This is a genomic window from Amycolatopsis australiensis (assembly GCF_900119165.1).
Taxonomy (GTDB): Bacteria; Actinomycetota; Actinomycetes; order Mycobacteriales; family Pseudonocardiaceae; genus Amycolatopsis; species Amycolatopsis australiensis.
The window spans coordinates 1-105871 of sequence record NZ_FPJG01000002.1 but is presented as its reverse complement, the minus strand read 5'-3'; the positions used below and the strand labels follow the sequence as shown (position 1 = coordinate 105871).

General features: G+C 70.0%; 107 protein-coding genes and 2 pseudogenes. 43 read left to right on the top strand and 66 right to left on the bottom strand.

All coding sequences use genetic code 11. From position 1 onward, the window contains the following. Nucleotides 1–178 precede the first annotated feature (178 nt). From BT341_RS47795 to BT341_RS45125, 3 genes and pseudogenes are all read right to left on the bottom strand, one after another. Nucleotides 179–472 (bottom strand): L,D-transpeptidase, encoded by a 294-nt coding sequence (locus BT341_RS47795; protein ID WP_143168451.1) that lies wholly within the window; start codon nucleotides 470–472, stop codon nucleotides 179–181. A 2165-nt stretch (nucleotides 473–2637) separates the two neighbouring features. Next, nucleotides 2638–3159, bottom strand: a pseudogene (locus BT341_RS47790) (protease pro-enzyme activation domain-containing protein); the annotation flags it as partial. A gap of 334 nt (nucleotides 3160–3493) precedes the next feature. Beyond that, a complete protein-coding gene (locus tag BT341_RS45125) occupies nucleotides 3494–3931 on the bottom strand; it encodes a hypothetical protein (protein ID WP_177328700.1) in 438 nt (145 codons plus the stop codon). A 427-nt stretch (nucleotides 3932–4358) separates the two neighbouring features. Between BT341_RS45125 and BT341_RS00915 the strand changes: the two genes are divergently transcribed. From BT341_RS00915 to BT341_RS00905, 3 genes are all read left to right on the top strand, one after another. Continuing rightward, nucleotides 4359–4898 (top strand): hypothetical protein, encoded by a 540-nt coding sequence (locus tag BT341_RS00915; protein WP_072474444.1) that lies wholly within the window; start codon nucleotides 4359–4361, stop codon nucleotides 4896–4898. Nucleotides 4899–5329: 431 nt separating this feature from the next. After that, nucleotides 5330–5878, top strand: a complete 549-nt coding sequence (locus tag BT341_RS00910; RefSeq protein ID WP_072474363.1) for a helix-turn-helix domain-containing protein — start codon at nucleotides 5330–5332, stop codon at nucleotides 5876–5878. A gap of 185 nt (nucleotides 5879–6063) precedes the next feature. Further along, nucleotides 6064–8409 carry an ATP-binding protein gene (locus BT341_RS00905; RefSeq protein WP_072474443.1) on the top strand — a complete coding sequence of 782 codons (2346 nt, stop codon included), beginning with the start codon at nucleotides 6064–6066 and terminating at the stop codon, nucleotides 8407–8409. Between the two features lie 41 nt (nucleotides 8410–8450). Here BT341_RS00905 and BT341_RS00900 read toward each other — a convergent pair whose 3' ends face one another. Then, on the bottom strand, nucleotides 8451–9677 hold the full coding sequence (locus tag BT341_RS00900; RefSeq protein WP_072474442.1) for a cytochrome P450: 1227 nt from the start codon (nucleotides 9675–9677) through the stop codon (nucleotides 8451–8453). Between the two features lie 797 nt (nucleotides 9678–10474). On the opposite strand from BT341_RS00900, the gene BT341_RS44040 reads away from it, so the two are divergent. Beyond that, a complete protein-coding gene (locus BT341_RS44040; RefSeq protein WP_143168449.1) occupies nucleotides 10475–10711 on the top strand; it encodes a hypothetical protein in 237 nt (78 codons plus the stop codon). Nucleotides 10712–10797: 86 nt separating this feature from the next. On the opposite strand, the gene BT341_RS00895 is transcribed toward BT341_RS44040, so the two are convergent. From BT341_RS00895 to BT341_RS44025, 15 genes are all read right to left on the bottom strand, one after another. Then, entirely contained in the window at nucleotides 10798–11223 is a 426-nt protein-coding gene (locus BT341_RS00895) for a hypothetical protein (protein ID WP_143168448.1), read from the bottom strand. Nucleotides 11224–11308: 85 nt separating this feature from the next. Further along, nucleotides 11309–13324 (bottom strand): tetratricopeptide repeat protein, encoded by a 2016-nt coding sequence (locus BT341_RS00890; protein WP_072474440.1) that lies wholly within the window; start codon nucleotides 13322–13324, stop codon nucleotides 11309–11311. 50 nt (nucleotides 13325–13374) lie between these two features. Beyond that, complete coding sequence (locus BT341_RS00885; RefSeq protein WP_072474439.1) at nucleotides 13375–14091, bottom strand: HAD family hydrolase; 717 nt, start codon at nucleotides 14089–14091, stop codon at nucleotides 13375–13377. A gap of 69 nt (nucleotides 14092–14160) precedes the next feature. After that, nucleotides 14161–15393 carry a methyltransferase domain-containing protein gene (locus tag BT341_RS00880; protein ID WP_072474438.1) on the bottom strand — a complete coding sequence of 411 codons (1233 nt, stop codon included), beginning with the start codon at nucleotides 15391–15393 and terminating at the stop codon, nucleotides 14161–14163. Further along, a complete protein-coding gene (locus BT341_RS00875; RefSeq protein ID WP_072474437.1) occupies nucleotides 15390–15860 on the bottom strand; it encodes a helix-turn-helix domain-containing protein in 471 nt (156 codons plus the stop codon). Before BT341_RS00875 ends, BT341_RS00880 begins: the two co-directional genes overlap by 4 nt. Beyond that, nucleotides 15857–16078, bottom strand: coding sequence for a hypothetical protein (locus BT341_RS44035; protein ID WP_143168445.1), 222 nt, complete (start codon nucleotides 16076–16078; stop codon nucleotides 15857–15859). Before BT341_RS44035 ends, BT341_RS00875 begins: the two co-directional genes overlap by 4 nt. Nucleotides 16079–16150: 72 nt before the next feature. Continuing rightward, a complete protein-coding gene (locus tag BT341_RS00870; protein ID WP_072474436.1) occupies nucleotides 16151–17425 on the bottom strand; it encodes a tetratricopeptide repeat protein in 1275 nt (424 codons plus the stop codon). Continuing rightward, nucleotides 17422–17982 carry a helix-turn-helix domain-containing protein gene (locus BT341_RS00865; RefSeq protein ID WP_072474435.1) on the bottom strand — a complete coding sequence of 187 codons (561 nt, stop codon included), beginning with the start codon at nucleotides 17980–17982 and terminating at the stop codon, nucleotides 17422–17424. Before BT341_RS00865 ends, BT341_RS00870 begins: the two co-directional genes overlap by 4 nt. A gap of 146 nt (nucleotides 17983–18128) precedes the next feature. Then, nucleotides 18129–18686, bottom strand: a complete 558-nt coding sequence (locus BT341_RS00860) for a hypothetical protein (protein ID WP_143168444.1) — start codon at nucleotides 18684–18686, stop codon at nucleotides 18129–18131. Nucleotides 18687–18796: 110 nt separating this feature from the next. Then, nucleotides 18797–19237, bottom strand: a complete 441-nt coding sequence (locus tag BT341_RS00855) for a hypothetical protein (protein ID WP_072474433.1) — start codon at nucleotides 19235–19237, stop codon at nucleotides 18797–18799. A 231-nt stretch (nucleotides 19238–19468) separates the two neighbouring features. After that, nucleotides 19469–20506, bottom strand: coding sequence for a trypsin-like serine protease (locus BT341_RS00850; protein ID WP_072474432.1), 1038 nt, complete (start codon nucleotides 20504–20506; stop codon nucleotides 19469–19471). A gap of 219 nt (nucleotides 20507–20725) precedes the next feature. Continuing rightward, on the bottom strand, nucleotides 20726–21622 hold the full coding sequence (locus BT341_RS00845) for an SAM-dependent methyltransferase (protein WP_072474431.1): 897 nt from the start codon (nucleotides 21620–21622) through the stop codon (nucleotides 20726–20728). Continuing rightward, nucleotides 21619–21891, bottom strand: a complete 273-nt coding sequence (locus BT341_RS44030) for a hypothetical protein (protein WP_143168443.1) — start codon at nucleotides 21889–21891, stop codon at nucleotides 21619–21621. The genes BT341_RS00845 and BT341_RS44030 overlap by 4 nt, the downstream gene beginning before the upstream one ends. 214 nt (nucleotides 21892–22105) lie before the next feature. Continuing rightward, on the bottom strand, nucleotides 22106–22612 hold the full coding sequence (locus BT341_RS00840) for a hypothetical protein (RefSeq protein ID WP_072474430.1): 507 nt from the start codon (nucleotides 22610–22612) through the stop codon (nucleotides 22106–22108). 168 nt (nucleotides 22613–22780) lie between these two features. Beyond that, nucleotides 22781–23182, bottom strand: a complete 402-nt coding sequence (locus BT341_RS44025) for a hypothetical protein (protein WP_143168442.1) — start codon at nucleotides 23180–23182, stop codon at nucleotides 22781–22783. 124 nt (nucleotides 23183–23306) lie between these two features. Here BT341_RS44025 and BT341_RS00830 point away from each other — a divergent pair, with 124 nt between their 5' ends. Beyond that, nucleotides 23307–24191 (top strand): helix-turn-helix domain-containing protein, encoded by an 885-nt coding sequence (locus BT341_RS00830; RefSeq protein WP_072474428.1) that lies wholly within the window; start codon nucleotides 23307–23309, stop codon nucleotides 24189–24191. Continuing rightward, complete coding sequence (locus BT341_RS00825; RefSeq protein ID WP_072474427.1) at nucleotides 24188–24367, top strand: DUF397 domain-containing protein; 180 nt, start codon at nucleotides 24188–24190, stop codon at nucleotides 24365–24367. The genes BT341_RS00830 and BT341_RS00825 overlap by 4 nt, the downstream gene beginning before the upstream one ends. Nucleotides 24368–24487: 120 nt before the next feature. On the opposite strand, the gene BT341_RS00820 is transcribed toward BT341_RS00825, so the two are convergent. Continuing rightward, the gene (locus tag BT341_RS00820) at nucleotides 24488–24766 is read right to left on the bottom strand and encodes a DUF397 domain-containing protein (protein ID WP_072474426.1); all 279 of its coding nucleotides are present in this window, start codon (nucleotides 24764–24766) and stop codon (nucleotides 24488–24490) included. Between the two features lie 610 nt (nucleotides 24767–25376). Between BT341_RS00820 and BT341_RS00815 the strand changes: the two genes are divergently transcribed. Next, complete coding sequence (locus tag BT341_RS00815; RefSeq protein WP_072474425.1) at nucleotides 25377–25646, top strand: hypothetical protein; 270 nt, start codon at nucleotides 25377–25379, stop codon at nucleotides 25644–25646. Further along, a complete protein-coding gene (locus BT341_RS00810; protein WP_072474424.1) occupies nucleotides 25643–26656 on the top strand; it encodes a hypothetical protein in 1014 nt (337 codons plus the stop codon). Before BT341_RS00815 ends, BT341_RS00810 begins: the two co-directional genes overlap by 4 nt. Before the next feature lie 239 nt (nucleotides 26657–26895). Here BT341_RS00810 and BT341_RS00805 read toward each other — a convergent pair whose 3' ends face one another. Beyond that, nucleotides 26896–27519, bottom strand: coding sequence for a hypothetical protein (locus tag BT341_RS00805; protein WP_218177717.1), 624 nt, complete (start codon nucleotides 27517–27519; stop codon nucleotides 26896–26898). A gap of 272 nt (nucleotides 27520–27791) precedes the next feature. Between BT341_RS00805 and BT341_RS00800 the strand changes: the two genes are divergently transcribed. The 10 genes from BT341_RS00800 to BT341_RS00755 all read left to right on the top strand — a co-directional run bounded on the left by BT341_RS00800 (nucleotide 27792) and on the right by BT341_RS00755 (nucleotide 37426). After that, a complete protein-coding gene (locus BT341_RS00800) occupies nucleotides 27792–28199 on the top strand; it encodes a DUF4382 domain-containing protein (RefSeq protein WP_143168441.1) in 408 nt (135 codons plus the stop codon). 3 nt (nucleotides 28200–28202) lie between these two features. Further along, the gene (locus BT341_RS00795) at nucleotides 28203–29195 is read left to right on the top strand and encodes a C40 family peptidase (protein ID WP_072474421.1); all 993 of its coding nucleotides are present in this window, start codon (nucleotides 28203–28205) and stop codon (nucleotides 29193–29195) included. Beyond that, a complete protein-coding gene (locus BT341_RS00790; RefSeq protein WP_143168440.1) occupies nucleotides 29192–29713 on the top strand; it encodes a hypothetical protein in 522 nt (173 codons plus the stop codon). Before BT341_RS00795 ends, BT341_RS00790 begins: the two co-directional genes overlap by 4 nt. Continuing rightward, nucleotides 29710–30030: a hypothetical protein gene (locus BT341_RS00785; RefSeq protein WP_084742711.1), complete on the top strand. Its 321-nt coding sequence runs from the start codon at nucleotides 29710–29712 to the stop codon at nucleotides 30028–30030. The genes BT341_RS00790 and BT341_RS00785 overlap by 4 nt, the downstream gene beginning before the upstream one ends. 5 nt (nucleotides 30031–30035) lie before the next feature. After that, nucleotides 30036–30743 carry a DUF8175 domain-containg protein gene (locus BT341_RS00780; protein ID WP_143168439.1) on the top strand — a complete coding sequence of 236 codons (708 nt, stop codon included), beginning with the start codon at nucleotides 30036–30038 and terminating at the stop codon, nucleotides 30741–30743. Nucleotides 30744–30924: 181 nt separating this feature from the next. Next, complete coding sequence (locus tag BT341_RS00775; RefSeq protein WP_143168438.1) at nucleotides 30925–32190, top strand: TrbL/VirB6 family protein; 1266 nt, start codon at nucleotides 30925–30927, stop codon at nucleotides 32188–32190. A 49-nt stretch (nucleotides 32191–32239) separates the two neighbouring features. Next, on the top strand, nucleotides 32240–33703 hold the full coding sequence (locus BT341_RS00770) for an SCO6880 family protein (protein ID WP_143168437.1): 1464 nt from the start codon (nucleotides 32240–32242) through the stop codon (nucleotides 33701–33703). 131 nt (nucleotides 33704–33834) lie between these two features. After that, nucleotides 33835–35265 carry an ATP-binding protein gene (locus BT341_RS00765; RefSeq protein WP_143168436.1) on the top strand — a complete coding sequence of 477 codons (1431 nt, stop codon included), beginning with the start codon at nucleotides 33835–33837 and terminating at the stop codon, nucleotides 35263–35265. Next, nucleotides 35262–37010: a type IV secretory system conjugative DNA transfer family protein gene (locus BT341_RS00760; RefSeq protein WP_072474454.1), complete on the top strand. Its 1749-nt coding sequence runs from the start codon at nucleotides 35262–35264 to the stop codon at nucleotides 37008–37010. The genes BT341_RS00765 and BT341_RS00760 overlap by 4 nt, the downstream gene beginning before the upstream one ends. Then, on the top strand, nucleotides 37010–37426 hold the full coding sequence (locus BT341_RS00755) for a DUF4913 domain-containing protein (RefSeq protein WP_143168435.1): 417 nt from the start codon (nucleotides 37010–37012) through the stop codon (nucleotides 37424–37426). Before BT341_RS00760 ends, BT341_RS00755 begins: the two co-directional genes overlap by 1 nt. 129 nt (nucleotides 37427–37555) lie before the next feature. Here BT341_RS00755 and BT341_RS00750 read toward each other — a convergent pair whose 3' ends face one another. Continuing rightward, nucleotides 37556–37816: a helix-turn-helix domain-containing protein gene (locus BT341_RS00750; RefSeq protein WP_218177716.1), complete on the bottom strand. Its 261-nt coding sequence runs from the start codon at nucleotides 37814–37816 to the stop codon at nucleotides 37556–37558. 89 nt (nucleotides 37817–37905) lie between these two features. Between BT341_RS00750 and BT341_RS00745 the strand changes: the two genes are divergently transcribed. Genes BT341_RS00745 through BT341_RS00730 form a run of 4 tightly spaced genes read left to right on the top strand, consistent with a single transcriptional unit; the run spans nucleotide 37906 to nucleotide 40842 of the window. Continuing rightward, a complete protein-coding gene (locus BT341_RS00745; RefSeq protein WP_143168434.1) occupies nucleotides 37906–38286 on the top strand; it encodes a hypothetical protein in 381 nt (126 codons plus the stop codon). Beyond that, nucleotides 38283–39467, top strand: a complete 1185-nt coding sequence (locus BT341_RS00740) for an MFS transporter (RefSeq protein ID WP_072474413.1) — start codon at nucleotides 38283–38285, stop codon at nucleotides 39465–39467. The genes BT341_RS00745 and BT341_RS00740 overlap by 4 nt, the downstream gene beginning before the upstream one ends. Further along, nucleotides 39467–39805 carry a hypothetical protein gene (locus BT341_RS45120; protein ID WP_072474412.1) on the top strand — a complete coding sequence of 113 codons (339 nt, stop codon included), beginning with the start codon at nucleotides 39467–39469 and terminating at the stop codon, nucleotides 39803–39805. The genes BT341_RS00740 and BT341_RS45120 overlap by 1 nt, the downstream gene beginning before the upstream one ends. Nucleotides 39806–39849: 44 nt before the next feature. After that, entirely contained in the window at nucleotides 39850–40842 is a 993-nt protein-coding gene (locus tag BT341_RS00730) for an ABC transporter substrate-binding protein (RefSeq protein WP_072474411.1), read from the top strand. 1382 nt (nucleotides 40843–42224) lie between these two features. On the opposite strand, the gene BT341_RS00725 is transcribed toward BT341_RS00730, so the two are convergent. From BT341_RS00725 to BT341_RS00715, 3 genes are read right to left on the bottom strand one after another with little or no spacing between them, the layout of a single operon-like run. Further along, nucleotides 42225–42737: an NUDIX domain-containing protein gene (locus BT341_RS00725; RefSeq protein WP_072474410.1), complete on the bottom strand. Its 513-nt coding sequence runs from the start codon at nucleotides 42735–42737 to the stop codon at nucleotides 42225–42227. Nucleotides 42738–42764: 27 nt separating this feature from the next. Beyond that, complete coding sequence (locus BT341_RS47240) at nucleotides 42765–43661, bottom strand: phosphopantetheine-binding protein (protein WP_072474409.1); 897 nt, start codon at nucleotides 43659–43661, stop codon at nucleotides 42765–42767. Beyond that, on the bottom strand, nucleotides 43658–45052 hold the full coding sequence (locus BT341_RS00715) for an NAD(P)/FAD-dependent oxidoreductase (protein WP_072474452.1): 1395 nt from the start codon (nucleotides 45050–45052) through the stop codon (nucleotides 43658–43660). The genes BT341_RS47240 and BT341_RS00715 overlap by 4 nt, the downstream gene beginning before the upstream one ends. A 194-nt stretch (nucleotides 45053–45246) precedes the next feature. On the opposite strand from BT341_RS00715, the gene BT341_RS00710 reads away from it, so the two are divergent. Next, nucleotides 45247–46590 (top strand): helix-turn-helix domain-containing protein, encoded by a 1344-nt coding sequence (locus tag BT341_RS00710; RefSeq protein WP_072474408.1) that lies wholly within the window; start codon nucleotides 45247–45249, stop codon nucleotides 46588–46590. 106 nt (nucleotides 46591–46696) lie between these two features. Next, nucleotides 46697–47161, top strand: coding sequence for a DUF2786 domain-containing protein (locus tag BT341_RS00705; RefSeq protein ID WP_218177715.1), 465 nt, complete (start codon nucleotides 46697–46699; stop codon nucleotides 47159–47161). A gap of 181 nt (nucleotides 47162–47342) precedes the next feature. Here the strand turns inward: BT341_RS00705 and BT341_RS45115 are convergent, their stop codons facing one another. The 3 genes from BT341_RS45115 to BT341_RS00695 all read right to left on the bottom strand — a co-directional run bounded on the left by BT341_RS45115 (nucleotide 47343) and on the right by BT341_RS00695 (nucleotide 49800). Beyond that, on the bottom strand, nucleotides 47343–47510 hold the full coding sequence (locus BT341_RS45115; protein ID WP_177328703.1) for a hypothetical protein: 168 nt from the start codon (nucleotides 47508–47510) through the stop codon (nucleotides 47343–47345). Between the two features lie 62 nt (nucleotides 47511–47572). Continuing rightward, nucleotides 47573–48490 carry a hypothetical protein gene (locus BT341_RS00700; RefSeq protein ID WP_072474406.1) on the bottom strand — a complete coding sequence of 306 codons (918 nt, stop codon included), beginning with the start codon at nucleotides 48488–48490 and terminating at the stop codon, nucleotides 47573–47575. A 1013-nt stretch (nucleotides 48491–49503) separates the two neighbouring features. Beyond that, nucleotides 49504–49800 (bottom strand): hypothetical protein, encoded by a 297-nt coding sequence (locus tag BT341_RS00695; RefSeq protein WP_072474405.1) that lies wholly within the window; start codon nucleotides 49798–49800, stop codon nucleotides 49504–49506. Between the two features lie 184 nt (nucleotides 49801–49984). On the opposite strand from BT341_RS00695, the gene BT341_RS00690 reads away from it, so the two are divergent. Next, nucleotides 49985–53320 carry an error-prone DNA polymerase gene (locus tag BT341_RS00690; RefSeq protein WP_072474451.1) on the top strand — a complete coding sequence of 1112 codons (3336 nt, stop codon included), beginning with the start codon at nucleotides 49985–49987 and terminating at the stop codon, nucleotides 53318–53320. Next, nucleotides 53307–53984, top strand: a complete 678-nt coding sequence (locus tag BT341_RS00685) for a hypothetical protein (RefSeq protein ID WP_072474404.1) — start codon at nucleotides 53307–53309, stop codon at nucleotides 53982–53984. The genes BT341_RS00690 and BT341_RS00685 overlap by 14 nt, the downstream gene beginning before the upstream one ends. 39 nt (nucleotides 53985–54023) lie before the next feature. On the opposite strand, the gene BT341_RS45110 is transcribed toward BT341_RS00685, so the two are convergent. The 10 genes from BT341_RS45110 to BT341_RS00635 form a co-directional block, all read right to left on the bottom strand. Then, nucleotides 54024–54296, bottom strand: coding sequence for a hypothetical protein (locus BT341_RS45110; protein WP_072474403.1), 273 nt, complete (start codon nucleotides 54294–54296; stop codon nucleotides 54024–54026). Next, the gene (locus tag BT341_RS00675; protein ID WP_072474402.1) at nucleotides 54293–55396 is read right to left on the bottom strand and encodes a coiled-coil domain-containing protein; all 1104 of its coding nucleotides are present in this window, start codon (nucleotides 55394–55396) and stop codon (nucleotides 54293–54295) included. The genes BT341_RS45110 and BT341_RS00675 overlap by 4 nt, the downstream gene beginning before the upstream one ends. 21 nt (nucleotides 55397–55417) lie before the next feature. Then, nucleotides 55418–56887, bottom strand: a complete 1470-nt coding sequence (locus BT341_RS00670) for a hypothetical protein (RefSeq protein ID WP_072474401.1) — start codon at nucleotides 56885–56887, stop codon at nucleotides 55418–55420. Between the two features lie 9 nt (nucleotides 56888–56896). Continuing rightward, on the bottom strand, nucleotides 56897–57307 hold the full coding sequence (locus BT341_RS00665; RefSeq protein ID WP_072474400.1) for a hypothetical protein: 411 nt from the start codon (nucleotides 57305–57307) through the stop codon (nucleotides 56897–56899). 1085 nt (nucleotides 57308–58392) lie between these two features. Beyond that, the gene (locus BT341_RS44015) at nucleotides 58393–59661 is read right to left on the bottom strand and encodes a coiled-coil domain-containing protein (protein ID WP_143168432.1); all 1269 of its coding nucleotides are present in this window, start codon (nucleotides 59659–59661) and stop codon (nucleotides 58393–58395) included. Between the two features lie 388 nt (nucleotides 59662–60049). Beyond that, nucleotides 60050–61879 carry a hypothetical protein gene (locus BT341_RS45105; protein ID WP_177328702.1) on the bottom strand — a complete coding sequence of 610 codons (1830 nt, stop codon included), beginning with the start codon at nucleotides 61877–61879 and terminating at the stop codon, nucleotides 60050–60052. 242 nt (nucleotides 61880–62121) lie between these two features. After that, nucleotides 62122–63486: a hypothetical protein gene (locus BT341_RS00650; protein WP_072474398.1), complete on the bottom strand. Its 1365-nt coding sequence runs from the start codon at nucleotides 63484–63486 to the stop codon at nucleotides 62122–62124. 68 nt (nucleotides 63487–63554) lie between these two features. Next, complete coding sequence (locus BT341_RS00645; RefSeq protein ID WP_143168431.1) at nucleotides 63555–64043, bottom strand: hypothetical protein; 489 nt, start codon at nucleotides 64041–64043, stop codon at nucleotides 63555–63557. Next, nucleotides 64040–64306, bottom strand: coding sequence for a hypothetical protein (locus tag BT341_RS00640; protein WP_143168430.1), 267 nt, complete (start codon nucleotides 64304–64306; stop codon nucleotides 64040–64042). Before BT341_RS00640 ends, BT341_RS00645 begins: the two co-directional genes overlap by 4 nt. Nucleotides 64307–64547: 241 nt before the next feature. Then, complete coding sequence (locus BT341_RS00635; RefSeq protein ID WP_072474395.1) at nucleotides 64548–64901, bottom strand: hypothetical protein; 354 nt, start codon at nucleotides 64899–64901, stop codon at nucleotides 64548–64550. A gap of 425 nt (nucleotides 64902–65326) precedes the next feature. Here BT341_RS00635 and BT341_RS00630 point away from each other — a divergent pair, with 425 nt between their 5' ends. The 4 genes from BT341_RS00630 (at nucleotide 65327) to BT341_RS45100 (ending at nucleotide 67240) form a co-directional block, all read left to right on the top strand. Continuing rightward, complete coding sequence (locus BT341_RS00630; RefSeq protein ID WP_143168429.1) at nucleotides 65327–65686, top strand: hypothetical protein; 360 nt, start codon at nucleotides 65327–65329, stop codon at nucleotides 65684–65686. A 104-nt stretch (nucleotides 65687–65790) separates the two neighbouring features. Continuing rightward, nucleotides 65791–66171: a hypothetical protein gene (locus BT341_RS00625; RefSeq protein ID WP_143168428.1), complete on the top strand. Its 381-nt coding sequence runs from the start codon at nucleotides 65791–65793 to the stop codon at nucleotides 66169–66171. Between the two features lie 43 nt (nucleotides 66172–66214). Then, nucleotides 66215–67009, top strand: a complete 795-nt coding sequence (locus tag BT341_RS00620; protein WP_072474392.1) for a hypothetical protein — start codon at nucleotides 66215–66217, stop codon at nucleotides 67007–67009. Between the two features lie 60 nt (nucleotides 67010–67069). Beyond that, a complete protein-coding gene (locus BT341_RS45100) occupies nucleotides 67070–67240 on the top strand; it encodes a hypothetical protein (RefSeq protein ID WP_177328701.1) in 171 nt (56 codons plus the stop codon). A 152-nt stretch (nucleotides 67241–67392) separates the two neighbouring features. On the opposite strand, the gene BT341_RS00615 is transcribed toward BT341_RS45100, so the two are convergent. Continuing rightward, a complete protein-coding gene (locus tag BT341_RS00615; protein ID WP_072474391.1) occupies nucleotides 67393–67629 on the bottom strand; it encodes a hypothetical protein in 237 nt (78 codons plus the stop codon). Nucleotides 67630–67799: 170 nt separating this feature from the next. On the opposite strand from BT341_RS00615, the gene ligD reads away from it, so the two are divergent. From ligD to BT341_RS00580, 7 genes are all read left to right on the top strand, one after another. After that, the gene (gene ligD / locus BT341_RS00610) at nucleotides 67800–68735 is read left to right on the top strand and encodes a non-homologous end-joining DNA ligase (protein WP_084742709.1); all 936 of its coding nucleotides are present in this window, start codon (nucleotides 67800–67802) and stop codon (nucleotides 68733–68735) included. 171 nt (nucleotides 68736–68906) lie between these two features. Beyond that, nucleotides 68907–69476 carry a hypothetical protein gene (locus tag BT341_RS00605; protein ID WP_072474389.1) on the top strand — a complete coding sequence of 190 codons (570 nt, stop codon included), beginning with the start codon at nucleotides 68907–68909 and terminating at the stop codon, nucleotides 69474–69476. 282 nt (nucleotides 69477–69758) lie between these two features. After that, nucleotides 69759–69953, top strand: a complete 195-nt coding sequence (locus BT341_RS00600) for a hypothetical protein (RefSeq protein ID WP_072474388.1) — start codon at nucleotides 69759–69761, stop codon at nucleotides 69951–69953. Between the two features lie 284 nt (nucleotides 69954–70237). After that, complete coding sequence (locus BT341_RS00595) at nucleotides 70238–70798, top strand: hypothetical protein (protein WP_143168427.1); 561 nt, start codon at nucleotides 70238–70240, stop codon at nucleotides 70796–70798. Nucleotides 70799–71175: 377 nt separating this feature from the next. After that, nucleotides 71176–72435 carry a ParA family protein gene (locus tag BT341_RS00590; RefSeq protein ID WP_072474386.1) on the top strand — a complete coding sequence of 420 codons (1260 nt, stop codon included), beginning with the start codon at nucleotides 71176–71178 and terminating at the stop codon, nucleotides 72433–72435. Beyond that, nucleotides 72428–73633, top strand: coding sequence for a ParB/RepB/Spo0J family partition protein (locus BT341_RS00585; RefSeq protein ID WP_143168426.1), 1206 nt, complete (start codon nucleotides 72428–72430; stop codon nucleotides 73631–73633). Before BT341_RS00590 ends, BT341_RS00585 begins: the two co-directional genes overlap by 8 nt. A gap of 405 nt (nucleotides 73634–74038) precedes the next feature. Next, a complete protein-coding gene (locus BT341_RS00580; RefSeq protein WP_143168425.1) occupies nucleotides 74039–74530 on the top strand; it encodes a hypothetical protein in 492 nt (163 codons plus the stop codon). 193 nt (nucleotides 74531–74723) lie between these two features. On the opposite strand, the gene BT341_RS00575 is transcribed toward BT341_RS00580, so the two are convergent. From BT341_RS00575 to BT341_RS00565, 3 genes are all read right to left on the bottom strand, one after another. After that, entirely contained in the window at nucleotides 74724–75236 is a 513-nt protein-coding gene (locus tag BT341_RS00575) for an Imm1 family immunity protein (protein WP_072474383.1), read from the bottom strand. Further along, entirely contained in the window at nucleotides 75233–76054 is an 822-nt protein-coding gene (locus tag BT341_RS00570) for a DddA-like double-stranded DNA deaminase toxin (protein ID WP_218177714.1), read from the bottom strand. The genes BT341_RS00575 and BT341_RS00570 overlap by 4 nt, the downstream gene beginning before the upstream one ends. A 319-nt stretch (nucleotides 76055–76373) precedes the next feature. Then, a complete protein-coding gene (locus BT341_RS00565; protein WP_072474381.1) occupies nucleotides 76374–77606 on the bottom strand; it encodes a hypothetical protein in 1233 nt (410 codons plus the stop codon). Between the two features lie 457 nt (nucleotides 77607–78063). Between BT341_RS00565 and BT341_RS00560 the strand changes: the two genes are divergently transcribed. Beyond that, nucleotides 78064–79206 carry a hypothetical protein gene (locus BT341_RS00560; RefSeq protein ID WP_072474380.1) on the top strand — a complete coding sequence of 381 codons (1143 nt, stop codon included), beginning with the start codon at nucleotides 78064–78066 and terminating at the stop codon, nucleotides 79204–79206. A gap of 97 nt (nucleotides 79207–79303) precedes the next feature. Here BT341_RS00560 and BT341_RS00555 read toward each other — a convergent pair whose 3' ends face one another. Continuing rightward, entirely contained in the window at nucleotides 79304–79744 is a 441-nt protein-coding gene (locus BT341_RS00555; protein WP_072474379.1) for a hypothetical protein, read from the bottom strand. A gap of 57 nt (nucleotides 79745–79801) precedes the next feature. After that, on the bottom strand, nucleotides 79802–80155 hold the full coding sequence (locus BT341_RS00550) for a hypothetical protein (protein WP_072474378.1): 354 nt from the start codon (nucleotides 80153–80155) through the stop codon (nucleotides 79802–79804). A 399-nt stretch (nucleotides 80156–80554) separates the two neighbouring features. Between BT341_RS00550 and BT341_RS00545 the strand changes: the two genes are divergently transcribed. After that, entirely contained in the window at nucleotides 80555–81649 is a 1095-nt protein-coding gene (locus BT341_RS00545; RefSeq protein ID WP_072474377.1) for a tyrosine-type recombinase/integrase, read from the top strand. A gap of 11 nt (nucleotides 81650–81660) precedes the next feature. On the opposite strand, the gene BT341_RS00540 is transcribed toward BT341_RS00545, so the two are convergent. From BT341_RS00540 to BT341_RS00460, 18 genes are all read right to left on the bottom strand, one after another. Beyond that, nucleotides 81661–83475, bottom strand: a complete 1815-nt coding sequence (locus BT341_RS00540; protein WP_072474376.1) for a hypothetical protein — start codon at nucleotides 83473–83475, stop codon at nucleotides 81661–81663. Between the two features lie 242 nt (nucleotides 83476–83717). Beyond that, entirely contained in the window at nucleotides 83718–84494 is a 777-nt protein-coding gene (locus BT341_RS44010; protein WP_143168424.1) for a hypothetical protein, read from the bottom strand. Further along, nucleotides 84491–85213, bottom strand: a complete 723-nt coding sequence (locus BT341_RS00535; RefSeq protein ID WP_143168423.1) for a YczE/YyaS/YitT family protein — start codon at nucleotides 85211–85213, stop codon at nucleotides 84491–84493. The genes BT341_RS44010 and BT341_RS00535 overlap by 4 nt, the downstream gene beginning before the upstream one ends. After that, nucleotides 85210–85713, bottom strand: a complete 504-nt coding sequence (locus BT341_RS00530) for a cupin domain-containing protein (protein WP_072474374.1) — start codon at nucleotides 85711–85713, stop codon at nucleotides 85210–85212. The genes BT341_RS00535 and BT341_RS00530 overlap by 4 nt, the downstream gene beginning before the upstream one ends. Before the next feature lie 92 nt (nucleotides 85714–85805). Further along, complete coding sequence (locus BT341_RS00525; protein ID WP_072474373.1) at nucleotides 85806–86531, bottom strand: hypothetical protein; 726 nt, start codon at nucleotides 86529–86531, stop codon at nucleotides 85806–85808. After that, nucleotides 86528–87160 carry a hypothetical protein gene (locus tag BT341_RS00520; RefSeq protein WP_072474372.1) on the bottom strand — a complete coding sequence of 211 codons (633 nt, stop codon included), beginning with the start codon at nucleotides 87158–87160 and terminating at the stop codon, nucleotides 86528–86530. Before BT341_RS00520 ends, BT341_RS00525 begins: the two co-directional genes overlap by 4 nt. Then, on the bottom strand, nucleotides 87120–87674 hold the full coding sequence (locus BT341_RS00515) for a VUT family protein (protein WP_218177713.1): 555 nt from the start codon (nucleotides 87672–87674) through the stop codon (nucleotides 87120–87122). The genes BT341_RS00520 and BT341_RS00515 overlap by 41 nt, the downstream gene beginning before the upstream one ends. 154 nt (nucleotides 87675–87828) lie before the next feature. Then, complete coding sequence (locus BT341_RS00510) at nucleotides 87829–88065, bottom strand: hypothetical protein (RefSeq protein ID WP_072474371.1); 237 nt, start codon at nucleotides 88063–88065, stop codon at nucleotides 87829–87831. 222 nt (nucleotides 88066–88287) lie between these two features. Further along, nucleotides 88288–89364, bottom strand: a complete 1077-nt coding sequence (locus BT341_RS00500) for a DNA-methyltransferase (protein ID WP_072474369.1) — start codon at nucleotides 89362–89364, stop codon at nucleotides 88288–88290. A gap of 328 nt (nucleotides 89365–89692) precedes the next feature. Next, nucleotides 89693–90154: an XF1762 family protein gene (locus BT341_RS00495; RefSeq protein ID WP_072474368.1), complete on the bottom strand. Its 462-nt coding sequence runs from the start codon at nucleotides 90152–90154 to the stop codon at nucleotides 89693–89695. Further along, entirely contained in the window at nucleotides 90151–90960 is an 810-nt protein-coding gene (locus BT341_RS00490) for an adenine nucleotide alpha hydrolase family protein (RefSeq protein ID WP_245804857.1), read from the bottom strand. The genes BT341_RS00495 and BT341_RS00490 overlap by 4 nt, the downstream gene beginning before the upstream one ends. After that, nucleotides 90957–91826, bottom strand: a complete 870-nt coding sequence (locus BT341_RS00485) for a GP88 family protein (protein ID WP_072474367.1) — start codon at nucleotides 91824–91826, stop codon at nucleotides 90957–90959. The genes BT341_RS00490 and BT341_RS00485 overlap by 4 nt, the downstream gene beginning before the upstream one ends. 116 nt (nucleotides 91827–91942) lie before the next feature. Next, on the bottom strand, nucleotides 91943–92209 hold the full coding sequence (locus BT341_RS00480) for a hypothetical protein (protein WP_072474366.1): 267 nt from the start codon (nucleotides 92207–92209) through the stop codon (nucleotides 91943–91945). Nucleotides 92210–92304: 95 nt separating this feature from the next. After that, the gene (locus BT341_RS00475; RefSeq protein ID WP_072474365.1) at nucleotides 92305–93024 is read right to left on the bottom strand and encodes a hypothetical protein; all 720 of its coding nucleotides are present in this window, start codon (nucleotides 93022–93024) and stop codon (nucleotides 92305–92307) included. Between the two features lie 47 nt (nucleotides 93025–93071). Further along, nucleotides 93072–94025, bottom strand: coding sequence for a L,D-transpeptidase (locus BT341_RS00470; RefSeq protein ID WP_218177712.1), 954 nt, complete (start codon nucleotides 94023–94025; stop codon nucleotides 93072–93074). Between the two features lie 75 nt (nucleotides 94026–94100). After that, the gene (locus BT341_RS00465) at nucleotides 94101–96056 is read right to left on the bottom strand and encodes a S53 family peptidase (protein ID WP_084742706.1); all 1956 of its coding nucleotides are present in this window, start codon (nucleotides 96054–96056) and stop codon (nucleotides 94101–94103) included. Nucleotides 96057–96390: 334 nt separating this feature from the next. Continuing rightward, entirely contained in the window at nucleotides 96391–96828 is a 438-nt protein-coding gene (locus tag BT341_RS45095) for a hypothetical protein (RefSeq protein WP_177328700.1), read from the bottom strand. Nucleotides 96829–96968: 140 nt separating this feature from the next. Further along, on the bottom strand, nucleotides 96969–97799 hold the full coding sequence (locus BT341_RS00460) for a hypothetical protein (RefSeq protein WP_072474364.1): 831 nt from the start codon (nucleotides 97797–97799) through the stop codon (nucleotides 96969–96971). A 429-nt stretch (nucleotides 97800–98228) separates the two neighbouring features. Between BT341_RS00460 and BT341_RS00455 the strand changes: the two genes are divergently transcribed. The 3 genes from BT341_RS00455 (at nucleotide 98229) to BT341_RS00445 (ending at nucleotide 101307) form a co-directional block, all read left to right on the top strand. Next, a complete protein-coding gene (locus BT341_RS00455; protein ID WP_072474363.1) occupies nucleotides 98229–98777 on the top strand; it encodes a helix-turn-helix domain-containing protein in 549 nt (182 codons plus the stop codon). A gap of 164 nt (nucleotides 98778–98941) precedes the next feature. Next, nucleotides 98942–99799 carry an ATP-binding protein gene (locus BT341_RS00450; RefSeq protein ID WP_177328699.1) on the top strand — a complete coding sequence of 286 codons (858 nt, stop codon included), beginning with the start codon at nucleotides 98942–98944 and terminating at the stop codon, nucleotides 99797–99799. Beyond that, nucleotides 99793–101307 (top strand): LuxR C-terminal-related transcriptional regulator, encoded by a 1515-nt coding sequence (locus BT341_RS00445; RefSeq protein ID WP_072474361.1) that lies wholly within the window; start codon nucleotides 99793–99795, stop codon nucleotides 101305–101307. The genes BT341_RS00450 and BT341_RS00445 overlap by 7 nt, the downstream gene beginning before the upstream one ends. 41 nt (nucleotides 101308–101348) lie before the next feature. Here BT341_RS00445 and BT341_RS00440 read toward each other — a convergent pair whose 3' ends face one another. After that, on the bottom strand, nucleotides 101349–102575 hold the full coding sequence (locus tag BT341_RS00440) for a cytochrome P450 (RefSeq protein WP_072474442.1): 1227 nt from the start codon (nucleotides 102573–102575) through the stop codon (nucleotides 101349–101351). A gap of 791 nt (nucleotides 102576–103366) precedes the next feature. On the opposite strand from BT341_RS00440, the gene BT341_RS44000 reads away from it, so the two are divergent. Next, nucleotides 103367–103606, top strand: coding sequence for a hypothetical protein (locus tag BT341_RS44000; protein ID WP_143168421.1), 240 nt, complete (start codon nucleotides 103367–103369; stop codon nucleotides 103604–103606). A gap of 86 nt (nucleotides 103607–103692) precedes the next feature. Here the strand turns inward: BT341_RS44000 and BT341_RS00435 are convergent, their stop codons facing one another. From BT341_RS00435 to BT341_RS45090, 3 genes and pseudogenes are all read right to left on the bottom strand, one after another. After that, nucleotides 103693–104049 (bottom strand): hypothetical protein, encoded by a 357-nt coding sequence (locus tag BT341_RS00435; protein ID WP_143168420.1) that lies wholly within the window; start codon nucleotides 104047–104049, stop codon nucleotides 103693–103695. Between the two features lie 395 nt (nucleotides 104050–104444). Next, entirely contained in the window at nucleotides 104445–105140 is a 696-nt protein-coding gene (locus tag BT341_RS00425; RefSeq protein WP_072474358.1) for a tetratricopeptide repeat protein, read from the bottom strand. Nucleotides 105141–105171: 31 nt separating this feature from the next. After that, nucleotides 105172–105871 (bottom strand): annotated as a pseudogene (locus BT341_RS45090) (ATP-binding protein); the annotation flags it as partial.

The following is a 105871-nucleotide window of genomic DNA, read 5'->3' as shown; positions in this document are numbered from 1 at the left end:
GCCGTAGGCGGTCGAGGTGGTGGCGGCCGCGTCGGCGGGCGCTCCGGCGGTGAGCACGAGCGCCGTGGCGCTGGCGATGAGGCGCCGCCAGCGCCGATACCGGCGAGAACGGTTCTGGATGTGCGGACCACGTGGTCCCCCCTTGCCTGAAGTGGCCCGGCCGGGCCTGGATGGGTGTTCACCGGATCAGCACCGGGGACCCGATCGGGACCTGCGTGCTGATCACCTGCAGCGCGTCCGGCGGAATCCGGACGCAGCCGTCAGAACTGGGGCGGCCATAGACGTCGGCGGTGGGCCAGGTGTGCAGGCCCACCGTTCCGGGCCGCCGCCGTAGGTGGAGTAGGTGTCGCTGTGGGCGCCGGTCGGAAGGACGATCGGCGAAAAGGTCGGGCGGACGTCCTTGATGGACGCGAGGATGAACGTGCGGGTCACCGGGGTCGGCGAGCCGGGCTTGCCGACCCCGACCGTCCAGTGCCCGACCCGCGCTCCTTCGCGGTACAGGTCGAGGGTGAACCGGGCGCGGTCGACCTCGAGCCGGTACGAGCTGTGGGCGGTGCTGACGGTGTCGTCAAGGTAGAGCCATCCGGCTCGGTCGTTCGGCCGGGTAGGCAGCAGGACCTCGGCCCACCCGGGTTGCTCGGCGACGACGGGCAGCCAGGTATCGCTGACGAGTTCGGTGGGCGGCAGCGCGGCGATCGCCGGGCCGCCGGGGGCGGCGTAAACCGGGATTACGGCGGTCGGGTGGGCCAGGCGGCCGCTGGGGACGTCGCGCGGCGCGGGTCGGCCGGTGCGGCGGCACGGCGCCGAAGGTGTCGGCGCGGGGAGTCCGGCGAGCTGCTGCGCGTGACCGGCTCGGGCTCGATCACGGCGACGTCGTCGACGTCGATCCCCATGCGTGCGAACGATCCACGCTGAATCACCGCGTCGGATCCGCCGGTGCCGCAGCCGGCCCACGTGAGCGCGCCGAGGACGGCGAGCGCGGCGAGGATGCCGATGGCCCAGCGAGTACCGCGGCGGTTGCGGGCGGACTCGGCGGCTGGGCGGCGGTGGCGGCCGCGGGCGGGCGTGGCCGGGCTGGTGACGTCGACGGCGGTGGGCTGGTCCTGGTGCTCGGTGTCGTCGGCCACGGCGCGACCTCCTTCCTGGTTGAGGTGATGGGGCGAGGTGGCTGCCGCCCCCGGGTCGGCAGCCACCCCGGGGTGCTACTGGCCGAGAGCGGAGACGAAGCCGGCGGGCCGGGGTGCCGACGCCGGTCACCGGGTCCCAGCCGGTGCCGGACTGCAGCGTCTGGGGCTTGCTGTCGAGGTCGAGCAGGTACGAGCCGGACGCCGTGGGCACGGTCACGGATCCGAAACCGGCCATGTACGGCGACCAGATCCCGGCCTTGACCGGCTTCACGTCGGTGATCTGCGCCTTTCCGCTGAGTGCGTAGAGCGCGGCGTTGAGGAAGCCGAGCCGGTCGCCGCCGTGGGCCTGCTGGGCGTTGGCGACCAGGCCGACGAGGATCGGCGCGGCGAGCGACGTCCCGCCGCTGGAGTAGGCGGCGTAGCCCTGCGGGGTGGTGAAGCCGATCGCCAGGCCGGTGTAGGAGTCGGCGAGGGCGGAGATGTCCGGGACGGCGCGGTGGCCGCCGGCGATCGCGGCCGGGACGACACCCTGCTGGTAGTCGGGCTGGTCGTAGATCTTGCTGACGCCGCCACCGGCGCCACCGGCGAAGCGGCCGTCGGCGTCGGTCTGCGGGGTCCAGGCGCTGCCGGACTGGGTGTTTCCGCTGTTTTCCCAGCCGGTCTGGAACTTCACGCGGTTGCTGGCGTCGAGCGCCACCGAGGTGCCGCCGACGGCGGTGACCCACGGGTGCGAGGCCGGATAGCTGGCTTCGGCGCGCCCGGCTGCGGCCGGGGCGGAGTTGTCGCCGGAGTCCCCGGAGGCGAACAGGATGGCCTGGCCCTGAATGGCGGCCTGGACGGCGATGGCGCCGATCTGGTCGCGTTCGGCCTGCGAGACGGTGCTCTCGCCGGGGTAGAGCCACGAGTTGTTGATGACGCTGACCTTGTTGTCGGCGACGGCCTTGTTGAGGGTGTTGAACAGGTCGAGGCAGCTCTTGCCCGCGTAGTAGGTGATCCGCGCGGCCGGGGCGACTTCGTGGATGGCCTGGACGTCGAGCGCCTGCTCGCTGGCCCACGAGTCGGGCCCGCAGCGGTCCTGGTCGGTGAAGGTGCCGGGGAGGACGGCGCTGTACTGGCCGCTGGTCAGCGCCGGTGCGCCGAACTGCCCGGCGGCGCGGTTGGTGTCGCCGACGATGGTGGACAGGTTGTATGCGCCGACGATGCCGACGGTCTGCCCGGCGCCGGTGGCCGAGCTGGGCAGGCCGTAGATCGCGCGCAGCTGGGGGCTGGTGTAGCCGCAGAGGGCGTTGCTCTGCTGACCGGTGGCGTACTTCTGCGGCACGTTCGCGTTGTTGGTCTCGGCCCAGAAGCGGGCGCAGCTGTTGGGGTCGCCGGCCGCCGGGGTGACGCCGGGGCGGGTGCCGTCCGGGCGGATGGCGGTGGCCTGGGCCGGGGTGATGGTCTTGCTCGAGTCGTCGAGACCGAGAACGGCGGTGACGGTGCCGCGGATGGCGGCCGGGACGGTGACGGCGGACTCCGGCGCGGCGAGGACGTGCGTGCGGCCGTCGCGCGTGGTGTGGCGGTAGGTCGCCAGGCTGGTCCGGAACGCGGTCTGCAGCTGGGCGACGTCGGCGTCGGCCTCGACGTAGTGGCGGTTCCCGGCGACGCCGGTCACGCGCAGGCCTTGGCTACGCAGCCAGGTCGTGACCTGGTCGACGCTTTCCTGGGTCGGCCCGAAGCGGGCGAGGAACTCGGCGTTGCCGAGGTGCTGGCCGTACTGCGGCGAGCCCGGCGTGGACACGGCTTTCGCGAGGGCTTCGGCTCCGGCGGGGTCGCGCAGGGCGAGCGCGACCTGAACGCGGCGGTGCTGGCCGGGGTCGGCGTGGCCGACTCGGGCGGCGGGTGTGGCCCAGGTGGGAACCGAGCCTTCGACCGCGGCGCGGCCGTCGGGCGCGGTGTTGTCCTGGGCGGTCGCGGCCGGTGCGGCGGCGATTCCCACGAGTACCGCGCATCCGGCGATGAGGCCGGCCGCGCGGGAAGGTCGTACTGCCATGAATGGCTCCCGTTTCGTTGTCTTTTCCGACGCACCGAGCCCGCTGACGAATTGCCGTTGTGTGCATGCAAGAGATTTCGACCGATGGACGCGTCGATCGGGTCGATTTCCTGCGGTGACCGCGGGTCCCCCTCGGTGTCGGCCAGCAAGGTTGCCGACCTGACCAGCAGCTATGCTTGCCGGACGTCATCACCTTGCATCGGCCTCACTCGCGGTGTCAACCATTTCGGCAGTCATTTTTTGCCGGATTATTCGACGGTTTTCGGCGCACGCCAAGGGCCTCGATCGCGGAATTTAGATCGAGGTGAAGAGTGGCACTTTTGCGTTTTTGGAATTATCCGGTGGTGGGTTCGATTCGTTGTGCGACGAGGTTTCGCTGCGCGCCGCAGACCGACGCGCCGACGCGGGCGACGTAGCCGGTGATCCGCACGCGTTCGGAGTGCGGCGCGGTTCCTGCGCGGACTGCGCCGGACCGGCTCTCTGCGGCCGGTCCGACCAGGGTGAAAACCTGTGAGCCGATGGCCAGTTGAACGCATCCTGGGTGGGGCATCGTCCAGGTGACCTGCCCGTCGATCGTCAGTTCCGGACCGTCGGTGCCCGGCGGCGGTAGTGGAACCGGTGATGCAGGCGGGATCGGCGGCGGGGGAGCAGGAGCGGGCGGAGGCGAGTTGGAGCATCCTGCGAGCGCGGCGGCCGCGACGCCGGCGACCGCGAGAAGAGCGCGCCGATGCCGTCGCGCCGGGGGGCGGGTGGTGTCGTTGCGGCTCTTCATGTTGTCCTTCTGGGGTTGCTCGTCGCTGCACCGTCCAGGGTGGACGGTGCAGCGACGAGGGGGGTGAGCACCGCGGTGGTCACGGTCACCGCGCGCTCGGGCTTGGAGGCTCCGGGGTGTCCCGGGCGATGGCCGCTGCGTCATCCGGCTTCGGCGTGCGAGTGCACTGGGCGTCGTGCCGCGTGGATGGTGTCGGCGGCGAGGATCAAGGAGTTGGGGCAGCGCATTTTCGGCAGGATCGGCGCGAGGACGGCGGCGACCTGGTCGAACGTGGCGAAGCCGGTGCCTAGCAGCCAGAAAGTGTGTGGGCCGTCGGCTCGGCGGACGGCGTAGACCTCGGCGGTGGACGGCAGGTAGCCGAGCGCCCAGCTGCCGGTGAGGTAGGTCGGGGCAGTTCGCTGGGGTCGTCGTCGGGTTCGCGGCGCCAGTGTGCGCCGAATTCCTCGATGCCGGCCAGCGCAGTGCCACCCCAGCCGTCGGGGCGGGCGCGGCGGCGGTCGAGCTGCGCGGCGAGGAACTCGTCGAGGATGACCTCGACGTGGGCTGGGGGCTCGGGGTTGCGTTTCCAGCCGGCGGCGGCGTCGCGCAGGAGGCCGTCCGCGGCGAGGCTGGTGACGAACTCGCGGAGCATCTCGGTGGTGAGGGTGACGTCGTCGAGTTGCTCGACGATGCGCGTGTGCCCGGCGACGGCGTCGACGCGGGAGCGCGTGATGCCGGCGCGGGCTCGCTCGCTTCGGCCGCCGTGGTCCCGGGTGATCTGGCGGGCGGCGGCTTCGGCGTCGGCCCGCAGGCGGCGCGCGAGCGCGACGAGGGTGCCGTCGAGGCGCAGAAGGTCGGCGCCGACGTCGGCTGTGAGGTCGCCGGGCCCGTGGAGCAGGAGCCCTTCGATCGGCTCGGGAACTGGCTCGGTTCGGCGGCCGATTCGAAGAAAGAGCCGGTCGCGGCGATGGAGCCAGGTGTGCGGTGACATGAACGTTCCCCCAAAGGTCCGCTCGCGGTGATGCGGGCTGCATCACCGGTTTTCAGGGCTGACCACCGGCCGGGGTGCTGCCATCTTGGTGTGGCTACCCGGCCGGTGGCCGTCGAGGGCCGCGAGGCGGCACGGCCCAGCTACGCCGTGGACGGCTCCATCCCGCGGAGTCGTCTACGGCACGCAGTGGATCTTGTGACGGTGGTCGTTCCTGGTCCGGCAGGCCGCGAGGCTCGTCGAAGCGCAGGCCGCCAGTTCGACACTGGCGCGCAAGTTCGCGATGATCCTGGAGAACGCTTCCCCTCGGATGCGGACTCTGGTTAGTATTTCCATCGAAGATAGACGAGTTTCGCTAGTTGTCAACCAGACTCAGCATTTCGCAGGTCAGGGAGCTGTTAGTCCCGGCAGGGTCGACCGAGGAGGATGCGGTGACGGGCGGCACGAAGACGTCGGCGGTCGAAGTGAGCGGCCGACCGATTCCCACCATGGGTGAGCGCATCCGCTACCTGATCGAGCACGTCCGCCGGCCGGACGGCAAGAAATATACGCAGCAGGACATCGCCGCGGGGGTCACCAAGTTGACCGGCAAGTCGGTGGACTATGCGTACGTCGGGGCCATGATCAACAACAGGAAGGAGAACCCCACCCGGATCGTGCTGCAGGGGCTGGCGTCGTTTTTCCACGTGCCAGCCAGCTACTTCTTCGACGACGAGGAAAGCGTCAAGATCATCCGCGAGATCGACACCGCGGTGGCCCTCCGCGATCCACGGACTCGGGAGCTGGCGCTGCAGCTGCTGCGCAACACCGAGCCTGCTGACACGCACCTGGTCGCGGAGGTCGTCGCTGCGATGAGCGATCGACCTGCCCTTCGCGGTGCGCTGACGCTGATGCTTTCTCTTGACGAGGCGGATCTGCAGGCGGCCGTGGCGGTGCTCGACGCCGCGTCGCGCTACCGCGGACGCAGTGAGCCGACCTGATTCGGCCTGCATAACCGCGTGAGGTTGCCACCTGCAACTCGCCGGTTCACGGTGTCGCTGACCTGCGGTGATTGTCGGTGGAGCACGTTATGGTGGTGGTCGGGAGGGCGGGTGTATGCCGCCGCGGTGATGCCGAGGCCGTAGGGACCTGGGGGAGTGCACGAGTGCTGGGCAGTTATGCGTCGATGAAGAAGGACGGCGAGGGGCCGCCGGGAGGCGGCCACGAAGCCGAGGGCCAACCGGCGCCGCTGTTGCGCGCCGACCTGTCGACGTTCGTCGGCCGCGATCACGAGCTGCGGGCCGCACGCGAACTCCTGAAATCCACCCGGCTGCTCACGCTGAAGGGTCCCGGCGGGATCGGCAAGACCCGACTCATGCGCCGGCTCGGCTCCGTGATCCAGCAGGAAGGCGTGTACCGCGACGGCGTGGTGCTGGTCGAGCTGACGAACGTGCGCTCGAACGAACTCGAGTCGGCTGTAGCCGAGGCGCTGGGCATTCCGGCGAACTCCGCGAGGCACGGAGCGGCCCGGCTCATCGCCCACCTGAGGACCAAGCGTCAGCTGCTGATGCTCGACAACTGCGAGCACCTGGTTGACGACGAGGAAGACAGCGCTCTGGCGCAGCTGGTCCGCACCCTGCTGGAGGCGGCGGAGGACCTGCAGATCGTCACCACCAGTCAGGCCGCGATCCGGGTGGAGGGCGAGTCGTGGCTGGATGTGCCGCCGCTGTCGGAGGACGAGGCGCTGCAGTTGCTGCGCGAGCGCGCGAGCAACATCAACGTCGTCATCCCACCCGTCGACGACGACAACGCGCGCACGGTCGTCAACCGGGTCGATCGGATGCCGCTGGCGATCGAGCTGATCGCCGGCCGGATGGACACGGTCTCGTTGGCCAGCTTGGTCACGCGCACCAACCTGCTGAGCCTGGGCGGGGGGACCTCGGCCAAGCGCAGCCACCGGAAGCTGGAATGGACGGTCAGCTGGTCCTACGGCCTGCTTGGCGATGCGGAGCAGCGGATGCTGACGCGGCTTTCGCTGTTGGAAGGCAGCTTCGAGCTTGACGACGCAGCGGCGCTCGGCGCGGACCTTGGGAATCAGGACGTCATCGCCGACCTGCTGAACGGGTTGCACAAGCGGTCGTTCATGGTCGCGGAGCGCCACCACGACGGGCTGCGATTCAGGCTGTGGGAGTCGATTCGGGCGTTCGCGTACGAGCAGCTGAGCGACGAGGAAGCCGACGAAATACGCGAACGGCACGCAGACCACTACGAAGCGCTTGCCATCGAAGGTGCCCGGAACTGGTTCGGGCACGACGAAACCGGCTGGCTCGGCCGCTTGAGCGCCGCGTTGCCGAACCTGCGCGTGGCCCAGGAAACCCGGTTGGCGAACCCGCGCACGGTGCTGCAGGGCATGGACCTGTTCAACAACGTCGCGCGGACACGGCTGTTCTACTTCACCGGCCGGTTGAGCGAGAGCAACCTGATGCTGGAAGCCGCCCGCCGGTGGCATCCCGACGAGCCGAGTCACACGCTGGTGAGCGCGCTGAGCTTCACCGCCACTGTGGCGCTGTGCCAGGGAGACCGCGAGCGCGCCGATACGTTGCTGGTGGCAGCGGAGGCGGCGGCCCGGACACTCGGCTGCTTCCACGACTTCGGGCCGCTGCTCTACGCGCGGGCGACCCGATTGTGGCTCTTCGAGCGCGACTTGAGCGTGGCTCGGCAGTCGATCGAGCTGTTCGAGCAGGCCGAACGCTGGTTCCTCGACAACGACGCTCCGGGCGACGCCTGGATGGCCCGCTTGTTCAGGTCGATGGCCGCGGCGATGCTGGGCCTGCGCGACGTCGCCGTGCGGGAGAGTGCCCGGCTACTGGAGGACGCCGAAACCGCCGGCGCCGCCTGGTGCATCTCCTGGGCCAAGTGGACGTGCGCGCTGGTGGAAATGCTGTTCGGCGCGGACCTCGGCCGGGCGGTGCAGCTGGCGCAGGAGGCCTTGGCCGCGCAGCACGAGATGGGCGACAAGTGGGGCCTACTCTGGACAATCTGGTTGATCGCCCTGCTCGCGGCGCGGCTGGGACGGTTGGCACGCGCGGCGAGGTCGCTGGCCGGCGTGGCGAAATTCCAGCAAGAAGCTGAGGTGATCGTTCCGGCCCTGCTGCCCTTCTGGGAGCTGCAGCGCCAGACAGAGGACCTTCTGCGCCGCGAACTGGACTCGTTGCCGACCGAACGGGAGATCGGGCTCGGGCTGAGCCGCGGCAAGGTCATCGAGCTGGCTTTGGAGACCTTATCCGCCCCGCCGGCGCCGGTGGTCAAGGACGAGCGTCCCAACCGGCTGACCGAGCGGGAGTTCGAGGTGGCCCGGTTGCTCGCGGAGGGACTGGCGAACAAGGAGATTGCCGAGCGGCTGGGGGTGACGCAGCGGACCGCGGAGACGCACGTACAGCACGTCGCGAACAAGCTGGGCGCGCGCGGTGAAGGGCGCCGTGGCCGGGTGCTCAAGATCCGCGAGTGGTTCGAAGAGCACCAGCGACGCTGATCGCGGCCCGGAGGTGATCCCGCCTGCATCACCTCCGTCGGTCAGTGCCCGACGTCGAGCAGCGTCGGCAGCCGGTCCCAGCCGTTCATGATCGGGCTTCGCCGCCGGCGGAGTTCGGCTTGGTCGAGCAATACGGCGCGGGGGAAGGCACGCGCGAACGTTTCGATCGTGACTTCGGCTTCCATGCGGCCGAGGGTTGCGCCGAGGCATCGGTGCAGCCCGTACCCGAAGCCGAGGTGCCGGAGGTCGTGGCGGTCGCGGTGCAGGTCGAGTTGGGCGGCGTGCTCGCCGAATTGGCGTGGGTCTCGGTTGGCGCTGTGCAGGGAGATGAGCACGATCTCGCCGGGGAGCAGGGTGATCCCGCCGTACTCGACGGGCTCGGCGACGACGCGGTGCGTGGCCATCCGGACGGGGCTGTCGTAGCGCAGGACTTCGTCGACGACGTTCGGGATGAGCTCGGGGTGTTCGTGGACCAGCCGCCATCGATACCTGCGGTCCTGCAGCAGCGCTCGCAGGGTGTTGCCGATGAGGTTCGCGGTGGTGTCGTGGCCGGCGTTAAGGAGCAGGAAGAGCGTGCCGAGCAGTTCGTCGTCAGCGAGCTTGTCTGGCTGACCGTCGTCGACGTGGATCAGCGCAGAGACCAGGTCGTCACCGGGCTTTCGGCGCTTGTGCTCGATGAGGTCGGTGAAGAAGCCGACGAGCTGGTCGGAGGCGGCCGGGGCCGTGGCCGGGTCGTTGAGGTTGATGGCATCCACGAGGGGGCGCAACGGCTCGCGGGCGTCGGCCGGTACGCCCAGGAGTTCGCAGATCACGGCGAGCGGCAGCGGGACGGCGACCTGGCTGATCAGGTCGACCTCCTCGTGGAGGGGCAGGTTGGCCACCAGGTCGGCGGTCATGTTCCGGAAGACCGGTTCGAGCGCTTTGACGCGCTTGGTGGTGAAGGCGTACATCAGCAGCTTGCGTAGCCGGGTGTGGCGGGGCGGGTCGCTGAACAGGACGTGCGGGCCGAACATGCCCGAGGGATTCCGGTCGCCGTAGCCTGCGGCCTCAAGCTGGTGCTGGATCGCTTTGACCAGGGCCGCGCTGTCTTTGCTGAGCCTCGGGTCGTCAAGGGCCGCGCGTGCGTCGTCGAAGCGCGTGATCACCCAGACTGGGAGCCCGTCGGGCAGAGTGGCGGCAACGACGGCGGCGCGCTCGCGCTCTCGGTCGCCAACCATCAGCGGATCGGTCCAGTAGTCGGAACCGAAGAAGCCGGCGGTGAGGGTCATCTGGTTCTCCTGTGGTGCACGGTGGCTCCGCCGAGACGGGATCTGCTCGGCGTGGAAGGCGCCCCGCGTGATGCGTCGTGGATTCGCGCGGTGGCCCCCCGGCCACGCGGTGGTGCTTCCCCTCGTCCGGCACGCAGTGGTGAGGCGTGCCGAACTTCAGCATCGGCGATCGCCCGGTTCGATTCATCGTCGCTACTACGGAAATAGAACTAAATCGACTACGTAGGGATTTTCACGGCACTACGTAGGAAAATCGGAAAGCGCTACGGAGGCGATTAAGAACCCCCTTTTTACCTGGACTGCAGGCCTTGGCGATTAATCGCGGAAGTGGGACCCTTTTCGATCAGCCGACCGGGCCGTCGATGCATTAATGCAACTTGCAATACTCATGATGCTTCGCAGGGACCTGCTGGTCAGCGGGACCTATCGACGGCTTCGACACGGGGCGTGCGCGCACGTAGCGCCCTCACTGCGCTACTCCGCGCTAGCCTCTTCGCCATTAGCGCATCGTCGGACAAAAACATGACACCGAATGCCCCGCATTGCGTTGACAGTTGCCGCTTTGCGCCTATTGTTGCTACGTCGAGACGATCACGCGTTCGACGGCAGGGGCGGTCCGGTAATTCGGACTTCACGAGCGCGGTGCGGAGTACTGGCGCAGGGGGTCGGTACACCGCTCCGCTTCGGGGAAGGTCGCAGCGGGCCCGCCGCGACCGGCGCGCGGCAACGATCCGGCGCAGACGGCCGGTCGTCTCCTCAGGACCAGGATCGGGACGATCAAGGGGTAGGGATCGATGGTGACAGTTCAACTCGCCGGCCGACACGGCCGCGCCGAAAGATCGGGGGGCAGTTTCCGGCTGACACCCTTCGGCGGCGTCTCGATCGAGCCGATGCCGCCCTCGCGGCCGCCGACCGATGTGCAGGTGATCGGCCAGCCGGAGTTCGATCAGCTGATGCTGCTGATGCCGGACCTCGACCCGGCTCTGGTGAAGAAGATCATGGGTGTGGCGGTCCGCGACGAGCGCACGCCCTGACCGAACGTGTGCAGTGCACTGCCTCGTGGTGGGGTGATCCAGCCTGGATCACCCCACCACCGGGTCCGGATGACCGGCCACGGCGCTTACGCCCGGCGCTCGATCTGCGCGAGCATCTCCAGGATGGTCGGATCGCCGCCGTCGAACGCTGCAAGCTGGTCATACACCTCGGCGGGCAGCCAGCCTTGAGCCAGGCCGCTGTTCAGCGCCCGCCCTGTGAAGGCTGCTGCGAGGTCGAGTTCGGTGCAGACGCCGAGGCGTACGAGGTGCTGGGCGAACTTGCCGTACGGATCGGGGGTCGTCTCGTTCTGGAGGTGCTGCATCGTCAACTCGACCAGGGTCATGGCCAGTACTCGGCCCGGCGGTCCGGCCGAGAGGCCTCGCTCGATCATCGTGTTGGCGATATCGAGGGCGGGGGCGGGGTCGCTGTTCGATGCGACCACGACGATCAGCGCGGCCTCGAGTTGCTTGCCCAGTCGCATTGTTTCTGGATCAGGTCCGGGGAACTGCATGGTGTTGCCTCCGTGACGGTGAGTTCGCCGGCCGTCGGTCCAGTGTGCAGGTGAGCGCCGTCGGGCTGATGCCGGGGGTGTCTGGTCATGCCGTGTCGTTGTTCCGCGGGATCTCGGCCTCATCCGCTGGCGCGAGCTTGGCGAGCGCGGCGCTGGCGAGGGCCAGCGATACCCCGCCGAGGTCGCTTACCAGCGCGATTGCCTCGGTCAGGTAGCTGCGGGCTTGTTCGATGTTGCCGTTCAGGACCGCGACTTCGGCCAAGGCGCGCAGGACGTCTGACTCGTAGGCCGGGGATGCCGAGCGGTTCAGCACCAGCCGGGCGCGGTTCAATCGCTCGACCGCGACGTCGAACCGCTGTCTGTGCGCGTCGATGCGCGCCAGGCCGAGGGCCGTTCGGGCTTCGTCCTTTTCGGAGCCGAGTTCGGCGAACATCTGCTGGGCGATGATGAGGTGCAACTCTGCGTCGTCGTACCGGCCGGCGTGCACGTACGCGTCGCCGAGACGACGGTGTCGGGCTGCAACCCCGCGCGGGATGCCGAGGGCGTCTTCGAGGTGCAGGCTCGCGGTGAAGCACTCGATGGCGGTGTCGAGGTCGTTGCGGGCTTGCGCGATGCGTCCGAGCTGTTCCAGCGCCGCGGACTCGGTGCGCCGGTCGCCTGCGGCCTGCGCGAGGTCGACGGCGAGCTGGTTCTCGCGGGCGGCGAGGTCCTGCTGGTCCAGGTCGAGGTGGGCCCGGCCCAGCTGGTAGTGCAATCGCGACTCGGCGACGGGATCGCTGCAGCGTTGCGCCGCGATGATGCCGAGTTCGTGGGAGCGCAGCCACTCCGCGAAGGGCCTGCGGTAGAGCATCAGCTCCCATAGGGCTTCGCACAGCTGCCAGACGAGTTCGTAGTGCCGGTCGAGGAAGGCGTCTTCGAGCACGGCCAGCACGTTCGGCAGTTCGCCGGTGAGCCAGTCCAGGGCGTCGACGTCCGAGGCGTACGCGGGCGGCTCGTCCGCCAGCTCGTCGGCCATGGGACTGACCCGCCATCGCAGCGGGATGACGACCAGGTTCGCGCGGGTCATCTCGCGCAGGTACCAGCGTGCTGCGCGCGGCACGACGTGGTCGTCGTCGTGGGCGCGCTGGGTGCGTGCGTGCAACCGCACGAGGTCGTGGAAGCGGTAGCGGTCGTTGTGGACTTCTTCCAGCAGGCTGGCGTCGACCAGCGTTTGCAGCGCGAAGGTGATGCGCGGCTCGGCCACGCCGGTCACGGCGGCGGCCAGGTCGGCGCCGAACTCGCGGACCGGGAGCCGGCCTAGCAGTCGGTACAGTTCGGCGACGTGGGGCTCAAGCTCGTTGCGGGCCCAGTCGAGTACCGCCGTTACCTGGTTTTCGGTGCCGGAGAATCGATCGAGAGCGGCCAGTCGGGCTTGTTCGTTGCGCAGCTGCTCCACCACCCGCGATACCGGCCACTTCGGATGGGAAGCCAGCCGCGCCGCCGCCACGAGCAGGGCGATCGGCAGGCACCCGCACAGGTGTGCCAGCTCGGCCACCGCGCCGACGTCTTTCCGGGCCCGTTCGGTACCCAGCAGCTCGGTCAGCAGTACTTCGGCGTGCTCCTGGTCCAGCGGCGGGACCTCGATGAACTGCGCGCCGTCGCTGAACAGCCCCTCCAGGTTCCGGTGGCTGGTGACGACCACGACGCAACCGGCCGACGCCGGGATCAGGGGCCGGACCTGCTGGACCGACACGGCGTTGTCGAGGACGACGACGAGCATCATCCGCCGGGTGGCCGTGATCGTGCGGTAGAGGCCCACTTGTTCGGCCAGCGTGATCGGCACCTGGTCCGGCTCGACGCCGAGCGCTCGCAGGAAGCCGGCCAGTACCAGTGTCGGGGTGGCGGTGGAGTCGGGGGAGAAGCCGCAGAGATCGGCGTACAGGTGCCCGTCCCGGAACCGGTTGGCGTGGTTGCGAGCCCAGGTGACGGCCAGAGCGGTCTTGCCGACACCGCCGAGTCCGATGAGGACTGCGACGCCCGGCCGGGATTCCGACCCGGCGCGGTGCTCGTCGATGAGCTGGTCGAGATCGGCGAGTTCTTCGAGCCGACTGACGAAGTACACCGGCGGTGGTGGTAGCTGGCGTGGGCCATGCGGAGTATCGGCGAGTTCGTTCACGCCCGGCCTCCGCTCGTCGGGCTGGCCGCCGCGGCGTCGGGGACCGGCTGCCCGGCCGCCCATGCCCGGATTAGGGGGACTGCGTCGGCAAGGTCGTGCACCGAGGCGATGCGGCTGCCGCTGTCGGCGGGGTAGTCGACGGGCTGGTCGCTGGTGCGCAGGTGGATGACGCGGGCGCCGGCCGCCCAGGCGCCGTAGACGTCGGCGGCGAGTTGGTCTCCGATGTGGACGACGTGAGCTGGTTCGGCCTGGTGTTTCCCGGCGGTGACGTGCCAGAGCCACCGTTCGGGCTTCGCGCCGCCGAGGAGAAAGCTGGCGTACACCTCGGTCAGGGTGTGGCCGTGTTCGCGCTTGATCGCCGCGACGCGTTCCGGGCCGCCGGTGACAGACATGTTGGACAGCGCGACCACGGGGGCGATCTGGGCAAGTTCCTCGAGGACGTGTTGAGCGTGCGGGTAGGGCTCGTACCCGCGGTGCCACTGGGTCGGCAGGTTGTCGCGGGGGATGAGCAGCTGGTCGCAGAGGCGGCTGGCGAGGTCGGGGGTCAGCTCCGGAGCCCGGTAGAGCAAGCTGCGCACGGTTTCGCCGACGAGGTTGGGCTTGATCGCGGCGAGGGGCGTGAGGTCGGCCAGCTGGGTGCTGGTGGTTCGGCCGGTGAATATGCCCAGGGTGCGGCTGACGTCGACGGTGATCAATGCGACGCGGTCGGGCACGGGCGTTGCTCCTATTCCGGTGGGTGGCGGTGTGGGTGATGCAGGATGGATCGGGTGTGCGGGAGCCGCTCAGTTCGGCGCACCAGCTCGCACGAGCAGGCTGCAGCTCGGGCGGCGGATGCACTGGCCGGGCGGCAGCTCCGTCGCGTCGGCCGGGTAGGCGGTGATCGTGGGGTGGGCCTCGCGGTGGAGCGCCCACTGCTGGATGCGGTCGACGAGGACCGCGGATAGCCGGGCGGAGATGAGGCCGACACCGGCGGCGCCGAGCGTGTACCGGGGGGTGCCGTCGTCGTCGGCGGGGATTTCCCGGCGGGTCAGGTAGGCGATCGTCTCGTTGGCGATGATCGCGGGCGTGGCCTCCGGGAACGCGAGATCCGGCATCATCGTGGTGGGCTGCTGTGTGGAGAGCCCGAACACCGTGCGTTCGGTGGCCGCGAGGTGCAGCCACAGCCGTCCCAGCGGGTCATCGTCGCGGACGACGACGTCGGACCAGGCCACGACGGTGTTGGTGTACCGCTCGGGTTCGCCGAGTTTGTGCCCGGTGACGACCTGGGCCAGGTCGTGGTCCCAGGTGAGGACGAGCTGGCCGCGGGGGCCGATCGGGCTGGTGCGCGGGAGGTCGTGGTTGGCGCCCAGCATCCGCGGGAGCCGGCTCGGTTGGCTGTCGCGGGCTCGCAGGACGCCGTCCTGAAGGGTGAACGCGACGCTGCGCTCGAATCCGCGGAATCGGAGCGGGACGACCAGGCGGCCGCCGGGGGCGAGCTGGTGCACCCAGGTCTCGGGCAGGTCGTAGGAACTGGCGGTGACGATGACCCGGTCGAACGGGCCGTGCCCGGGGGCGCCGTCGTTGCCCTCGCCGGTGATGACCTCGACCTGGTCGTAGCCGTGGGCTCGGAGGGCGGCGCGAGCGCCGATGGTGATGTTGTTCGACCGGTCGACGGTCACGACGCGGTCGGGTCCGGCGATCTCGGCCAGCAGGGCGGCGGTGTAGCCGGTGCCGGTGCCGATGTGCAGGATCTTGTTGCCGGGGCGGACGTCGAGCTGGTCGAGCATCGCGGCGATCACGAGGGGATCGATGCTGCGGCCGTTGTACACGCCGGGGACGTCGCGCTGCGCGTGGTAGAGGTCGGACAGGGGCCGGTCGGGCTGGAACACCTCGATGCGCAGGAGTTCCAGGGCGCTCCGCACGGCGGGGTTCGTTGCGTGGCCGCTGGCGACGATCTTGCGGACCATCGCGGCACGCAGGTTGGCGGATTCGTCGACCTCCGCCGGGAAGTCGCGGGGAGCTTCGTAGTCGGTCATCGGCGTGCTCCGAGGTTGCGGGAGGTCGGTGATGCAGGCTGGATCAGCGGCGCCGAGCGGCCTGTGGTGCGGGAGTCCGGGAGGCTCGCCGAGGCGGTGCGCTCTCCTCGCGCGGACTGCGGTTCCCGGACGGCGCCGGTCGCGGTCACGGGAACCGTTCGGGAGTTCCCGCCGTGAGGCCGGAAGGTGGTGCCGACGTCGGCGAGTCCTTTGTGCATGGTTGAGTAGCTGACGCCGGCGTTGCGGGCGAGCGCGCGGATCGTGGTGCCTGCTTCGTAGGTCTTGCGGTGGAGGCGGTAGTTGCGTCCACTACGGACGACGCCGACCTGCTTGTCGTCGAGGATCTTCTCGATCGTGGCGACGGTGAGGCCGAAGCGCTCAGCGACCTGCTGCTCGTTGTCGCCGCTGGTGTAGGCGTCAACGATCTGGGCGTCGCGCTGTTCGCGGTTGGTCTGGGGGAGAATCATCGCGGGCTCCTCGAGGTGGGCGTGTTTTCCGCGGCGGGCGTGCCGCGCTCACGGGCCGCGTGGGTGAGATGGCAGCCGGTGGACAGGTGCACGGTGGCGGTGACGACGGGGGCAGCCGGTGCGGGGGACAGCACGAGCGTGGTGGCGGCGGCCAGCGCCGCGACGGCGGCGACGGTGTAGCCGAGTAGTCGCCGGCGGGATGTGGCAGGTCGGGACATGAGCGTTTTTCTTTCGACAGCAGGGGTTTCTGGTGCAGGTGATGCGGGCTGGATCGGTTGGGATGGTCCGGCTTAGAGTCGGCGGCGTAGGTCGCGGGCAGCGTGCAGGTCGCGGGCGGCGCCGGGGCCTGCGAGTTCGAGCTGGGCGATGAGGTTGTCGGTGAGGTTGCGGGTGACGGCGGTGTCGTTGAGGGCGTAGGTCGCGCGGGCTACGGCGAGGTCGTGTCCGGCTCGGTAGCGGGTGGCCACCGTGCCCTTGATCAGCGGATGGGTGCGGTCCAGCCTGCGTCTGGCCTCACTGGCGCGTCCGCCGGTCGTGAGCGCGTTGGCCAGGTGAGTGATCGCCCGCACCCGGGCTAGCGAGGACCCGGCCAGCGGGATTCGGGGCATCGCGGCGCACGCGTCCTTCAGGCACTTGATGGCCTTATCGGTTTGCAGGTTGGCGAGGTGGGTCTGGCCGATCCGGCGCAGCAGGGTGGCTTTGCCGTAGTCGTCGACCAGGCGCCGGTGGTAGCTGTGCGCGGCGGTGAAGCTCCGCAGGGCGTGGTCGGTGTCGCCGGCCGCGAGCTGAACCCGACCGCGGGTCGACAGCACCGTCTCGCGGATCAGCCGGTCGGTGTGCTCGTCGAGGCGGCGGACGGCGTCGTCGACCGCTGCGAGGGCGTCCTCGTGGTGTGCGAGGTCGGCGAGCACGGCGGCCTCGCGCGCCTGGAACATCGGGGCGAGCGCGGGGTGCGCGCGTTCGGCGGCGGTGCGGCCGGCCTGCTGGGCGTGCAGGAGGTCGTGGTGATGGTAGGTCGGGCGGCCGAGGTGCCACATCGCCTCTGCCAGCCCGATGACGACCTCGTCGTGCTTCCAGTCGACCAGGGTCGCGATGACGTTGCGGAGCACGTCGTGTTCCCAGGCGAACCAGCCGAGCGGGTCCCAGCGACCTGCGCGCCGCGCGACGGCGGCGTGTGTGACGGGCGGGCTGAACCGGTGGGCGTCGAACGCGAGTGGGACGGCGACCTCGGCGGTCGCGGCGTACCAGTGCAGCAGTCGGGTCCGCTGCTGGGTGCGGATGGAGGGCGGCACGCGTCCGCGCAGGTGTGCGGCGTGCCGGCTGACGCCCGGGGCGAGGGCGTAGCGGCGATCGCCTTCGGGGAGCGTGTGGCGGCCTTCGGGAGGTCGCACGACGTGGTCGTTGGCGCGCAGCCGCTGGAGCGCGGCGATGACGGTGGGCTCGGGCAGTTCGAGCGCGGCCGCGAGTGGGGCGGCGGTCGTGGTGGGGCCCGGGTGGTCGACCAGCACCTCGAAGACGCGCTGGACGGTCGCGGCTGTGGGCCGGTGATCGTGCGGGTCGCTCATCGGAGCCGCCCTTCACCGGAGTCCGCGACGCCGTCCGGAGGGACGGGCCGGGACGGGGACCGGCTCAGTTTCTGCAGCTTGTCGAGGATTTCTTCGGCGTTCACACCGCATTGCCGCGCAGCTGCCACGACCGCTTCCGGGGGCAGCCACAGGCTGATGGGTCCGCTGTGGTTGACGTGGCTCGGCGCTTGGCTGCGCGCCCAGCCGCGCAGCGGCTGCAGCAGGGGATCGTCGGTGTTGGTCAGCTGGTGGAGCTCGACCGGCACGTGCCCGGACTTCTCTGCTTGCAAGCGCCATTCGACGCGGCGCAGCAGGTCGGCGGCGTGGGTGTCCATCGCGTTGCACACCTGGATGAGGGCGCCAACGCTGACGTCGCGTTCGCCCCGTTCCCAGCTCGCGATGGTCTTCTCGGTCTCGACGTGACGTCCGCGTTCGCGCAGACGTCGGCTCAGCTGTGCGCGGGTGGTCAGGCCGGCTTGGAGGCGGGCCTGGCGGAGTTCTTCACCGAGCGCTTGCCGGAAGCGGGTGCCCTCGTCGGTCCGGTCGCGCGCGCTCATCGGGCCCCCGCACGTGCGCCGAGCGGCGGCGGCGTTCGGCTCTCGACGCGACGGACGACGGCGGCGGCCGGTTGCGTGGCGGGGCTCGGGCAGTCCGGTTCGCGGGAGGTGATCACGGGTCTTCTCCTACGTGGGTGGTGCGGTACTCAGTGGCAGCCGAGGCTGGCCAGGAGGGCTCGGGTGCCTGAGTCGGCGGGCGTGATGCCTTCACCGTCGATCTGGGCGCGTTCGGCGGTGAAGGGCCCGAAGTAGTGGCCGGTGCGGTGGAATCGCAGGGGCGGGCCGGCGTGGGCTGGCTCGACGGTGACGGTGGTGTTGTCGAGGTAGAGGTGCGCGGCGGTGTGGCTGCTGTAGTCGGTTCTGGTGAGGCAGCCGCCGCGGTAGGTGTCGAGGTCCGCGCGGGGATTGGCCGGGAGGTCGCCCGCGTCGCCGTGGACGTAGACGGCGACCAGGACCACGAGCGTCCACGGCACCGAGGTCAGTGCCTCTACCCACGCGGGAGACACCAACCGTGGCAGCCGAGACGCGAGTCCCGCGCCGGTCGCCGCGCCGAGAAGGCCCGCCCCGATCACGGCGACGGCGAACTGCGGGTACGGGAGGTAGAACCGGCCGCTCCAGGTCACGGCGGCGGCACCGGCCGCGCCGGCGAGGCCCCACACCGCGACGAAAACCCCGACGCCTTCGTCGTGCTGTGGTGCTGTCACCAAGGGCGCCGTCTGCCGGAAAGCCAGCTGATGATGCAGGCTGGATCGGCAGCGTTCCCGGCGTGGGCGGCGCGCGAAGACGCTGCGGAGCCGCAGCTTCCGGGGCGCGGTCACCGCGAAGCCTTGTCGAGCAGGGCGGCCGAGCCGGCGGTGGTCGGGCGCCGTGGGGCCGCAGCGCCGTGCGACAGGTGTTGACGCGAACCGACGGTCACGGGCCCGGCGGGTCCGGTTGCCGACGTGCGGGGAGCGAGGATGAGCAGGAGATCGTGGTCGGTGTCGGCCGCGGCGACGAGCAGCTCGTGGCCGTCGGGCACGACGTGTTCGCTCAGCCAGGCGAGGGCGACTCGTCCGGCCTCGTCGAGTCGGGCCAGAGTCGTCTCGGATTGGCTGTCAGGCTTCACCGCGGCCTCGACCAGCTCGGGGTCGTCGGCCAAGGCCGGGCGGTGTCCGTGCCGGTGGGCGAGGCAAACGAGCTCGCCGGCGAGCTGGTGGGCGTTGCTCACGCGGGCGAGCACGCCCGGTTCGCGTTGTAGCATCGCGACGGCGACCACGAATCGTCTCTCCTTTGTCCTGGTGGTCGGCGGCCCGGCTTTCCGTGTCATGCGGAAGCCGGGCCGCCTGCCCGGGGGCTGCACCAACGGGAACGTGTCCTGTTCCTGCTGGGCGCCTGCGCCGGGACCGGCCAGGAGGTTGCAGCCTCCCGGCGGACCTGGTGATGCAGGCGGTATCGCCCGGTCCCGGTCGTTACCAGCGGCCGGGACCGGTTTTCCTCAGCGGGGTGTTCACCCGGCCAACGCGTAGGCGGTCTGCGCGTCGGGGGCGGGCTGGCCGTACTGGGCGGCCGAGCTGCGGATGGCGTCCGGAGCGGCGGTTTCGACGCGGATGTCCGGCGCGACGGTGTGCATCGTCTTCACGATCCAGCCGAGGTAGGGCCAGATTTCGGTGTAGACGTTGGCGGTTCCGCAGCGCTGCTCCGGACCGCGCGAGGCGGTCGCCACCAGGACCCAGATTCGGCCGAGCCGCTGGACACCGCCGCCACCGGAGTCACCGGCGCAGGTGCCGCCGCCGTCGGGGGCGACGCCGAGGCAGACCTCGGCGGCGCCGATGCCGGCGCCCGCGCACTGCTGCTTGGCCGTGACGCGGACGTCGGTCTGCTTGAGCAACGGCCCGATGGGGCCGGTCCAGGTGGCGGGGTCCGGGTTGGTCATGCCCCAGCCGAGTTCGCGCACGGGCAGCCACGGCAGAACCGGGGCGACGAGGGCGCCTTCGACGTGGATGGGGTGGGCCAGCTCGGCGACCATGACGTCCCAGACGCGGCCCTGGCTGTCGGGTTCGCCCCAGTTCCAGTCTTTCGGGGGGATGAAGCGCTTGATCCCGACGGACTGTCCCTCGAACCGGTTGACGTTGCCGTAGACGAAGCGGTAGCTGGCCGGGTCGACCGGGGTCGACTTGAGTCCCTCGCCGGCGTGGCTGGCCGGGTCGGCGGGCGCGTCGGCGAGGCCCGCGTTCTCGACCCATGACCGGAACTGGGCGAAGTTGGCCTTGCCCTGCAAGGACATGGCCTGCACCTGCGCCTCGGGCGGCATGACCGTGCCGCAGTGGGCGTTGAGGGCGATGAACTTGGTGTCGCCGTGGCCGTTGGTGCCGAAGGCGTGCGCGGAGCAGGCGCCCCAGTCCTTGTGTCCGTTGTGGTCGAGCTGCAGGGACCCGATTCCGGCGTAGGTCTGCGGCGCGTTCGTGCCGCCGACGATCGCGGATGCCGGTGCGGCTGCACCGGCGACGAGCACGGTCAACGTCGACACCGCGGTGATCGCGCGCACGGCTGTTCTTCGGAGTTGCAAAGTGTGGTTCTCCCTGTCATAGAGCGGTTTCTGCGTGCAGCGGTCGCTGCGGCAGGTCGCGGGATGCCCCAGCCCGGGGCAGGCGGGGGAGGACCTGTGGGCTGTGGCATCCCGCGCGGTCCCGGGTCGGTGCCGGTCCGGGACCGCTTCCCGCCGGCTCGCGGCGGGAAGGCGGTGAAGCGGCTGGCGACGCGAAGGTCAGTCGCCGGGGATGGAAGCGACTACGGCGGCGACGAGCTGTCCGGTCGGGGGGTCAGGTCTCAGGGCCGGGCCGTCGCGCCACCAGAGGTAGGCGGGCACCACGCCGGGCGACTCGTCGATGGCGGGCTGCAGGATCGCCGTGCCGGCGACCATCGCCTCGATCTCCTCGCGGGTCGCGATGCTGCCCGCGTTGAGGGGGCCGTTGTGGAGTTCTTCGTGCAGCTGCCGCGCGGTGGCTGCGAGGTCGGGCGCCTCAGGCTCGAACAGGTGCGTGAGGACGACAAAAGACCCCGGCGGCAGGTTCTTGATGTGCAGCTGAGCCACGGCGGCGGCTTCGACCCGGGAAAACGGGTGGTAGGTGAGGCTGCCGCCGAGGATCAGGCAGACCGGCTCGTCCTTGTCGAGTGGCGTGGTCTGGTCGTGAAGTCCGGCCCAGACCGCTTCGGGGTTCAGGGGGTCGGCCTCGACGACGTTGATCGGGCCTGTTTTCCCGCCGTCGGCGTCGAGGGTCCGCAGGACGGCCAAGGTGACCGGCTCGTAGTCGACGTACCAGATTCGCGCGTCGGGGTTCATCCGGTGGACGTGCTTGTGCAAGAGATCGCCGAAGTTCGGCGACAGGCCGGGGACCGCGATCACCCACTGCTCGACGCGCTTGAACTTGGTGGCGATCCAGCGTGCCGCCCGCTGCAGGAACTCGATCTCCGATTGGAAGACGAAGCCGACGTCCGGCACCTGCCCAAGCAGCTTCGTACACAGGATGCGCTCGTCGTCGTAGTACTCGCTGCCGCCGAGGAAGTAGTTGTAGATGCGGGCGATCATCGGGCGTCCGTGGTCGAGGCCGACCGGTTCGCGGTTGACGCATGCGTCGGCGGCGAATGCGTCCGGCGAGTTCACGAGACCATCCGGATCGGTGGTGTGGCGGGGCCCTGGTAGGTGCAGGTGACGGTCGGGGCGTGGTCGGCGGGGCAGCCGCTGCGGCAGGTGGGCAGGGCTTTGAGACGCGCGGCGACGCGGGCCGCGATGTCGATGACGTCGTCCAGGTCGAAGTGGGTGGGCACGGGCGCGGCGACTTGGCCGTCCGCGCTCTTCGCCGGCGTGTAGGTGACGACCGGGCGTGTGGCGCCGGGCTCGCGGGCGGGAGGTAGGGGGGCGTTGGGATTCACGATGCCTCAGGAGGTGACTTGGTCGATGAGCAGGTGGACGACGAGAAAGTGGACGGCGAAGCCGACGCCGACGATCACGATCAGCGCGAGGCACAGGCCCAGCAGCCGCACGACGTGACCGTGGGGCGTCGGCGCCGGTCTCGGGGAGCCGGGCGCTGGTTGTGCGGGTGCGGTGTGACGGCCGGTGGTCATGTCGGTTCCTTGATCGGCGGGGTCAGGCCGCGCGGGAGTTTGCTGGCGCGGTGATGCAGGCTGGATCGGTCGTGCTGGCGGGGAGTAGGCATCGGCGCGGCGGCAGGTGGCCGAGCAGGACGTTGCCGGGCAGGAGCCGGGCGGCAGCGCGGATGGCGGCTGCCGGCCGGTTCACGAGGGGTGTGGATTCGGGCGGCCATCGGACTTCGTGGTCGGCCGGTTCGAGCTGCACCACGTCGTCGCGGTGGTGCTCGACGGCCGCGGGGTCCGACCGCGCCCAGCAGTCCGTGCAGTGCTCGCGCGGGTCCGTGGCGAGGTCGGCGACGACTGGGCGGCAGGCGGCGCCGCAGCGGGCGAAGACGACGTAGGTGTTGATCAGGCCGAGTGCTGCCGCGTTCGTGCTGTCGAGGCGCATCGGGGTGGCGCCGTAGGGAACGCAGTGCAGCAGCTCGCTGCGGAAGAGGCCGCCAGCGTAGATCTTGCTGTCCGGACGCACTTCGGGCGGCCGCCAGCCGTGGGCCGGGGTCATGACCAGACCTGCCTGCACGAGCTCTGGTCGTTGTGGTCCGGGTTTTCCGACGACCTGGGGACGCCTACGCCGGACGGCACGCTGGAGATCTGGAACCCGGCAGCCACGGACGCGGGAGCCACACAACCCGCGGCCGCCGGGAAATCGGGGTTGGCGAGCAACGAAAAGTCACTCGGCATGGTCGACTCCTGGGTCGATGCGGTCGGCGTCGGTCATGAGCTCTTCGCCAACGTCGTGCAGGAGCATCCCCAGGTCACGCTCCTTGGAGGCGAGCTCTGCAGCAGGTAGCTGCGAGTGCGTGATGCCGATGATTCGACGCTGCAGGTCAGCGGCGAGTCGACGAGCTCGCTCGATCACTGCAGCGGTTCGGGAATCCACGATGGCCGGCCCTTCTCGTGTCAGCGCGTCTGCATGAGCATCACGACGCTGACCTGCAAAGACGGAGGTCTCCGACCCCCGCTCACGTGGTGCACGAAGCGAGGAGTGGTGCATGCGTGCACCACCATGAGAGAAGGGGCGCAGCGAAGCTGCCAGCGAATCAGCTGGTAGCGTCTGATCCAAGGCGGCCATGCGAGTCACCTTCTGGTGCGTAGATTTCCATCGGTGCGCACCACTGTGCACCACATGCACCATCCGTGCAATACAACGAACGGGTGCTACCGTGCGGCCATGGGCCTACAGCTAGGTTTGGTGCATGGCGCGCACCAACTTTGAAGGCGCTGCGGCCGCGACAGGCCGGCAGCGCACGCTCACCGGCCTCCTGCGTGCTGTGTACGAGGAACAGGACCCAAGGCCTTCCCTCCGGCAGCTCGGGGCGCAACTCGGCGTGGCCCACACGACCATCAGTCGATGGCTGGACGGCTCGGTCACGCCGGATGCCGAACGCGTGTCTGGATTTCTCGCGTGCCTTGGTGTCGTCGGCGATAAGCGAGAGAAGATCATGCGCCTCGCCCGCGGCGAGGGGAGCGCCGAGGTCTGGGTTACGGCTGGACCTCCTGGCGTCGCCGACCAGCTGACCGCAGCGGTCCAGCTGGAAAGCCAGGCGACGAGCATGGTCGAGTGGTCTCCGCTGTTCGTGCCGGGCATGCTGCAGGTTCCCGAGTACGCGCGCGCGATTATTGGCAGGAACCCGAAGACCCCACGCGCCGAGGTAGAACAACTGGTCACTCTTCGGCTTGGTCGACAGCACGCCATCGCCCGCGAGAACCCGCTACCTCTGATCGCGATTCTCGGCGTACCGGCGATCCGTGGTGCAATCGGCGGCGACAGGACCATGCTTTCCCAGCTCAAGCACCTGGTGAAGGTCTCGCGTCGTAAGGCGATCACGCTCCGGCTCGCGGAGGTCAACGGCGATTGGCACGGCGGCTTGCTGGGCTCGTTCATCGTGTACGACTTCGCCCAGCCGATGCCGTCCATCGTTTCGCTCGAGCACCACCGGACGGCGTCCTTCGTCGATGGCGCCGCTGATGTCGACGACTACAAGCAGCTTGCATCGACACTGCTCGACCTGGCTTACGACGAAGACGAGAGCCGGAGCCTGATCGAGGCCGAGATCGAGAAACGGGAGAACGCATCGTGAACGACCGCTGCGACACTGGTTGGTTTACCTCGTCCTACAGCGGTGAGCAGGGGCAGTGCGTCGAGGTGCGGATCAACCGGAGCGTGCGCATCCGCGACACGCAGAATCGCCTTGGAGGCGAACTGACCGCCCATTCTGAGGCGTGGAGGGCTCTACTCGATCAGCTCCGCGGGTAAGCCCCGCCGATCAGACCATCGAGGGTCCAGGAGCCGGCGCTCCTGGACCCTCGGCCGCGTCTCGGCCCACACTCGTCGGCCGGTTGCAGTGATGCAGCCGGAATCGCAATAGAGCTGGGTCTACGCCTTGGCGAGGTCTTCGGGCAGGTCGAACTCGCCGTCGCGGACGCCCTTGACGAACGCGTCCCACTCCGACGGCGTGAAGACGAGGATGACGCCGTCCGGCTTCGCCGACTGCCGCATGGCGGTGTAGGTGACGCCGTCGGTGTGCTCGATGAAGGCGTACTCGACGCAGTCGTCGAGGGTGACCCCCTCCGGCTCGGCCCGGATCCACTCCGCCTTCGAGAAGTCGAGGTGGTGCCGGATGTGCGCCTTGTCGTCGACCGGCTGCTCACTCATGCCGCAAGCGTAGAGGCCGACGCGAGCACGACGGCCGAGACGTCGAAGGCCTCGGCGGACTGCAAGCTCGCCGAGGCCTTCGCGTTGATGGGCACCGCGCGAATCGGTGCGCCATCGGGGTCCTGTGCTCCGGACTGGTCATCTGCTTGCCCAGGACCGGGGCGTCCAGCGTGCCGAACGGCCCCACGAACTCACTGTAGGTGTGGATCACCTTGACCACCATGGGTGCGGAGGTGCTTGGACCCGTCGGGAACTCGTGGCCACGCGACCGCAGCGTCCAAACACGTTCTGACCAGCTATAACGCTGCTCGACTCTCCGAGTTAGCTCGGAGAGTCGCGTCCAAAGCAAGGGAGTTTGGACGCGTCGTTGGTCATCGTGGACGGTGCGGTGGGCGCGGATCTCGGCTCGAACACGTGTACCTCGCGCAGGTTGTCGGTCGATGGTGCCACACTTTCGGTGTCCCCCGGCGCGGTGCTCGTCGGCGGAGCACCTGGACCTCGCGGGCCGCGAACCCGCCCCAGGTGCGAGACCTGAAGTCTCCGGACTGGTCGTCTCGCTGCGGCCCGGTGGCACCGGCCGGGCCGCCCTGTCCTCCCCAGGAGGAACATCGTGTCGAAGAAGAAAGTGCCGCCGTGCGCGCTCGTCGCCGGCGAGGCTCCCGACTCGGCCAGGCCGAGCGCGATCATCGTCATCGCGTTGATCTTCGGGTTCGAGGCCTACTTGCTCTCCACCGGCATCGACGCCGTCACCGCGGTCGTGCTCGTGACGGCCGGGGTGATCGCCGCCAGCTTGACCACCGTCAAGCCGACCAGCATCCCCGCCGCGCTCAAGTCGCTCACCGTTCTGGTACACCTGCTGCGCGGGGCGGTGGCGCCGTGAGCGTGCCCATCGTCGCCGGGGGCCCGGAGGACCGCCGCGAGGGTTTCGTTCTCCCGACCGGCCCGTCGTTCTTCACCTACGACGTGACCGCGCCCATCTCCAAGGGCCCGAAGGTGCGCATGGCCGACGTCAAGTTGGTGTACCCAGCAGTCCGCGAATCCTGGCGTAGGAGGCTCAGCGACACCGACACACGGCTGGACTGTCAGTTGATTATTGGCTCCGACTGGAAACCCGACACCAAGCTCGCTCGTGGCACTCGTTCCGAACCGATCGAGGTCTACCTGCCAGACTGGCACTCCTACCAGCCGGACCAGCCGCCGCGGTACACCTCGTCGGAGAAGGTGGTTCTCGAGGTCGGCGAGCTCACCGTCGAGACGGTCGCCGACTTTCGGGCGCTGCTGAAGAAGGTGCTTGACCGCGCCGGGCTGACCTGCGGGCAGATCGCGATGAAGACGTCGATCAACCGCTCGTCGCTTTACAACCTGGTCGACGTCCGCAGGAGCGGGCTGCCCACCAAGCCCGACCAGGTCCAGGAGTTCTTGTGTGCCTGCGGGCTGCAGTTGCAGCAGGTCGCCACGATCATGCGGTCGTGGTCGCTGCTCAACGCCGCCAGGCCGAAGCCCACCGGCAAGCCGGCCGCGGCGACAACGCCGGCGGCGGCCTCGACGCCGATCACCAAGCTCAGCCCGCGAGAGATCGTTCGCGAGGCGACGGCGCTGCGCGGTCCGCGGGTCGGGGACTTCGCGATCGGTGACATCGGCCGAGAACTGGTGCGGACGCGGACGCTGCTGCCGATCGTGTTCTGTGTCGCCGTACTCCTCGGATGGCGGGTCGCGGTGCACGTCATGGCGGGCGACCGCGCCGACGTCGGCGTCTGGACGCTGCTGCACATGTCCTCAAGCTGGTGGTTGCTGACCACCATCGGGCTCGTGGTGTCCACGCAGGTGCTTCGTTGGCGACTGCGCCGGTCGGTGCGGCCGCGGTTGAAGAGCAGGCGCGGTTCATCCTGAGATTGGTCGCGGTGCTGAGATCCGGGTCGCTGGCCGTGGTCGCCATGTGACGACGGAATCGGTCCGGCGGCAGGGTGGGGGGGAGCCCCGCCGCCGGACCGGGTGCAGCGTGAGCTGCTGATCGTGGAGACGGTTGGCTGTGCTTCACCGTTACGCGGCGCGGCTCAACGAGGTGATGCAGGCTGCATCACCGGGCGCACGCAGCCGCTGTAGCTACCGCCGATCGCCGCGGTCGACGATCACCATTTGAGGTCGAGCCGCCGGACGCACAGCGCGGCCCGGGTGAGCGGTTGCCACGCGAGGATCTCGCCGGCGACCTTGTGCTGGTTGGTCGTGCCGCCGACGCGCACGCCGATGAACCCGGCGCCCTCGTACTCCGGCTCGTTGTCGGCGACGGCGAGGTTCGTGGGGGCTTCGACTGCCACGATCAGCTGGCCGCCGAGGATGCTCGCCGATTCCGGGCAGGCGAGCTGTCCGGCGGCCTTGGCGTCGTCGTGGTTGAGCGCGTCGACGAACTTCGCGATGAGCTTTTTCGCCTCGGCAAGCTGTTCGGGGCTGCCCATGTGGATGGTGGTTTTCGCCGCGGCGCTGCTCGTCGGCGCGGTGGGCGGCGCGCTCGTGCTGCCCGGCGCGGCCGCGGTGCGGGCTGGGTCGTGGTGGTGGAGGAAGAAGCCGGGGTAGGCGAATCCGGTGACCGCGAGGATGGCGACGAGCAGGCCGATGACCGCGATGGCGATACGCCGGCCGACCGGCTTCGGTGGCGGTGGAACTGGTGACGCGTCGGGGTAGGCGAGGGGCCGGTACGGCTGCTGGTCGGGCCACGTCGGCGGATGGTTCGGCTGGGTCATCGGATAGGCCCCCATCAGGCAATTACTGACTTTGGTTGACAAAATACGGACTTAGCTTACCCTCGTGGTAGCGAGTGCAACCAAACTCAGCATTCGCGTTTCCGCAGTGGGCGTGACCTGGGGGAAGGCCGCTCACGCGGCCGACACCGGGGGAGTCCGCCGTGCGTTTTGTGCTGCCCGTTTTCTGTCTGCCCGCCGCGGTGGTCGTGGCCGGATGCGCCGTCACCGCGCCCTCGCCCGTGCCGTCGTCCACCGCGTCGATCCAGCCTCCATCACCGGTGCCGAGCGTGGGCACGAGCGCCCCGCCGAGCAGTACCTCCGAGCATCCGGCGGTCTCCGCCGCCCGGGAGTGGGCGACCCGGTGGTGCGGCTGGTCCTGGAAGGACCCGTTCGGCGCCCGCGAAGCGCGGGCCCGCGAGCTGATGACCGCGGAAGCCGGCCGGGCCCTGGTGCCCACGGCGGCCGACACGTGGCAGCGCGACGTCGTCGGCACCCACGAGTCCGCGACCTGCTCGACGTTCTCGGTGTGGCTGACCGACGGCCCCCGCGGCGACGCGCACGTCTACGTCGCGATCACCGCCAAACGGGTCGTGCTCAGCGATGACGGGCTGGTGTCGAGCCCGTTCCGCGACGACCGGCGAATGAGCCTGGTCGATGGCCGGTGGCTGGTCGACGCCGCAGTGGCGGGCGGGTGAGCGATGGGACGCATCCTTAGCGCGATCGCGGCCGCCGTGACACTGCTCGTCGCAGCCGCCGCGGTGATCACCGTCGTGTTCACCAGCTCCGCGACCGGCTCCAGCTGCGACGGCGGCCGCGCGGTCAAGCACCTGCCCGGCTCCGAGCTCACCGATGAGCAGTTGGGGATCGTGCAGGTGATCCTCGGCGTGGTCGAGCAGCGTCAGCTGCCGGAGCGGGCCTCGATCATCGCGGTGGAAACGGCGCTGGTCGAGTCCGCGCTGCGGAATCTCGATCACGGCGACCGGGATTCGCTCGGGGTGTTCCAGCAGCGCCCGAGCCAAGGCTGGGGCACGCCCGAGCAGGTCATGGACCCGGTCTACGCGACCGGGAAGTTCCTCGACGCGCTGATCGCGCTGGACGGCTGGGAGTCGATGCCGCCCGGCTGGGCCGCGCAGGCCGTGCAGCGCTCGGCCTTCCCGGGCAGGTACGCCGAGCGCGAGCCGGAAGCCACGCAGATCGTCACCGGAGTCCGCGGCCAGGTCGGTGACCTGCCGGATCCGTGCGTCCCGCCGCACGACGTCGACGCGCCAGCCGCGGTCCAGCGGGCGCTGGCGCAGCTGGGGATGCCGTACTGCTGGGGCGGCGGCACGACCGACGGCCCGACGCGCGGTGACGGGTCGTCCCCGCCGCCGTGCGGGCCGAACTCGCCGGGGTTCGACTGCTCCGGGCTGATGCTCTACGCGTTCGCGCCGAGCGTGACGCTGCCTCGAACCAGCCGCGCGCAGTACGCGGCGCCGGGCGGCACGCACGTGGCGCTGACCGACGTCGTGCCCGGCGACATGCTGTTCTGGGGCACCGACACCCGCGACCCGGGCTCGATCCACCACGTCGCGCTGGTGGTCACGCCGGGGCAGCTGGTCGAGGCTCCCGAAGACGGCAAGACCGTGCAGCAGCGGGCCTACCGGCTCGACAGCCCCGGGCTCATGCCCTCGGCCGTGCGGATGAGCCGATGAACGCGCTGCGCTCGATCGCGCCGATCCCGCCTGCATCACCACCGGTGATGCAGGCTGGATCACCGGAGCCGCGACACCTGGTCGTGGTCGGTGCCTCCGGCAACGTCGGCACGAGCGCCGTCGCGTGGATGCTCGACGCGGTCGACGCAGGCAGCTGGCGCACCGACGTCCCCGGGCCGCTGCCCGTGCCGGACGTCCTGGTCGCCGGCGTCCCGCTGCAGGCGATGACCCGCGCCAAGAACGCGCTCCTGCTGCTGTCCCGGCTCGGCATCCGGCCGGTGCTGGTGGTGGTCGACGACGGCCACGGCCGCCCGCCCGCCGACTCCAACGCCCTGCTGATTCTGCTGCGGCCGCTGGCCCGCGAGGTCGCGCAGATCCCGTACGTCCCGGCTTGGCGGGCGTGCACCAGCCCCGGGGGTCTGACCCCGCCGACCGGCCCGGCCTTGAAGGCGGTGAACCGGTTGCGTGCCGTGTTCGCCCTCGCGCCGGTGCCTTCACCGAAGGGGGCACGCCGATGAGGCTGACCCAGTTCAACGACCCGCTCTCACCCGCTCCGCAGCCGCCGCCGTCGTTCACCATCCCCGACCCGCCCCCGGCGGCGCCGCGCGGGATGGAGTGGTTCGGCGACTTCGTGATCAGCGCGATGAAGTACTTCGGCATCGTGAGCGTGATCGTCGGATTCGCGATCTGCGCGATCATGATGGCCTTGGGCCGCCGCAACCGCAGCGAGTGGGCCGCCCAAGGCATGCTCGGCATCCCGTACATCATCGGCGCGATCCTGATCCTCGTCGGCGCCGGCGGGATCGTCGGCGGCCTGCTCACGGCCGGGCGGTGACCGCGATGCCGTGGAACGACAGGACACCGCGCCGCCGCTGGCCGCTGGTGCTCGGCGCCGCCGTCGTGGTGCTGGCCGGGCTGCTGATCGCGTCGCTCGTCTACGTCGGGCAGCACGACGCCACGCCATCGTCCTCGAGTACCGCTGCGTCGGACGCCCCGGCGGTGCCGGACCGGCTGGATTGGGGCTCAGTCAGCTGGACCGAGCTCAACGGCACGCAGGTGCCCCGCTCGGCCGAGCACGGCCCGCGCGAGAACTCCGGGCCGCTGGCGTCGGGGTTCTCCCACGACCCGCAGGGCGCGGTGCTGGCCGCGGTGAACATCGCCGCCCGCAGCAGCGGCCTGGCCGGCGGCGAGGAGATGTGGCGCCCGACCATCGCACGCCAGACCACCGGCGACGTCATGCAGTACCTGGCGGCTACCGAAGAGACATACCGCGAGGTCCTCGGACGCGGTGGCGCGGCGGCACCGGTGGTGATCGGGTTCCGGCTCGCCGGGACGAACACCGCCGACGACGTCACCTTCGACATCGTCGCTCGCCTGACCAACCGCAGCGACCCGCGGCTGAAGGCGCTGCTCGTCGGCACGCTCCATGTCCGCTGGGCAGCGGGGGACTGGCGTCTCGTCGTACCCACCGGCGCGGGCAGGCAGGTCAAGGCGATCCCTCCCGGTTTCACCGCCATGCCCGGCCAGCGCTTGACGCTGGCCGGCTGACGGGGCGGGAAGCGATCCGATGTGTGCTATCTGGGCCAACGTCCTTTCCGGAGGCGCGTGCCAGGTTGTCGAGTGGACCGGCGACCTGGTCGCCGACGGCGCGAAGAGCGTCGCGGGCTCGGCGCTGCAGGGCGCGGCGGACTCGGCGGGCCAATCAGCCGGTCAGCTGATCACGCTTTCGTTGGGCTGGTGGACGATTCAGTCCACAGTGGATTTCGGATCTCCAGCAATCCGGCTGATCCAGCAGTACACCATGCCGCTGTCGGTGATCATGCTGATGGCGGGCGTGATCCTGGCAGCGGCGAAGACAGCACTTGTCCGCCGGGGCGAGCCGTTGACGAATCTCGCGGTGAACGTCCTGACCTTCCTGGTGCTGGCCACCGCCGGGGTCGGGTTGCTCGCCGCGTTGCAGACCGGGGGCGACGCGTTCAGCGCGTGGATCATCTCGGAGGCGGGCGCCGACTTTGGCGAGCGGTTCGCCCAGGCGGCCACGTCCTCCTACACCGGCGCGTTCGGCGTGATCTTGGTGTCGTTGTTGTGCATCGTGATCGCTTTCGTGCAGTGGGTCCTGATGCTTTTCCGGGCCGCCGCGCTGGTCCTGCTGGCCGGGGCGTTGCCGTTCGCGGCCGCCGCGTCGACGGTGCAGGGCCGCACCGACTCGACGAAGCGGGTCGTCACCTGGTCGGTGGCGATCTTGCTCTACAAGCCCACCGGCGCCTTGATCTATGCGGCCGGTTTTACCACGCTCTCCGAGGGCGGCTCGCTGCTGGTGATGTTGCAGGGCGTGGTGATCCTGTTGATGGCGATCATCGCGCTCCCCTCGCTCGTGCGGCTGTTCTCCTGGATGTCCGCGCCGATGCCCTCGGGAGGTAGCGGCGGCGTCGCGGCGGCCGCTGGGGTCGCCGGGCTGGTGATGGCCCGCCGACCCGGCCGCGACGCAGGTGGCGGCGGTGGCGGCGACGTCGAGCCGGACCCGGGCGAAGTGGCCACGACAACGGGGCAAGAAGTCGTCGACCACGTGCGGGGCATGGAGACCGGCGGCGTGGGAACCGGTGGCGGCGGCGATACCCCGACGGACTCGCTGGCATCCGGGAACGTGGGCGCGGCCACCGAGTCGCCGTCCGACACGGACTCCGGCCCGGCCGAGAGCGGAGGCGCGGCGACCGAGTCGCCCTCCAGCACCGTCTCCGGTCCTACCGGGAGCGGGGACGCGCCGACCGAATCGCTTCCACTACCCGGCGGTGACAACGGGGAGGGCTCGGCGGCCGCCGCGGCGACCACGGCGGCGACGGGTGGTGCGGCGGCGGGCGCGGACGCGCCGACCGCGAGTGGTGCCGCAATCCCGGGCGGCCTGGATGGCGGCTCAGTCGTCCACGACGTCGTCGACGACGGGACTGCAGCGGCGACCTCACCCGAGCTGCCGTCTGAATCGGACGAATCGTCATGACCGCTGCGACGAGGGGCGATGCCGCCTGCATCACCGGCGGTGCGACGTGGTGAGGACCTACGGAGCCTGGCGCCGCCGGCGCGGGTTCGAAGTGCTGGGATTGCCCGCCGGGCACCTGGCCTGGCTGTTGAGCGCGGTGTGCCTGCCGATGGTGATTGCGCTGATCGACAGCGAAGCCGGGCTGTGGGCGGCCATCCCCGGTGTGCTGGTCGTGATCGCGGTGCTCGTGCGCTCGGACGGGACGCCGTGGGTGGTACTCCTCGCCCGTCGGTGGGTCTGGCACCGCGCCTACCGGCGGGGGATGACCTCGTACCGCTCGGAATTGGTGACCCGCGTCGCGGGAGCGCCGTATCTCCCGGGTCCGCTGGCACCGCTGGAACTGCTCGCGGTCCGCCAGATCACCGGCGCACCGGCCGGCTGGATGTGGGACCGGCGCGGCGGCTTCCTCACCACCCAGGTCCGTCTCGGCTCGACCGGCACCCTCCTGGCCGAGGAGGCCGCAGCGGAGGGCTGGGTGGCCGCCTTCGGCGCCTGGCAAGCCGCGCTGGGGTACGTCCCCGGCGTCCGCTCGGTGGCGATCGTGGTGGACACCGCCCCCTCATCGATCTCGCGGGTCCGCGACTACGTCGACGAACACGCCGTCGACGACGCCCCGGACCTCGCGCGCAGGCTGATGGCCGACGTGCTCGCCGAGCTGCCCGCGCAGAGCGCGGAGATGCACGTCTGGGCCGCGGTCACGCTGGATCCGCGCAAGCTGCCGACCCGGCCGACGACGATGGCGGAGGCGACCGCCGAGGCATCGGTTGCGCTGACCGGCATCGTCGAGGGTCTCGCCTCCGGCGGAGTCAGCGTGCTCGGACGCGCTACCCCGGGCTGGACAGCCTCCCGGGTCCGCGCCGCGTTCGACCCGGCCGCGCGGGGGCAGGTCGACCGCGACCAGACCGGCGAAGCGGCGGTGAGCTGGCAGCAGGCCGGGCCGCAGGCCGCGACCGAGCAGTGGGATCACCTGCAGCACGATTCGGGCTGGTCGGTGACCTACGCGCTGCGCGAGCTGCCCGCCGCTCGGGTCCGCCACGACGTCTTGCGGCGGCTGATGGCGCCCGGGGCGTGGCCGCGCCGGGTCGCGCTGCTCTACCGCCCCTATCCCGCCGACCTGGCCGCGTCGGTGGTCGACGCCGAACTGCAGGCAGCTGCGGTCCGCCGGACCGCAGCCCGGAAGGCGAAGCGCGACTTCTCCGTGCGCGAGCAAGTCGACGCCGCGCTAGCGACCGCGACCGCGGTGGAGCAGGCACGCGGCGCTGGGCTGGGGGAGCCAAGCATCCTGGTCACGGTTACGACCTTGGCCGAGGCCGACCTGGCGGCCGCGTGCGCCGACTTGGAAAGCCGAGCCCGCGGTGCCCGCTTGAAGTTGCAGCGGATGTACGGCGCGCAGCTGCTCGGCTTCGCCGCGACACTCGGCGTCGGCGTCGATCCCTACGAACTGGCCGCCCGCACGCCGGGGCGGTCGAAGTGAGGCGGCGCGGCCGCGGCGACGCCGCCCAGGTGATCCCGCCTGCATCACCTGTCGACGAGGCCGTGATCCCGGCGAACTCCGCCGCGCTGCTGGCGGCCGAGCAGGTCGACGGACGTCGCGCCCCGGAGAGCGTGCTCCCCGCCGAGTGGGTTGCCGCGCGGGACAAGCCGATCCCGCCGGCGCTCGGCTGGCGAATGCCGGGGGCGGGTCGCGCGCCCTTCGCGCCGAAGCTCACGCGCTGGGTCGGCTCCACCGCCCAGGTGAGCGGGCTGTACCCGTTCGTCCTCTCCGCAGGGGCGCCGGACTTCGGCGTCCCAGTCGGAATCCACCAGATCACCCGTGAACCGGTGTCGCTCGATGTGGGGGAGTACCTGCGCCGGGGGCTGGTGACCAACGTCGGGGTCTACCTCACCGGCGAGCCCGGCACCGGCAAGTCCACGATCGGGCGACGGCTGATGTGGGGTCTGAGCCTGTTCGGTGTTGGCGTCATGGTCCCGGCCGATTTGAAGGGCGAGCACCGGCAGCTGGTGGAAGGTCTCGGCGGCACGTGCGTCACGCTGGGCCGGGGGCTGCACCGGATCAACCTGCTCGACCCCGGTCCGCTCGCCGGCGTCCTGGACCAGGCCCCGCCTGCCGAGCGAGCCCGGTTGCGGCAGGAGATCCAGGCCCGCGCTCTGGCCCTCACCGAGGGCGCGTTGACGATCAGTTCTGGACGTCCCCTCGACGACTCCGAGCGGCTCGGGCTCGCGCTGGCGTACGAGCTGTTCGGTCGCCGTCGGCCATCCGACACGCCGACGCTGTCGGATCTCCTGGTGATCTTGCAGGAGGCGCCGGAGGAGATCCGGGCGCCGCTGCATACGGCGGACGCGGCGGAGGCGCAACGGCTGCTTCGGCCGCTGCTGGTCCGGCTGCAGCTGATCCTGCGCGGTCCGCTGGCGGGGCTGTTCGAGGGCCAGAGCACGTTCTCGATCGACCCGCGCACCCCGGCGACCAGTCTGGACCTGTCGCGGCTGGTCGCCGGCGCCGACGACGCCGCCGTGGCGATCGCCATGCTGGCCGCGTGGGGATGGGCCTCCGCGCTCGTCGACGCCGGCCAGGTCAGCGGGTTTCGCCGAACGTGGGTCCAGTTCTTCGATGAATTCTGGAGGGTCTTGCGCGCTGGCTCGGGCATGGTCGAGATCGGCGACCAGGTCGGCCGGATCGGGCGCCAGAAGGGCGTGCAGGCGCTGATGGCCTCGCACGCCTTCGCCGACTTCCAGGCGTTGGCTACTGAGGAGGACCGGGCAAAGGCCGTCGGCATCATCGCGCGGTGCTCGACGGCGATCGTGGCCGCGCAACCACAGTCGGAGCTCGACGCGCTGTCTTCGATCATGCAGTTCAGCAGGGCGGAAAGCGCCTTGATCCGTTCGTGGGCTGCGCCGCCGACCTGGTCGGGCGAGACCCAGCACCCGGGCCGCGGCCGGTTCATGCTCAAGCCGCGTGAGCGGATCGGGATTCCGGTGCGGATGCTGCTCGCGGCGTCGGAGCGGCCGTATCACGACACCGATCAGGCGTGGCGATGAGCACGGCGTCGCCGCCTCGGGACGAGGTGCTGCTCGGCTGGTTGTCGATCGGCGGGGTCGCGGCCGCTGAACTGGGCGCCGCGCTGCTGTGGGTCGCGCAGGGGGCGGTCGCGATGGCCGCCGGGGCGGGCTGGTCCCCACCGGCGTTCCGGTGGGGGATCGGTCCGGTCCTCGACGTCGTGTCCGCCCATCCGGTGACGGCGCGGATTCCGACGCTGATCGTGTTCGGCGTGTTGCTCGTGGCGGCCGTGCTGGTGCTGATCCAGGCTGCATCACGGGCGCGGCGGCTGCTGCGCTCGCGGCGCCGGCTGGCGGAGGCGGCGGCGGTGAATCGGCGGGCTGAGATCGAGGGGACGACGGCGCCGGACCGTGCGGCGGAGACCGCGCGGCTTCATCCGACGCTCACCGGGCCGCCCTCGGGTAGCCGACCGGACGTGCGGGACGTCCTCGGGGTCGCCCTGCCTTCGGGCCCGGAGATCCTCCCGGGGTGGGAGGACGTGGAGATCGCGTGGATGGCGCCGCGGTCCGGCAAGACCACGGCGCGGGCGGTGCCGCGGGTGCTGGCGGCCCCCGGCGCGGTCGTCGCGACGTCGAACCGACCGGACCTGTACCGCGCCACCAGCGGATACCGGGCGAAGCTGGGCCGGGTGTGGCGATTCGATCCGCAGCGGATCACCCGCGCACGGCGGACGTTCTGGTGGAATCCGTTGCGCCTGGTGCAGGACGACGAGACCGCGCGGCAGCTGGCGGAGCAGTTCGTCCAAGCGGTCCGGCCCAAAAGCGGCGGTGAGACGTTCTGGGCCGACAGCGCCGCAGACCTCCTGTCGGCGATGTTCCTGGCCGCGTCGGTGAGCGGGGCGTCGCTGCGCGAGGTGTGGCGCTGGCTCAACTCCTCGACCGACGACCGACCGGCGCAGTTGCTCGACGATCACGGATTCGGGCCGGTGGCCGAGAGCCTGCGCAACACGGTCTTCCTGCACGCGGAAACCCGGGATTCGGTCTACCAGACCGCAAGAACGGCTGCGAGCTGCTTGCGCAGTACTCGGATCCTGAAGTGGGTGACCCCGCAGCCGGGGCTTCCGGAGTTCTCGATGCTCGAGTTCGCGCGGTCGACGGACACGGTGTACCTGCTGTCCAAGGACGCAGCCGGCGCGGCAGGTCCTTTGTTGGCGGGGTTCCTGGATCAGCTGTTCGACGTGGCCCAGGACGAATCCGAGCGGCACGGCGGTCGGCTGCCGGTCCCGCTGGCGATGGTCTTGGACGAGATCGGCAACTGCCCGTGGGACCGGCTCCCGAAGGTGGTTTCGTACTCCGGCGGCCTCGGGGTCTCGATCAGCGCCATCCTGCAGTCCTGGGCTCAGGGCGTGCGGGTGTGGGGTGAGAACGGGATGGAGCAGTTGTTCGGAGCCACGACGATCAAGGTCTTCGGCGCAGGGGTCGAGGACGAGCAGCTGCTTCGCCGGATCTCCCTCGCGGTCGGCCGGCATGACGTCGTGCAGCGCTCGACCACCTACGGCTCGGGCGGCCGGTCGGTCACGACGAGCATGGACCACCGCGAGATCTTGCCGCCGGATTCGGTGCGTGCGCTGGAAAAGGGCACTGCTCTGGTCCTTCTTACCGGTCGTCGGCCGGTGATCGTGCGGTTGATGCCGTGGTACGAGACGTCCTACCGTGACGTCGTCGCGCAGTCGATCGCGGAGGCTCAACGCGAACTGGCGGAGCTGGCCAGCCAAGGCAGGCCGTGATGCAGGCTGGATCGGGCAAGAAGAAGTCCAAGAAGGAGCCGGAGCCGTCCACGTGGGATCCCGCCGAGCTGGTGCGGTGGCTGGAGACGACGGTGTTTCCGGTGTACCTGCGGCCGCTCGGCCGGCCGGGGATGCACTGGTGTAGTCGATGGTGGGCCCACGCGGAGGCGTGGGCGCGCTTCGCCGCCTGCCATCGGGCGTGGCAGGAGCTGGTCGCCGAACCCGGGATCGGGCTGTCGGTCTGGCATCGCGACCACCTCGACCCGATGCTGCTGCAGTTGCTGGGGGAGAACGGGCCGTTCGCCGCGTGTACGCCGCGCTCGCACACCGACCCGACGCGGGCCCGGCATGTGCAGCCACCTTCCTATGACACAGAGGAGATTCCGCGGAAAGAGCAGTCGCGCCGCGGTCGGTGACGTACCGAAGTCCGGCCACCGTCCTGTACACGGCGTTATACGTCTCGCGTTCGAGCGAAATGATGCAGGCTGGATCGTCGCTGACGAGAATCTCTCGCGGCGCGGCGCACCATCGGTAGCCAGCCGAGGCTAGCGGTCGCCGAGCGGGCGGTCATCCAGCAAATCGGCAGCGCGCAGGCCGAGCGCGCTAGCCAGGTGCCACAGGGTCAGCACGGAAATGTTGCCCCCGTGCTCCGCCCTGCTGATGTTGCCGCGATCCACCCCGCTGAGCGCAGCAAGCTCCACTTGGGTTAGATCCGCGCTTCGACGAGCAGCACGAAGACGCTTTCCCATCGCCGCGAGGTGCTGTTCAAAGTCGTGATCGGACGGCTCGTCAGTGCGCTGGTTCATCGCCCGGAGAGCTTACCGGGGCGGGCGATCACCCTTAGAAATGTCGAATATCTTGCCCAAAGTGTCGTAAATAACCTACATTCGTTCGAGTGACACCTTCACCACCTGCAGTTGCACCCGCGTTGCTGAGTCACTGGCTCGACCTCAGCAATCGGGCCGAGAGCAGCGGCCCGCTGGCCGTTGCCACGGACTCCGCGCAAACCGACGTCGACGTCGACGTCGACGTGCGCACCGGTGTCCACCTCATCGGTCACGGTCGTGTCGTCGCAGTCCTCGACGGACGCGACCTCGTCGACCTCCTTGTCGAAGGTCCCCGCGCCCTGCGGACCCTCATCGCGGTCTTCTCCGCCGAGTGGAACGCGCACTCGCCGATGGGTGGTTGGTGCCGCGAGTGCGCCCGGCCCATGCCGTGTCCGACCCGGACGCGGCTGGCCAGCATCCTGGCGGCCGACTTCGGCGGTGTGGGGTGACTACCGCCCACGTCTCCCGCGCTGCGGTTTTCAGCCCGGTCGCCGCCGGCCTCACGGTCGCGGTCCTCGCGCTCAACCTGCGGCCCGCCGTCACCAGCCTGGGAGCGCTGCTCACCCACCTCGAGACCACGGCCGGCCTGCCGCCAACTGTGGCCGCCGTGCTGGTCGCGCTGCCAACCTGGTGTTTCGCGGTCGGCTCCTGGACGGCGTGGCGGCTACGGGCCCGGTTCGGGATCCGCGGCGTCGTCGCCTGTTCCCTCGGCGTCCTCGCCGTCTCGCTGATCGCCCGGACGTTGCCCGGCGACGTGACGATCCTCGTCGGCACCACCGCGGCGTGCCTCGCGATCGCGGTCCTCGGCGCACTGCTGCCGGTCATCGTCCGCACCGCGACCCCCGGCTCCGCGGCCTGCTACACCGCCTGCCTCGGCGCCGGATCCGCGATCGGCGCGCTACTCACACCGACCGGGGTGGCGTGGCAGCTCGGGCTCGGCAGCTGGGCGCTGCTCGCCGCGATCGGCCTCGTCGTCTGGCAGGGCAGCAGCCGCCACCTGGCGCCCCCCGCCGGGGCCACCCCGGCGGTGCGCGTGAGCCCGAGGGCGCTAACCCCGCGCGGCACCATCGCCACCCTGACCATCCACTTCGGACTGCTCTCGGCGGTGACGTTCCTGCTGATGGGCCGACTGCCGTCGATCCTGCACACCGCCGGCCTCACCCAAGCCGAGGCCGGGTACCACTTCGCCGCCGTCATGGTGCTCGGCGTCCCGGTCTCCCTCGCGGTCCCGTACCTCGCCCGCCGCGTCCGGCACACCCCGCTCGCCGTGGGATTCGCCGGAGCCAGCATCGCCGGCGTCACCGGCCTGCTGATCAGCCCCGCCACCGTCACCTGGCTCTGGACCGGACTGCTCGGCATCGGCCTCGGCGCCCTCGCGCTCGCCCTCGTCGACCTGGGCCACCGCACCGGCGACGACCCCGACACCACCGCCGCGCTGTCGTCGGTCGTCCAGGGCCTCGGCTACACCCTCGCCGGCGTCCTGGCCCTCGGCATCGGCCTGCTCGAAACCGCTACCGGCACCTGGACCTGGCCCCTGTTCGCGCTCGTTGTCGCCCTCGTCGGCCAGGCCCTCACCGGAACCACCATCGGCGACGTCCGCGCCGCCCCGACCTCACCGGAGGTCCCCTGATGCCCGCAATCGATCTCTACCGGGTCGTCCGCGCGGACGACACTCACGATCTCAAGGCCGGGCAGGTGGTCGAGGTCGTCCGCAACGCCGGTCCGGAGATGTTGGACGACGTCATCCGCGGCTGGGTCGGGCAGCTCACCGCTCAAGCGGTGCTCAGCGCCGGAACCACGATCGCCGTCCACGGCGACACCGCGACCATCCGTCAGCCCCGACAGCCCGAGCCCGACCTGACGCTCGGCGCCGGGGACTGGCTCGTCCACACCCGCACCCGCCTGCTCGTCGTCACCGACGACGCCTTCCACGAGGGCTTCCGCAGCCTGTTGCGCAGCCCCTCCTGAACACCCTTCGTCCCCCTTCCCACCACCCTCGAAGGAGCACACGCGTGCGGAACGCGAAACGCACCGCCCTCACCACGGCCCTCGCGGCCGCGCTGGCCCTGACCTCCAGCTGCAGCGCGCTCGGCGGGGACAAGCCCGCCGCTGTCGCGGGCAGCCAGCTGGAGACCTCCGCACTCACTGTTTCCATCATCAGCTCGGTTGACCTGGTGCCGTTGTGGGCCGCCCAGGACGCCGGCTACTTCGCCGCCGAGGGCCTCAACGTCAAGATCGACGTTGCGGACTCCGGCGCCAAGACCATGACGAAGGTCGTCGCTGGTGAGGCCCAGCTCGCCTTGACCACCTGGACGCTGTTGTTCAAGGCCCAGAGCGAAGGCGCCGCTGACTTCCGGCTCGTTGCCGACGCCACCACCGCCACTCCGAAGAGCAACAAGATCGTCACGATCCCGACCTCGCCGGTGAAGCACGTCGAAGACCTGCCCGGCAAGAAGATCGCGATCACCAGCAAAAACGCGGCCTCCGACGTCCTGACCCAGTCGGTGATGCAGGACCGCGGCCTCGACAGGTCCAAGGTCACGTGGGTTCCGGTGCCGCTGCCGAACATGGCCGCCGCGCTGCAGCAGGGCCAGGTCGACGCCGCGTACATGCCGGAGCCGTTCGTCACCGACGCCGCCCACGCGGTCGGCGCCATCCCGATCGTCGACGTCGGCGGCACCGGCAGCACCCAGGACTTCCCGCTCACCGGCTACGCCACCACCGCGAAGTGGGCTCAGGCCAACCCCAAGACCATCGCAGCGTTCCAGCGGGCGATCGCCAAGGGCACCCGCGACGCGCTCAACGACCGCGGCCTCGTCGAACGCCTGGTCGTCAAGTACGCCAAGGTCACCGAGACCACCGCGGCCCTGATGGAACTCCCGGGCTACGGCGCGAAACTCGACGCCCGCCGCCTCCAGCGCGTTCCGGACACCTTGCTCCAGCTCGGCATCATCTCGTCCGCGGTCGACGCCAGCCGGATGATCGTCCCCCAGCCCACCAGCTGACCAGCGCCGCCAAGTCAACGGCCCACGATGGCCATCCCCGTCGTGGGCCGTTCCCATACTCCTGGAACAGCGCCGGGTCGCCGAGCGCCCTGTTGGATCGACGGCCTTGGTCAGTGGCTCCATCTGACGGTGCGAGACCGCCTACCGCGACGTCGTCGAGCAGTCGACCGGGCAGGCCCAGCACGAACCGGCGTCACCGGTCCGGCCCGCGATGCAGGCGGGATCGGAGAGCTGACGCGGACGAGCTGCTTCTGGCTGATTCAGCCTGGATCAGGCACGTGCGGCCGCTCCGGCGCGTCGGAGTCCTGCGTGGCCTTCCAGCACCGAAAGGGCGCCGGGTGTCCGTCGAGGTGGGGCACGCACGGCAGGCTGTCCGAGCCGATGCAGGCGCCCGTTGCAGAGTTCGGCCGCAGCGAAATCCCTCAGACGCCCCGAAGCTGAGAGGGCCGCTCGGATGGCTGTACCAGTATTCCCGCGGAACTGAGCAAAAGCGGTGTACGGCTGCCGTAGGGAGCGCCAACTTGGGCTCGGAGCCCCTATCCTGGAGTTGCACCGGCATGCTGCGGTGCGATCCACCGAGTTGCTGGTGATGTCAGTGCGCTGACGGACGAGGAGGAAGGAGACAGGAGAGGAGCGTGACTCGTTGAACAACGAGCACGAGGATCGCGAGAGCGATCCGGATGATCACGAAGGTGATCGATCCCGCTGGGAACGATGGTGTCGCCAGGTGAGGGACGTGGTAGTGGTCGCTACCCCGCCCCTCGTGGCCCTGGCGAACCTGGTCCATGAGCTACGCGAACTCTTGACCTAACCATCCCAGCGTGCTAGCGGAGGCGGGGTCTGGCCACGGCCGACCCCGCCTTTCCGCATGTTGCAGGGATAGCCTGCAACACAAGTATGACACCTTCAAGCCGCTTTGGCACACGCCTGGCAGTGCCGACTCAGATTGCCTACCTGCGGAAACATGAACTTAGCATAGCCAAACTCCTGCGATCAGGCATCAAAACCCGTTACACCGCAACGAATTTTTCAGTCACTAGAGATCAACAGCAGATACTTTCCTTATATACCGGCAAATTACTGCCCCTCGATTACAACCTGTCCGATTTGAATGCAGTAAGCGCAGGTGGCAAAGTGTCAATCGACCGTCCACAGTAGACCGCCATCCTATCGCCATCGGATGCCGATACGAGCCAGAGGAACGTTCGACCGTTCGGGTGAACTCGGGCTGGGTGTAGGCATATTGCGGTCTCACGCTCGCGACACGGCGGGGCGTACACGCCGTTATACGCCGAGCCTTCGAGTCGCTGCGCCGACGCGGGCCGCGGACCCGCCCTGGCTCAATCGGGTGATTCAGCCTGGATCGGCCAGGTTGTGAGCCGTCAGGAGGCGGGGACGACGCCGTGTTCGAGGCAAAGCGGCTCGGGGCTACCCGTGCGTGCGTGCAGGGCGCAGGCGGCGACGCGGCGGGCCAGGCGGGGGACCATCAGGTCGGCGAGTTGTTCGGGGGCGACGTACGCCTGCTCGCCGATCTCGCCGTCGACGTAGCGGATCGCTGCATACTGTTCGGGGGTGAGAACGCCGCCGTAGTAGACGAAGGCGAGCATGGGGGCGTGGTCGTCGCCTTCGGGGATCGAGTCCGTGGCGAGCAGGCGTCCGACGGTGACGTCGAGGCCGAGTTCTTCGGCGACCTCGCGGCGGGCGGTGGCGAGCGGCGACTCACCGCGTCGTGCTTCGTTGACGCCGCCGGGGATCTCCCACCACTTGCGGCCCGCCGGCTTCACTACCAGGACGCGCTCGTGGTTGAGATCGTCGAAGAAGAGCACCCCGGCCGACGGGATGGCCATCGGGTAGTTCTCGAAGAAGCGCTGCTGCGTCGCGGTGGGCGTCGTCACGCACGGCAGGCTATCCCGCCCCCTCTATCACTCTCCGCGTAGGCTCCGGTGACGCCTCGTATCCGCAGGGGTGTCACGGTGCTCGTAGCGAGCGCCGCAGCGGGCGCAGGCGGTACCGGACAACCGGCCTCCGCACCGGCAGACCCAACCGATCTGCCGGTGAGGGTTGCCCGCGACGAGTGCGTACGGCGGGACGTCGCGGTCGACGACGGCCCCGGCGGCAACCATGGCATGTGCGCCCACCTGGACGCCGGGGAGCAGGATCGCGCCGGCGCCGACGGTGGCGCCCCGGCAGACGGTCACCGGGTGCGGTGTCCAGTCGTCAGCAGCCTGAGGGAGCCCAGCGGAGGTGACGGCGCGGGGCGTGCTGTCCTCGATGATCAGCACGCCGGGGCACAGCAGGACTTCGTCGTCGATGGTGGTCCCGAAGGCCTGCACGGCGTTCTGGATCTTGACGCGGTCGCCGATGCGAGTGCCGGGCCCGAGGTGCACGTCGGTGCCGAGCGTGCACTGACTGCCGACCCGGACGCCGTCTGCGAGTAGGACTCGGCGCCACACGCGGCTGCCGGGGCCGACGCAAGCGCCGGTGCCGAGCTCGGCCGTGGGGTGGATGACCGCGTCCGGCAGCTGCTCAGGTGCCGCCCGGGGAGCAGGGATCTTCTCCAGCGGTACGAGCGTGGTCGGTTCGGTGGGCGCGGGGCGCTCGACCAGGTCGGCGAGGTCGCCGAGCCGGCGGACGTCGGCGAGGGCGGTGTCGGGGATCGTGACGCCGTAGGCGGCTTCGAGCGCGGCCGCGATCCGGATCCGGTCCAGCGAGTCGAACCCGATCGCGTCGAGCTCGGTGTCGGGGGCCAGGGCGACGGCCAGGCCGGCACGCGGGCGCAGGGTGGTGATCATGTCGATCAGCTGGGCGGGCAGCGTCATCGTGTGCTCCGCCCGGCGACGTCGAGGAGCAGCGGCAGAACTTCTTCGACGGGCGCGCTGCGGGTGAGCCGCCGCACCGCCGGATCGGCGTGCTGGTGGACGAGAGCGGCGCACAGCACCGAGCCCAGCTGGTCGACGGCGCCGCCCGGCAGATGACCGCCGGGCTGGCACAGCAACTCTGCCAAGGCGTCACCGCGGCCGTGGACGAGCTGGGCCAGGTCGGGCACGGGCATGGCCCGTCGCGGCGAGTACGAATGGTCGTCGAGGGTGCCGGGGTGCTCGAGTTCGCTGCGGATCAGCGTGGCCACCCGAGGAGCGAGCAGGATTCCACACCGGTAGGTCGCGGTCGCCACCAGCACCTTGTGGTTCGCGGTCCGGCCGACGAGTGGCAGGTGGTCGACGGTGTACGGCCGGTATCCGACGCGGACGTCGGTCACTTGGGCGTCGCGGAGCCCGGCGTTGAGCTCGTGAACGCCGTCGTGCAGCAGCGTGGCGATCTCGTCGACGCTGGCCCGCCGGCCGGGCTCGGGCCGGGTGCTGAGCCGGTTCGTCGCGCCGAGGTAGGTCCGCCCGTCGGAGCGGGCGACCAGGTGCGCGCCGCACGCGAAGCCGCGGTTCGGGGTCCGGATCGGGGACTCGACCCGTTCCGGAACGGCCTGCAGCATCATGCTGACCCCGCGTCCGGCCAAGACGGGCGGGAGGTCCAGGGCGAGGCCGGGGGAGCGGCGCACGATCGCCGAGGTCTGCACGCCGGCGGCCAGGACCAGGTGCTCTGCGGTGACCGGCTCGCCGTCGGTGACCTCGATCCGCAGATCAGTTCCGTTGTCGGTGATGCGGGATGCATCAGCGTCGAACCAGGCGATCCGGGGGTGGGCCATCGCGGCGGCCGCGGCCGCCGCGACCAGTTCGCCGGCGTCGACTCCTGCTTCCCCCGGCAGCCACAGGGCCTCGAACACCGACTTCGAGTGCAGGCCGGGCACATCGCCGGGTGAGTGCAGCTGCCCGGCCAGCCCGGCGTTCGCTGCGGCCGCCGCGATGGCGGCGAGTTCTCCGCGGTCGGCCGGGACGCTGGCGGTCACCCAGACACCGGGCGTGAGTGCCGGGGCCGGTCGGCCGGCGAGGTCGGCTACCTGTTCCAGCCAGGCGTCGTAGCCCGCGCGAGCAGCGACCCGCTCCGCCACTTCAACCTCGACCCGCTGCTGTGGGTGCGCGGCTTCCACCTCGGAGAACACCGTGAGCATCGCTCCGGCCGCGCGGCTGGCCTGGCCGGCGTGGTCGCCGGTTCGCGGCGCGACCACCGCGACCGAGGTTCCGGCCTGCGCGAGTTCCAGCGCGCACGCCAGGCCGACGATGCCCGCGCCGATCACCGCGATGTCTGCTGATCGCGTCATGTTCACTTGCCCGCTCCCGTCCGTCGCACGGGGGACCTGCGCCCCGAGTCGCGAGTTCGAGGGAAGCCGTTACGCCGGGGATGGCGGCAGAGGTTCGTGCCAGCCGGGCACGGCTGTGCCAATGCGGCACAACGACGCCGGACGCGTCACTAACTGGCTACGCTGGGTGTGTTGTCCCGGAATCGAGGCGCCCGATGCCAACCCGATGGACCCGTGCCGACGATGCAGCTCTTGCCGCCGCGATCGCGGGGGAGGATCACGCTGCCGTGATCCGTCTCGCTCGACGTCGCGCCGGGCTCAGCCAATCCGAGCTGGCCCGCCGGTTCGGGTGTCATCCGAGCATGATCAGCCGCTTCGAGGGCGCGCGACGACGGCCGCGCGATCCGGCGATGCTGCGGCGTCTTGCCGAGCTGCTGGATCTGCCCGCCACAGCATTCGGCCTGCACGTCCGCGTTGCCTCCCAGCAGCGTCCGGTCGGCTCTCCTAGGGTGAACACCAGCCCAGCCGAGGAGGACCACATGCGGCGCCGCACTTTCCTGGTGGCCACCACCAGCTTGCTCGGCTCCGGCCTGACGACGAACACCGGATTCGCCGCCGCCGAGCCGGACCCGGCCGCCCTACTGGCCCGCCACCTCGAGCCCATCCTCCTCGGGCCATCCGCGCCGGCCGCCCCCGCGACCACCGCCGCGCTGCGGCAGAGGCTGACGGCCGCCCGCGCGGCGTTCGACCGCGCCGACTACCTCACGCTGGCCCGCGACCTGCCGTCGCTCGCGCGGACCGCCGAAGCCACGCGCGCCGCGACCGGTGGCGGACACGACGTCGCGGCCGAGGTCTACACGCTGATCACCCGCGCCTTGATCAAGCTGCCTGCCAGCGGGCTCGAATGGATTAGCGCCGACCGCGCGTCCAGGGCCGCGACCCGTACCAGCGACCCGCTGTTGCTCGCGGAGGCCGAACGCGTCAAGGCGTCGGTCTGCCGCCGCGGCAAGCAGCACGACCGCGCCCAAGAACTCGTACTCGCCGCCGTCGAGCACCTCGACACCGGCAACCGCGCCGCCCCGCAGCATCTCGCGCTCTACAGCGTGCTCATGTGCACCGCCGGCTACGGCGCTGCGCGCGCGGGCAACCGGGACCTGGCCCTCGACCTCCTCGCCGACGCCAGCCGGACCGCGGCCCGGCTCACCGACCATCGGGCGCTGCACGGCCCGCTCACCGCGAACATCACCAGCCACCAGGTCTCCGCGCTGCACGTGCTCGGCGACCCGGCCGCCGCGCTGCACTACGCCCGCACCGCCGGTTCCTTCACCGGCACCAGCACCGAACGCCAAGGGCGCTACCTCGTCGACCTGGCCCTCGTCCACCACGCACTCGACCGGCCCGGCCCGGCGTACAACGCGCTGCGCGAAGCCGAGCTCCGCGCCCCCGGCGAGGTCCACACCCGCGCGACCGCCCGCAACCTCATCCGGAACCTGCGCGACCACCGCGGCGCTAGCCTGCCCGGCATCCGCGAACTCGCCGCACGAGCCCACGTCGCTTAGCGAGCCCTGAATGAGGCGGCAAGCCAGCTGATGCAGCCTGCATCGCTAGACCGGCCGTGCGATGAGTACCGCCCGCACCGCGGGGGAGAGGAAGCTCGGAGTGAGCGTGACCCGCGAGAAACTCCGTCGGCGCGTGAGCGCTCTCATGACGCGAGCCACGCACCCAGGCACGCCGCCTGAGGAGGCCGCCGCCTCTCGCGCGGTGGCTGATCGGCTGACGCGTCGCTACGGCTTGAACCAGCCCGAGTTCCCGACGTTCTTGGTCGGCGCGGCGATCCGGCCGGTGATCGTGCACTGGATGAGCGGGTTCAGTCCCAGCGGAAACCGTTCGCGTGCCTGGTGTCGCTGCGGCTATGGCACGTCGCCCCGCGTCACCGAATGCCGGGCATTGCGGGCGTTGACGGACTCGCACTCACTCGATGTTGCGGAGTGCGTCCTGTGCGGGGTGGTGTATCCCGCCGACGACTGGGTGAACTTCCGCGGGCGTCTGCAGGTAGTCAAGGATCCGACGACCGGCGACGAGTTCTCGATGTGCATCAATCCCAAGACTTGCAAGGCCGTGGGCTTCTAGGCCAGCCGGACGTTGCCCGGCTTCTGTCGCAGTTATGTCGCACGGCGGGTCACAGGATCACCCGGGCGTCCGGGTCCTTGCCGTACAACCTCCTCGAGCTGGCGCCGCTGACCGGGCCGCGGCCGCGGCCTGGTCACCTACCTGGTGCTGGAGGACCAGGACCGCGTCGACGTCCTCGACGTCACCTGGCTCGGCTGAGCTCCGCGGCCGCCCGCTCCGCGGTCTCATCGTCGGCGAGGCGCGACAGCAACCAGCGCACCGCCCGGCGGCGCCGCGTCTCGTCGAGGCCGGCCAGCGCGAGGTAGGCCGGGCGCATCGCGGTGATCTCCGGGTGCTCGGGTGTGGTCATGCCTTCGAGCGTCGCACGGAACTGGCCAGTTGCTGTCGCACTTCTGTCGCACGCCAGTGGGTCTAAAAGGCCGGTCCGTCCGGCCTGTAGTCGTCCGGTTCCTTGCCATAGACGCGTTCCGGTTCGAGGTCCATCAGCACGCGAGGCGGCTCGCCTGGCCTCCAGCCGGGGCCCCAGATGTCGCCGTACGGGTACGGGTGGTCGTCGATGCCGATGCACAGGTTGGCCGCCGTGATCGCCGCGGCTTGGCGGCTGGAGGTCCAGAGCATCAGTTGCCAGCCGGCGCCCGGGCGCCAGGACCGCACCGCGTACTGCGGCGCGTCGGTCTCGTCGACCGTCCAGGCGGGTTCCGGGGTTGGTGGCGCGCACTTCGGGCGCGGCAGGTCGGGCAGGGTGCGGAACGCGCGGTGCGGGCGGTCTGGCCGTTCTCCGGCCGGGGGATCGACGGTGGCCAGCACGCTGCGCCTGGCCGGGTCGGTCGGGTCGGGGCCCCAGACCTGCGCGCGCATGACCGCGCCGTCTTTCCAGCGGATGCCGGCGGCCGCGACTTCCCGGGCGCGGTCGACGTCGGCGCACCAGCCGACCGTGCGCCAGTGCGGCACTGCGCCGTGCCAGCCCCCGGAGAGCACGCCGTCCAGGTCGAGGACGGTGAACTCGCGGACTTCGTAGGGCAGCTCGGCGGCGGGCGCCGGCACCGCGGGCGCGTCGGCGATCTCGCCCGGGTCGTTCATCGCCCAGCCGTTGGCGGCCCAGGTCCAGCACCGCGCGGCGAGCTGGAACGGCGGGTTGTGCACTCCGAAGATCGCCAGCGGCGGCAGCTCGGTGACGACCGGGTCCCAGGTCTCCGGTTCCGGGTGCTCGACGGGCACCAGCGGCTTCAAGGGGGTCCACGCCGAGGCGTTGCGGATCGGGGTGATCAGCCAGCCCTCGTCGGTCTGCTCGACCTTGCCCAGGAGCCCGAAGTCTTCGTCGATGGTCATGCCGCTGGCGACCTGTACGACCGGCCGCCGGCGGACGGCGAAGCTCGCGCGGGTGTGGGAAATTCCAGCTTTGGCGGCGTGCGCGCGGGCGTCGCGCTTGCGTCTCTTATTCGCGGTCACGGTCGATCTCTCGTCTCTACGACGGGCGCCCACGCAGCCCGCCGGGGTCGGGAGTCGACAGCCAGCGCAGCATCAAGCTGGCGCGAGTCGGAGCCCCTTCGGTCCTCGGGCGCATCTCGACCGACGTGGGCGATCGCGTGATGCTCGGACTCTGGCCAGCGCAGCGGCCGCCGCGAGTATGGCAGAAGCCGCCGATGGTGTCGCACTCTCGGCCTAGCGGGCTCGCACGCAGGTTCCGGAGGGCGGCTCAGTCGTCACAGATCACCAGGTCGAAGGGGTCCGCGAGCAGGGGGTTCAACCCGTTCGGGCGAGTCCGCCGAAGTCGGAGAGCTTTTTGGGGCCCCAACCTCGTAACCTGGTCTACGTGGTTCGGACTCGAAGGGGTGGATTTCAGTGACCATCTTGAGTCCCGAGGGCTTGGGCATCAGGGCCCAAGGACCCCCTTGCGGGGTCACTACTGAAGGAGGCCCCCGTGGGCGTCCAAAGTGGCGAGAGCGGGCCGACCCGGTGGGTCGGCCCCGCCCTCAAGGTGCTGAAGGCGCTGGTTGAGCTGATAGACCATCTGCTCCAGCGCTAACAGCGAAACGCAAGAGGACCCCGCCCCCCGGTCGCCACCGGGGGGCGGACCTGCGTCAGTACGCGATGATACGCGCTCAAGCCCTCGCATTCGGCGCAGTCGCCCTAACGAGCGATAGGCCAAATGGCCTACTCGCATATTCCCTGCATGATCTCCGCGCGTCGGACCAGGGTTCCGCATTCAGTACATAATCTGCTTTATGGACTAACTGCTCAGCGTGGGTGCAGCGCCGCCCGATACTGATGCAGGCGGAATCGATGCTCTGGCACGTCAGCCTCGGTGGCCTGCCCGGCGACGCTCCCTTCGTCCGGGGCCGTCAGCTCGCCGATGCTCGCCGCGGCGGCAGCTCGCCGACCACCGCGCGGTAGACGTCCTCCGGCTTGAGGGTCGGGTCGTACAGCTCGGTGCCGACGACGTGGGCCAGGCGCCGGCGTCGGAACGCTGGGCCGTCGATCAGCGCCACGCTCGTCACGCCGCCGGTCCGGACGGTGTACACCGCTTTGACGACGGTGAGGACCTCGCTGCGCGGGATGCCGTCGGCCTCGGCGGCGTCCAGGATCCGCTGCGCGGCCGCCGCGGCCGGATCGTCGGCGGCTTCGGTGTTGTTCGACATCGCGGCGGCCTCCCTGGCGGTGTTGCGGTAGTGACCCGTTTGGCCGTACCTGCGCGGCTCGATTTGACTGTAGCTGCTGGTCCGCCGCATGATGACGGCGCCTCTGGAACACGTGTTCGAGCAGGCTGTGATGATGTGGCTACCGCCTTCCCCGCGGTGCACGTAGCGCGTGTGGGAGTTCGTGGTGTCCAGGTTCAACGGCGGTGCGGGGACCCCCTGGTCCGAGCTGGCGCGGATCGCCGCCGGCAAGCCCCCGGTGCAGGGCGACGGCGGGGACTCCCCGGCGTGGAGCCGCAAGCGCGACGGCTACCGCCCGGCGGACGTGCCGGTGCGGCGCAGCCGCGACGACGGCGCGGGAGCGCTGCGGCGCCCGTACGCCGAGCTGCACGCGCACTCGTACTTCTCGTTCCTCGACGGCGTCTCCTCGCCCGAAGCTCTGGTCGAGGAGGCCGCCCGGCTGGAGCTCGACGCGATCGTGCTGACCGACCATGACGGCATGTACGGCGCGGTCCGGTTCGCCGTGGCCGCGCGCGAGCTCGGCGTGCGCGCGGGGTACGGCGCGGAGCTGAGCCTCGGGCTGTCGGCGCCGCAGGCCGGCGTCCCGGACCCGGAGGGTACGCACCTGCTGGCGCTGGCCCGGACGCCGGAGGGCTACCGGCGGTTGTGCCGGGTGATCTCCCACGCCCAGCTCGCCGGGGAGGAGAAGGGCCGCCCGGTCTACGACCTGGACGAGGTCGTCGACGAGCTGGCCGGGCACGTGCAGGTGCTGACCGGCTGCCGCAAGGGCGCCGTCCGCCAGGCCCTCGTCGCTCGGGGCCCGGCCGCGGCCGCCGAGGAACTCGCGCTGCTGGTCGACCGGTTCGGCCGCGACCACGTCGCGGTAGAGCTGATCGACCACCGCCAGCCGCTCGACAGCAGCCATAACGACCACCTCTCCGCCATGGCAAAGCACCTGGGGCTGCCGACGGTGGTGTCGAACAACGTGCACTTCGCGGGCCCGGACGACGCGTGGCACGCCGACGCCGTCGCCGCGATCCGCGCGCGCCGCTCGGTCGAGGACCTCGAAGGCTGGCTGCCGGCGGCCGGGACGGCGTACCTGCGCTCCGGGGCCGAGCAGCTGCGCGCGTTCGAGCGCCGGTACCCGGGCGCGGTCGCCCGCGCCGCGGTGCTCGGCGTCGAGTGCTCTTTCGACCTCGCGCTCGTCGCGCCGCGCTTGCCGCCGTTCCCGGTTCCGCCCGGCCATGGCGACGAGGACGCCTACCTGCGGCACCTGGTGATGGAGGGCGCGGCCGCCCGCTACGGGACCCCGGACGAGGCGCCGGAGGCCTACGCCCAGCTCGAACACGAACTGCGGGTGATCCGCGAACTCGGGTTCCCGGGCTACTTCCTGGTGGTGTGGGACATCGTCCGCTTCTGCCGCGAACGCGGCATCCTCGCCCAGGGCCGCGGCTCGGCGGCGAACTCGGCGGTCTGCTTCGCGCTGTTCATCTCCCACTGCGACCCGGTCCGCTGGGGCCTGCTCTTCGAAAGGTTCCTGGCCCCGGAGCGGGATGGGCCGCCGGATATCGACGTCGATATCGAGTCCGACCGGCGGGAGGAGGCGATTCAGTACGTCTACGAGCGGCATGGCCGGCTGCACGCCGCCCAGGTCGCCAATGTCATCACCTATCGCGCGCGCTCGGCGGTCCGGGACGCGGCCAAGGCGCTCGGGCACAGCCCCGGCCAGCAGGACGCTTTCGCCAAGGCCGTCGACCGGTGGCGCACGGTCGCTGACGCCGACACCCCGGGCGAGCGCGGGCACGGGATGCCCGACGACGTCCGGGAGCTGGCCGCGCGGCTGGAGGACTCCCCGCGCCACCTCGGCGTGCACTCCGGCGGGATGGTCATCGCCCACACCCCGGTCTCGGAGATCGTCCCGGTCGAGTGGGCCCGCGCCGAAGGCCGGACGGTGCTGCAGTGGGACAAGGACGACTGCGCCGAGATCGGGCTGGTCAAGTTCGACCTGCTCGGGCTCGGGATGCTCTCGGCGCTGCGGTATTCGATCGATCTTGTCGCCGAGCATCACGGCCGCGAGGTCGACCTCGGCGAGCTGGACCTGGCCGACCCGAAGGTCTACGACATGCTGTGCGAAGCCGACGCGATCGGGGTGTTCCAGGTGGAGAGCCGCGCCCAGCTCGGCACGCTGCCCCGGCTGCGGCCCCGGAAGTTCTACGACCTGGTCGTCGAGGTCGCGCTGATCCGCCCCGGGCCGATTCAGGGTGGATCAGTGCACCCCTACATCCGGCGCCGGCGCGGCGAGGAAACCTGGCGCCACGCCCACCCCTTGCTCGCCGACAGCTTGGACCGCACGCTCGGCGTCCCCTTGTTCCAGGAGCAAGTGATGCAGATGGCCCGCGACGTCGCCAGCTTCACCGCGGCCGAGGCCGACCAGCTGCGCCGCGCGATGGGCGCGAAACGCTCGGACGCGAAGATGAAGGCGCTGATGGGCCGGTTCTTCGCCGGCTGCGCCGCCAACGGCATCGACCGCGAGCTCGCGACGCGAATCTTCGAGCAGATCCACGCCTTCTCCGGCTACGGCTTCCCCGAAGCCCACTCGATGTCCTTCGCGCTGCTGGTCTACGCGAGCGCCTGGTTCAAGCGCTACTACCCCGCCGCGTTCTGCGCCGGGCTGCTGCGCGCGCAGCCGATGGGCTTCTACAGCCCGCAATCCCTCGTCGCCGACGCCCGCCGCCACGGCGTCCTCACCCGCGAGCCGGACATCAACGCCAGCCTCGCGCACGCGACGCTGGAACCCGACCCGGCGTCGACGGGCGGGGTGGCGCTGCGGCTCGGGCTGGCCGGGATCCGCCAGGTCGGCACCGACGTCGCCGAGACGATCGTCGCCGAGCGCGAGAAGAACGGCCCGTACGGCAGCATCGGCGAGCTGACCGAGCGCGTGCAGCTCAAGCAGCCCGTGGCAGAGGCCTTGGCCACCGCCGGGGCGTTCACCGCGCTGGGCCCGGACCGCCGGCAAGCCCTGTGGGCCGCCGGTGCGGCGGCCCGCACCCGGGCCGGGCACCTGCCCGGCATCGCCACCGGCGTCAACGCGCCCGCGCTGCCGGGCATGACCGCCCTCGAGGTCGCCGCCGCCGACGTCTGGGCCACCGGCATCACCCCCGACCGCCACCCCGTCACGTTCGTGCGCGAACACCTCGACGAACTCGGCGTTATCCCGGCCGCCCGCGTGCTCGACGTCGCCGACCGCAGCCGCATCCGCGTCGGCGGCGCGGTCACCCACAAGCAGAGGCCTGCCACAGCCGCCGGGATCACCTTCCTCAACCTCGAAGACGAGACCGGCATGATCAACGTAGTTGTCCACCCCAGTACCTGGACGAAATTCAGACAGATCCTGGCCACCAGCTCGGCGTTGGTCATCCGGGGCCAGGCCCAGGTCACCCAGGGCACCGCGTCGGTGGTCGCCGACCAGATCACCCCGCTGGACCTGCGCGCACTCGCGGCGAAGTCCCGTGACTTCCGCTGACCCGGCCGGCCGCCGCGACGGCGCCGGGGCGGGCGCCGCGCGGGCCGGGCGCTACCTCGACGTCCCGCTCTGGCCGTGGGCCCGCCCGCCGGACGGCCCGCAGCACCTGCCTCGCCGATGTCCCGCCGGACACCAGCTCGAACCCGGGCAGCTGCAGGAGACTCCGAACCAGGACTACGGCGTCCGCGAGCTCGTGTGCAGGCACTGCGAGACCCAGCCCGATGGCAGCGGACGGTGGGCGCTGGTTGACCCTTCGGTCGACGCGCAGGTCACCGAAGACCGCGTCCAGCCGCGACGGCTGCAGCTCGTCGTCATCCCGCCGACCATCCGCGCCGGGGTCGGGCTGATCCAGCTGCGATGGGGCACCACGATCTACGGCCAGGTCGAGCTGTCGCTGTGCCCGATCGACCGATGCGGTCTGCTGCTCGACCTGCACGTCGAGGTCCGACACCGTCGACGCGGCGTCGGCCGCGTCCTGGCCCACGCGGCGGCCGCCCGAGGAACCGGGTTCGCCTGGAGCGCGAACCCACCGGAGGACCCCGGCGCAGCCGCGTTCTGGGCGAAGATCGCAACACCGCGAGCGCCGGCCAGCCCATGTTCGCATCAGGAAGCAGCGGGACTGCGCATCGAACCCCGGTGGCCACGATGGTGGGAGAAGCCCTGATGCAGGCTGGATCAGGCGGAAGCCCTGATCCAGCCTGCATCACGGGTTGCTCGCCGCCTTCAGCGCAGCCAGGTCTGCTTCCAACCTCCGCAGACGTTTCGTGACGAGTTCGAAGTTGTTCTCCAGTTGGGCAAGTCGGGCTACGTCCACTGAGGACTGTTCAGCGTCGGCGTCGGCGTCGGCGTCGGCGGCCTCGCCGGCATCGGCGTCGGCGTCGGCGTCGGCGTCGGCGTCGGCGTCGGCGGGAGCGAAAACCCGAGCGGCGACGGAGGAAGCGTCGAGGACCGGCTCGGGGATGTCTGCGGCGGTCATCGCGTCTTCCTTGGTTTGTGCTCCTGTGCAGCCGCCGGGGGAGCGGCGGCAGTGGTTGAGGAAGTGCTCTTCGCGGCTTCGTGGCCTTCTGCCGGGGTCACCACGTGCCGGGCGGCTTCCAAGGCCTCGGCGCCTTCGGGGTCCGCGATGACGAGGGAGTCACCCGGGTTCGGTTCGGGCTCCTGCCCGGTCGGTTGCTGCTCGGCTGCGGGGTCGTTCGTCGCCGCCTGTTCCTGCTCGGCCTCTGGTTGTTCCGCCATCGCCTTCTGCTCGGCGGTCTGCTGCCCGGCCTTGGTGTGGTTGTTGTAGTCGCGCTGAGCTTCGGTGAGGGCATCGAGTTCGCGGCGGTACGCCGCCTCGGCGCGGGTGACGCGCCCTTCGGCTTTTTTGACGTGGGCGCCGCCGCGGCGGACTTCCTCATCCGCACGCCGGGCGTTGTCGTCGGCCCGCTGCAGCTGCCACTTCGGCGCCTTGCTTTCGAGCGCCTCGGCGAACTCGTCGTGCTTGAGCGCGGCTTCCTTCTTCAACCACTCCAGCCGCCGCTCGGCCTCGCGGAGTTCGCCGATCGCTTCGCCGATATCGAGCTTGGCGCGTTCGGCCCGTCCTTCGAGCTGGCCGATCCGGTTGCGGCGCCGTTCCTGTTCCCGGGCGGCCATCTCGGCTTCGCGCTGACGGTTGCGCTCGTCCGTCTTGGCGTCGCGCTCCTGTTCCCGCGCGAGCATCTCCTGGCGCCGCTCCTGCTTTTCGGCTTCGCGCTGCTCTTGAATCCGCTGTTCGCGCTCGGCCTGCTCCTGCCGCCGTTCGACCTTGTCGGCCTCCCGTCGCTGTTGCATGAGCAGGTCGCGCTCGGCCTGGTCCTGGCGGCGCTCGAGCTTGTCGGATGCCCGCTCCGCCTGGCGTTGCTGGTCGCGCTCTTCCTGCCGCTGCAGCGTTTCCGCGCGTTCCTGCTGGCGCTGCAGATCGCGCATCTCCTCAAGGTGCTGGCGTTCGATCGCGTCCCGCCGGAGCCCGTAGAGCTGTGCGAGGGTCGTGGTGGCGGTCGCAACCTGGGCGAGGTGGCCACCCGGGATGAGGTCGGGCAGTTCTTCCGTTCTGGTCATGGTGGTGCCCCCTGGTGCGGTTCAGCGGCGGCGGGGGACGTCCGGCGGCGTGTTCGATGGCCGGGGGATCGTCGCCCTGGCGGCGCTGTGGTCGGCTCCGGCCCTGGCGGGCTGGGGCCTGACCGGCTGCGGATCAGCCGGTCGGTGGCTGGTGAGCGCTCGGCGGGCCTGAAGGACACGCTCGCGGGCGGTCACGGCGGCGTACGCGGCCGCGCGCCGGTCGGCGAGTTCGTGCCAGGCCTCCACCTGCGCTAGTACCGACGCTACCGCGATCACGACGCGGGCGGCGGTGTCGTCATCGCGTTCGCCGTCGCGGTGAGCCCGTAGCAAGGCGCCGGTGGCCACGCGGAGGTCGCGCGCCATCTCGGTGGCAGGGCCGTGGGCGAGCGCCGGCATGACGGGCATCTGCTCGGCGAGGCGGCCGGCGCGCTCGGCGGCTTCGGCGGCGAGGCGGAGTTCGCCGAGCTCGGTGTAGGCCGCGGCTGCGTGCAGGACTTCGCGGACGGACCTGCCGATCAGCGCGAGTTCAACGTCGGTCGGCTCGTCCGGCCCGGTCGCGGCCGCCCGTTCGAGCGCCGACACCGCGGCCGAGATCGACGCGGGGGAGCGGTCCGCTGGGTCGGCCCATGCGGCGCGCAGTTCGGTCAGGCGCAGTTCCGGCGCGAGCTTGCCGAGGTTGTAGAGAACCGGCTGTCCAGCGCTGTCCGTGCGGACACCGACGCGGTAGTCGACGATCTCGCCCGCCTGGTCGCGCTGTTCGGTGACGGTGATGCCGGCCGCGCGGAGCCGGTCGGCGAAGACGTCTTCGCTACCTGCCTCCAGCGCCACGACGGTGCACCAGTGCCGCAGCTGCGCGGTATCGGGCAGGGCGTGCGGGTCACCGTCGGTCCGGTGCCGTTCGACCTTCGCCCGGCTCGCTTCGGCCTGGTGGTAGGGCCTGCGGCTGGTGCCGTCGGCGTGCCCGGTCGGGGTCAGGGAGAAGCGGCTTTCGTACTCGTGCCGCATGCTTTCCCAGGCACGGGTGTAGTTGATGTAGCCGACATCGCTTCCATCTTCGCGGACCCGTGAGAAGCTGATGTGGATGCTGTTGTCGTCGTGGCGGACGGCGATCCAGCGGACTCCGGCCTCATCATCCGGGCCTTTCCAGAGCCCTGCCCGGCGCATCGTCGTCTCGGCGATCTCGCCCCATTGCTCGTCGGTGAGCACCGGGTCGTCGTGGCTGTTGGCGACGATGATGTGCCCGGTTCGCCCCGTCTTCGACAGCCCGGCGAGCCGCGCTGGGACGTCGAGGGTTCGTGCTATCGCGCGGATCGACTGCCCGCCGCCGACCCGCTGTTGCGGCACGTGCAGTTCGGGGAGGCCGTCCCAGCTGGCGATCGTGCGCGGGTCGACGTGCACCGTGCCCCCGCGCTCCGGTCCCTTGCCCGGCCCGTACAGGTAGGCCAGCAGGCCGGCGGTGTGCGAGCCGCGCGGCGCTTCCTTGACGATCACCGCGCGCTCCTACTCCGGGTCGACCAGGTCGAGCAGCAGGGCGGTGACACGGTCGTTCTCGGCGATCTGGTTCAGCAAGTACTGGCGGGCGGCGTCGAGCGCGGCGGCGGTCGGCGGGTTGCCGGAGTTCGCGCCGGCGGCGAGCTGATTGAGGGAACCGGTGGCGTTGGCCAGCAGCCGCCGCAGATGCATCTGCTGCTCGACGGCCTGGCGAAGCAACGCGACCTGCTCCGCGTTGAAACCGTGCCCCTCTGCGTCAGCTGTGACCCGATACCGGCCGCTGGCGACGGCCAGCGCGGCCTTCGCGATGAACGTGGTAGAGGCCTGGCCGCGCGCGTCCGCGGCAGCTTCGATGACGGCCAGCTCGGACGGCGCCCAGTCGATCGGTCCGGTGCGTTCGGTGCGGCGTTCGCCGTCCAAGCGCTCTCTGCGTCGCGTTGTCGTCATGCCGGACCTCCCCAGGTGCGTGGTGTCCATTTTGCCACAACCGCCGCCGACGATGCTGGGTTTTCCTATGGAAAACCCTATCTTGCTCCTGAGCGGAGCGCTGACGGCGCGACGTCGCCCCGCGAGGGCGGTTCGGACGGCGCTCGATGCGCCGGGCGACCGCAGACCCCGGTGCCAACGCACGCCGCCCCCGCGACGGCGCTGCCAACGCGCCGCCCTGCGAGGGCGGGTCGCACGGGCGCTCGATGCGCCGGGCGACCGCAAGCCACGTCACCCCCGTACCGCGCCCCAACGGCCCGCACCGCACCCGGGCTCGCAGCCAACCCGCGCCAACCCGCAACCGGCCCGCAGCCAACCTGCACCGCCCCGCGCGGCGGTCGAACCGCGCTCGATGCGCCGGACCCGGGCACACGCCTGCGTGCGGCACTAGAGGCGGAACCCCGGCCGGCGTGGCGGCTGGTCTCCCGCGTTTCCGCGGGCGCCTGTCTCGCTGGCAACGTGGCTTGCGGGTTGCCCGGCTGTTTCCGACCTCCTTACCGAGCTGACGTGCAGGTCGGGCCCTTCTTGCCTCGCTGCACGTACGGTGGAGTGGCATGGGGACTGACATGACACTCGACGCTGCGGCCGCGCTGCAGAAGGAGAAGACGGCTGCGCGGATGCGGCTGATCAAGCGGCTTCACAGGGCGACTCAATCCGCGGCTCAGCTGGACGAGCTGCTGACGAACGCAAAGCGGCTGCGGAAGGCGGCGCCACCCGACCTGTTCGAGCCGCTGGACCACGTGGTCGAGGCAGCTACACGTGCGGCCTCAGCAGCGGGTGAGGCACGAGCGACCGCCTGGCAAGACGCGACGGCGGGGGGCTGGACTGCCCGAGAACTTCGTCAGATCGGCATCACCCCGGTTCGTCGCCGCCGCGAAAAAACGGCCGTTGGGGACGCACCTCCGCCGTCAGGATTCGGCGTCCACGTAACGCAGGTACCGACGACGGGCCCCGGTCCGGGGTGATTCAGGCGGCATCGCGCGCACCGGCGGCGTGACTCCTCGGTGCGCGGGTCCCGTTCACCGCGTCTTCGGGCGGCTGCCGGGGGCCGGCCCGGACGATCCGGGTCCGGGCTCGGCCGCTGGGCGCGTCGATTCGAGCTGCTGCCGGAGTCGCTCGATGACTTCGTCGCGGGCACGAAGTGTGCTCCGCAGGTCCGCGGTTTGCGTCGCGTGGTCAGAGCGTAGTTGTTCGCGTTCCTGGCGAGCGTCTTGCCGGATCTCGGACAACTCGGCGCGGTGTTGTTCGCGGACGTCGCGGAGTTCGGCTCGGAGGTTTTCGGCGGTCGTCCGGTCTTCGGCGGCCGCGCGCTTGACGCTTTCCAGCTCGGCTTCGGCTCGAGCCTGGGAGGTGCGCGCCGCCGATACGTCATCGTTCGCGGCGCGGATCTGGGTCTGGGCTTCTTCACGAACTCGCGCCACCTCTGCATCCGCATCCCGCTGCGCGCCAGTGACAGCCTGGGCGGCTTCCTGGTGAGCGCTCTCGATGCTGGCCTCAGCCTCTCGGCGGATCCGTTCGACTTCGGCAGCCGACTCGACGCGGATTCGCTCGGCCTCGGTCTTTGCGGCGGCCTCGCTCGCGGCGGCTGCCTCGGTCGCGCGGTTGGCGTTCTCGATCTTGGCTGCAGCATCCGCGCGCGCAGCGTCGACTTCGGCAGCTGCAGCCGCCTTGGCGGCCTCGACTTCTGCGGCCGCTTCGGCTCGGATTCGCTCGACGTCGGCGACGGCCTCGGCGGCGGCAGCGTCGGCTTCGGCCCGAGCGTTGGCCTCTTCTTCGGCGCGGGTCTCGGCCTGTCGCCGGCGGCGCTGCTCGCTCGTGAGTTCTCGTTGCGCTTCGGCCACTTTCGCTTCGGCGTCGTGGCGTACTTCTTCTACTTCCGCTGAGGCGGCCTCGACGTCGCCAGCCGTGGCCGCGTCGGACACCAGGTTCAGTACGAAGTCCGTGAACTCCTGCATCCGCCGTGGAAGATCCGACAGCTTCATCTCGACTCCGAGGTGAGCCCGCGTCTGCGGCGCGGTGGCGTCGAGCGGATCGATGGTGTCGAGCGCGGACTGGCTTCTGCCGGTCGAGGTGACGCCGGCCGGGACGCCTGCCTTTTGCCGCCGGTCGCGTTCCTTCCACGCGTTGGCCTTGGAGTGGACCGGGCCTGAACCGTCCTTCTTGTAGCAGTACTTCGTGGGGCGACCGGTATTTGGGTCGGGAGCGGCCGGACGGCTGCACTCGCTCGGGTAGTCCCCGCCGGGGTACTGACAGGTTTTCGAGGAGTCTCCGCCGCGCTCTTCGCTCATACGATGGCACTCTACGCGTTGCGTATCTTAAGTGTCCAACTGGCGTCACTTTAGTTCAGTATCGGATACGTAACTTAAGACACTTAACACAAGTTAAGTCGCCGACGCCTCGTTCGATGCAGGCTGAATCACGCGCGCCTTTGGCCCAAGCCGACGAGTCGCCGTCCCGGGAGGAAGGGGCTCTTTGAAGATGCGGCGCCCCCCTTGGCGGGCGCTCGATGCCCGTCCGCCGGCCGGGAACGCGACCACGCGCTTGTGGTGACGCGCCCCGGCGGCGGCCGCAGGCCGGCGCTCGATGCGCCGGGCTGCGGTCATCCGCTCACGCGCGAAAACCCGGGGGGCCGGGTTGCTTCCCGGCCCCCCGGGAAATCGGGGGTAAGTCGGCTGGCTACTGGTCGTCGGCCTTGACGTCGTCCGGCTCCTCGACGTCGTCCGGCTCCTCGACGTCGTCCGGCTCCTCGACGTCGTCCGGCTCCTCGACGTCGTCCGGCTCCTCGACGTCGTCCGGCTCCTCGACGTCGTCCGGCTCCTCGACGTCGTCCGGCTCCTCGACGGCTTCTTGGTCGGCGAGCCGCTGTCGTGTCTTGCTCAACTGCTCAGACTCCCACGCGGTGGGCGTGTAGCCATCCATGCGGTAGAGCAGGTCGAAATACTCGATATCTACACGGTTCCACATTCCGTTCCAGGTGCGGGCGTGCAGCTCGTAGGCTGCGATCATTCGTGCCCAGGCGGCGCGGAGGTCGAGTTTGGGGTCTTCCTCCTCTGCCATCTGCTCTCGGAATTGGTCACCGAGGGTCGGTTCGAGATTGCTTTCGAGCCAGAGTTTTTGCGCGAGTCGCCCGGCGTCTCCGCCACCGGCGGTCTGCGCGATTCCGTTGTGGTAGCTACGCGCGAACATCCAAAGAATCTCCCGTTGGGGAGGGGTCTTGCCCACGATCTTCAAAAGTGATTCCATGCGCAGCTTTCGCGCCTCGGCCTTGTTGGCTTCTTCGGCCTTTTTGGCGATTTCCCATTCTGAGGGTTCGGCCTTGGTCTTCGGCGCGGCCGCCACCGGGCTGGCGCTCTTCGTCTGCGTCTCGGCCTGCGGGGTCGGCGGCTCTGGCTTCTTCTTCGGGGCCGTGGTGTAGTAGACCAGCTCACCGGTGGTGGTGTCGACCTCGGCGGCCAGGTGTCCGGCCTTGCGGGCCTTGGTGATTCCGGCTGCATCGGTGAGGCGGCGCTCTGCGGCGGCGAACCCGAATTCCTTGCTCGGCTTGATCAGCTTGATTTTCTGTTTTTCTGCGGTGGTGACCGATTCGATGACCTGGGCGACGTAGGCGCAGACTCGTTCGACGTTCCATCCCGTTTCTCGGCCGCGTACATTCATGGTCTTGAGGACCTGGATTTGGGCGCGTCGGCGTCCCTCGTCGAGGGTGGCACCCTTTTTGCTGGCTGGGCTGGACGGGTCGGCGTAGGGGAATTTCTGGGCGATTACTGCCGCTTCTGCTGTGGGCAGCTTCTTAAGCTTCTTGACCTTCTGGCCGTCTTCTTCGACCTCGTCGTAATACAGATCACTTTTCCCGTTGATCGCTTCGAGGATTTCCGGGCACATGTTCAGCAGCGCGAGCCGTCGCGAAATGGTCGGCTGGGTGTATCCGGTGAGCAGCTTCGCGAGGCTTCGTTGCGAAACACCTCCCCGAATGTAGTTTTCGAACATGATTGCTTCTTCAAGTTCGGAAATGTCTTCGCGGTTTTTGTTGTCTTCCGTCATGCGAACAATGTCTCCATTGTTCTCCATGAGGGAATCGTCAATCTCGGCCTTGAACGGAGTGCCTGTCACCTCGGTGGTAGCGCGTCGGCGGTGGCCACAGATCGTGACGTACTTGATGTTTTCGGAGAACTTGTCCGCAAGGTTCGGACGGGCCTGCAGGAATGCTTCCAGCGTGACAACGGTTCCGGCGGCGGTGTTTCCGCCGCGCTCAGCCACGGAGGATCGCAGGGCGGCCCATCGGGGCTCGGACCAGTCCGGCTGAGAGCGAATGGCGCTGTTGAACGGGTGTGGAGCGACGGTCGTGGGGTCGAGCAGGCGCGTGACGAACGCTGACGCGTCGGCCGCTGCAGCGGACTCCTCGCCGGTCGCGGTGACCTCGTCGGTTCGGTTTTCGGCCTGGTTTTCCTCGGCCCGCTCGGGCTCGCTGAAAGGAAGAACGATGGCGGTTTGTGACTGCGTTGCGGTCATGAGTGTTCCGTTCTTTGCATTAATGAGGGGTGGAATACCCGGGCGCGGGATTCAGTGCGATTTCCCGCGCCCGGCACGGCGCTTGCGAGCCGTGTTCCGCCGACTTCTTAAATTTACCAGATTTACGAGATTTACGACATTGGCAGCTTAGTGACCTGTGCCACATTTCCGGGGTGGTGGTCGCCGGCGTTCCGGTGAGGTGGGTCGCCGGCTTGGGGGTGGGCGGTTTTCGGGTGGTGGTGCTAGTCCTGCTGCGCGGTGTCGGCGATCGCGCCGTAGCGCGCTGCGTCCTGGGTGGCGGTGTCCAGGTCGGCGGTTAGCGCGTCGATCTGTCGTTTGAGTTGGTCAGCAGCACGGTGGGCGGTTGCGCGGTGGTGGGGTGCTTCGCGGCGGGCTCGGGCCTGGTGGAGCTGGTCCAGGTCGTCGCGGGCGTAGAAGTCGGTGAGGATCGCGCGTACGACGGCGGCGGTGCGGTCGGCGGTCTTGTCGGGTACTTCGCGGCTGCTGCGGCCGCCGTCGTCGCTGCGGCGGGGCCGGACGCGGTAGCGGTCGAGCTGGGCTATCCGGTCCGGGGTGATTGCCCCGCAACTGCCGAGCAACTCGATGCCGTTCACCTTGGGCAGGCCGGGGGCTTGGCCGTAGCTGTAGTAGTCAGCGCCGGTGTAGTCGCCGTATTGGACGGTGGCGGATGTGATGGTGTCGTGGTTGGCGGCGTCCTCGCTGTGGACGGTCCACGTGCCGTAGAGGCTTCGCCCGGTCACCTTGTAGACGACGCTGCCGCTTTCGGGGTGGGGGATCACCCATGCAACGGCGGTCTTGAACTCCCCGAGGTCCAGCACGACGCGGCGGGCGCCGACGGGCTTGTCGGTGATCCAGCCTGCATCACCGGCGGGGGCACGCTCTCCGCGCCGCTGGCGCGGGCGTTCCTTCGGCGGGCGGCTGAGGATGGAGCCGAGGGCGCGGGCCATGCCGATCACGGGGTCGTCGGCGGGAACGGCGATCACGGGCGGCTCGGCGTCGTCGTTGACCTCGACGGTGTCGACGTCGTCGAATACGACGTCGTAGCCGAACCGGTCGAGCTGGTCGGCCAGCGCTTCGCGTAGGACTGCCTGGGGGTCCTCCACTGTGGACGGCCGGAACCCGGGCATGGTGTCGTCGAAACCTTCGGTCTGCGCGTGGTCGTAGTACGTACGCGTACGGAACCGGCCCCGGGTCTTCTTGCCCTCGCCGCCGTCGCCGTGGTCGTCGTGGTCCTGGTCGTCGTGGTCGGCGGCGTCGCCGTCGACGGTTTCGGTGCCCTTGGGGACGGTGAGGCGGTAGGGGTGTTCGCGCTCCTCGTCGCGGACGCTGCGGCCGCGCTGGCTCCATCCCTTGGCGGTGTCCAGGTCGGTAAGGGTGACTCCGCGTTCGCGGGCCTGGTTGATCAGCATGGCTTGGTTGCGCATGGAGAACCGCAGGACGCGGGGGCTGCGGATGGTGATCAGGTGGGTGACCAGCCGCTCGATTTCCTCGGGGTCGGCGAGCAGTCGGTGGGCGGCGTCGGCGAGTTCGGCGTCGGCCTCGGCGAACGCGGCGCGGTCTTCGGCGGTGTACTTCTTGTAGGCCATGGTCGGGCCTCCTTCCCCCCGGGGTGGCCGGAGCCACCCCGGGGACGTGACGTGAGAGCTGAGGGGTGCTACCGGGCGGCGGCGGGCTGGCGGGGCGCGTCGGCGGCCGGGAGGCTGCGGACGGCGTTGACCGCCCGGCGGAATCGCCGCTCCGACTCGGCGTAGCCGTGGGTGACCTTCAGCCACGTGAACGCGGCGATCGTCGCGCGGCCGATCGCGTACACGCCGTCGTCGGGGTGGCCCTGCGCGAGGTCGAGATCGTCGCGCAACTGCGTGGTCGCGTGCTCGGCGGTCTGGATCATCAGCATGCCCGCGCCGACGGCGCTTTGGTCGTGGCCGCCGGGGTGGTCCTTGGCGTAGGAGAGCGCGAGATCGGCGTAGGCCTCGGCACGGACGTGGAACACGCGTTGCTGTTCGGCGTTGAGGAACTGGTTGCCCGAACGCGACACTTCGTGTTGCACGCGCACGGCCTCGCGGTCCTTGTGCTGCGTGAGCGTCGTGAAGAAGATCAGCAGTTCCAGGACCCGGGGGGACGTGCGGAGGCGGTGCCTGCTCATCGGCGGCACCCCTTGCACGTCATCTCGGACGGGTCGGCCGCGAGGTCGACCAGGTCGACCAGGCGGGAACTGTCGATGCCGCATCCGCTGCAGCAGATCGTCATCACGCGCGTGGCGTGGATGAGGTAGAGCACGTGGTTGTCCGGGAAGGTCCAGACCTGGTCCAGGTCTTCGACGGCGATCCCGACCAGTTCGCGTTCGCGGCTCCACGCCGTGTTGGCGGCGACGTGCGCGCCATGGCCGTTGGGCCAGGTACTGAACACGTCGCCAGGGTTGATGTGGCGTGCGGCGGTGGGCAAGGGCGGGCGGTGCATACTGGGTTCTCCTTCATTGCGAGGGAATCCCGGCCGGGGCGGTGATCTGTGGTAGGTGAGCAGCCCCGGCCGGGGCGTTTCGTCGGTTAGTGGTACGTGCGTTTGCCGGTCACGTCGTATTCGGCCTGCCCGTGCGAGCAGTCGTCGGGGAGGTCGTCGGCGTTGTCGGCCTCCGGTGATTCCGGCTGCATCACCGGCCTGGCTGGATGTTGGCGAAGCTGCCCGCGACGCCCAGCGTGATCACGTAGGCGAGTTCGGCGGTCGTGCGCTGGGAGGTGCGCCGGGTGAGGTCGACGAGTGCCAGGTGGTACGGCTCGTTGCGGGCGGGGTAGTGGATCCGGTAGCCGTGTTCGCGCGGGGCGAGGGTGACCCCGCTCGCCCGGTGTTCGAGGTAGGCCGCGCCGGTGGCGGGGTACCGGCCGAGCACGAACCCGACCCCCTGCAGCAGCGAGCCGATCTCCTCGGCGTCGCGCTCGATGATCTGCAATTCGGCGGTGTCCGGCCGACTCGGCGCGGGGTATCCGCTCGGGTGTTCGATGACCATTTCTGGCCCCCTTTCCTGAGGTTTCCCTCCCCTTTTTCCTTACCCCTGAAGTTTACCAGATTTACGAGATTTACGAGACTTCTAGACAGTGGCATGGGTCACATTCGCAACCGGGCGGGCTTGCTTGCCACGAGGGGGTTTGGTGCTCTCTCCGATCGGCCTGCGGGCGGATCTACCCGGCGAGGGCGCGGGGTGCAACGCGCTTTTTCGTTGCACCCCGTGTCCTTGTCGGGTAGACCTCCTGGGGGCCGATCGGAGAGAGCACCAAACCCCAGCCACCTCGAAAACGGGACCGGTAAAGCTTTTCCCCTCTCTCCGGGAGTGCCTGCGGGGGTCCGGGGGCGGCGAAGCCCCCGTGGAACACCGGCGAAACAGAACCCCTCGCCACTGTGGCACCAATGTCGTTAATCTGGTAAATTTGAGCCGTGCGTACAACATCAACCTGGGTTTACAAGCACTGGGGCGAATTCAAGGAATCGGTGGAGGTTCAGGACGAGATCGTGGTCGTCTGGCAACGCGCACCGGGCGGCTTCAAACCGATCGCGGTCGCGATGTCGCCGGCCAGGTGGGAGACGACGGCACGGAAGCTGGGGATGGACCCTGAGGCGCTGACGGAGCTGCCAGGATCCGATTTCCGGCCCCAGCTTTCCACGGTATGGAAGGATGCTCAGCGGGGAATTCCGTCTGCGGCGATGTACTACGGCCGGCCTGCGCTGGTCATGGCGCCGATCGCCGTTCTCCCCGACGATCACGAGGACCTGCAGCCGGAGGCCAAGCCTGCATGACGTCGCCGTGGGGCTCCGATCGCGCGCCGGGTGATGCAGGCGGCATCGGCGGTTCGCCCGCGCCCGCCCCCGAGCGGGGTGAGGGGGAGAGGCCGGAGCGGACGGTGGCCAAGCCGGGCACGTTCCGGGCGTTGGTGGAGCAGCTCGGCAGGGACGTCGACCGGCACGGCGACCTGCCCGTGGTGCTGGAGCCGCTAGCGGGTGGCCCGCGGTGGCGGTTCACCCGCGCAGGACTTGCCGGCGCTGCGGGACAATCGAATGTCGTCGTGGTCCGCGGCGCCGAGCTGGTGTCGCCGGCGGAGGACGCGGTGAGCGTCGATGCGTGCGTGGAGCAGATGAACCGCGCGCGGGCAGTCGGCGATTTCGCCGGTGCGGCCGAGTGGGCGCAGCGACTGGTGGTGCTGCTGGCGAAGGCCGCCACGGTGAGCTCGGCTGGGGTCCGGCTCGGCGAGTCGGACGGCGGACGCGGCGCGGGGCCTGGATGATCTGACAACTCGACGGACGCTCTTCGAGGGAAACGGAGTTCCCGTGGCCACTTATCAGCGGCCGAAGTTCGAGGTCCTGCACGAAGGCGAGTTCGCCCGTCACGTACGCCCGTCCCGCGCGGACGACGAGCTGATCATCGACTTGGTGGAGGCGATCTTCGCTCCGCGGCCGCCGCTGGAGCCGTGCGACCTGGGGCTGGTGCGGCAGCTGGTCGACCGGGCTCCGCAACCGGAGAACATCGGTGTCGACGACTGGAACCGGCCGCTGCGGGCCGACGAGATCGCCGAGATCTGGGGCGCGCCGATGGAGGGCCCGGACACGCGCGAGCAGTGGCTGGCCCGCGCCGACGAAGTCGCGCGAGCTTGGGGCCGACCGCTGCTTGGCCCGGATGGGCTGCTCGCCGAGCTTGGCCGATCCGACGACGATGCCGACAGCGCGTTGGTGCTCCGCTTCGCGACGCTCGCAGTCGAGGATCCCCCGGCGGCGCACGAACAGCTGACTGACTGGATCGGGCGTGAGCCCTCACCCGTGGGCGAGGAGCGCCTTCGGCGGCTGGCTCACGTCGCGCCGCGGTTGCTGGCCGATGCGCTGGCGGAGGTGGAGGGTCTCGAGCCGATCGGAATGGTCGGGCCGGGCGCCCACGTCCCGCCGGCGACGGCCGAGCTGGCCGCCATGCTCGCGGTCGCGTGGCACATGGCTGGCGATCCGGCGGCCGCCGACGCACTGGTGGATGCCTTCGCCGTGCAGCACGATGGTGTGGCGGGCTTGGGAGCCATCGGGTTTGCTGCGCTTCACCTGCTGGCCTCGGAGCTGCGGGAGCGGCGCGAGGCTCGGTGAGATGGCGGCTCGCCGGGCCGAGCAGGTCCGCTCGATTCGTTGTGTGGAAAGGGTGATCGCGTGGGGCTTCGCGAGATGTGTCGGGAACGGGCCGAGTACTACACCCTCCGAGCGGCCGAGTTGACCGATCCGGACGACACCAGCCCGCAGGCGCAGGAGTGGCGCGAGAAAGCCGCCGCCATCCTCGAACGGCGTGCGGCGGCGGAGCCGGCCGTCGCCCAGGACGGCTGACCGACTCGCCATCTCGGGCGCGTTCTCGCAAACCCGGACCACAAACCGGCGCGGGCGGGCGTCAGCCGTGCACGGGCGTAATCCGGGATTACAGCCAGCCACGCGCGTTCGCTGTTGGGCGTGGGCTGCGGCATCCGCCGGTTCGAGGTGATTCATGCTGGATCACCTCGATCCGCGGTGCGATGCCTGCCGCTCAGCGGCCGTAGACGGCTTTGAACGCGTCGACGATGATGCCCGAACATCTCCGGGCTGCCGACGCCCAGCGCGAGCACGGCGAGCAGAAGCAGGCTGAGCGTCAGCAGCAGCCGCATCGGCGGCGTCTTCCGGATCACGGCCATGATGACGACCAGCGCTATCAAGCTGGCGACGATGACCACGAGCTGTTCCACGGGACCGACTGCCCGTCCGAGTTCGCCCGGTCGAGCTGGAAGCTGTGGCCTGGCTGCGCGGGAGTCCCTGACTGTCGCTTCTGGACGTCACTTTGCGCTGTTGGGCTGTTCGGGTGACGATTGCGGGTATGGCGGCCGGAGGCTCTGGGCGGCTGGCACCGGTTGCGCCGATGCTGGCCACGCTGGGCATGCCGCCGTCCGGGCCGGGGTGGTGGACGGAGTTCAAGTGGGACGGCGTCCGCGCGGTCGCCGCCGTGGCGGGTGGGCGGCTGGAGGTGTTCTCGCGTCGGCAGACGCCGATCACCTCGACGTACCCGGAATTGGCGGACCTGCCAGAGCTGCTGAACGGCCGCGACGCGGTGCTCGACGGCGAGATCGTGGCGCTCGAGGACGGCCGTCCGCGATTCGGATTGTTGCAGCGCCGGATGCATGTCCAGCGTCCGTCTCGGGCGCTGCTGGCTGCGGTGCCGGCGTTCCTGTACGTCTTCGACGTCCTGGCCCTCGACGGCGAATCGACGACCGCGCTGCCGTACCACCGGCGCCGGGATCTGCTCGACGACCTGAAGCTGGCGGAGGACCACGTGACGACGCCGCCGGCGTTCCCGGACGTCGACCCCGCGACCATGCTGGAGGTCGCCGCCGAGCACGGCCTGGAGGGCATCGTCGCGAAGCGGGCGGATGCGCCGTACCGGCCCGGCGAGCGGAGCTCGGCGTGGATCAAGGTGCCGCTGCGGCCGACGACCGAGGTCATCATCGGCGGGTGGTTGCCTGGCACCGGCCGCCGGGCCCGGACGTTCGGCGCCTTGCTCGTCGGCGCGCACGACGCGGACGGCCGGTTGGTGTGGCTGGGCAACGTGGGGACCGGCTTCACCGACGACATGCTGCAGCTGCTGCTGTCGCGGTTCGGTGGCTTGGAGCGCACGACCTCGCCGTTCGCCGCCGGGGTTCCACGGGAGTTTTCGCGGGTGGCGCGCTGGGTGGAGCCGGTCCTGGTGGCGGATGTGCAGTACGCCGAGGTCTCGACCGATGGGCGGCTCCGCAAGCCGGCGTACAAGGGACTGCGCCTCGACAAGCCGCCGGAGACGGTTGGTGTTCCTCGGGCCTGAGCGGTGACGCCGCGACGTCGCGCTGGCTGGCGGTGACGACCCGGTGATCCCGACCGTCAGTACGTGCACCGGACGCCGGTGCAGGGGGACCGTCCTGGGCGTTACGAAGCCTGCCCCCGAGGCCCGGTTTTCCGCGTGCCGTCGGGACTTTCCCATGATCGAATGCAGGGCATGCGGACGCTGCACCACCTGACCGAGCAGCTCGGTGACGAGGGCCTTGCGCGGTTGCGCGGGCTGCTGCTGGTTCGTCTGGTTCAAGCCGGGGGTGGCAGCGGCAACGACGGTTTGCTGCACCTGTTTCTGCTGCCGTCTGAGCCGTTGGGGACCCGGTTCGTGCTCTATGAGACCGCGCAGACCCACAACTTCAACAAGCCGCCGCGGAAGTCGATTGCTGCGGCCACGAAGGCGCTGCGGGCGGCGGGCGGCGATCCTCGTCATCTGCGCGGCGGTGACCGCCGTTGGGCCACGGTGGACCCGGAGGCGCGCGCGCTGTACCTCGGTAGCGGCTGGCGCTTCGCCAGTCCCAACCCGCGCGTGCTGACCACCACGATGGCCCGGCTCGTGGACACGACCGCCCTCTACGTGACCGTCGGCGTCGACGGGGAACCGCTGATCGCCCAGGTCAGCAAGCCCTACCTGCTTGGCGATGGAAGACAGCGGTCGGACACCGTCGCCGCCGTCGCCGCCGGCGAGGGGGGTCCCTTCGAGCTGATCGACACCCTCGTGCAGCTCCTGCGCTGACCGGCGGCACGACCGGCTGGCCGGTTTCCGCCGCGCTGTGCCGACGTCACCCATCTTCGGCAGGTGTCCGCGCTGGTCGACACCTGGCCCGCTCGACCCCTCGGGTAGGCGAACTTCGTCGCGGCCTGCGAACCCCGCACCCTGTTTCGGCTGTTCAGCATCTCCGTTTCGGCGTGCCGAAGAGTGCGCCGCTTGTGCTTCGTGCCGTCACTGGGTAGGAAGCGGAGCGGGCCCCGAAGGTCGTGCCCTCGCCTTGATCTTTGAAGGTGAGGAAGGTGTGCGATGCCGGAGTGGCTCATCGCGGTGGCGGCAGGCTACGTGTTGCTGCTGATCTCGTTCGTTGCCGTGGTCGCGGTGCTCGATCGCAACCACCGCCGCGGTGATCGCGCGGTCCGCGTGCTGCGGATGCTGCTGATCGGGGCTGCGCCGGGCGTCGCGGGTGCGCTGCTGAAGCTGCACCAGGTCGGCTTGCTGTGACCTCGGCCTCCGGGCGCCGAAACCCGGACCACAACCGCACGGCGGGGCTGCTGATCTGCGGGGTATCGGTGCTGCTGCCTGCGATAGCCTGGTTTCCTGGCTGCCGCACGTCGCTGCCTGCTTCCGAGCCGTCGCCCTCCCACGCAGGGCACGACGGTGACGAGGACAAGGGTCGATGCTCGCCGTCGGGCGGGCTGGGGACTCACGTGCACGTCAAGTACCCATTGGACTGTGGTCGATCGTGGCCGGTCGGATGGCGTGGGTTCCGGCCGTGAGAGGCGATCATGACCCAGAACGCAGGCAGCAAACGACGTCGGCGGGTGAAGGCTCGTGAGGGGAACGAGTTTTACGTCCGCGCGCAAAGCGGCCGGACCGGTTCTCGGCGGGACGTCGATGGCGCGTCCGCCGTGTCGGCGGAGCTGAGCCTCCTGCTGGACGAGGCGGAGCAGGCGTACCGCCAGGACGATGATCCGTACCTCAAGCAGGCCGGGTTCTCTGCGGCGTCCCGGCTGTACGAGCAGTTGGCCGGCGGGACCGATGACCCGACGTGGAAGCATGCGGCGCGGATGGCGGGGCTGATGTTCTCGGTGCTGGGCGCGCGAACCAGGTGGGCTCACGGGATTCCGACGATCACCCCTCGGGCCGAGGCGGAGTTGCTGGGCTTGGGAGCGTGCGAGGGTTGCGGACGTCCGTGGCAGGTGGACGATGCTGCGGAGTTGTGCGAGCAGTGCCCGCGGCTGAGGTTCGGGCCGACGCCGCAGTCCGCGGACGAGGCCGTACGGCTTGGTTCCGGCGAGCCGGTCTCGCTTCGGGAACTCGTTGTGCGAAACGACGCGGATCAGTAGTGCTGCGGCTGTCTCGGGGGCGTCGTCGCTGAACGCGTGATTCAGGCGGCATCGGCGAGGGCCTGCTGCCGCGACCGGAGTCGGGTGCTGGCCGTCCCCTTTGGACAGCACCCGACTCCGTAGAGGCTGACAAAGTCCTCTGGCTTCACGGTAGCGGCGGCAACTGCTCGTGATGCAGGCGGCATCAGCGGCGCGGAAACCCGGACCACAACCCTCCGGCGGCGTCGGGGGTGTAATCCGGGATTACACCGTCCGCGCCGGGATCCCGGGTCGAGCTGGCGTCGACGGCGGCCGCGACACGCGAGCCGGTCCTCGCGCATCAGCACCTCGCATGTTGGTACAGTACCAAGTACCTGAACTAGAGGGGGACCCGTTAGATGCGGGCATCTTCGCTCGTTGCTCAACTCGACGCTGACGGCGTCGAGCGATTCCGTGTCACCAAACCAGTCGACTTCACGCTGACCCAGGCCGCCTATGCCATGCACGCGGTGGTGGATCCGGACTTGGCGAAACTCGGCGCGCGCGCGAACGTGGGGAAGAGCCGGGTTCCGCTGGTTCTTCGCGCGATCGCGCGCGAGGGCTGGCCTCCCGGGTTTCGGGCGGCCCCGGACCGGGTCGCGTACTGGCGGCAGTGGTTGATCGAGCAAGGCGTATTCACCATCGAGACCCCAGACCAAGGAGTTGTTGCACCCATGACCGACGTGAACCTCTGGGTTCCCGATGGGGCGCTGTACCCGAAGGGCTACACCTTCGCCTCGCTGAACCAGAAGGGCGGCGTTGGCAAGACCGCGCTGACCGCCGGCACCGCCGGGGCGCTGGCCGCGCGTGGCCGCCGTGTCCTGCTGATCGACTTGGACCCGCAGGGGCACCTCACGACGGAGGCCCTGGGCAAGCTAGAGGTGGACGAAGGCGAGCCGGACATCGCGGCCGCGCTCAGCGGCGAGTACACCGGACCGCTGGAAGACCTGATCATCAGTCACTCCACGCACCCCAGCGGCGGCCTGATCGACATCGTGCCCACGACGCTGAACATGATGACGGTCGTGAAGAGCATGTACCGCAGCCGGATGCGGCTGCCGGAACTTCGGCTGCTGGAACTGCTCGATCAGCTGCCGGACGGCCGATACGACCACATCGGGCTCGACTGCCCCCCTGCTTTGGACGTGCTGACCGACAACGCTCTCGCCGCGGCGAAGGGCGTGCTCATTCCGGTAGAGCTTGCCCGGACGTCGTTGCGCGCTCTTCGCCTTCTTCTGTCCCAGATCGCGGTCATGGAAGAAGAGCTCCGGCTGGAGCGCCGCGACCTTCTCGGGCTGGTGCCGGGGTTGTTCCGGCGTCCGTTGTCCGGCTACGACCGCTACATCGGCGGGCAACTGGAGGCGTTCGGGACGAAGGGGTTGCCGATCCTGGCGCACCTGCCGGCGGCGGCGATCGTGAAGGAGGCCTGGATGGAAGGCCGCACGGTTCCCGACAAGGTGCCCAACAGCACGCACGCCGCGCAGCTGAACAGGATCGCGGTGCGGCTGGACGTCAAGGCCGGTTTGGCTCCCGCATCCGACTGGGACGCTCTGGAGCCGCTGCCGTCGTTGGGTCCGCTCGATGCACCGAGGAAGGAAGAGGCTGCGCCTCATGCCTAAGAACTTCGCAGCGATGGACGTCCACGCCAAGGAAGCCGATCCGCTGAAGGCGTTTCACCGGCGGTACGACGAGAGCCGGACGAGCCTGTTCGAGGTCTCGCTCAACGAGGCCTTCCCCAACCCGATCAACCCGCGTTACGCCAATGACCCCGAGGTGGTGGAGACCGCGGGGTCGCTGCGGGAGGTCGGGCAGCTTCAGCCGATCGTCGTGGTCACCCGTGACGCGTTCGTCGAGGCCTACCCCGAGCTGGACGGCGGCGAGGGCGGGGTACCGGTCGAGATCCGCCCAGAGCTGAACGACGGCAAGGTCGGGCGGCCGGTGAAGATCAAGTACGTGATCGTGATCGGCAATCGGCGGCACGCCGGCGCGGCGCTGAACAAGTGGCAGACGCTTGAAGCCGTCTTGGCGCCGTCGGTGGCGACGGCGGCAGAGATCGAAGACCGGATCCTGCACGAGAACATCCACCGGCAAGGGCTGCCGCCGCTCCTCGAGGCCGCCATGCTGCAGAACAAGATGAAGCGGGAAGGCCTGTCGCTACGGGACGTCGCGAAGAAGATCCACAAGACGCACGCCTACGTGGATTCGCGGATCGATCTGCTCAAGCTGATTCCGGAGTTCCAGGGGGTGCTGCAGCGCGAGTTCCCGCTTCCGGCGTCCGAGCGCACCTTGAAGCTGAAGCTCGCCCGCGCGATCGCGAAGCTGCCGCGTAACCGGCAGAAGGAAATCTGGGACGCGGGAGTGCCGTATCAGGTGGATCCTGTAATCCCGGATTACACCTCGGCTCCGAGCCCAGCGGCGGCCGGGCCGGCTGCCCCGGCACCGGCCGTGAGTCCGGATCGCCAGTCTCCGGCCGCTGCGGTAGCCCACCCCGATTCGTCGGAGGAGGCGGCTGCTGTAATCCCGGATTACAGCAGCGCGGCGGCGACGACGTCGGATGCAGATTCCGGCGGGGAGGCTCCTGCTGTAAGCCGGGATTACAGCAGGGGGGCAGAACAGGCTTCGGGCTCGGCGTCGGCTCCGCCGGCTCGTAGTTCGGTGCCGGAGCCGGATGGGACGTCGACGGCTGCGTCACCGTCGCAGCCATGGCCGTTGGTGGTCGAGGCCGAGGACGTCAGCAGCCTCGCGGTACTTCTCGTCGATCGCCTCTCGCCGGATGAACGAGTCGAGCTGGCTCACCTGCTCCAACCAAGTTCGTAAACTCCCGCTCACCCGGCTGCGGAGGCCCGCCTTCTTCGGAAGGCGGGCCTCCGTCGCTCTTTCCACCGACGCAGGTGCCACGTCGGCGGGCAACAGCAACTCCGCACGGATGCGGGTTTCTCAGGAGTCCGTCACGGCCGGCCTCGGCTCGCATTACGCCTTCCCCGTGATGCAGACTGAATCGTGCCCGCGTTGGAGGACCAGCTCCCGTCGATCACATCGGCCGGCCGCAACAGCTAGCAGGTACCTTCGGTATTGATCGACTCGGACGACCAGGCGCGCTGAACCTCTGGTCTGGGACCGCTCGTGGGAGCCGGTCCCGGGCCGGGCTCTGGCCGCGCATGGCGTCTACGGAGCGCGGGGGACGCAATGGCGTGGCAGGTATGGGCGGCGGTCGGAGTGGGCGTGGTTCTGATCGGGCTGGTCGCGGCGCAGAGGGCCGCTTCCCTCGGCCGCGGCGGGATGAGTTCGCGATCGTGGCTGCGGCCGCTGGTCGAGCGCGCCCAGCGCGGCGACGACACGGCTCCGTGGGACGGCGCGCTGACCGCACATCCCGAAGCTCTCTCCAACCTCGACGACGCACCTGTCCCAAACAGGATCGCGGCAGCAGCGGAGCTGCTGCGGTCCGAGGGCTACGTAGTGCGCTTCTCTGTCGAAGTGAACGAGAAAGACCAATTGGTGAACGTCCTGGGCATCGGCACAGCCGAGCCCCTGCCGAAGGCGGTTTTCGACAAAGTTGCTCCGCTTCTGACCACCGCGTCTGCCGTGCTGTGTGATCCCGCTCCGAAAAGGACGCTCCCGCCCGGCACTGCGAAGCCGTACGGCCGGATGCGCGCGGACGGCACGTTCTGGTCCTACGATCCGCACCGAGCCGAAGCCGCGGGCGCGCTCGAGTAACCCGGAGCGGGGCGGCAGCACCCCGACCGGGCGACGTCCCCGCGCCCGGCTTCACACCGCCGTGTCACCAACGACGCGTCACCGCTGACACAACAAAGGGCGCGGGAAGTGGACGCGGCGCGCGTCAGCGGACGAGTCGTTGTGGTCCGGGTTTGGTGAGAGCACCAGGCTCAGGGGCACAGCGCGGACCGGACTACGTGCCGCTCGCGGGGAGTGCGGCGCCCCACCCTTGGGAGATCGGGTCTACGTTCTCGGTTGGCGGGCGTCGCTGGTCGGGCACTTCGGCGGCGGGGATCCACTGGATGATCGTGGGGCGCTTGCCGGTGGCGACGAACTCGCCGAGAGCGGCGTAGACGTACTCCACCGGCAGTTCTTCGCCTTCGGTGCAGCCGACCGGCTCGCTGGCAAACCAGTACTCGATGACATCCCCGCGGAGCTGTGTGCCAGCGGGGACGAGCTTCTCGTTGGCTCCGTCGGCCCACCAGGTCAGCGTGCCCTTGTCACCGTGGAAGCCGACGTCGAGGCATGGGCCGTCGTCGACGGCCCGCGCCCACAGCGCCCAGCGTGTCGCGACCGGGGCGTGGGTGTCCCGCTCGTGGTGGGCGCCGGAGCGCAGCAGTGCGAGGTAGTCGGGCACCGCGCGCAGGACGGAAACGGTCGCGGTGTTGTCGCGGCGGACCTGGTCCAGGTCGAGAGCGAGGGTCACGGCTGAGGCCTTCCGTAGCGCGTCTTGTAAGGACGATTGTCCTGGTAGGTGCCATAGACCGTCAAACTACGTGCTCCGTGGCGGGGAAAGATCCGGTTGAGGAGCTTGTCGCAGGTGGCGGCGAACTCCTGCTGCCGCTCGACACCACAGGGGGTGTAGTTGATCGCCACCTCGACGTCGGTCAGGTCGTCGCGGCGGAGCACCAGCTCGGCGACCTTGATCTCCGCGTGGTACTTGAGGTACTCGGCTTGTTTCTCGGTGCAGCCGTGTTCGCGGAGCAGTCGTTCAGTCGCATCGGTCAGCGAGTCCGCTCCGGAGGTCACGGTGGGGAAGATGGTGCCGCCGGACCGGGCCACGGCGTGGGTGCGCTCGCTGGCTCCCGGGGTGACACGCGCTGGGAGCCGAGCAGCGAGGTCTGCTGCTTCGCGGGGATAGCTGTCGCCGTGGCTGTTCGTGAACGGCGTGCTGGTCGGCGGGCGCGCTTGCGGCTGGGCTGTTGACCCTGTTGGCGGTGGTTGGCCGGGCTCGCTCGGCGCGCCCTCGAGGTGCGCGGCGTAGCCGTCGAGACGTGACGCGGCCTGCTCCAGGCCGGCGAGCCGCTGTGCGAAGCTTTCGGGGCCGTCGAGCGCCTGGCCGAGATGGTTCATCGCTTCGGCGGGCTCGGGGGCGCCGGCACCGACCGTGGCGTTCCGCAGGGTGTCGCGGCACTCCGTGGTGAGTTGCTGTGCCTGCTCCATCGTGGCTCGCACTTTGCGGACCGCGGCTGCGGCGGCGCGGATCGCCGCGACGAGTTCGTCAACGGGCACGCGCGCGGCCACCTTGCGGATGCCAGCTCGACACGGGTGTCGGCGCGGTGATGCGCGCTGAATCGGGCCGGGGTGACGGCCGGTCGACCGAGGTGCGGCTGTCGGGTTCGTGAGGTCGTCGGTGAGGTTGCTCCCGCGTTCCCCGGGCCGGTGCCGTTGTTCTGGGCGCCAACGTCTGGATGTTCGGCACCGGGGGAGTTTCCCAGACGACGCGCCGCGGGTCGCTGCGGCGCGTCGTCTGGGCGGCGTCGAGATCAAATTCCGCCGTCGATCGGAATCGCATCGATCGAGGCGTCGGGGTCTCGCTCGGCGTGCCGCGCTGAATAGTTCGTTATACAGTAGCCGCGTGCCGGGTGGCCGAGTAGGTGTTCGCGCCGGTCGCGTGCATCCAGGTCAGCATCGCTTCCAGCTGTTCAGCCCGGTCGTAGACGCCGGGACGGACACGTGATCGTTGCCGTTGGAGGAACATCTCCTCGCCGAGCAGCTTTCGCAGTTCGACTGCGGTCTTGCCCTCGCATTCGCGGCGCAGGGACGGCGAGAATTGCGCGTCGGCATCGGAACGGGTGGTCACGGCGGCGCCGGTGAGCGCCCGCCGCATCTGCCACAGCGCCCGGCCGAGCTGGTTGACCCGGCCGCCGTCGCCGGTGGGCTTGGCCAGCAGGCCGGTGAGGGTGGCGGCCGCGGCGGTGAACCGCTCGCGGTCTACCCCTGTCAGCCGGCCGCGTTCGAGTCGGGCGGTCACCTCGTCGACGATCTGCTCCGCGACGTCGGGCAGCATCCCGGCGACTTCCTTGAGGCCGTCGAGCGCGGCCGCCAGGTCGGCCGGGGAGTCCCCGCGGCGGTTCATCCAGTCGCTCGCGTAGCGGTACAGACCTTCGTGGGCGGCCCAGACCGGAGCAGCGGGGGTGGCGGGGACGACGTCGCGTGCCCGGTGGACGTTGCGGCCTTCGGCGTAGGCCGAGAGCGTCCAGGTCGGCACGGCGCCGGGCAGGCTGTAGCGCGTCCGGTCCCACGGCGGATCGTCGACGGTTCCGCTGAGGGTTTCACCGAGTTGCGGCATTTTCCCGCCAGCGGCGCACCAGGTGATGCTGACGTCGTTGCGGGGACCGGGGTAGAGCTGCTGCCAGGCCACGCTCGTCGCGGGGTCGCTGTTGAGCCCCCGGTCGATCGGTTCGTCGATCGCGCCGGAAGCGTGCGCAGTCCGGTCGGCCCACATCTGCAGGTGCAGCGTCGTGACGATCGAGTCGTCGACGGCGGCCTGCATCGCCGGGAACGGTCCGGGCGGGGCGTCGCTGGCGGTCGACGACAGGATGAGGTTCTGCCCGATCGCGAGGCTGCGGACGGCCGAAAGGTGCAGCTGCGCGGCCCGGAGGTGCCGGGCCATCATCACCGCCGCCGGCGCGTCCACGGTGGCCGGTGGTTCCTCGTCCAGGGCTTCGATGTGGCGCCGTGCCGAGCGGGTGTCGGCCCTTCTCGCCGCGGTGTAGGAGCTGCTCGTGCGGCGATCGCGCGTGCCTCCGGCGAGCTCGCGGGCGGCGCGCTTGGCCGCCTTGTCGGTGGTCATGGTCGACTCCTCGGTTCCGGCCGGGGATGCCCACGCCTTCCCCGGCCTGAACGAGCAGGAGCGAAACGGGAAGACTTCAAATGACGCGTGAGTCCGAGACCCTTGTCCTCGTCATCGCGGGTCAGCGTGGGTGACCGAGCGATTCGGAGTCCGGCAGCGACGCGCGGCGGCCTTGCCGACCAGGATAGCGGTGGTGCCCGAGGTTTTCCGGAAGGCGCGACGGTGCTCGGCGGACAAGGGCATGGCGTGCCTCGCTGTTCGCCTCGCCGACGAGGAGACGCCCGCCCGTCCGCACCGTAACGGAGCGTCCGCACCGGCGGGGTGATGCGGGCTGGATCGGCGGCGTTGTGGTCCGGGTTTCGACGGACACTGTCTTCGGACGGATTTGTGCAGTTCAGGGTGGTTGGCAATCTGATTGCCGACCTGGGAGGCTGGCTGCATGAGCCGGAGTTCTGCGATGCATAAGCTGGCAAGGACGTTGTCGTCGAACACCGGCGTCGAGGTCACCGCCACCTACGATGACTTCGGCAGCGGGCTCGGCTGGCACTTGGAATGGATTGACGGCCCCGCTGTGGACACGATGCGGAAGGCCGCGCGGTCCGCCGCTCGCGCCGGCTCGGTGGTGGACGTCGCAGGCCTGCGCTACCGCCGTGACCGGACCGACCTGGCGGTGGTGGCGGCGTTCCTCAGCAAGGTGGTTGCCGAGCCGGTCTTGTTGATCAACCCGCCGTTCGAGGTGTTGCACGCGTACGACCAGACCGATTTCCCAGGTTCGATCCCGCCGGAGGTGTGGGAGCTGGCGCGCTTCGCGATCGTGCACTCGGGCGTCGCGGACTACTCGGCTGATCCTGCGCGAGACGTCATCGACCACGTGATCCGGACAGGCCTCAACGGGCTTCGGCTGGACCTGGCCCTCGACACCCGGCAGCCCGGTGAGCAGTCAAAGCTGCCGGCCCTGGACGTCGCCGGCGTCCTCGACTCGTTGGAGAAGGGGGTCACCCACTCCTTGAGCATGGCGGTCGACGAGCTCGTGAGCGGCAGTGCGCACCGCGATGATCCGATCGTCCGGCTGCACGGGATCGAGGCTCTCCGGAACGAGCTGACGAAAATGGCCGACCGGCTGCAGCGGACGGTTGCTGTGCCTGCTCTGGTCGACGGCTTCTCGCTGTCGTCGATGAGCAGGACGATCGGGTTGTCCAACCGCGCGCTGGGCATGCGGTTCGGTCCGGAGCTTGGCGGGCTCGTCGCGCCACTGGCCTGGTTGCGGGATCACGTCACGGAGTGGGCGGCCGCGTGCGCCGCCGCGGCCGCCGCGGTGCGGGCGGGGAGCTCGTTCGCGCTGCCGGGCCCGCATGAGCTGTGGCTCCTCGAGCAGGGCGGCGCGGGGGAGGGGTGGCGGTCGTTGGTCGGCACGCCAGAGGCTGCTCGCCGTTTGCTGGCCGAGACGCGGAAGTCGCCACCGCGCGGGAGCGAGGGCGCCCTCGCGGAACTTGCTCGGCTTCTTGACGATCATGATCGGGCCGAGCCTCCCGGCCGGCGGGAGGGGCGCGCCCGTCAGCCGATCACGAGCGCTCCGATCAGGATGGAGTCGGCCGACTAGCCGGGCCTCGGCGACAGGGTCCCGATCCAGCCCGAATCGCTTGTGACCGGCGGCAATGCGATCGCTATCCGGGTGCCGCGGGACGCAGGCTCGGCGGTCACCGGCCGCCGTCGCGCGGAGGCTCTGTGGAGCCGGACCGGACCAGTGCGTCGATGACCGCCGAGCCTGCGTCCCAGGTCTGTCGCGCCTGTTTCAGCAGTTCACCGCTGCTGGTCAAGCGGGCGCCGAGAAGCTGTTGCATCTCCGCGATTGCCGCGTCGGAGATCCGCGTGAACTCCTGGTACGCATCGTCTGCGCACTGCCGGGCCGCGGCGATCTTCTCGGCGCTGCCGTCCTTGCGCGCCTTGGTCAGCTGGCCTTTGGCCGTCGTCCACCGGCGCCGGGCCGCAGCCTGCTGCGCCACCAGATCGGCCTGTCGGACGGTGGCCACGGTGTGCTCGGCCGCGTTCACGACGAACGTGGCGTTGAGCTGGCTCCGCTCGGCGGCGTGCACGGTGATCAGCGCGTCGACCGCCGAGATGCCGGTGGGTTCGGTCACCAGGGCGCTCCTTCTGCTCCGCTGTGGTGCGGTGCCGGTGCGGCACCTGCTCCGGGATCAGGTGTCAAAGCTAGCTCGTTCCCGGGCGCAGCTGCGCTCGAATTCGATCTCTTCCAGGAACGTTCCGTGTTCCGCGCCGTCGTACCGGCCGGTCGCAGCGTACGCGTCGAGGAGGTCCTGCGCTTCGCGTTCGGTCATGCGGTTCGCGGTGTCGCGGCGGCCGGCTGCCCGCACTGCTGCGTCCGTCGGCCGGTCGGCCGGGTTGGCGTAGTGCATCCCCGTTTCGTGACCGCGGAGGTAGACGCCGGCCGCGTCGTAGTAGCGGGTGATGGCGGCGACGTTCTGGTTGACGTCGCGGCAGATTCGGCGGGCCGCTGTGCTGATCGGACTGTCGGCGGTGGGGGACGGCATCTGGGTTCCTCCGTGGGCGAGCTGCGGTGCCGGAGCGTTGTTCGTCCGGGCGTCAGCCCCGCGGCCGCGGGGATCACTAGCTGTTCGATTCTATCCGGGCGAGGTGGCGCCCGGCCGAGCGGATGCAGGCTGAATCACGGCGCTGCTGGCTGTCGGAGCCCGCCAGCCAATTCGTCACCGTGACAAAATAGGCCTGTGTGATCGGACGTTGAACCACGGGCGTCGAAGCGACCCAGTTGTACTGATAACGACCATTGACGGTACATCGAAGACCGCCTGGCGGCAGCCGCACCGAGAGGCGGGGGATGCGCCGGAATGTCGGTGGCGGGTGGTAGATGTTGCTCACTGATCAGTGAGCGATGCCGCCGGCGTCGCCGGGACCGAGGGCGGTCGGTTCGGATGGTGGAGGCAACGGGCTCGTTGGTGCGCGCCGACGCGGGGCCGACGTGGGACGACCTCGGCGATCAGCTGGTCGCCGAGACCGAGGAGTGGCTGGAGCGGCTGAGTGCGAAGTCGTGGGCGACCGCCCGCGGCTACGCTCGGGACCTCGGGTACCGGATTCCGGTGGCCCACCCGGAGAAGGGTCCGGCGCGCTCGCCGCTGCTGGGCGGCCTGAACTGGTGGGCGTGGCTTCGCACTCGCGGTCTGAATCCGTTGGCAGTCCCCGAAATCGAGGTGATCCGGTGGCTGGCCGCGCTCGACGATGCGGGCTACGCCACGGCGACGCGGGCGCGCGCGCTGTGCTCGGTTCGGTCCTGGCATCAGTTCCTTGTGGACAAGGGGCTGATCGAGAAGTCGCCTGCTGCCGGGGTTTCCGCTGGTGCACAAGGCATTCGGCCGCCGGAGGACTCGCCGACCATCTCGCTGACCTCGGCGCAGGCCGTGGCGATGATCGAGGCGGCCGACCGGCTGCAGGGCCCGATGCGGCTGCGTCACGCGGCCACGGTGGCGTTGTTGCTGATCACCGGCGTGCGGATCGGGGAGCTGTGCGGGCTGGCCGTCCAGGATCTCGTCAACCGCCAGGGCACTCAGAAGCTCCGGGTGAAGGGGAAGGGCGGCAAGTACCGGCCGCTGGAGCTGGCGGACATTGCGTGGGAACGCCTGTCGGCGTACCTGGATAGCCGCCCGGACCTCAAGGTCGTTGTCCGGCGCGGTCAGGCCGGCGGACGCACTCGGATTCCGCTGTTGATGACCAGGACCGGCAAGCCGATCACGTCGCACGAGGTGTTTCGGCTGCTCCGGCGGGTAGCTGCGCTCGCGGGGCTGCCGGACGAGGTGGTCGAGCGGATGACGCCGCACGTCACCCGGCACACGACGGCCCAGCTGGCGTTGCAGTCCGGAGCCAACATCGAGGAGATCCGCCTGCTGCTCGGCCACGCGTCGATCCGGACCACTCAGCGGTACCTGCACGCCTCGGGGGAGCAGGTACCGCTCGGCGTCGGCGAGGTCCTCGCGGCGCAGCGTGCAGCGGACGCTACCGCCTCGGCCGCGTGATGCGGGCCGCATCATGCGGCCCGGTCGAACAACGGTGGTTGGGCCGGATCATGTGGCAGGGCAACGGGTCCATCCAGCCATGTTCGTTCGCGCATTCCCAAGTGGACGGTCAGTGGAGCAGTTGTCAGCGCCAAGACGTCGGCGGGCTGATCTTGACCTGTTCGTGCGCGAGCTGCGGCTTGCGCGAGGCCGTCGCGGTGGTTGAGCCAGTCGAACCATCGCTTCCTCTCGTACGGCTCTAGTCGGCCGAGGAAAGCCTTACGCTGCTTACGTTTCTGCTCCTGGACGTCTTCAGGTAGCGCATCCCACCGGGCACGTTGGGCCCAGAGACTCCGAGCCGTTTTGGCTGCTGGGTGCTGGCTGGTGGCCCAGCGTTCTCCAGTTTGGCGGGTGGCTTCTTCGAGGGTGCAGCGAAGTTGCCAGCGGGTGCGTTCACGGACGTGGTGCAGGCGCATCCGCTGGGGGTTGGCGTGGCCGTAGGAGCGGGGGGTGGGGGTGTACCACCTAGTGGTCTTGTTTTGCGGAAGTGCCTGTTCAGCGCGGGAACCGAGGATGTAGCGGTGGCAGTCGTCGGCTCCGCCGCTGTACTTCTCGGCAACGGCGATGATGCCGTGTTCGGTGAGGTCGGCTTTGACCTGCACTGTGACGCCTTTGGACACACAGGCCTGTTCGGCGAGGGTGCGGACGTCGATGCTGCCGTCCCGGGTGACCAGGGCGACGGCGAGGGCGTCGATGACGGCGCGGATGCTCTTCTGCCTCTGCGGGCGGAACCTGGCGATGAGGTCGGACGCTGCGTCGTGCATCGCTTTGCGGGTGCGTTCGAGGACGGCGGCCTGCTCGGCGGGATCCGCGGCCGGGGCGTGCGGGGGCTCGTCGGCGCGGTCGCTGAGGCGGCGAACGCGACGCTGCGCCGGGTCGGCGGCACGCTCGACGGCGGGAAGCCAGTAGCGCTCGCGCCAGGCTTGGCGGCCGAGGGAACGCGCTCGGGCGACGCTTGCCTCGCGGGCGAGGTCCCACGCGGCATCCTCGTCGAGGCCGCGTTCGGCCGCGACCTCGGTGACGGCACGGAACCACATGAACCGGCGGAAGTCGGCTTGGCCGCGCTCGACGACCTGGCACTCGCCGAGGAGGGCCCACGTCTGGGTGAAGTTGAGGCCGCGCCGGATTGCTGCACAGGTGCGGCCGTACTCGCGTTCGGATGCGGTCTGCTGGCCCGGCTTGCTCGGCCCGGACGCCGGACGATGGGTGGGGCGTTTAGGGGTCCTGGCGGGGCCGGTGGACGCCGTGGGGGCGTCGGCGGGGGTCAGGGTGCCTTCGAGGACCGGAGCGGGGTGGCCGTGGCGGTGCGGCGCGGTGAGCAGGCGCAGGGTGCGCGGGACGCGCAGTGTGGCGGCGACGCCGTGGTGCTCGGCGACGTCGGCGACGTAGGCGGCGAAGGCGTCGAGCAGCGCAGCGGGTACGTGGGCGATAACGTGGTGGCCGCCGGGGCGGCCGGAGGCTCGGCGGAGGAAGGGCAGGCCGTGGCCGGTGAGCCAGTCGCGCAGGTTCTCCGACGCGGCGGTGCCCGCTTCGGCGGGTGCGCCGGTGTCGGCGGCGTCGATGTCGACGACTTCGATGCCGGCTCGCGCGGTGCCGACGATCGAGACGGCGGCGGGGTGCTGCTGCAGCGCGACACGCGCGGCGTCGGCGGTTGCGGTCGTCACGACCTTGTTGTTGTCGCGGTCGATGACGATGTAGGGCGCATCGAATAACGCCTGGTCAAGGGCGTGTAGTTGCTCGGCGTTTGGCGCACTCGCGCCGAGCGGGGCCCGGGTGTGTTGCGACACGCGGGCGGGTTTTTCGTCAGACGTGTGGCCTGATCGAGGGTGTGCGCTACCCTGGGGGCAGCGTTCCACCGCTGGTCCTCCTGTGACGGGTAGTCGGTGGGGCGCGCGGGAGATCGTTTGCTGCCAGGCTTGGGTCTCCCCAGACTTCCGAGGGCCCGCCCGCTACGGCGGGCCCTCGGGCTATCCGGTTCTCGGACGCCCCGTCTACGTATTCAGTTGTGGCACATCCCTGTGCCGGTGTTTCAGCTCGCTTTCTTCAGGTCCATGAGCGGCAGGGGCTGCTGCTTCGGCGCCTTCTGGCGCTGGGCAACCCAAAGCGCGAAGAGTTCGTTGGCCACGTCCGTCATCGAGCGCCCGGCCTCGTTGCAGGCGTCCTGGAACTCCTGCTTCAACTCCGGCGTGACGGGCACGTCGACGTTGGCCGTGCGCCCAAGTCGTGGTCTACCCATAGCCATGTCGTAGTTGTATCGGACGTCTCCTCGTTGCGACGTCTCGACACGCTGATCTCGCGCGAGTTTCTTCCGGAAAAAACTCCGGCCGTGAGCGCGGCGGCGGGACGATGGGCGCGGGTGGCTCTCGGGGAATCTTCCCTGGTCACCGCAGGTTGCGATCACGTCGAGTGCGCCTGCGGTGGTCGTTCCTATGTGGACGGCGGCCATCTCGGGCGCGACGAGCGGCGAGACGTGATCGCGGCCGACAGCAGCGACCTGGCGGCCGCGAGCAGGCCGCGACGCGCGCCCGGCAGACGTCGTGATCTGCTCCCGGCGATGCACGGCGAGCCGTCCGCTGCGCATGATCCAGCGAGCGATTCCAGTACGGCGGGAGGCAAATAAGACAGTCCACAATGCACAAAAAGTGGACTTTGTCAAGCATTTGAGTCGGCTAAAAACCGTTGTGTCGGCCGGGTTTTTCGGTGTTGGCAGTGTCCAGTCAGACCGCGCGGGAGCGCGAATCGCGGTAGCGATCCAGGCTGAATCGGGCGGGGACGCGGCGTGGCCGCGAAACGAGGTCGTGTTCATGTGGTCTCCGCGGCAGCGTGACGTGCTCGTACTGGGCGTGGTTGTGCCGACGTCGGGGGAGCGAGCGAGGGGATCCGCCGGAGACGGCGGAGCGCGCGGGCGATCACGGGACCGCTGGCCAGAGCCAGCACGACCGTGCCCACGCCGACTGCCCCGGTTCGGACGGCCTCGGCGGGACCGAAGATCGCCGTGGCGCCGGCGACGAAGACCACGTCGATTCCGATCCGCGCGAGCGCGAGCCGCCACCCGTTGTGGCCGCTGGCCTCCCGGTCTCCGCCCAGGACCAGCATGAGCCCGTCCCGGGGCAGCGGGCCGAGAGCGGCGGCCAGGTACAGCGCGACGCCGAGGCAGAACAGGCCACCACCGGCGGTGAAGACGATCAGGCGCACGACCAGGCTGTTCAGCGATGGCAGGAAGGCCAGGACGGCGTCGGCGGTGACCGCGGGGACCACGAGACCGACGGCGGTGCCGATGCCCGGTCGCACCTTCAGCGGGAGGAACGTCGCGAGCAAGGTCGCCTGGCAGGCCAGGATGCCGAGCCCGAGTGTCCAACCGAGCTGGTGCGCCACGGCCAGGTGCACGGTGTCCATTGGCACCATGCCCAGCCGGCTGGCGACCAGCAGTGCGATGCCGACACCCATCGTGAGCGTGCCGGTGCCCAACACCGCGAGTCGTGCCCAGGGCAGCCGCCGGGCAGGAACGGAAGCCACGGCGCTCACCGGGAGACGATGTGCACGGTTGGACGGGTCAGCTGGTCGTCGAGCTGCCCGGCGGCATAGCGGCGTTGCAGGTCCGCGACGCGCTCGGCGACCCGGGCGTCGAGGTCTGGACGGCGGACGACGTCGGCGTTGAAGGCTTCGTCGGTACGCGCTTCGAGCACCACGGCGGGGTTGACGGGGTCGAGGTTGCATCCGATGTGCGGGACTCCGGGCGCGATCCAGAGGACGGACCCGGGGGCATGCAGCAGGGGTTCCAGCTCCTCGCCGACGAGGGAGGCGATCATGCCCTGGTGCACGAACACGATGATCGGCGAGTGCTCGTGGATGTGCGGAGCCGCGTGGTGTGCGCCTTCCATCCGCACCATCCCGCACGTGAGGCCTTTCGGGTCCACGACGCCGGCGTGGACCAGCGGCGCGAGCTTCTGATTCTGCGCGCCGAGGGCGTAGGGCGGGAAGCCCGGCGTCTGAATGCGGAGTTCGTTCGTGAGGTCGGTCGACATGATGTCCTCTCAGGGAAGGGAAGTACGGCTGGTGGGGCGCTCTTCGCAGCACCGCTGGCGAACGCGGGCGGGCGCCGGAGCGAGGTGGCGGTTCACGGTGTGATCCGGGCGGGCCCGGGGAGACGGGCGGCGTAGTGCGGGATCGTGTCGGGCGCGCGGTGGGTGACCAGCTGCCGGCGAACGACCTCCGTGGTGAGCGCGACGGGGCGTCCGGCGCCGCTGATGACCGCGTGGGAGACGAGCGCGGGGGCCTCGTGGTCCTGGTGCTCGTCGACGGGTGGGCGGGCGAGCAGGTAGGCGGCGCGGTGGAGTCCATCCAGGACGTCGTCGACGGGCTGGCCGCCGTCGCGCAGGGCGCGGCGGGCGCCGAGGTCGGCCCCGAGCAGGGCCTCGTGGACGTACTCGGTGACGGTGGCGACGGTGAAGATCGGTCCGGCCATGGCGCCGAGCAGCCGGATTTCGCGTCGGAGCACGATCGTGCCGACCGGGAGGTCGAGCAGTGTGGCCGAGGCCTCGCCGAGCTCGTGCGTGACGGCCGGTGCGGTCTGCTCACCGCGGAGGGGAAATCCTGCCCACCAGCGGACGGCGTCGAGGAAGCGCGGGGCTGTCCGGATCATCCGGGCAAGCCGGTCACGGTCGGCGGCGAATTGCTGCCCGTCGCTCAGGTCGGGGTTGGTGGTCGCGGATCCGGTGCAGCTCGCGGTCGCCGTGCGGTTCCCAGTTTCGCTCGCGGATCCGGTGCAGCTCGCGGTCGCCGTGCGGTTCCCAGTTTCGCTCGCGGGTGCGGCGTCGGCGATGACGAGTGTCGGTCCGGTCATGGTTGGCCTCCGAACAGGTTGGGAACCGGCCATCGCGCCTGACGGTCGAGGTTCTGGTCGGGCCCGTAGGTGATGAAGGTGCCGTCGGCGGTGTCGCACCCGAACAGTTCTGTGATCTGCCAGCGCCGGGCGCTGTTCACCCGCCCGACGTGGAGGTGCTTGCCGTGCTCCTTGGCGGCGATCTCCAGACGATGGGCGGCGCGCGACAGCTTCCACTCGGTGGTCCCGCCGACGAACAGCGCATCGATCTCGTGCCAGGGCACGTCCTCGACGGTGAGGCCGTTCTGCGCGACCAGGGCCGCGGGGTATCCGAGGTTGCGGATCAGCGGTAGCCACGGCCTGGACCGCTCGAGCGACGCCGACCCCATGCGCTCGCCGAGGGCAGGTTCGAAGCGGTCCGGAGCGGACACGAACAGGCAGTTTTCTCGCCAGGGCAACAGCTTCTCCAGCCACGCGATCCACCGTGCATCGCCGGGGTAGCCCTTGCGGGAGTAGCAACCGGTGTCGGCGGCCCATTCGACGTCGGGCAGCGGCATGCGTCCCTCGGCGGGGGTGCACATCTGGCCGAGCTCGCCGGCGCGCATGGCGTCACGCACCTTCGGCGAGCTGGGGTTGGCGAGGTACAGCACGTCGTGCCGCTTCGCGGACGAGCAGGTAGAGGCCGGTGATCCACACGGCTTTCACCAGTAGTTGCCCGGCGACGAGGTCGGTGGTGCGTGGGAGCCCGGCGATGGTCAGGAACAGCCAGGTGTCGATGAGCGCACCGACGGCGTTGGAAACGATCAGGGCGTGCCGGAATCCGCAGTGCAGGCGCATCGGCGTGTAGATGGCGAGGTCGGCGAGTTCGCCGAGGGTGAACGCGACTGCGGACGCGACTGCGATGCGGAGGTCTCCGCTGATCGCGGAGACGGTGATGCCCGCGGCGATGCCGGCCGTGACCCAGCGGAGGCCCGCGACGTCTTGGAGGTGGTCGCGGAAGCTCATTGCCAAGCCGCTGGCGAAGGTGCCGGCGGTGACGGTGAGCCCGAATCCTGCGGGGACGACGCCGAAGTAGGTGGTGGCGACGTTGCCGAGGGTGATGCTGGCAACGTAGGCGATCAGCAACGCGAGCGCGGCCGGACGTCGGGGGGAGCGCGTCGGCACGGCAGTCGGTGATCCCGCCTGCATCACCGCGGGGGTCTCGGTTGCGTCGGCGGGTGGGATCGCGGCGGCGCGATCGGGTTCGTGCGCGATCATGCCGTCGCTCCGAGAAGCTGGGTCGCTGGCTGGCTCGCAGCTGGCGCGCGATGTCCGCGGTTCAGCCGTAGAGCCAGGTCATCGATGTGCTCAGGCAGGCTGCGGCGGATCCCGCGCCGACGGTGTACAACATCGTCGCGCCTCTGATCAGCAAGGCAGCTTCCTGCGCGTTGGGCTGGCGGTGCAGCAGTTCGGCGAGGACGTCGCCGGCGTTCGCGCGCTCGTGACCTGGCTCGATCACCAGTTGTAGGTCCGGGTCGTCGAGGTAGGTGGGTTTCGGCGGCCGCGGGTCGGTCATCGTCGTCCTGTTCCGGTCGTGGGGTGCCGCACGGCATGAGGCCACGGCGGGCGGCAGGCTGGCTGGCTTCGGCTGTTGTGGCGACCGGCTGGCCGCGGCCGACGTTGAGGTGCTCGGCTTCGGGCCCGTGCAGGCGGCCTTGGCTGCGGCGCGGTGATCCAGCGTGCATCACGGACGCCGCTTGGGCGACGAGGGTCGGGCGGGGTGCGGGTGGGTAGGACGTCATTCGGTCAGCCCTCCGAAGAGGTCGGGTTGGGCGGGGTCTGCGGGTGCGGCCTTCGCCGGGTCGGTGCCGGCGGCGCGGGCGCGCTCGCGTGGGTCGGTGGCGCGCCAGCGAGCGAGGCGGCCGTAGTCGGCGGAGAGGTCGACGCTGATTCCGGTCCGCCCGTTGAGGGCCGCGGTGAGCGCGGTGGTGGCGGTGCCCCCGAAGGGGTCGAGCACGACGCCGCCGAGGGGCGACCAGGCGCGCACGAGGCGACTGGGCCATTGCGGTGGGAAGACGGCGTAGTGGTCGACGCCGAGCGAGGCGGGCACGGTCAGGGGCTGGGCAGAGACCAGCCACACCGAGCCCGGGATCCGGCCGCGCAGGTGCTGCCGGTGCCAGGCGGCTCGCTGGACGTGTTTGCCGGGCCCGAAGTGCTTGACGCGCCGGGAGAGGGCGCGGTCGCCGTCGTAGAGCTCGCGGATTTCGTCGAGGTCGGCGTAGTAGCGGGGCTGGGTGGTGAGGTGGACCCAGTCCTCGTGCGAGCGGCGCACGCGGTCGGTCACGGACTCGGGCAGTCCGTTGGGCTTGGCCCAGATGATGACGGCGCGGGCGATGAGGCCGAGTTCGTCGACGGCGGCGATGCGGAAGCGCTCGGGCAGCAGCATGAGCGACTTGTTCGGGATGCCGGTCCGGCGCGGGTCGGTCTGGCGCCAGGTCGCGGCGGTGTCGGTGCGGTGCTGTCGGCCGTGCACGCCGGTCTGCGTCTGGCCTTGGGCGCCGGAGTACTTGTCGCCGAGGGCGAGGAAGATCGATCCGGTGGGCTTGAGGACGCGGACCATCTCGCGCGTGCAGTCCAGCAGTGCGGCCAGGTAGTCGCGGGGGCTCGGCTCGTCGCCGAGCTGGCCGACATAGTGGTCGCCGCCGTCTTGATAGGACCGTAGGGCGTAGTACGGCGGGGAGGTGACCACGAGGTCGACGGAGGCGTCCTGCAGCGGGAGCGCGCGGGCGTCGCCGCGCAGGATCACCGGCATCGGCGGGGCGAGCACGGCGTCACCGGGTGCCGGCGTGCTGTCGGGCCGCGGGTGGTGGTCCATGGTGCTCCTGGTCGTGATGGGTCCGGGTGGCCGGTGGCGGCCGGGCTCCGGGGTGGCCGTGGTTGGCGACATGCGGCTGCTGTTTCGGCGGCCGCGCTCCCGTTGGGGGGTTACGGGGCGGTCGCGCGCGCCATCGGTGTGGAGCCCGGCGGCCGCCGGTGGTGCTGGCCTCCTTCCTCGTTGTCGGCGTGCCCCGTGGTGCGGGGCCGTGGTCGCCGTGGGCGGCCCGGTCGAAGCGGGCGGCACCGGACGGCGGGCTGGGGGCGCGGGCTGGTGCGGTTCACGTCGGCTGAGCGCCGCCGGGGCGGCGGGGCGCCGGGCGGGGGCGTCACGTGGCCTCCCAGAGCGTGCGGGGGATGGCTTCGGTGCCGAGGACGGCGCGGGGACGGCTGGGCCTTGTCCACCCGGGCCGGGCTGGGCGCTCGGCGATGACGCGCCAGCCGGAGGCGCGCAGCGACGCGCCGCTCTCGGGGCGCTGGGTGTAGGTGATCAGCCGGCTGTAGCCGAGGGCGAAGGTGGCGCGGGTGACAGCGCCGTAGAGCATCGAGTTCGCGTTGCGGGTGCCATCGGTGGTCGTGCGGGTGACCTCGAGCGTGGCGCCGTTGTCGAGCATCCGGGAGACAGGGCGGCCGACGATGGCGACGCCGCGGAGGACGCCGTCATCGTCGGCGACGCCGACGCAAAATTTGCAGCCGGGGGGTCGCTTGTGAGTGCGGTGCCAGGTGTCGACGAAGCCTGCGGCGTAGGCGAAGGGCACGGGTACCAGGTGCAATTTCGGCACGGAGGTCATGTCATGCACCACCCGGAATCGCATCCGCTGTCGGTGTCGGCGGGGAGCAGCGGGAGCAGTTGGACGCCTGGGTCGACGACGTCGCGTAGCGGGCGCCCGAACCGAGTCAGGTACACCGCGTCCTTGCCGAGCGCGGCGCGGCGGGCGTTGAGCAGGTCTTCGAGGTGGCAGGCCCGGTTGAACAGTGCGGGTTCCTCGGCGCGCATCGTCGCCCAGACGCTCGGGCGGTGGTACGGGCAAAACCAGCACGCCGACTTCGGCGGCACCGGGAGCCCGGCGGCGGCGATGAGGCGCGCGCAATCTGTGCGGCGCATCCTCAGGTCCAACAGGGGGTAGACGATGTGCTCGTGCGGCTCCACTCGGCGGGTGTTCGCGCGGTGGATCTCATCAACGCTGATCCCGATGTTCACCGTGGCCGGTGCGGCTGCGCTCGCGCCGTGGGCCCTGAGCCATTTGCCGATGACGCGGATCTTGAAGTCGGCGGTGCACGAGCGGGTTCCAGGTGCACCGTTGGACATGCGGACCGGGATCGGCAATGACCGAGACCCCGGGCGGGTGAGGCGCTGCCAGAGGGTTTCGGTGGTGCCGTCGCGCTTAACGCGGTCGAGTACGTGGAGGGCCAGGCCGTGCTTGGTGGCCCAGGGCTCGGCGACGTCGCGGACGTAGCGCAGCGTCGCCGGGTGCTCGGAGTCGTCACCGACGTTGGCGAACAGGGCCGCGTCGATGAGGATGTGGCCTTGTGCGGCGAGTACGAGCATGGCCGTGGACTGCACTCCTCCGCCATAGCTGATCACCGAAAGCGTCACGAGGGCCTCGTTTCCGCGATCGGGGTTTCGCTGTCAGCGAGCGGAGCGACGTCGACGGGCCGGTGTGATGCAGCGCGGATCAGCCCGGCGGGCCCGCGACGCGGTTGACGTCGCAGCGTGTCGTTGACGCGCTCGCTGCAGGGGCGGCGGCCGCGGCGGGCGTCGTCTTCGGCCTGCCACTGCCGGAAGGTGCGGCCTTCCAGGCGGGTCAGGAACTGCGCGATCTTGTTGGCTGGGATGCCGACCGGAGCTGGTCCGAGGACGGCGAGCAGGTCGGAGTCCTCTTGGGAGTGCCAGCCGGCGGCGTCGATGGCCGCTCGGGTCGGGAAGACGTCGGCGACGCGGTCGCGCCGGTCGTCGAGCAGCTGGTCGTCGCGGCCGCCGAAGCTGTAGACGAAGAGGAAGTTCTCGGGTGGGCTCGGCTCGACGAGGCGTCGGAACCGGCGGATTTCTTTGGTGTAGCAGTAGAAGTTGGTGCGTGGGGTGGCTCGCATGACGCGCAGCCAGGCGCGGGTGTAGGCGTCGGAGAGGAAGTCGCCGGCGTCGTGGATTCGGACCCAGGCGCCGGTGAAGCGCGCGGCGGCGAGTTCGGTGGTCATCGCGTGCTCCCATCCGGGTAGGTCCTCGATGACGTAGGCGAGGTTGGCGAGGTGGCGGCGGCGGACGTTGGCGAAGCGGTAGGTTCCGGCCAGCGCGTAGCAGACGTGCGCGCAGATGCCGGCCGATTCGCAGGTGCGGATGGTGACGCCGTTGAGGCGGGCCGAGAGCGCGGGCAGCGTCCAGGTGTAGACGCCGGCGTCGGCGAGTCGGCGGTTGCCGCGGCTGAGCAGCCTTGTCGGGCGCGGCGTGGGCGGTGGCGCTGGCACGGAAACCTTTCTGCGGTAGGAGTTTCCGGGTGTGGGGCGCCGCCCCGCCCACACTCGGTGCTTCCGGTTCCGGTGTCAGCGATACGGGCTGGATCACCGGTGTCGGAGGCGGTTGGTCACCACCAGATGCGGGTGCCGTTCGGCTGGACGACGAGTTCGCGGTTGCCCGGCGTGGCCCAGATGCGGGTGCCGTCTGGCTGCACGATGCCTTCGCGGGTGTCCGGGCTGACGGTGGCGGTGCCGATCGCGGCGCTCGGCGAGGCGGTGATGCCGTGGGAGTACGAGCCCGGTGTGGCGGCCGCGGCGACGCCGACGGTGCCGAGCGCGGCGGCACTGGCGAGGCCGCCGATGACGATGATCCGGGCGATGGTCTTGCTGATCACGGGTTCTCCTTGAGGTGGGGGCTCGGCGGCCCGCTCCCGGGGAAGGTGGAGCGGGCCGCCTAGCCGTGGGGGTTCTGAGCGGCGGGTTAGGCCGCTCAGCCGGTCACCGGGTGGTGGCCGTCGCGCGGGACGGGCGGGGGCGCCGGCTTGTCCGGCGTCGAGCCCGGCCGGTGCGTGCCGGTGGGCGGCTGCTTGCTGGGCTTGCCGCTGGGCTGGTGGGTGGGCTGGCCGCCGGGCGGCTGCGTGGGCTGGCCGGTCGGCGGCTGCTGGGTGGGCTGGCCGGTCGGAGGCTGGCTGGTCGGCGGCGGGGTGCCGGTGCCGCACTTGACGACCGCGACCGTGATGGTCTCGACCGCCTTTCCGCCAGCGCCGGTGATTTGGACCGTCGCGCCTGCGCCGCCGCCGAAGCTGACCTTGAGGTTACTGGCGGCGGGCGCGCTGCCCGAGTGGCTGTAGGTCGTCTTGCCGTTCGAGCACTTCGCGCTGACTGAGCCGATGGACTTGCCGCCGACGGTCAGGTTGCCCACGGTCGCCTCCGCGATTCCGGCACCGGCTCGCACCGTGATCCCGGTCGCCGAGAAGGTCCCAGCTTTGCCCGCGGCGGCGCCGGATGCGGTCTTGACCGCGCCGTTGCTCGATACCGACGGTGTGGCGCCGACCGGGTCGACGCCGCTGGCCGAGACGCCGTAGGCGGTCGAGGTGGTGGCGGCCGCGTCGGCGGGCGCTCCGGCGGTGAGCACGAGCGCCGTGGCGCTGGCGATGAGGGCGCCGCCAGCGCCGATACCGGCGAGAACGGTTCTGGATGTGCGGACCACGTGGTCCCCCCTTGCCTGAAGTGGCCCGGCCGGGCCTGGATGGGTGTTCACCGGATCAGCACCGGGGACCCGATCGGGACCTGCGTGCTGATCACCTGCAGCGCGTCCGGCGGAATCCGGACGCAGCCGTCAGAACTGGGGCGGCCATAGACGTCGGCGGTGGGCCAGGTGTGCAGGCCCACCGTTCCGGGGCCGCCGCCGTAGGTGGAGTAGGTGTCGCTGTGGGCGCCGGTCGGAAGGACGATCGGCGAAAAGGTCGGGCGGACGTCCTTGATGGACGCGAGGATGAACGTGCGGGTCACCGGGGTCGGCGAGCCGGGCTTGCCGACCCCGACCGTCCAGTGCCCGACCCGCGCTCCTTCGCGGTACAGGTCGAGGGTGAACCGGGCGCGGTCGACCTCGAGCCGGTACGAGCTGTGGGCGGTGCTGACGGTGTCGTCAAGGTAGAGCCATCCGGCTCGGTCGTTCGGCCGGGTAGGCAGCAGGACCTCGGCCCACCCGGGTTGCTCGGCGACGACGGGCAGCCAGGTATCGCTGACGAGTTCGGTGGGCGGCAGCGCGGCGATCGCCGGGCCGCCGGGGGCGGCGTAAACCGGGATTACGGCGGTCGGGTGGGCCAGGCGGCCGCTGGGGACGTCGCGCGGCGCGGGGTCGGCCGGTGCGGCGGGCACGGCGCCGAAGGTGTCGGCGCGGGGGAGTCCGGCGAGCTGCTGCGCGGTGACCGGCTCGGGCTCGATCACGGCGACGTCGTCGACGTCGATCCCCATGCGTGCGAACGATCCACGCTGAATCACCGCGTCGGATCCGCCGGTGCCGCAGCCGGCCCACGTGAGCGCGCCGAGGACGGCGAGCGCGGCGAGGATGCCGATGGCCCAGCGAGTACCGCGGCGGTTGCGGGCGGACTCGGCGGCTGGGCGGCGGTGGCGGCCGCGGGCGGGCGTGGCCGGGCTGGTGACGTCGACGGCGGTGGGCTGGTCCTGGTGCTCGGTGTCGTCGGCCACGGCGCGACCTCCTTCCTGGTTGAGGTGATGGGGCGAGGTGGCTGCCGCCCCCGGGTCGGCAGCCACCCCGGGGTGCTACTGGCCGAGAGCGGAGACGAAGCCGGCGGCCGGGGTGCCGACGCCGGTCACCGGGTCCCAGCCGGTGCCGGACTGCAGCGTCTGGGGCTTGCTGTCGAGGTCGAGCAGGTACGAGCCGGACGCCGTGGGCACGGTCACGGATCCGAAACCGGCCATGTACGGCGACCAGATCCCGGCCTTGACCGGCTTCACGTCGGTGATCTGCGCCTTTCCGCTGAGTGCGTAGAGCGCGGCGTTGAGGAAGCCGAGCCGGTCGCCGCCGTGGGCCTGCTGGGCGTTGGCGACCAGGCCGACGAGGATCGGCGCGGCGAGCGACGTCCCGCCGCTGGAGTAGGCGGCGTAGCCCTGCGGGGTGGTGAAGCCGATCGCCAGGCCGGTGTAGGAGTCGGCGAGGGCGGAGATGTCCGGGACGGCGCGGTGGCCGCCGGCGATCGCGGCCGGGACGACACCCTGCTGGTAGTCGGGCTGGTCGTAGATCTTGCTGACGCCGCCACCGGCGCCACCGGCGAAGCGGCCGTCGGCGTCGGTCTGCGGGGTCCAGGCGCTGCCGGACTGGGTGTTTCCGCTGTTTTCCCAGCCGGTCTGGAACTTCACGCGGTTGCTGGCGTCGAGCGCCACCGAGGTGCCGCCGACGGCGGTGACCCACGGGTGCGAGGCCGGATAGCTGGCTTCGGCGCGCCCGGCTGCGGCCGGGGCGGAGTTGTCGCCGGAGTCCCCGGAGGCGAACAGGATGGCCTGGCCCTGAATGGCGGCCTGGACGGCGATGGCGCCGATCTGGTCGCGTTCGGCCTGCGAGACGGTGCTCTCGCCGGGGTAGAGCCACGAGTTGTTGATGACGCTGACCTTGTTGTCGGCGACGGCCTTGTTGAGGGTGTTGAACAGGTCGAGGCAGCTCTTGCCCGCGTAGTAGGTGATCCGCGCGGCCGGGGCGACTTCGTGGATGGCCTGGACGTCGAGCGCCTGCTCGCTGGCCCACGAGTCGGGCCCGCAGCGGTCCTGGTCGGTGAAGGTGCCGGGGAGGACGGCGCTGTACTGGCCGCTGGTCAGCGCCGGTGCGCCGAACTGCCCGGCGGCGCGGTTGGTGTCGCCGACGATGGTGGACAGGTTGTATGCGCCGACGATGCCGACGGTCTGCCCGGCGCCGGTGGCCGAGCTGGGCAGGCCGTAGATCGCGCGCAGCTGGGGGCTGGTGTAGCCGCAGAGGGCGTTGCTCTGCTGACCGGTGGCGTACTTCTGCGGCACGTTCGCGTTGTTGGTCTCGGCCCAGAAGCGGGCGCAGCTGTTGGGGTCGCCGGCCGCCGGGGTGACGCCGGGGCGGGTGCCGTCCGGGCGGATGGCGGTGGCCTGGGCCGGGGTGATGGTCTTGCTCGAGTCGTCGAGACCGAGAACGGCGGTGACGGTGCCGCGGATGGCGGCCGGGACGGTGACGGCGGACTCCGGCGCGGCGAGGACGTGCGTGCGGCCGTCGCGCGTGGTGTGGCGGTAGGTCGCCAGGCTGGTCCGGAACGCGGTCTGCAGCTGGGCGACGTCGGCGTCGGCCTCGACGTAGTGGCGGTTCCCGGCGACGCCGGTCACGCGCAGGCCTTGGCTACGCAGCCAGGTCGTGACCTGGTCGACGCTTTCCTGGGTCGGCCCGAAGCGGGCGAGGAACTCGGCGTTGCCGAGGTGCTGGCCGTACTGCGGCGAGCCCGGCGTGGACACGGCTTTCGCGAGGGCTTCGGCTCCGGCGGGGTCGCGCAGGGCGAGCGCGACCTGAACGCGGCGGTGCTGGCCGGGGTCGGCGTGGCCGACTCGGGCGGCGGGTGTGGCCCAGGTGGGAACCGAGCCTTCGACCGCGGCGCGGCCGTCGGGCGCGGTGTTGTCCTGGGCGGTCGCGGCCGGTGCGGCGGCGATTCCCACGAGTACCGCGCATCCGGCGATGAGGCCGGCCGCGCGGGAAGGTCGTACTGCCATGAATGGCTCCCGTTTCGTTGTCTTTTCCGACGCACCGAGCCCGCTGACGAATTGCCGTTGTGTGCATGCAAGAGATTTCGACCGATGGACGCGTCGATCGGGTCGATTTCCTGCGGTGACCGCGGGTCCCCCTCGGTGTCGGCCAGCAAGGTTGCCGACCTGACCAGCAGCTATGCTTGCCGGACGTCATCACCTTGCATCGGCCTCACTCGCGGTGTCAACCATTTCGGCAGTCATTTTTTGCCGGATTATTCGACGGTTTTCGGCGCACGCCAAGGGCCTCGATCGCGGAATTTAGATCGAGGTGAAGAGTGGCACTTTTGCGTTTTTGGAATTATCCGGTGGTGGGTTCGATTCGTTGTGCGACGAGGTTTCGCTGCGCGCCGCAGACCGACGCGCCGACGCGGGCGACGTAGCCGGTGATCCGCACGCGTTCGGAGTGCGGCGCGGTTCCTGCGCGGACTGCGCCGGACCGGCTCTCTGCGGCCGGTCCGACCAGGGTGAAAACCTGTGAGCCGATGGCCAGTTGAACGCATCCTGGGTGGGGCATCGTCCAGGTGACCTGCCCGTCGATCGTCAGTTCCGGACCGTCGGTGCCCGGCGGCGGTAGTGGAACCGGTGATGCAGGCGGGATCGGCGGCGGGGGAGCAGGAGCGGGCGGAGGCGAGTTGGAGCATCCTGCGAGCGCGGCGGCCGCGACGCCGGCGACCGCGAGAAGAGCGCGCCGATGCCGTCGCGCCGGGGGGCGGGTGGTGTCGTTGCGGCTCTTCATGTTGTCCTTCTGGGGTTGCTCGTCGCTGCACCGTCCAGGGTGGACGGTGCAGCGACGAGGGGGGTGAGCACCGCGGTGGTCACGGTCACCGCGCGCTCGGGCTTGGAGGCTCCGGGGTGTCCCGGGCGATGGCCGCTGCGTCATCCGGCTTCGGCGTGCGAGTGCACTGGGCGTCGTGCCGCGTGGATGGTGTCGGCGGCGAGGATCAAGGAGTTGGGGCAGCGCATTTTCGGCAGGATCGGCGCGAGGACGGCGGCGACCTGGTCGAACGTGGCGAAGCCGGTGCCTAGCAGCCAGAAAGTGTGTGGGCCGTCGGCTCGGCGGACGGCGTAGACCTCGGCGGTGGACGGCAGGTAGCCGAGCGCCCAGCTGCCGGTGAGGTAGGTCGGGGGCAGTTCGCTGGGGTCGTCGTCGGGTTCGCGGCGCCAGTGTGCGCCGAATTCCTCGATGCCGGCCAGCGCAGTGCCACCCCAGCCGTCGGGGCGGGCGCGGCGGCGGTCGAGCTGCGCGGCGAGGAACTCGTCGAGGATGACCTCGACGTGGGCTGGGGGCTCGGGGTTGCGTTTCCAGCCGGCGGCGGCGTCGCGCAGGAGGCCGTCCGCGGCGAGGCTGGTGACGAACTCGCGGAGCATCTCGGTGGTGAGGGTGACGTCGTCGAGTTGCTCGACGATGCGCGTGTGCCCGGCGACGGCGTCGACGCGGGAGCGCGTGATGCCGGCGCGGGCTCGCTCGCTTCGGCCGCCGTGGTCCCGGGTGATCTGGCGGGCGGCGGCTTCGGCGTCGGCCCGCAGGCGGCGCGCGAGCGCGACGAGGGTGCCGTCGAGGCGCAGAAGGTCGGCGCCGACGTCGGCTGTGAGGTCGCCGGGCCCGTGGAGCAGGAGCCCTTCGATCGGCTCGGGAACTGGCTCGGTTCGGCGGCCGATTCGAAGAAAGAGCCGGTCGCGGCGATGGAGCCAGGTGTGCGGTGACATGAACGTTCCCCCCAAAGGTCCGCTCGCGGTGATGCGGGCTGCATCACCGGTTTTCAGGGCTGACCACCGGCCGGGGTGCTGCCATCTTGGTGTGGCTACCCGGCCGGTGGCCGTCGAGGGCCGCGAGGCGGCACGGCCCAGCTACGCCGTGGACGGCTCCATCCCGCGGAGTCGTCTACGGCACGCAGTGGATCTTGTGACGGTGGTCGTTCCTGGTCCGGCAGGCCGCGAGGCTCGTCGAAGCGCAGGCCGCCAGTTCGACACTGGCGCGCAAGTTCGCGATGATCCTGGAGAACGCTTCCCCTCGGATGCGGACTCTGGTTAGTATTTCCATCGAAGATAGACGAGTTTCGCTAGTTGTCAACCAGACTCAGCATTTCGCAGGTCAGGGAGCTGTTAGTCCCGGCAGGGTCGACCGAGGAGGATGCGGTGACGGGCGGCACGAAGACGTCGGCGGTCGAAGTGAGCGGCCGACCGATTCCCACCATGGGTGAGCGCATCCGCTACCTGATCGAGCACGTCCGCCGGCCGGACGGCAAGAAATATACGCAGCAGGACATCGCCGCGGGGGTCACCAAGTTGACCGGCAAGTCGGTGGACTATGCGTACGTCGGGGCCATGATCAACAACAGGAAGGAGAACCCCACCCGGATCGTGCTGCAGGGGCTGGCGTCGTTTTTCCACGTGCCAGCCAGCTACTTCTTCGACGACGAGGAAAGCGTCAAGATCATCCGCGAGATCGACACCGCGGTGGCCCTCCGCGATCCACGGACTCGGGAGCTGGCGCTGCAGCTGCTGCGCAACACCGAGCCTGCTGACACGCACCTGGTCGCGGAGGTCGTCGCTGCGATGAGCGATCGACCTGCCCTTCGCGGTGCGCTGACGCTGATGCTTTCTCTTGACGAGGCGGATCTGCAGGCGGCCGTGGCGGTGCTCGACGCCGCGTCGCGCTACCGCGGACGCAGTGAGCCGACCTGATTCGGCCTGCATAACCGCGTGAGGTTGCCACCTGCAACTCGCCGGTTCACGGTGTCGCTGACCTGCGGTGATTGTCGGTGGAGCACGTTATGGTGGTGGTCGGGAGGGCGGGTGTATGCCGCCGCGGTGATGCCGAGGCCGTAGGGACCTGGGGGAGTGCACGAGTGCTGGGCAGTTATGCGTCGATGAAGAAGGACGGCGAGGGGCCGCCGGGAGGCGGCCACGAAGCCGAGGGCCAACCGGCGCCGCTGTTGCGCGCCGACCTGTCGACGTTCGTCGGCCGCGATCACGAGCTGCGGGCCGCACGCGAACTCCTGAAATCCACCCGGCTGCTCACGCTGAAGGGTCCCGGCGGGATCGGCAAGACCCGACTCATGCGCCGGCTCGGCTCCGTGATCCAGCAGGAAGGCGTGTACCGCGACGGCGTGGTGCTGGTCGAGCTGACGAACGTGCGCTCGAACGAACTCGAGTCGGCTGTAGCCGAGGCGCTGGGCATTCCGGCGAACTCCGCGAGGCACGGAGCGGCCCGGCTCATCGCCCACCTGAGGACCAAGCGTCAGCTGCTGATGCTCGACAACTGCGAGCACCTGGTTGACGACGAGGAAGACAGCGCTCTGGCGCAGCTGGTCCGCACCCTGCTGGAGGCGGCGGAGGACCTGCAGATCGTCACCACCAGTCAGGCCGCGATCCGGGTGGAGGGCGAGTCGTGGCTGGATGTGCCGCCGCTGTCGGAGGACGAGGCGCTGCAGTTGCTGCGCGAGCGCGCGAGCAACATCAACGTCGTCATCCCACCCGTCGACGACGACAACGCGCGCACGGTCGTCAACCGGGTCGATCGGATGCCGCTGGCGATCGAGCTGATCGCCGGCCGGATGGACACGGTCTCGTTGGCCAGCTTGGTCACGCGCACCAACCTGCTGAGCCTGGGCGGGGGACCTCGGCCAAGCGCAGCCACCGGAAGCTGGAATGGACGGTCAGCTGGTCCTACGGCCTGCTTGGCGATGCGGAGCAGCGGATGCTGACGCGGCTTTCGCTGTTGGAAGGCAGCTTCGAGCTTGACGACGCAGCGGCGCTCGGCGCGGACCTTGGGAATCAGGACGTCATCGCCGACCTGCTGAACGGGTTGCACAAGCGGTCGTTCATGGTCGCGGAGCGCCACCACGACGGGCTGCGATTCAGGCTGTGGGAGTCGATTCGGGCGTTCGCGTACGAGCAGCTGAGCGACGAGGAAGCCGACGAAATACGCGAACGGCACGCAGACCACTACGAAGCGCTTGCCATCGAAGGTGCCCGGAACTGGTTCGGGCACGACGAAACCGGCTGGCTCGGCCGCTTGAGCGCCGCGTTGCCGAACCTGCGCGTGGCCCAGGAAACCCGGTTGGCGAACCCGCGCACGGTGCTGCAGGGCATGGACCTGTTCAACAACGTCGCGCGGACACGGCTGTTCTACTTCACCGGCCGGTTGAGCGAGAGCAACCTGATGCTGGAAGCCGCCCGCCGGTGGCATCCCGACGAGCCGAGTCACACGCTGGTGAGCGCGCTGAGCTTCACCGCCACTGTGGCGCTGTGCCAGGGAGACCGCGAGCGCGCCGATACGTTGCTGGTGGCAGCGGAGGCGGCGGCCCGGACACTCGGCTGCTTCCACGACTTCGGGCCGCTGCTCTACGCGCGGGCGACCCGATTGTGGCTCTTCGAGCGCGACTTGAGCGTGGCTCGGCAGTCGATCGAGCTGTTCGAGCAGGCCGAACGCTGGTTCCTCGACAACGACGCTCCGGGCGACGCCTGGATGGCCCGCTTGTTCAGGTCGATGGCCGCGGCGATGCTGGGCCTGCGCGACGTCGCCGTGCGGGAGAGTGCCCGGCTACTGGAGGACGCCGAAACCGCCGGCGCCGCCTGGTGCATCTCCTGGGCCAAGTGGACGTGCGCGCTGGTGGAAATGCTGTTCGGCGCGGACCTCGGCCGGGCGGTGCAGCTGGCGCAGGAGGCCTTGGCCGCGCAGCACGAGATGGGCGACAAGTGGGGCCTACTCTGGACAATCTGGTTGATCGCCCTGCTCGCGGCGCGGCTGGGACGGTTGGCACGCGCGGCGAGGTCGCTGGCCGGCGTGGCGAAATTCCAGCAAGAAGCTGAGGTGATCGTTCCGGCCCTGCTGCCCTTCTGGGAGCTGCAGCGCCAGACAGAGGACCTTCTGCGCCGCGAACTGGACTCGTTGCCGACCGAACGGGAGATCGGGCTCGGGCTGAGCCGCGGCAAGGTCATCGAGCTGGCTTTGGAGACCTTATCCGCCCCGCCGGCGCCGGTGGTCAAGGACGAGCGTCCCAACCGGCTGACCGAGCGGGAGTTCGAGGTGGCCCGGTTGCTCGCGGAGGGACTGGCGAACAAGGAGATTGCCGAGCGGCTGGGGGTGACGCAGCGGACCGCGGAGACGCACGTACAGCACGTCGCGAACAAGCTGGGCGCGCGCGGTGAAGGGCGCCGTGGCCGGGTGCTCAAGATCCGCGAGTGGTTCGAAGAGCACCAGCGACGCTGATCGCGGCCCGGAGGTGATCCCGCCTGCATCACCTCCGTCGGTCAGTGCCCGACGTCGAGCAGCGTCGGCAGCCGGTCCCAGCCGTTCATGATCGGGCTTCGCCGCCGGCGGAGTTCGGCTTGGTCGAGCAATACGGCGCGGGGGAAGGCACGCGCGAACGTTTCGATCGTGACTTCGGCTTCCATGCGGCCGAGGGTTGCGCCGAGGCATCGGTGCAGCCCGTACCCGAAGCCGAGGTGCCGGAGGTCGTGGCGGTCGCGGTGCAGGTCGAGTTGGGCGGCGTGCTCGCCGAATTGGCGTGGGTCTCGGTTGGCGCTGTGCAGGGAGATGAGCACGATCTCGCCGGGGAGCAGGGTGATCCCGCCGTACTCGACGGGCTCGGCGACGACGCGGTGCGTGGCCATCCGGACGGGGCTGTCGTAGCGCAGGACTTCGTCGACGACGTTCGGGATGAGCTCGGGGTGTTCGTGGACCAGCCGCCATCGATACCTGCGGTCCTGCAGCAGCGCTCGCAGGGTGTTGCCGATGAGGTTCGCGGTGGTGTCGTGGCCGGCGTTAAGGAGCAGGAAGAGCGTGCCGAGCAGTTCGTCGTCAGCGAGCTTGTCTGGCTGACCGTCGTCGACGTGGATCAGCGCAGAGACCAGGTCGTCACCGGGCTTTCGGCGCTTGTGCTCGATGAGGTCGGTGAAGAAGCCGACGAGCTGGTCGGAGGCGGCCGGGGCCGTGGCCGGGTCGTTGAGGTTGATGGCATCCACGAGGGGGCGCAACGGCTCGCGGGCGTCGGCCGGTACGCCCAGGAGTTCGCAGATCACGGCGAGCGGCAGCGGGACGGCGACCTGGCTGATCAGGTCGACCTCCTCGTGGAGGGGCAGGTTGGCCACCAGGTCGGCGGTCATGTTCCGGAAGACCGGTTCGAGCGCTTTGACGCGCTTGGTGGTGAAGGCGTACATCAGCAGCTTGCGTAGCCGGGTGTGGCGGGGCGGGTCGCTGAACAGGACGTGCGGGCCGAACATGCCCGAGGGATTCCGGTCGCCGTAGCCTGCGGCCTCAAGCTGGTGCTGGATCGCTTTGACCAGGGCCGCGCTGTCTTTGCTGAGCCTCGGGTCGTCAAGGGCCGCGCGTGCGTCGTCGAAGCGCGTGATCACCCAGACTGGGAGCCCGTCGGGCAGAGTGGCGGCAACGACGGCGGCGCGCTCGCGCTCTCGGTCGCCAACCATCAGCGGATCGGTCCAGTAGTCGGAACCGAAGAAGCCGGCGGTGAGGGTCATCTGGTTCTCCTGTGGTGCACGGTGGCTCCGCCGAGACGGGATCTGCTCGGCGTGGAAGGCGCCCCGCGTGATGCGTCGTGGATTCGCGCGGTGGCCCCCGGCCACGCGGTGGTGCTTCCCCTCGTCCGGCACGCAGTGGTGAGGCGTGCCGAACTTCAGCATCGGCGATCGCCCGGTTCGATTCATCGTCGCTACTACGGAAATAGAACTAAATCGACTACGTAGGGATTTTCACGGCACTACGTAGGAAAATCGGAAAGCGCTACGGAGGCGATTAAGAACCCCCTTTTTACCTGGACTGCAGGCCTTGGCGATTAATCGCGGAAGTGGGACCCTTTTCGATCAGCCGACCGGGCCGTCGATGCATTAATGCAACTTGCAATACTCATGATGCTTCGCAGGGACCTGCTGGTCAGCGGGACCTATCGACGGCTTCGACACGGGGCGTGCGCGCACGTAGCGCCCTCACTGCGCTACTCCGCGCTAGCCTCTTCGCCATTAGCGCATCGTCGGACAAAAACATGACACCGAATGCCCCGCATTGCGTTGACAGTTGCCGCTTTGCGCCTATTGTTGCTACGTCGAGACGATCACGCGTTCGACGGCAGGGCGGTCCGGTAATTCGGACTTCACGAGCGCGGTGCGGAGTACTGGCGCAGGGGGTCGGTACACCGCTCCGCTTCGGGGAAGGTCGCAGCGGGCCCGCCGCGACCGGCGCGCGGCAACGATCCGGCGCAGACGGCCGGTCGTCTCCTCAGGACCAGGATCGGGACGATCAAGGGGTAGGATCGATGGTGACAGTTCAACTCGCCGGCCGACACGGCCGCGCCGAAAGATCGGGGGGCAGTTTCCGGCTGACACCCTTCGGCGGCGTCTCGATCGAGCCGATGCCGCCCTCGCGGCCGCCGACCGATGTGCAGGTGATCGGCCAGCCGGAGTTCGATCAGCTGATGCTGCTGATGCCGGACCTCGACCCGGCTCTGGTGAAGAAGATCATGGGTGTGGCGGTCCGCGACGAGCGCACGCCCTGACCGAACGTGTGCAGTGCACTGCCTCGTGGTGGGGTGATCCAGCCTGGATCACCCCACCACCGGGTCCGGATGACCGGCCACGGCGCTTACGCCCGGCGCTCGATCTGCGCGAGCATCTCCAGGATGGTCGGATCGCCGCCGTCGAACGCTGCAAGCTGGTCATACACCTCGGCGGGCAGCCAGCCTTGAGCCAGGCCGCTGTTCAGCGCCCGCCCTGTGAAGGCTGCTGCGAGGTCGAGTTCGGTGCAGACGCCGAGGCGTACGAGGTGCTGGGCGAACTTGCCGTACGGATCGGGGGTCGTCTCGTTCTGGAGGTGCTGCATCGTCAACTCGACCAGGGTCATGGCCAGTACTCGGCCCGGCGGTCCGGCCGAGAGGCCTCGCTCGATCATCGTGTTGGCGATATCGAGGCGGGGGCGGGGGTCGCTGTTCGATGCGACCACGACGATCAGCGCGCCTCGAGTTGCTTGCCCAGTCGCATTGTTTCTGGATCAGGTCCGGGGAACTGCATGGTGTTGCCTCCGTGACGGTGAGGTTCGCCGGCCGTCGGTCCAGTGTGCAGGTGAGCGCCGTCGGGCTGATGCGGGGGTGTCTGGTCATGCCGTGTGTCGTTGTTCCGCGGGATCTCGGCCTCATCCGCTGGCGCGAGCTTGGCGAGCGCGGCGCTGGCGAGGCCAGCGATACCCCGCCGAGGTCGCTTACCAGCGCGATTGCCTCGGTCAGGTAGCTGCGGGCTTGTTCGATGTTGCCGTTCAGGACCGCGACTTCGGCCAAGGCGCGCAGGACGTCTGACTCGTAGGCCGGGGATGCCGAGCGGTCAGCACCAGCCGGGCGCGGTTCAATCGCTCGACCGCGACGTCGAACCGCTGTCTGTGCGCGTCGATGCGCGCCAGGCCGAGGGCCGTTCGGGCTTCGTCCTTTTCGGAGCGAGTTCGGCGAACATCTGCTGGGCGATGATGAGGTGCAACTCTGCGTCGTCGTACCGGCCGGCGTGCACGTACGCGTCGCCGAGACGACGGTCGCGGCTGCAACCCGCGGGATGCCGAGGGCGTTTCGAGGTGCAGCTCGCGGTGAAGCACTCGATGGCGGTGTCGAGGTCGTTGCGGGCTTGCGCGATGCGTCCGAGCTGTTCCAGCGCCGCGGACTCGGTGCGCCGGTCGCCTGCGGCCTGCGCGAGGTCGACGGCGAGCTGGTTCTCGCGGGCGGCGAGGTCCTGCTGGTCCAGGTCGAGGTGGGCCCGGCCCAGCTGGTAGTGCAATCGCGACTCGGCGACGGGATCGCTGCAGCGTTGCGCCGCGATGATGCCGAGTTCGTGGGAGCGCAGCCACTCCGCGAAGGGCCTGCGGTAGAGCATCAGCTCCCATAGGGCTTCGCACAGCTGCCAGACGAGTTCGTAGTGCCGGTCGAGGAAGGCGTCTTCGAGCACGGCCAGCACGTTCGGCAGTTCGCCGGTGAGCCAGTCCAGGGCGTCGACGTCCGAGGCGTACGCGGCGGCTCGTCCGCCAGCTCGTCGGCCATGGGACTGACCCGCCATCGCAGCGGGATGACGACCAGGTTCGCGCGGGTCATCTCGCGCAGGTACCAGCGTGCTGCGCGCGGCACGACGTGGTCGTCGTCGTGGCGCGCTGGGTGCGTGCGTGCAACCGCACGAGGTCGTGGAAGCGGTAGCGGTCGTTGTGGACTTCTTCCAGCAGGCTGGCGTCGACCAGCGTTTGCAGCGCGAAGGTGATGCGCGGCTCGGCCACGCCGGTCACGGCGGCGGCCAGGTCGGCGCCGAACTCGCGGACCGGGAGCCGGCCTAGCAGTCGGTACAGTTCGGCGACGTGGGGCTCAAGCTCGTTGCGGGCCCAGTCGAGTACCGCCGTTACCTGGTTTTCGGTGCCGGAGAATCGATCGAGAGCGGCCAGTCGGGCTTGTTCGTTGCGCAGCTGCTCCACCACCCGCGATACCGGCCACTTCGGATGGGAAGCCAGCCGCGCCGCCGCCACGAGCAGGGCGATCGGCAGGCACCCGCACAGGTGTGCCAGCTCGGCCACCGCGCCGACGTCTTTCCGGGCCCGTTCGGTACCCAGCAGCTCGGTCAGCAGTACTTCGGCGTGCTCCTGGTCCAGCGGCGGGACCTCGATGAACTGCGCGCCGTCGCTGAACAGCCCCTCCAGGTTCCGGTGGCTGGTGACGACCACGACGCAACCGGCCGACGCCGGGATCAGGGGCCGGACCTGCTGGACCGACACGGCGTTGTCGAGGACGACGACGAGCATCATC

What these genes read in the sequence shown, in the direction of transcription:
- BT341_RS45125 (WP_177328700.1), bottom strand. Translation starts at nt 3,931, where the DNA reads ATGAAGAGCCGCAACGACACCACCCGCCCCCCGGCGCGACGGCATCGG.
- BT341_RS00905 (WP_072474443.1), top strand. Translation starts at nt 6,064, where the DNA reads ATGAAGAAGGACGGCGAGGGGCCGCCGGGAGGCGGCCACGAAGCCGAG.
- BT341_RS00900 (WP_072474442.1), bottom strand. Translation starts at nt 9,677, where the DNA reads ATGACCCTCACCGCCGGCTTCTTCGGTTCCGACTACTGGACCGATCCG.
- BT341_RS00895 (WP_143168448.1), bottom strand. Translation starts at nt 11,223, where the DNA reads ATGCAGTTCCCCGGACCTGATCCAGAAACAATGCGACTGGGCAAGCAA.
- BT341_RS00880 (WP_072474438.1), bottom strand. Translation starts at nt 15,393, where the DNA reads ATGACCGACTACGAAGCTCCCCGCGACTTCCCGGCGGAGGTCGACGAA.
- BT341_RS00875 (WP_072474437.1), bottom strand. Translation starts at nt 15,860, where the DNA reads ATGATTCTCCCCCAGACCAACCGCGAACAGCGCGACGCCCAGATCGTT.
- BT341_RS44035 (WP_143168445.1), bottom strand. Translation starts at nt 16,078, where the DNA reads ATGTCCCGACCTGCCACATCCCGCCGGCGACTACTCGGCTACACCGTC.
- BT341_RS00870 (WP_072474436.1), bottom strand. Translation starts at nt 17,425, where the DNA reads ATGAGCGACCCGCACGATCACCGGCCCACAGCCGCGACCGTCCAGCGC.
- BT341_RS00865 (WP_072474435.1), bottom strand. Translation starts at nt 17,982, where the DNA reads ATGAGCGCGCGCGACCGGACCGACGAGGGCACCCGCTTCCGGCAAGCG.
- BT341_RS00840 (WP_072474430.1), bottom strand. Translation starts at nt 22,612, where the DNA reads ATGACCCCGGCCCACGGCTGGCGGCCGCCCGAAGTGCGTCCGGACAGC.
- BT341_RS44025 (WP_143168442.1), bottom strand. Translation starts at nt 23,182, where the DNA reads ATGGCCGCCTTGGATCAGACGCTACCAGCTGATTCGCTGGCAGCTTCG.
- BT341_RS00830 (WP_072474428.1), top strand. Translation starts at nt 23,307, where the DNA reads ATGGCGCGCACCAACTTTGAAGGCGCTGCGGCCGCGACAGGCCGGCAG.
- BT341_RS00820 (WP_072474426.1), bottom strand. Translation starts at nt 24,766, where the DNA reads ATGAGTGAGCAGCCGGTCGACGACAAGGCGCACATCCGGCACCACCTC.
- BT341_RS00805 (WP_218177717.1), bottom strand. Translation starts at nt 27,519, where the DNA reads ATGGGGGCCTATCCGATGACCCAGCCGAACCATCCGCCGACGTGGCCC.
- BT341_RS00795 (WP_072474421.1), top strand. Translation starts at nt 28,203, where the DNA reads ATGGGACGCATCCTTAGCGCGATCGCGGCCGCCGTGACACTGCTCGTC.
- BT341_RS00790 (WP_143168440.1), top strand. Translation starts at nt 29,192, where the DNA reads ATGAACGCGCTGCGCTCGATCGCGCCGATCCCGCCTGCATCACCACCG.
- BT341_RS00785 (WP_084742711.1), top strand. Translation starts at nt 29,710, where the DNA reads ATGAGGCTGACCCAGTTCAACGACCCGCTCTCACCCGCTCCGCAGCCG.
- BT341_RS00780 (WP_143168439.1), top strand. Translation starts at nt 30,036, where the DNA reads ATGCCGTGGAACGACAGGACACCGCGCCGCCGCTGGCCGCTGGTGCTC.
- BT341_RS00760 (WP_072474454.1), top strand. Translation starts at nt 35,262, where the DNA reads ATGAGCACGGCGTCGCCGCCTCGGGACGAGGTGCTGCTCGGCTGGTTG.
- BT341_RS00755 (WP_143168435.1), top strand. Translation starts at nt 37,010, where the DNA reads ATGCAGGCTGGATCGGGCAAGAAGAAGTCCAAGAAGGAGCCGGAGCCG.
- BT341_RS00750 (WP_218177716.1), bottom strand. Translation starts at nt 37,816, where the DNA reads ATGAACCAGCGCACTGACGAGCCGTCCGATCACGACTTTGAACAGCAC.
- BT341_RS45120 (WP_072474412.1), top strand. Translation starts at nt 39,467, where the DNA reads ATGCCCGCAATCGATCTCTACCGGGTCGTCCGCGCGGACGACACTCAC.
- BT341_RS47240 (WP_072474409.1), bottom strand. Translation starts at nt 43,661, where the DNA reads ATGACGCTGCCCGCCCAGCTGATCGACATGATCACCACCCTGCGCCCG.
- BT341_RS00715 (WP_072474452.1), bottom strand. Translation starts at nt 45,052, where the DNA reads ATGACGCGATCAGCAGACATCGCGGTGATCGGCGCGGGCATCGTCGGC.
- BT341_RS00710 (WP_072474408.1), top strand. Translation starts at nt 45,247, where the DNA reads ATGCCAACCCGATGGACCCGTGCCGACGATGCAGCTCTTGCCGCCGCG.
- BT341_RS45115 (WP_177328703.1), bottom strand. Translation starts at nt 47,510, where the DNA reads ATGACCACACCCGAGCACCCGGAGATCACCGCGATGCGCCCGGCCTAC.
- BT341_RS00700 (WP_072474406.1), bottom strand. Translation starts at nt 48,490, where the DNA reads ATGACCATCGACGAAGACTTCGGGCTCCTGGGCAAGGTCGAGCAGACC.
- BT341_RS00695 (WP_072474405.1), bottom strand. Translation starts at nt 49,800, where the DNA reads ATGTCGAACAACACCGAAGCCGCCGACGATCCGGCCGCGGCGGCCGCG.
- BT341_RS45110 (WP_072474403.1), bottom strand. Translation starts at nt 54,296, where the DNA reads ATGACCGCCGCAGACATCCCCGAGCCGGTCCTCGACGCTTCCTCCGTC.
- BT341_RS00675 (WP_072474402.1), bottom strand. Translation starts at nt 55,396, where the DNA reads ATGACCAGAACGGAAGAACTGCCCGACCTCATCCCGGGTGGCCACCTC.
- BT341_RS44015 (WP_143168432.1), bottom strand. Translation starts at nt 59,661, where the DNA reads ATGAGCGAAGAGCGCGGCGGAGACTCCTCGAAAACCTGTCAGTACCCC.
- BT341_RS45105 (WP_177328702.1), bottom strand. Translation starts at nt 61,879, where the DNA reads ATGACCGCAACGCAGTCACAAACCGCCATCGTTCTTCCTTTCAGCGAG.
- BT341_RS00650 (WP_072474398.1), bottom strand. Translation starts at nt 63,486, where the DNA reads ATGGCCTACAAGAAGTACACCGCCGAAGACCGCGCCGCGTTCGCCGAG.
- BT341_RS00645 (WP_143168431.1), bottom strand. Translation starts at nt 64,043, where the DNA reads ATGAGCAGGCACCGCCTCCGCACGTCCCCCCGGGTCCTGGAACTGCTG.
- BT341_RS00635 (WP_072474395.1), bottom strand. Translation starts at nt 64,901, where the DNA reads ATGGTCATCGAACACCCGAGCGGATACCCCGCGCCGAGTCGGCCGGAC.
- ligD (WP_084742709.1), top strand. Translation starts at nt 67,800, where the DNA reads ATGCTGGCCACGCTGGGCATGCCGCCGTCCGGGCCGGGGTGGTGGACG.
- BT341_RS00605 (WP_072474389.1), top strand. Translation starts at nt 68,907, where the DNA reads ATGCGGACGCTGCACCACCTGACCGAGCAGCTCGGTGACGAGGGCCTT.
- BT341_RS00600 (WP_072474388.1), top strand. Translation starts at nt 69,759, where the DNA reads ATGCCGGAGTGGCTCATCGCGGTGGCGGCAGGCTACGTGTTGCTGCTG.
- BT341_RS00595 (WP_143168427.1), top strand. Translation starts at nt 70,238, where the DNA reads ATGACCCAGAACGCAGGCAGCAAACGACGTCGGCGGGTGAAGGCTCGT.
- BT341_RS00590 (WP_072474386.1), top strand. Translation starts at nt 71,176, where the DNA reads ATGCGGGCATCTTCGCTCGTTGCTCAACTCGACGCTGACGGCGTCGAG.
- BT341_RS00585 (WP_143168426.1), top strand. Translation starts at nt 72,428, where the DNA reads ATGCCTAAGAACTTCGCAGCGATGGACGTCCACGCCAAGGAAGCCGAT.
- BT341_RS00565 (WP_072474381.1), bottom strand. Translation starts at nt 77,606, where the DNA reads ATGACCACCGACAAGGCGGCCAAGCGCGCCGCCCGCGAGCTCGCCGGA.
- BT341_RS00560 (WP_072474380.1), top strand. Translation starts at nt 78,064, where the DNA reads ATGCATAAGCTGGCAAGGACGTTGTCGTCGAACACCGGCGTCGAGGTC.
- BT341_RS00550 (WP_072474378.1), bottom strand. Translation starts at nt 80,155, where the DNA reads ATGCCGTCCCCCACCGCCGACAGTCCGATCAGCACAGCGGCCCGCCGA.
- BT341_RS00545 (WP_072474377.1), top strand. Translation starts at nt 80,555, where the DNA reads ATGGTGGAGGCAACGGGCTCGTTGGTGCGCGCCGACGCGGGGCCGACG.
- BT341_RS44010 (WP_143168424.1), bottom strand. Translation starts at nt 84,494, where the DNA reads ATGAACACGACCTCGTTTCGCGGCCACGCCGCGTCCCCGCCCGATTCA.
- BT341_RS00530 (WP_072474374.1), bottom strand. Translation starts at nt 85,713, where the DNA reads ATGTCGACCGACCTCACGAACGAACTCCGCATTCAGACGCCGGGCTTC.
- BT341_RS00525 (WP_072474373.1), bottom strand. Translation starts at nt 86,531, where the DNA reads ATGACCGGACCGACACTCGTCATCGCCGACGCCGCACCCGCGAGCGAA.
- BT341_RS00510 (WP_072474371.1), bottom strand. Translation starts at nt 88,065, where the DNA reads ATGACCGACCCGCGGCCGCCGAAACCCACCTACCTCGACGACCCGGAC.
- BT341_RS00500 (WP_072474369.1), bottom strand. Translation starts at nt 89,364, where the DNA reads ATGGACCACCACCCGCGGCCCGACAGCACGCCGGCACCCGGTGACGCC.
- BT341_RS00495 (WP_072474368.1), bottom strand. Translation starts at nt 90,154, where the DNA reads ATGACCTCCGTGCCGAAATTGCACCTGGTACCCGTGCCCTTCGCCTAC.
- BT341_RS00465 (WP_084742706.1), bottom strand. Translation starts at nt 96,056, where the DNA reads ATGGCAGTACGACCTTCCCGCGCGGCCGGCCTCATCGCCGGATGCGCG.
- BT341_RS45095 (WP_177328700.1), bottom strand. Translation starts at nt 96,828, where the DNA reads ATGAAGAGCCGCAACGACACCACCCGCCCCCCGGCGCGACGGCATCGG.
- BT341_RS00460 (WP_072474364.1), bottom strand. Translation starts at nt 97,799, where the DNA reads ATGTCACCGCACACCTGGCTCCATCGCCGCGACCGGCTCTTTCTTCGA.
- BT341_RS00445 (WP_072474361.1), top strand. Translation starts at nt 99,793, where the DNA reads ATGCTGACGCGGCTTTCGCTGTTGGAAGGCAGCTTCGAGCTTGACGAC.
- BT341_RS00440 (WP_072474442.1), bottom strand. Translation starts at nt 102,575, where the DNA reads ATGACCCTCACCGCCGGCTTCTTCGGTTCCGACTACTGGACCGATCCG.
- BT341_RS44000 (WP_143168421.1), top strand. Translation starts at nt 103,367, where the DNA reads ATGGTGACAGTTCAACTCGCCGGCCGACACGGCCGCGCCGAAAGATCG.
- BT341_RS00425 (WP_072474358.1), bottom strand. Translation starts at nt 105,140, where the DNA reads ATGGCGGGTCAGTCCCATGGCCGACGAGCTGGCGGACGAGCCGCCGCG.